This window comes from Streptomyces sp. NPDC093097 (assembly GCF_044754325.1).
Taxonomy (GTDB): Bacteria; Actinomycetota; Actinomycetes; order Streptomycetales; family Streptomycetaceae; genus Streptomyces.
In genome coordinates, this window is record NZ_JBIVOW010000004.1 from 1 (window position 1) to 115,343 (window position 115,343).

Annotated in this window: 95 protein-coding genes and 2 pseudogenes (1 of these 97 running past the window's edge); 53 read left to right on the plus strand and 44 right to left on the minus strand. The window is 71.8% G+C overall.

Annotation, left to right across the window (positions count from 1 at the left end; translation table 11 throughout):
* Positions 1–96: 96 nt before the first annotated feature.
* Positions 97–1,938 carry a phosphatidylglycerol lysyltransferase domain-containing protein gene (locus ACIQE0_RS07785; protein WP_402329842.1) on the minus strand — a complete coding sequence of 614 codons (1,842 nt, stop codon included), beginning with the start codon at positions 1,936–1,938 and terminating at the stop codon, positions 97–99.
* Between the two features lie 141 nt (positions 1,939–2,079).
* Between ACIQE0_RS07785 and ACIQE0_RS07790 the strand changes: the two genes are divergently transcribed.
* Positions 2,080–3,195 carry an alpha/beta hydrolase gene (locus ACIQE0_RS07790; protein WP_402329844.1) on the plus strand — a complete coding sequence of 372 codons (1,116 nt, stop codon included), beginning with the start codon at positions 2,080–2,082 and terminating at the stop codon, positions 3,193–3,195.
* Between the two features lie 132 nt (positions 3,196–3,327).
* Here the strand turns inward: ACIQE0_RS07790 and folE are convergent, their stop codons facing one another.
* From folE to dacB, 6 genes are all read right to left on the minus strand, one after another.
* On the minus strand, positions 3,328–3,933 hold the full coding sequence (folE, locus tag ACIQE0_RS07795; RefSeq protein ID WP_366332436.1) for a GTP cyclohydrolase I FolE: 606 nt from the start codon (positions 3,931–3,933) through the stop codon (positions 3,328–3,330).
* 106 nt (positions 3,934–4,039) lie between these two features.
* A complete protein-coding gene (gene ftsH, locus ACIQE0_RS07800; protein WP_366332437.1) occupies positions 4,040–6,043 on the minus strand; it encodes an ATP-dependent zinc metalloprotease FtsH in 2,004 nt (667 codons plus the stop codon).
* A 283-nt stretch (positions 6,044–6,326) separates the two neighbouring features.
* Complete coding sequence (gene hpt, locus ACIQE0_RS07805; RefSeq protein WP_366332526.1) at positions 6,327–6,866, minus strand: hypoxanthine phosphoribosyltransferase; 540 nt, start codon at positions 6,864–6,866, stop codon at positions 6,327–6,329.
* 114 nt (positions 6,867–6,980) lie between these two features.
* Positions 6,981–7,988, minus strand: a complete 1,008-nt coding sequence (gene tilS / locus ACIQE0_RS07810) for a tRNA lysidine(34) synthetase TilS (RefSeq protein ID WP_402329845.1) — start codon at positions 7,986–7,988, stop codon at positions 6,981–6,983.
* A 195-nt stretch (positions 7,989–8,183) separates the two neighbouring features.
* Positions 8,184–9,356 (minus strand): zinc-dependent metalloprotease, encoded by a 1,173-nt coding sequence (locus ACIQE0_RS07815; protein WP_402329847.1) that lies wholly within the window; start codon positions 9,354–9,356, stop codon positions 8,184–8,186.
* Between the two features lie 272 nt (positions 9,357–9,628).
* On the minus strand, positions 9,629–11,242 hold the full coding sequence (gene dacB / locus ACIQE0_RS07820) for a D-alanyl-D-alanine carboxypeptidase/D-alanyl-D-alanine-endopeptidase (RefSeq protein ID WP_402329849.1): 1,614 nt from the start codon (positions 11,240–11,242) through the stop codon (positions 9,629–9,631).
* 86 nt (positions 11,243–11,328) lie between these two features.
* Between dacB and ACIQE0_RS07825 the strand changes: the two genes are divergently transcribed.
* Positions 11,329–11,820, plus strand: a complete 492-nt coding sequence (locus ACIQE0_RS07825) for an inorganic diphosphatase (protein ID WP_366332528.1) — start codon at positions 11,329–11,331, stop codon at positions 11,818–11,820.
* Positions 11,821–11,963: 143 nt separating this feature from the next.
* Here the strand turns inward: ACIQE0_RS07825 and ACIQE0_RS07830 are convergent, their stop codons facing one another.
* Positions 11,964–13,661, minus strand: a complete 1,698-nt coding sequence (locus tag ACIQE0_RS07830; protein WP_402329851.1) for a threonine/serine exporter ThrE family protein — start codon at positions 13,659–13,661, stop codon at positions 11,964–11,966.
* Positions 13,662–14,106: 445 nt separating this feature from the next.
* Positions 14,107–14,808, minus strand: coding sequence for a VTT domain-containing protein (locus ACIQE0_RS07835; RefSeq protein WP_366332442.1), 702 nt, complete (start codon positions 14,806–14,808; stop codon positions 14,107–14,109).
* 243 nt (positions 14,809–15,051) lie between these two features.
* Between ACIQE0_RS07835 and ACIQE0_RS07840 the strand changes: the two genes are divergently transcribed.
* The gene (locus tag ACIQE0_RS07840) at positions 15,052–15,420 is read left to right on the plus strand and encodes a YbjQ family protein (RefSeq protein ID WP_366332443.1); all 369 of its coding nucleotides are present in this window, start codon (positions 15,052–15,054) and stop codon (positions 15,418–15,420) included.
* A gap of 103 nt (positions 15,421–15,523) precedes the next feature.
* Here ACIQE0_RS07840 and ACIQE0_RS07845 read toward each other — a convergent pair whose 3' ends face one another.
* The gene (locus ACIQE0_RS07845) at positions 15,524–16,282 is read right to left on the minus strand and encodes a MerR family transcriptional regulator (protein ID WP_366332530.1); all 759 of its coding nucleotides are present in this window, start codon (positions 16,280–16,282) and stop codon (positions 15,524–15,526) included.
* 121 nt (positions 16,283–16,403) lie between these two features.
* Here ACIQE0_RS07845 and leuE point away from each other — a divergent pair, with 121 nt between their 5' ends.
* The 3 genes from leuE (at position 16,404) to ACIQE0_RS07860 (ending at position 19,319) form a co-directional block, all read left to right on the plus strand.
* Complete coding sequence (leuE, locus tag ACIQE0_RS07850; protein ID WP_402329853.1) at positions 16,404–17,123, plus strand: leucine efflux protein LeuE; 720 nt, start codon at positions 16,404–16,406, stop codon at positions 17,121–17,123.
* 140 nt (positions 17,124–17,263) lie between these two features.
* Positions 17,264–17,887: an NAD(P)H:quinone oxidoreductase gene (gene wrbA / locus ACIQE0_RS07855; RefSeq protein ID WP_366332445.1), complete on the plus strand. Its 624-nt coding sequence runs from the start codon at positions 17,264–17,266 to the stop codon at positions 17,885–17,887.
* Between the two features lie 16 nt (positions 17,888–17,903).
* The gene (locus ACIQE0_RS07860) at positions 17,904–19,319 is read left to right on the plus strand and encodes a glutamate decarboxylase (protein WP_402329855.1); all 1,416 of its coding nucleotides are present in this window, start codon (positions 17,904–17,906) and stop codon (positions 19,317–19,319) included.
* 25 nt (positions 19,320–19,344) lie between these two features.
* On the opposite strand, the gene ACIQE0_RS07865 is transcribed toward ACIQE0_RS07860, so the two are convergent.
* From ACIQE0_RS07865 to ACIQE0_RS07875, 3 genes are all read right to left on the minus strand, one after another.
* Positions 19,345–19,893 (minus strand): DinB family protein, encoded by a 549-nt coding sequence (locus tag ACIQE0_RS07865; RefSeq protein ID WP_384094150.1) that lies wholly within the window; start codon positions 19,891–19,893, stop codon positions 19,345–19,347.
* A gap of 185 nt (positions 19,894–20,078) precedes the next feature.
* Positions 20,079–21,536 carry an aldehyde dehydrogenase family protein gene (locus tag ACIQE0_RS07870; RefSeq protein WP_366332448.1) on the minus strand — a complete coding sequence of 486 codons (1,458 nt, stop codon included), beginning with the start codon at positions 21,534–21,536 and terminating at the stop codon, positions 20,079–20,081.
* A 66-nt stretch (positions 21,537–21,602) separates the two neighbouring features.
* Positions 21,603–22,466 (minus strand): helix-turn-helix transcriptional regulator, encoded by an 864-nt coding sequence (locus tag ACIQE0_RS07875; protein ID WP_366332449.1) that lies wholly within the window; start codon positions 22,464–22,466, stop codon positions 21,603–21,605.
* Between the two features lie 315 nt (positions 22,467–22,781).
* On the opposite strand from ACIQE0_RS07875, the gene ACIQE0_RS07880 reads away from it, so the two are divergent.
* Positions 22,782–23,291: an ATP-binding protein gene (locus tag ACIQE0_RS07880; protein WP_366332450.1), complete on the plus strand. Its 510-nt coding sequence runs from the start codon at positions 22,782–22,784 to the stop codon at positions 23,289–23,291.
* A gap of 97 nt (positions 23,292–23,388) precedes the next feature.
* Here ACIQE0_RS07880 and ACIQE0_RS07885 read toward each other — a convergent pair whose 3' ends face one another.
* The 6 genes from ACIQE0_RS07885 to rpmG all read right to left on the minus strand — a co-directional run bounded on the left by ACIQE0_RS07885 (position 23,389) and on the right by rpmG (position 26,199).
* The gene (locus ACIQE0_RS07885; protein ID WP_366332451.1) at positions 23,389–23,628 is read right to left on the minus strand and encodes a DUF397 domain-containing protein; all 240 of its coding nucleotides are present in this window, start codon (positions 23,626–23,628) and stop codon (positions 23,389–23,391) included.
* Positions 23,629–23,743: 115 nt separating this feature from the next.
* The gene (locus ACIQE0_RS07890) at positions 23,744–24,046 is read right to left on the minus strand and encodes a hypothetical protein (protein ID WP_402329859.1); all 303 of its coding nucleotides are present in this window, start codon (positions 24,044–24,046) and stop codon (positions 23,744–23,746) included.
* A 226-nt stretch (positions 24,047–24,272) separates the two neighbouring features.
* On the minus strand, positions 24,273–24,509 hold the full coding sequence (rpsR, locus tag ACIQE0_RS07895) for a 30S ribosomal protein S18 (RefSeq protein ID WP_366332452.1): 237 nt from the start codon (positions 24,507–24,509) through the stop codon (positions 24,273–24,275).
* A gap of 117 nt (positions 24,510–24,626) precedes the next feature.
* Complete coding sequence (locus tag ACIQE0_RS07900) at positions 24,627–25,775, minus strand: CobW family GTP-binding protein (RefSeq protein WP_402329861.1); 1,149 nt, start codon at positions 25,773–25,775, stop codon at positions 24,627–24,629.
* Positions 25,775–26,029 (minus strand): type B 50S ribosomal protein L31, encoded by a 255-nt coding sequence (locus ACIQE0_RS07905; protein WP_402329863.1) that lies wholly within the window; start codon positions 26,027–26,029, stop codon positions 25,775–25,777. The genes ACIQE0_RS07900 and ACIQE0_RS07905 overlap by 1 nt, the downstream gene beginning before the upstream one ends.
* A 5-nt stretch (positions 26,030–26,034) precedes the next feature.
* A complete protein-coding gene (gene rpmG, locus ACIQE0_RS07910) occupies positions 26,035–26,199 on the minus strand; it encodes a 50S ribosomal protein L33 (protein ID WP_130878325.1) in 165 nt (54 codons plus the stop codon).
* Between the two features lie 74 nt (positions 26,200–26,273).
* Between rpmG and rpmB the strand changes: the two genes are divergently transcribed.
* The 3 genes from rpmB (at position 26,274) to tatA (ending at position 27,125) form a co-directional block, all read left to right on the plus strand.
* Positions 26,274–26,510 carry a 50S ribosomal protein L28 gene (rpmB, locus tag ACIQE0_RS07915; RefSeq protein ID WP_402329865.1) on the plus strand — a complete coding sequence of 79 codons (237 nt, stop codon included), beginning with the start codon at positions 26,274–26,276 and terminating at the stop codon, positions 26,508–26,510.
* Complete coding sequence (gene rpsN, locus ACIQE0_RS07920) at positions 26,510–26,815, plus strand: 30S ribosomal protein S14 (RefSeq protein WP_366332456.1); 306 nt, start codon at positions 26,510–26,512, stop codon at positions 26,813–26,815. Before rpmB ends, rpsN begins: the two co-directional genes overlap by 1 nt.
* A 109-nt stretch (positions 26,816–26,924) precedes the next feature.
* The gene (gene tatA / locus ACIQE0_RS07925) at positions 26,925–27,125 is read left to right on the plus strand and encodes a Sec-independent protein translocase subunit TatA (RefSeq protein WP_366332457.1); all 201 of its coding nucleotides are present in this window, start codon (positions 26,925–26,927) and stop codon (positions 27,123–27,125) included.
* A gap of 19 nt (positions 27,126–27,144) precedes the next feature.
* On the opposite strand, the gene ACIQE0_RS07930 is transcribed toward tatA, so the two are convergent.
* The 8 genes from ACIQE0_RS07930 to ACIQE0_RS07965 form a co-directional block, all read right to left on the minus strand.
* The gene (locus ACIQE0_RS07930) at positions 27,145–27,990 is read right to left on the minus strand and encodes a nitrilase-related carbon-nitrogen hydrolase (protein WP_402329867.1); all 846 of its coding nucleotides are present in this window, start codon (positions 27,988–27,990) and stop codon (positions 27,145–27,147) included.
* A 398-nt stretch (positions 27,991–28,388) separates the two neighbouring features.
* Complete coding sequence (locus ACIQE0_RS07935; RefSeq protein ID WP_402329869.1) at positions 28,389–28,862, minus strand: chaplin; 474 nt, start codon at positions 28,860–28,862, stop codon at positions 28,389–28,391.
* A 140-nt stretch (positions 28,863–29,002) separates the two neighbouring features.
* Positions 29,003–29,410, minus strand: coding sequence for a rodlin (locus tag ACIQE0_RS07940; protein WP_366332460.1), 408 nt, complete (start codon positions 29,408–29,410; stop codon positions 29,003–29,005).
* Between the two features lie 392 nt (positions 29,411–29,802).
* Positions 29,803–30,213, minus strand: a complete 411-nt coding sequence (locus ACIQE0_RS07945) for a rodlin (protein WP_402329871.1) — start codon at positions 30,211–30,213, stop codon at positions 29,803–29,805.
* A gap of 291 nt (positions 30,214–30,504) precedes the next feature.
* Entirely contained in the window at positions 30,505–30,804 is a 300-nt protein-coding gene (locus ACIQE0_RS07950; RefSeq protein ID WP_366332462.1) for a hypothetical protein, read from the minus strand.
* A gap of 271 nt (positions 30,805–31,075) precedes the next feature.
* On the minus strand, positions 31,076–31,309 hold the full coding sequence (locus ACIQE0_RS07955) for a chaplin (protein ID WP_402329873.1): 234 nt from the start codon (positions 31,307–31,309) through the stop codon (positions 31,076–31,078).
* Between the two features lie 363 nt (positions 31,310–31,672).
* The gene (locus ACIQE0_RS07960; RefSeq protein WP_366332464.1) at positions 31,673–32,083 is read right to left on the minus strand and encodes a rodlin; all 411 of its coding nucleotides are present in this window, start codon (positions 32,081–32,083) and stop codon (positions 31,673–31,675) included.
* 249 nt (positions 32,084–32,332) lie between these two features.
* On the minus strand, positions 32,333–32,590 hold the full coding sequence (locus tag ACIQE0_RS07965) for a chaplin (protein ID WP_366332465.1): 258 nt from the start codon (positions 32,588–32,590) through the stop codon (positions 32,333–32,335).
* Between the two features lie 343 nt (positions 32,591–32,933).
* Between ACIQE0_RS07965 and ACIQE0_RS07970 the strand changes: the two genes are divergently transcribed.
* From ACIQE0_RS07970 to ACIQE0_RS07980, 3 genes are all read left to right on the plus strand, one after another.
* The gene (locus tag ACIQE0_RS07970; RefSeq protein WP_366332466.1) at positions 32,934–34,613 is read left to right on the plus strand and encodes a bifunctional 3'-5' exonuclease/DNA polymerase; all 1,680 of its coding nucleotides are present in this window, start codon (positions 32,934–32,936) and stop codon (positions 34,611–34,613) included.
* Positions 34,614–34,891: 278 nt separating this feature from the next.
* Positions 34,892–35,731 carry a DeoR/GlpR family DNA-binding transcription regulator gene (locus ACIQE0_RS07975; RefSeq protein WP_402329876.1) on the plus strand — a complete coding sequence of 280 codons (840 nt, stop codon included), beginning with the start codon at positions 34,892–34,894 and terminating at the stop codon, positions 35,729–35,731.
* Positions 35,728–36,174: a RidA family protein gene (locus tag ACIQE0_RS07980; RefSeq protein WP_402329878.1), complete on the plus strand. Its 447-nt coding sequence runs from the start codon at positions 35,728–35,730 to the stop codon at positions 36,172–36,174. Before ACIQE0_RS07975 ends, ACIQE0_RS07980 begins: the two co-directional genes overlap by 4 nt.
* 23 nt (positions 36,175–36,197) lie before the next feature.
* On the opposite strand, the gene ACIQE0_RS07985 is transcribed toward ACIQE0_RS07980, so the two are convergent.
* The 5 genes from ACIQE0_RS07985 to ACIQE0_RS08005 all read right to left on the minus strand — a co-directional run bounded on the left by ACIQE0_RS07985 (position 36,198) and on the right by ACIQE0_RS08005 (position 41,539).
* On the minus strand, positions 36,198–37,070 hold the full coding sequence (locus ACIQE0_RS07985) for an arylamine N-acetyltransferase (protein ID WP_402329880.1): 873 nt from the start codon (positions 37,068–37,070) through the stop codon (positions 36,198–36,200).
* 211 nt (positions 37,071–37,281) lie between these two features.
* Positions 37,282–38,553 (minus strand): acyltransferase family protein, encoded by a 1,272-nt coding sequence (locus ACIQE0_RS07990; protein ID WP_402329882.1) that lies wholly within the window; start codon positions 38,551–38,553, stop codon positions 37,282–37,284.
* 352 nt (positions 38,554–38,905) lie between these two features.
* Positions 38,906–39,736, minus strand: a complete 831-nt coding sequence (locus ACIQE0_RS07995) for a glycerophosphodiester phosphodiesterase (RefSeq protein ID WP_402330301.1) — start codon at positions 39,734–39,736, stop codon at positions 38,906–38,908.
* Positions 39,737–40,030: 294 nt separating this feature from the next.
* A complete protein-coding gene (locus tag ACIQE0_RS08000) occupies positions 40,031–40,612 on the minus strand; it encodes an LmbU family transcriptional regulator (protein WP_366332472.1) in 582 nt (193 codons plus the stop codon).
* Positions 40,613–40,837: 225 nt separating this feature from the next.
* Positions 40,838–41,539 carry a response regulator transcription factor gene (locus ACIQE0_RS08005; RefSeq protein ID WP_366332473.1) on the minus strand — a complete coding sequence of 234 codons (702 nt, stop codon included), beginning with the start codon at positions 41,537–41,539 and terminating at the stop codon, positions 40,838–40,840.
* Positions 41,540–41,700: 161 nt separating this feature from the next.
* On the opposite strand from ACIQE0_RS08005, the gene ACIQE0_RS08010 reads away from it, so the two are divergent.
* On the plus strand, positions 41,701–41,937 hold the full coding sequence (locus tag ACIQE0_RS08010) for a hypothetical protein (RefSeq protein WP_366332474.1): 237 nt from the start codon (positions 41,701–41,703) through the stop codon (positions 41,935–41,937).
* On the opposite strand, the gene ACIQE0_RS08015 is transcribed toward ACIQE0_RS08010, so the two are convergent.
* Positions 41,850–43,751 carry a BTAD domain-containing putative transcriptional regulator gene (locus ACIQE0_RS08015; RefSeq protein ID WP_402329884.1) on the minus strand — a complete coding sequence of 634 codons (1,902 nt, stop codon included), beginning with the start codon at positions 43,749–43,751 and terminating at the stop codon, positions 41,850–41,852. The genes ACIQE0_RS08010 and ACIQE0_RS08015 overlap by 88 nt on opposite strands.
* A gap of 412 nt (positions 43,752–44,163) precedes the next feature.
* Between ACIQE0_RS08015 and ACIQE0_RS08020 the strand changes: the two genes are divergently transcribed.
* From ACIQE0_RS08020 to ACIQE0_RS08080, 13 genes and pseudogenes are all read left to right on the plus strand, one after another.
* Positions 44,164–44,703: an LmbU family transcriptional regulator gene (locus ACIQE0_RS08020; protein ID WP_366332476.1), complete on the plus strand. Its 540-nt coding sequence runs from the start codon at positions 44,164–44,166 to the stop codon at positions 44,701–44,703.
* 175 nt (positions 44,704–44,878) lie between these two features.
* A complete protein-coding gene (locus tag ACIQE0_RS08025) occupies positions 44,879–45,298 on the plus strand; it encodes a PH domain-containing protein (RefSeq protein WP_366332477.1) in 420 nt (139 codons plus the stop codon).
* Positions 45,295–46,872, plus strand: a complete 1,578-nt coding sequence (locus ACIQE0_RS08030) for a PH domain-containing protein (RefSeq protein ID WP_402329887.1) — start codon at positions 45,295–45,297, stop codon at positions 46,870–46,872. The genes ACIQE0_RS08025 and ACIQE0_RS08030 overlap by 4 nt, the downstream gene beginning before the upstream one ends.
* 157 nt (positions 46,873–47,029) lie before the next feature.
* A complete protein-coding gene (locus ACIQE0_RS08035; RefSeq protein WP_366332480.1) occupies positions 47,030–48,046 on the plus strand; it encodes an aldo/keto reductase in 1,017 nt (338 codons plus the stop codon).
* 24 nt (positions 48,047–48,070) lie between these two features.
* A pseudogene (locus tag ACIQE0_RS08040) lies at positions 48,071–48,670 on the plus strand (GNAT family N-acetyltransferase); the annotation flags it as partial.
* Between the two features lie 91 nt (positions 48,671–48,761).
* A complete protein-coding gene (locus ACIQE0_RS08045) occupies positions 48,762–49,769 on the plus strand; it encodes an NAD-dependent epimerase/dehydratase (RefSeq protein WP_366332481.1) in 1,008 nt (335 codons plus the stop codon).
* Positions 49,770–49,790: 21 nt separating this feature from the next.
* Positions 49,791–51,080, plus strand: coding sequence for an activator-dependent family glycosyltransferase (locus tag ACIQE0_RS08050; protein WP_402329889.1), 1,290 nt, complete (start codon positions 49,791–49,793; stop codon positions 51,078–51,080).
* Positions 51,081–51,091: 11 nt separating this feature from the next.
* Entirely contained in the window at positions 51,092–52,369 is a 1,278-nt protein-coding gene (locus ACIQE0_RS08055) for an activator-dependent family glycosyltransferase (RefSeq protein ID WP_402329890.1), read from the plus strand.
* 19 nt (positions 52,370–52,388) lie between these two features.
* Positions 52,389–53,693: an activator-dependent family glycosyltransferase gene (locus ACIQE0_RS08060; RefSeq protein ID WP_402329892.1), complete on the plus strand. Its 1,305-nt coding sequence runs from the start codon at positions 52,389–52,391 to the stop codon at positions 53,691–53,693.
* A 4-nt stretch (positions 53,694–53,697) separates the two neighbouring features.
* Positions 53,698–54,993, plus strand: a complete 1,296-nt coding sequence (locus ACIQE0_RS08065; RefSeq protein WP_402329894.1) for an activator-dependent family glycosyltransferase — start codon at positions 53,698–53,700, stop codon at positions 54,991–54,993.
* 11 nt (positions 54,994–55,004) lie between these two features.
* Complete coding sequence (locus tag ACIQE0_RS08070) at positions 55,005–56,282, plus strand: activator-dependent family glycosyltransferase (protein ID WP_402329896.1); 1,278 nt, start codon at positions 55,005–55,007, stop codon at positions 56,280–56,282.
* Positions 56,283–56,301: 19 nt separating this feature from the next.
* A complete protein-coding gene (locus ACIQE0_RS08075) occupies positions 56,302–57,585 on the plus strand; it encodes an activator-dependent family glycosyltransferase (protein ID WP_366332487.1) in 1,284 nt (427 codons plus the stop codon).
* 41 nt (positions 57,586–57,626) lie between these two features.
* The gene (locus ACIQE0_RS08080) at positions 57,627–58,892 is read left to right on the plus strand and encodes an activator-dependent family glycosyltransferase (RefSeq protein WP_402329899.1); all 1,266 of its coding nucleotides are present in this window, start codon (positions 57,627–57,629) and stop codon (positions 58,890–58,892) included.
* A 64-nt stretch (positions 58,893–58,956) separates the two neighbouring features.
* Here ACIQE0_RS08080 and ACIQE0_RS08085 read toward each other — a convergent pair whose 3' ends face one another.
* Both ACIQE0_RS08085 and ACIQE0_RS08090 read right to left on the minus strand, forming a co-directional pair.
* Positions 58,957–59,661: a hypothetical protein gene (locus ACIQE0_RS08085; RefSeq protein ID WP_366332489.1), complete on the minus strand. Its 705-nt coding sequence runs from the start codon at positions 59,659–59,661 to the stop codon at positions 58,957–58,959.
* A 115-nt stretch (positions 59,662–59,776) separates the two neighbouring features.
* Positions 59,777–60,925, minus strand: a complete 1,149-nt coding sequence (locus ACIQE0_RS08090) for a histidine kinase (RefSeq protein WP_366332490.1) — start codon at positions 60,923–60,925, stop codon at positions 59,777–59,779.
* Between the two features lie 421 nt (positions 60,926–61,346).
* Here ACIQE0_RS08090 and ACIQE0_RS08095 point away from each other — a divergent pair, with 421 nt between their 5' ends.
* Genes ACIQE0_RS08095 through sbnB form a run of 3 tightly spaced genes read left to right on the plus strand, consistent with a single transcriptional unit; the run spans position 61,347 to position 64,874 of the window.
* Positions 61,347–62,858, plus strand: a complete 1,512-nt coding sequence (locus tag ACIQE0_RS08095; protein WP_366332491.1) for a 4-hydroxyphenylacetate 3-hydroxylase N-terminal domain-containing protein — start codon at positions 61,347–61,349, stop codon at positions 62,856–62,858.
* Positions 62,859–62,862: 4 nt separating this feature from the next.
* A complete protein-coding gene (sbnA, locus tag ACIQE0_RS08100; RefSeq protein WP_402329902.1) occupies positions 62,863–63,891 on the plus strand; it encodes a 2,3-diaminopropionate biosynthesis protein SbnA in 1,029 nt (342 codons plus the stop codon).
* Positions 63,885–64,874 carry a 2,3-diaminopropionate biosynthesis protein SbnB gene (gene sbnB / locus ACIQE0_RS08105; RefSeq protein ID WP_402329904.1) on the plus strand — a complete coding sequence of 330 codons (990 nt, stop codon included), beginning with the start codon at positions 63,885–63,887 and terminating at the stop codon, positions 64,872–64,874. The genes sbnA and sbnB overlap by 7 nt, the downstream gene beginning before the upstream one ends.
* A 78-nt stretch (positions 64,875–64,952) precedes the next feature.
* Here sbnB and ACIQE0_RS08110 read toward each other — a convergent pair whose 3' ends face one another.
* The 5 genes from ACIQE0_RS08110 to ACIQE0_RS08130 all read right to left on the minus strand — a co-directional run bounded on the left by ACIQE0_RS08110 (position 64,953) and on the right by ACIQE0_RS08130 (position 69,821).
* Entirely contained in the window at positions 64,953–65,945 is a 993-nt protein-coding gene (locus ACIQE0_RS08110) for a Gfo/Idh/MocA family oxidoreductase (protein ID WP_366332494.1), read from the minus strand.
* 94 nt (positions 65,946–66,039) lie between these two features.
* Positions 66,040–66,627, minus strand: a complete 588-nt coding sequence (locus tag ACIQE0_RS08115) for a dTDP-4-dehydrorhamnose 3,5-epimerase family protein (RefSeq protein ID WP_402329906.1) — start codon at positions 66,625–66,627, stop codon at positions 66,040–66,042.
* Positions 66,628–66,727: 100 nt separating this feature from the next.
* A complete protein-coding gene (locus ACIQE0_RS08120; RefSeq protein WP_402329908.1) occupies positions 66,728–68,080 on the minus strand; it encodes an NDP-hexose 2,3-dehydratase family protein in 1,353 nt (450 codons plus the stop codon).
* Between the two features lie 14 nt (positions 68,081–68,094).
* Complete coding sequence (locus ACIQE0_RS08125; RefSeq protein ID WP_366332500.1) at positions 68,095–69,207, minus strand: DegT/DnrJ/EryC1/StrS family aminotransferase; 1,113 nt, start codon at positions 69,205–69,207, stop codon at positions 68,095–68,097.
* A gap of 80 nt (positions 69,208–69,287) precedes the next feature.
* On the minus strand, positions 69,288–69,821 hold the full coding sequence (locus tag ACIQE0_RS08130) for a GNAT family N-acetyltransferase (protein ID WP_402329910.1): 534 nt from the start codon (positions 69,819–69,821) through the stop codon (positions 69,288–69,290).
* Between the two features lie 381 nt (positions 69,822–70,202).
* Between ACIQE0_RS08130 and ACIQE0_RS08135 the strand changes: the two genes are divergently transcribed.
* From ACIQE0_RS08135 to ACIQE0_RS08155, 5 genes are all read left to right on the plus strand, one after another.
* Positions 70,203–70,529, plus strand: coding sequence for a hypothetical protein (locus ACIQE0_RS08135; protein ID WP_366332504.1), 327 nt, complete (start codon positions 70,203–70,205; stop codon positions 70,527–70,529).
* Between the two features lie 43 nt (positions 70,530–70,572).
* Positions 70,573–70,788, plus strand: coding sequence for an MbtH family NRPS accessory protein (locus ACIQE0_RS08140; RefSeq protein WP_366332506.1), 216 nt, complete (start codon positions 70,573–70,575; stop codon positions 70,786–70,788).
* 80 nt (positions 70,789–70,868) lie between these two features.
* Positions 70,869–76,004 carry an amino acid adenylation domain-containing protein gene (locus ACIQE0_RS08145; protein ID WP_402329912.1) on the plus strand — a complete coding sequence of 1,712 codons (5,136 nt, stop codon included), beginning with the start codon at positions 70,869–70,871 and terminating at the stop codon, positions 76,002–76,004.
* Positions 76,001–82,543, plus strand: coding sequence for an amino acid adenylation domain-containing protein (locus ACIQE0_RS08150; RefSeq protein WP_402329914.1), 6,543 nt, complete (start codon positions 76,001–76,003; stop codon positions 82,541–82,543). The genes ACIQE0_RS08145 and ACIQE0_RS08150 overlap by 4 nt, the downstream gene beginning before the upstream one ends.
* Positions 82,543–83,490 carry an ornithine carbamoyltransferase gene (locus ACIQE0_RS08155; protein WP_366332512.1) on the plus strand — a complete coding sequence of 316 codons (948 nt, stop codon included), beginning with the start codon at positions 82,543–82,545 and terminating at the stop codon, positions 83,488–83,490. The genes ACIQE0_RS08150 and ACIQE0_RS08155 overlap by 1 nt, the downstream gene beginning before the upstream one ends.
* A 68-nt stretch (positions 83,491–83,558) precedes the next feature.
* Here ACIQE0_RS08155 and ACIQE0_RS08160 read toward each other — a convergent pair whose 3' ends face one another.
* Positions 83,559–84,545, minus strand: a complete 987-nt coding sequence (locus ACIQE0_RS08160) for a TauD/TfdA family dioxygenase (RefSeq protein WP_402329916.1) — start codon at positions 84,543–84,545, stop codon at positions 83,559–83,561.
* Between the two features lie 392 nt (positions 84,546–84,937).
* Between ACIQE0_RS08160 and ACIQE0_RS08165 the strand changes: the two genes are divergently transcribed.
* From ACIQE0_RS08165 to ACIQE0_RS08225, 13 genes and pseudogenes are all read left to right on the plus strand, one after another.
* Positions 84,938–86,167 carry a class I SAM-dependent methyltransferase gene (locus tag ACIQE0_RS08165; protein WP_366339133.1) on the plus strand — a complete coding sequence of 410 codons (1,230 nt, stop codon included), beginning with the start codon at positions 84,938–84,940 and terminating at the stop codon, positions 86,165–86,167.
* A gap of 47 nt (positions 86,168–86,214) precedes the next feature.
* On the plus strand, positions 86,215–87,087 hold the full coding sequence (gene rfbA / locus ACIQE0_RS08170; RefSeq protein ID WP_366339135.1) for a glucose-1-phosphate thymidylyltransferase RfbA: 873 nt from the start codon (positions 86,215–86,217) through the stop codon (positions 87,085–87,087).
* Between the two features lie 44 nt (positions 87,088–87,131).
* Positions 87,132–88,286 (plus strand): AMP-binding protein, encoded by a 1,155-nt coding sequence (locus ACIQE0_RS08175; RefSeq protein ID WP_402329919.1) that lies wholly within the window; start codon positions 87,132–87,134, stop codon positions 88,284–88,286.
* Positions 88,287–88,290: 4 nt separating this feature from the next.
* On the plus strand, positions 88,291–89,823 hold the full coding sequence (locus ACIQE0_RS08180; protein ID WP_366339138.1) for an aromatic amino acid ammonia-lyase: 1,533 nt from the start codon (positions 88,291–88,293) through the stop codon (positions 89,821–89,823).
* 87 nt (positions 89,824–89,910) lie between these two features.
* Positions 89,911–90,870 (plus strand): LLM class F420-dependent oxidoreductase, encoded by a 960-nt coding sequence (locus tag ACIQE0_RS08185; protein WP_366339140.1) that lies wholly within the window; start codon positions 89,911–89,913, stop codon positions 90,868–90,870.
* Between the two features lie 4 nt (positions 90,871–90,874).
* Entirely contained in the window at positions 90,875–91,612 is a 738-nt protein-coding gene (locus ACIQE0_RS08190; protein WP_402329921.1) for a 4'-phosphopantetheinyl transferase, read from the plus strand.
* Entirely contained in the window at positions 91,609–92,595 is a 987-nt protein-coding gene (rfbB, locus tag ACIQE0_RS08195) for a dTDP-glucose 4,6-dehydratase (protein ID WP_402329922.1), read from the plus strand. Before ACIQE0_RS08190 ends, rfbB begins: the two co-directional genes overlap by 4 nt.
* 44 nt (positions 92,596–92,639) lie before the next feature.
* Positions 92,640–93,470 (plus strand): annotated as a pseudogene (gene rfbD / locus ACIQE0_RS08200) (dTDP-4-dehydrorhamnose reductase); the annotation flags it as partial.
* 437 nt (positions 93,471–93,907) lie between these two features.
* Positions 93,908–94,501, plus strand: coding sequence for a dTDP-4-dehydrorhamnose 3,5-epimerase (locus ACIQE0_RS08205; RefSeq protein WP_366339146.1), 594 nt, complete (start codon positions 93,908–93,910; stop codon positions 94,499–94,501).
* Positions 94,498–95,679, plus strand: coding sequence for a macrolide family glycosyltransferase (locus tag ACIQE0_RS08210; protein WP_402329924.1), 1,182 nt, complete (start codon positions 94,498–94,500; stop codon positions 95,677–95,679). The genes ACIQE0_RS08205 and ACIQE0_RS08210 overlap by 4 nt, the downstream gene beginning before the upstream one ends.
* Before the next feature lie 388 nt (positions 95,680–96,067).
* Positions 96,068–96,469 (plus strand): very short patch repair endonuclease, encoded by a 402-nt coding sequence (locus tag ACIQE0_RS08215; RefSeq protein ID WP_366339150.1) that lies wholly within the window; start codon positions 96,068–96,070, stop codon positions 96,467–96,469.
* Positions 96,466–97,461, plus strand: a complete 996-nt coding sequence (locus ACIQE0_RS08220) for a DNA cytosine methyltransferase (protein WP_402329926.1) — start codon at positions 96,466–96,468, stop codon at positions 97,459–97,461. Before ACIQE0_RS08215 ends, ACIQE0_RS08220 begins: the two co-directional genes overlap by 4 nt.
* 11 nt (positions 97,462–97,472) lie before the next feature.
* Positions 97,473–98,834 carry a DNA cytosine methyltransferase gene (locus tag ACIQE0_RS08225; protein WP_402329928.1) on the plus strand — a complete coding sequence of 454 codons (1,362 nt, stop codon included), beginning with the start codon at positions 97,473–97,475 and terminating at the stop codon, positions 98,832–98,834.
* Between the two features lie 17 nt (positions 98,835–98,851).
* On the opposite strand, the gene ACIQE0_RS08230 is transcribed toward ACIQE0_RS08225, so the two are convergent.
* Genes ACIQE0_RS08230 through ACIQE0_RS08240 form a run of 3 tightly spaced genes read right to left on the minus strand, consistent with a single transcriptional unit; the run spans position 98,852 to position 102,903 of the window.
* Positions 98,852–99,730 (minus strand): DUF6339 family protein, encoded by an 879-nt coding sequence (locus tag ACIQE0_RS08230; protein ID WP_402329930.1) that lies wholly within the window; start codon positions 99,728–99,730, stop codon positions 98,852–98,854.
* Positions 99,727–100,722 (minus strand): hypothetical protein, encoded by a 996-nt coding sequence (locus ACIQE0_RS08235; protein WP_402329932.1) that lies wholly within the window; start codon positions 100,720–100,722, stop codon positions 99,727–99,729. The genes ACIQE0_RS08230 and ACIQE0_RS08235 overlap by 4 nt, the downstream gene beginning before the upstream one ends.
* A 3-nt stretch (positions 100,723–100,725) precedes the next feature.
* Positions 100,726–102,903 carry a helix-turn-helix domain-containing protein gene (locus ACIQE0_RS08240; RefSeq protein ID WP_402329933.1) on the minus strand — a complete coding sequence of 726 codons (2,178 nt, stop codon included), beginning with the start codon at positions 102,901–102,903 and terminating at the stop codon, positions 100,726–100,728.
* 517 nt (positions 102,904–103,420) lie between these two features.
* On the opposite strand from ACIQE0_RS08240, the gene ACIQE0_RS08245 reads away from it, so the two are divergent.
* From ACIQE0_RS08245 to drmB, 5 genes are all read left to right on the plus strand, one after another.
* On the plus strand, positions 103,421–103,633 hold the full coding sequence (locus ACIQE0_RS08245) for a hypothetical protein (protein WP_402329935.1): 213 nt from the start codon (positions 103,421–103,423) through the stop codon (positions 103,631–103,633).
* Positions 103,634–103,824: 191 nt separating this feature from the next.
* On the plus strand, positions 103,825–108,588 hold the full coding sequence (locus tag ACIQE0_RS08250) for a DEAD/DEAH box helicase (protein WP_402329936.1): 4,764 nt from the start codon (positions 103,825–103,827) through the stop codon (positions 108,586–108,588).
* The gene (locus tag ACIQE0_RS08255) at positions 108,585–110,486 is read left to right on the plus strand and encodes a UvrD-helicase domain-containing protein (RefSeq protein WP_402329938.1); all 1,902 of its coding nucleotides are present in this window, start codon (positions 108,585–108,587) and stop codon (positions 110,484–110,486) included. Before ACIQE0_RS08250 ends, ACIQE0_RS08255 begins: the two co-directional genes overlap by 4 nt.
* Entirely contained in the window at positions 110,483–113,740 is a 3,258-nt protein-coding gene (locus ACIQE0_RS08260) for a helicase-related protein (RefSeq protein WP_402329940.1), read from the plus strand. The genes ACIQE0_RS08255 and ACIQE0_RS08260 overlap by 4 nt, the downstream gene beginning before the upstream one ends.
* Positions 113,737–115,343: the 5' portion of a DrmB family protein gene (gene drmB, locus ACIQE0_RS08265; protein ID WP_402329942.1), read on the plus strand. 259 nt of this gene lie beyond the right edge of the window; the window shows 1,607 of its 1,866 coding nt (coding positions 1–1,607); its start codon is at positions 113,737–113,739; its stop codon lies off the right edge, out of view. The genes ACIQE0_RS08260 and drmB overlap by 4 nt, the downstream gene beginning before the upstream one ends.

Here is a 115,343-nt window from a genome sequence, read left to right on the forward strand (position 1 = left end):
TGTCGCAATCCACACCGAACCCGGAAGGCCCTCACCCGTTCAAGATCCCACGGCCGAGACCTGGCTCACTGTCCACAACCTCCCCGGACAGAACACCTAGGCCACCTTCTCCAACGCCCCCGCCGCCAGCACCGACTCCTCCAGGTGCTCGCAGGGCCGCGGCTCGGCGGCCCTCCTGCGGCGCAGCACCCGCGGCAGCTCCAGATACCCCTCGGCCTGGAGCGTCGCCAGGCCGATCCGCGGGATGTCCCGGCTGTTGCGGAAGACCACGAAGCGCGGCTCCCAGCGTGGCCGGAACTTGTCGTTGAACTTGTAGAGCGACTCGATCTGGTACCAGCGGGACAGGAAGACCAGCGTCCCCCGCCAGACCCGCAGCACCGGCCCCGCGCCCAGCTTCTCGCCACGCTCCAGCGACGAGCGGAACACCGCGAAGTTCAGCGACACCTGCTTGATCCGCAGCTCCGGCGCCGCCTGCAGCGCCGCGACGATCAGCAGCTCGTTCATCCCCGGGTCGGCGCTGCGGTCCCGCCGCATCAGCTCCAGCGAGATCCCGTCGCGGCCCCAGGGGACGAAGTGCTGCATCGCCTTCAGATCCCCGAACGGGCCGGGCTCCTCGCCCTCGGCCGGGGCCTGGTGCGCGGTGGCGATCACCGCGTCGCCGTCGGCCTCGGCGTCGATCCGGCCCAGCGCCATGGAGAAGCCGCGCTCGGTGTCGGTGTCCCGCCAGGCGTCCGCCGCCTTCTGGACGCGGGCCAGCTCCTCGGGTTCCAGGTCGCGCACCCGGCGGACCCGGGTGGTGTAGCCGTTGCGCTCGATCCGCTTGACCATCTGCCGCACATTGCGCATCGCCCGGCCGCTGAGGCTGAAGTCGGCGACGTCCACGATCGCCTCGTCGCCCAGCTCCAGCGCGTCCATCCCGGTCTCCCGGGTCCAGACCTGGCCGCCGGTCTCACTGCATCCGGTGACCGCCGGCGTCCACGAGTGCGCCCGCGCCTCCTCCATGAAGCGCTCGATGGCGCCCGGCCACGCCTCGACGTCCCCGATCGGGTCACCGCTGGCCAGCATCACCCCGGAGACCACCCGGTAGCAGACCGCGGCCTTGCCGGACGGCGAGAACACCGCCCCCTTGTCGCGGCGCAGCGCGAAGTAGCCCAGCGAGTCCCGGCCGCCGTGCCTGGCCAGCAGCTCCCGCAGCCGCTGCTCGTCCTCGTCCGTCAGCCGGGCCGCGGGGCGCTCGGGCCGGAAGGTGAGATACGCGGTGGTGGCCACGGTCAGCAGGCCCAGCGCGCCGAGCGAGTAGCCCACGGTGTAGTCGACGCCGTCCGTGTAGGCGACCGGCCCCTCGAAGCCGAAGAGCCCCCACAGCACGTGCTCCGCACGCGCCCCGAACGACGGCGAGCCGATCGTCCGGTGCGGATGGGAGCTGACGATCACCATGCCGATGCCGAAGCTGACCCCGCCGAGCACGACGAGGTTGGCCACCGCCCGCCAGCGGCTGCGCGGATCGGGCAGCGCGGCGAACTCCCGTCGGTACCTGATCAGGAAGCCCAGCAGCCCCAGCGACAGCACCGCCCCGAAGACCGAGTGCCGGTACACCAGCTGGGCGGCGATCCCCACCGGCAGCAGCGCCACGGCCGCGGCCCAGGCCCGCCGCTTGCGCCGCTTGAGCCCGTGGGCCAGGAGGAGGAGCAGGATGCCCACGACGAGCGAGGCGGAGGCCGCCAGCGGGCTCACCGCCCCCGGCAGCACCTCGGCCACCGCGTGCACCCGGCTGTGCCGGAAGCGTGGGAAGATTCCGGACGCCAGGTTGAGCAGGCCGACGACGACCACCGCCGTCCCCACCAGCCCCGGTACCGAGGTGGGACGCGGGCCGCGGAGCCAGCGTGGCGCAGACCACGCAACCTTCTCCGACTTTTCCCCATCTAGCCTGTTAGACATCACTTTCCCGTCGCCCCGGTCGAGAGAACGTGCGAGTCTTAGTCGCAGCATCTGGACTTTTGCGCCCTGTATGACGGCGTCACAGGGCTCGGGGTTCCACTTGCGGTCCGGATGGCCCGGCCGCCCGGAAGAAAGCACCACATGGGTCTCACCAGCAAGAAAGTGCTGCTTCTTGCCGTTCTCGTCGCGGTGGCACTGTTCGTTCTCACGATCTGGCTCTGGCCGCGGCTCTCCAAGGGCAACTGGCGCGCCGTGCTCGGCCGCATCGGCCTCCTTTTCGCCACCCAGCTCTCGCTCTTCGCGGCCGTCGGCCTGTTCGCCAACATCTCCTTCGGCTTCTACGCCTCCTGGGCCGACCTCTTCGGCCAGGAGCAGGAGCCGGGTGTGGTCACCGACTACAAGAGCGGCCCGAACGGCACCAGCCTCAAGATGCTGGGCACCGAGCGCCTGAGCATCCAGGGCGCCTCGGTCCCGGCGACGGCCGGCCGGCTGGACAAGGTCCTCATCCGCGGCGAGAAGTCCAAGATCGCCAGCCCGGCGTACGTCTACCTGCCGCCGCAGTACTTCCAGAAGAAGTACGCGAAGAAGAAGTTCCCCGCGGCCGTGATCCTCACCGGCTACCCGGGCACCGCCGAGGCGCTCTACAAGAAGCTGCACTACCCGCAGACGCAGTACGACCTGCTCCAGCAGCGCCGGGTGCAGCCGACGATCCTGGTGATGATGCGTCCGACGGTCGCACCGCCCCGCGACACCGAGTGCGTGGACATACCGGACGGCCCGCAGACCGAGACGTTCTTCGCCCATGACCTGCGTCACGACATCAGCGGCCAGTACCGCGTCGGCAAGGACGCCAAGAGCTGGGGGATCATGGGCGACTCCACCGGCGGCTACTGCGCCCTGAAGCTGACCATGCGCAACCCCGGGTCGTACTCCACCGCGGTGTCCCTCTCCGGCGACTACAAGGCGCCGATCGACGCCACCACCGGCGACCTCTTCGGCGGCAGCGCCCAGCTCAAGCGGGAGAACGACCTCCTGTGGCGGCAGAAGCACCTGCCCGCCGCCCCGGTGAACCTGCTGGTCACCAGCAGCCGGCACGGCGAGGGCAACTACAAGAACACCCTGCGGTTCATCGAGCAGACCAAGTCGCCGTCCACCGTGGCGTCGATCATCCTCGACAGCGGCGGCCACAACTTCAACACCTGGCGCCGGGAGATCCCTGCCGCCCTGGAGTGGATGGGCGGCCGCCTCCAGGCCTGATCCGCCCCGCACGACCCGGAAAAGCGGCCCGGGGTCCCGGCAGCACCTGCCACGGGCCCCGGGCCGCTTCGCCTTTCACGCCTCAGGACGTATGCCGCAGCTCGCCGTGCCGGCGGCCGGCCGGCAGCGCGCCTAGCGGGCCAGTATCAGACTCATCGCCTCGGCCCGCGTCGCGGAGTCGCGCAGCTGCCCGCGCACCGCGGAGGTCGTCGTCTTCGCCCCCGGCTTGCGCACCCCGCGCATCGTCATGCACATGTGCTCGCACTCGATGACCACGATCACCCCGCGCGGCTCCAGGATCTTCATCAGCGAGTCCGCGATCTGCGTGGTCAGCCGCTCCTGGACCTGCGGACGCCGGGCGAACACGTCGACCAGCCGGGCCAGCTTCGACAGCCCGGTGATCTTGCCGTCGGTGGACGGGATGTAGCCCACGTGCGCCACGCCGACGAACGGCACCAGGTGGTGCTCGCAGTTCGAGACCACCTCGATGTCCTTGACCAGCACCATCTCGTCATGGCCGAGGTCGAAGGTGGTGGTCAGCACGTCCTCGGGCTTCTGCCACAGCCCGGCGAAGAGCTCCTTGTACGCCCGCGCCACCCTCGCCGGCGTCTCCAGCAGGCCCTCGCGGTCCGGGTCCTCGCCCACCGCGATGAGAAGCTCGCGCACGGCGTTCTCGGCACGCTTCTCGTCAAACGTGCCGATCGCGCCCTCGACGTCCAGCGTCACAGGGTCCGTCATTGGTGCCTCGTTCCTTCTGGGCCCGCTCGAAACGCGGAAAGCCGCGCCCCCCAGGCTAAAACCTTGGGGGGCGCGGCGCGTATTCCGGGGCCTTGGGGCCGTCGGCTCAGCTCTCCGGACGCGGTTCCTCGGACGTGTCCGACTTCTCCATGGAGACCGGCGCCACCGAACCGTTGGCCGGAGCCAGCTCGCGCGGCGAGAGCACCGGCGGGCGGGTCGAGGGCGTACGGCGCGAGGAGCCGGTCCACGCCGGGCGGGCCGGACGCTTCACGATGTGCTTGAAGACCTCGGCGATCTGCTCCTTGTTCAGGGTCTCCTTCTCCAGGAGCTCCAGAACGAGGTTGTCGAGCACGTCGCGGTTCTCGACCAGGATCTCCCACGCCTCGTTGTGCGCGGTCTCGATGAGCTTCTTGACCTCCTCATCGACCAGCGCGGCGACCTCCTCGGAGTAGTCGCGCTGGTGAGCCATCTCACGGCCCAGGAACGGCTCGGAGTTGTCCGTGCCGAACTTGATCGCGCCCAGCCGCTCGGTCATGCCGTACTGCGTGACCATCGCGCGGGCCGTGGCGGTGGCCTTCTCGATGTCGTTGGCGGCACCGGTGGTCGGGTCGTGGAAGACCAGCTCCTCCGCCGCGCGGCCGCCCAGCATGTACGCCAGCTGGTCGAGCATCTCGTTGCGGGTGGTGGAGTACTTGTCCTCGTCGGGCAGGACCATGGTGTAGCCCAGCGCCCGGCCGCGGGACAGGATCGTGATCTTGTGGACCGGGTCGGAGTTCGGCGAAGCCGCCGCGACCAGGGCGTGACCGCCCTCGTGGTACGCGGTGATCTTCTTCTCCTTCTCGGACATGATCCGGGTCCGCTTCTGCGGACCGGCCACGACGCGGTCGATCGCCTCGTCCAGGAAGTGGTTGTCGATCAGCTTCTTGTCGCTGCGGGCCGTGAGCAGCGCGGCCTCGTTCAGGACGTTGGACAGATCGGCACCGGTGAAGCCGGGGGTGCGCTTGGCGACGGCCGAGAGGTCGACGTCCGGCGCGACCGGCTTGCCCTTCTGGTGGACCTTGAGGATCTCCAGCCGGCCCTGCAGGTCCGGACGGTCGACGGCGATCTGCCGGTCGAAACGGCCGGGGCGCAGCAGCGCCGGGTCGAGGATGTCCGGGCGGTTGGTGGCGGCGATCAGGATCACGCCGCCCTTCACGTCGAAGCCGTCCATCTCGACGAGCAGCTGGTTCAGCGTCTGCTCGCGCTCGTCGTGGCCACCGCCGAGGCCCGCACCGCGGTGCCGGCCGACGGCGTCGATCTCGTCGACGAAGACGATCGCCGGGGCGTTCGCCTTGGCCTGCTCGAAGAGGTCGCGGACCCGGGAGGCACCGACACCGACGAACATCTCGACGAAGTCGGAGCCGGAGATCGAGTAGAACGGCACGCCTGCCTCACCCGCGACAGCGCGCGCGAGCAGCGTCTTGCCCGTTCCGGGCGGGCCGTAGAGCAGCACACCCTTGGGGATCTTGGCGCCGACGGCCTGGAACTTCGCCGGCTCCTGGAGGAACTCCTTGATCTCGTGGAGCTCCTCGACGGCCTCGTCGGCACCCGCGACGTCCGAGAACGTCGTCTTGGGGGTGTCCTTGGTGATCAGCTTCGCCTTCGACTTGCCGAAGTTCATCACCCGGGAGCCGCCGCCCTGCATCTGATTCATCAGGAACAGGAAGACAACCACGATGAGTACGAACGGCAGCAGTGACAGCAGCACGCTGACGAACGGGTTCTGCTTCGACGGGGCGACGGTGTAACCGTCCTTGATCTCGCCCGTCTGGTACTTGGCCTGCAGGTTCTTCGCCAGGTCAACGCCCTGGTCGCCGATGTAGCTGGCCTGGATCTTGTTGGAACCGGAGATCTTGTAGTCCCCGGTCAGCTCGACCTTGATCTTGTTCTCGTCGCCGGTGGTCAGCTCGGCGGACTTCACCTTGTTGTCAGCAATCGCCTTGACGACCTGACCGGTGTCCACCGTCTTATAGCCGCCGGACGAGCCGACGACCTGCATCAACACGACCACGGCGAGGACGGCCAGCACGATCCACATGACCGGCCCACGGAAGTATCGCTTCACGTCCATCCATACGGAGCCGCGTAAGGCCCCGTCCCTCCTGCCACAGTGAGGCACAACGCCCTCGGGAGGGCTGGTCGTGCGTACGGTGTGTGTTGCTCGCCCGAAAACAGACTGCCTTCGGACGGTACCCCAGCATTGTCACCCGGCGCCTGTGCCGACGGGGACCAATGAAGGCGGGGATTCCCCTCTTCCTGCTCCAACGGCGGGAAACCCCGAAGGGTTCCCGCCGGTGGCACGGGCCGTCCGGACCTGCGTCCGGCCGCGGCGGCCGGTGAGCGCGGGGTTGCTCTCAGCCGCCGTACACGTGGGGCGAGAGGGTACCGACGAACGGCAGATTGCGGTACTTCTCCGCAAAGTCCAGGCCATAGCCCACGACGAATTCGTTGGGAATGTCGAAGCCGACCCACTTCACGTCGAGCGAGACCTTGGCCGCCTCCGGCTTCCGCAGCAGCGTGCAGACCTCCAGCGACGCGGGCTCGCGCGAACCGAGGTTGGACAGCAGCCACGACAGCGTCAGGCCCGAGTCGATGATGTCCTCGACGATCAGGACGTGCCGGCCCTTGATGTCGGTGTCCAGGTCCTTCAGGATCCGGACCACACCGGAGGACTGGGTGCCCGCGCCGTAGGAGGACACGGCCATCCAGTCCATCGTGACGGGGGAGGACAGCGCACGCGCCAGATCCGCCATCACCATCACCGCGCCCTTGAGGACGCCGACGATGAGCAGGTCCTTGCCCGCGTACTCCGCGTCGATCTTCGCAGCCAGCTCGGCCAGCTTGGCGTCGATCTCTTCCTTGCTGATGAGTACCGACTGAAGGTCGGAGCCCATGTCCTTGTCGTCCACCCGTGCCACTCTCGCTCGGTTCGGTGTGCAGATCGGTCGCGGAGCTCACGAAACGGGAACCGTCGCGAGATCACGCAGCAGGGCTCGTTCTCCTGCGGCTCAGCCCTGCCGAATGACCAGTCTGCCACCCTGCCGACGCACACCGACGCGCCCGGGGAGGTTGATGGCCCCCTGCCCCCTCCAAGCAGTGATCAGCCGGTCGACTTCCTCGATGTGCCGGGCGAAGAGCGAACCGGCTGGTGAACCGGCCGCGACGACCGCCCGGCGCAGCACCCGCCGGCGCACCGCGGCCGGCAGGGCGAAGAGCGCGGCGACGTCGAGGGTGCCGGCATCGTCGCGCACCGTGGCCGCGGCGTCGGCGGCCCAGGAGTCCAGTGCGTCGGCGTCGTCACGGGAGAGCCGGGCGGTCCGCGCCAGGGCCTCGACGACGCCTTTGCCGAGGCACTTCTCCAGGGCGGGCAGCCCCTCGTGCCGCAGCCGTGAGCGGGTGTAGGCGGGGTCGGTGTTGTGGGGGTCGTCCCAGACGGGCAGCGCCTGGATGAGGCATGCCGTACGGGCGGTCTGCCGGTCGACGTCCAGGAACGGGCGGCGGTAGCGGCCGTTGGTCCCGGTGGTCGCGGCCATGCCGGAGAGCGAGCGGATCCCGGATCCGCGGGCCAGGCCGAGGAGGACGGTCTCCGCCTGGTCGTCGCGGGTATGGCCGAGGAGGACCGCGCTGGCGCCATGGCGGTCGGCGGTGGCGTCCAGGGCGGCGTAGCGGGCGTCCCGGGCGGCCGCTTCGGGGCCGCCGGCCCGGCCCACCTCGACGCCGACGACGTCGACGGGATCGAGCTTGAGCGCCCGCAGGCGCAGGGCGACCTCGGCGGCACGGAGGTCGGAGCCTTCCTGGAGGCCGTGGTCGATGGTCACGCCCCCGGCGCGGACGCCCAGTTTCGGGGCTTCGAAGGCGAGGGCGGAGGCGAGCGCCATGGAATCGGCGCCGCCGGAGCAGGCGACGAGCACGAGCGGCGCGTCGTGCCGGTCCTGCACGCAGTGGTGGTTGAGCACGTCGTGGAGTACGCGGCGGACCGCCAGGCGTATCGCGGCGACCGCTGGATGGGGACCCATGTCCGTTTCCAATCGTTCAGCTGGGGGACGAGCCTCGGGTCGTGGACGATATTTCGTCACACAGAGTGTCTAGATGGTGACAGAGACGAGCAGTTCCCCGAGCATTGCACGCCTATCCCTCGGTCACGGTCCCTCAGAAGGGTGATTGAAGGGGCGCTCTTCTGCCGCACGGCGTGCCCAGCTCGCGCCCTGCGCTTACGGTGTCCCGTCGGCCTTGCGGTGCACCCGCGCGACCCAGTCCGCCGGTTTGGCGATCTCCTGTTTGGTGGGGAGGGTGTTCGGCGACGTCCAGATCCGGTTGAAGCCGTCCATGCCGACCTCCTCGACGACCGACCGCACGAAGCGCTCGCCGTCACGGTACTGCCGCAGTTTCGCATCCAGCCCCAGCAGCTTCCGCAGCGCCTGGTCCAGCCGGCCCGCCCCGCTGGCCCGCCGCTTCTGGAACTTCTCCCGGATCTCCGCCACCGAGGGCACCACCTCGGGGCCCACCCCGTCCATGACGAAGTCGGCGTGCCCCTCCAGGAGCGACATCACCGCGGTCAGCCGCCCGAGGATCTCCCGCTGCACGGGCGTCTGCACCAGGTCCACCAGCGACCGGCCCTCGTCCCGCTCCTCGCCCTCCGGCTTGGCGCCGGCCAGCGACTGGGCGGCCTCCCGCAGCCGCTCCAGCAGCGTCCCCGGGTCGATGTCGGTCTCCGCGAGGAAGGACTGGATCTCCCCCTCGATGTGGTCCCGCAGCCAGGGCACGGCGCTGAACTGGGTCCGGTGGGTCTCCTCGTGCAGGCACACCCAGAGCCGGAAGTCGTGCGGCGCCACGTCGAGTTCGCGCTCCACGTGGACGATGTTCGGCGCCACCAGCAGCAGCCGGCCGCCCTGCGCCCCGGCCGGCAGGTCCCGCGACGCCGGGGCGAACGTCTCGTACTGGCCCAGCACCCGCGAGGCCAGGAACGACAGCAGCATGCCCAGCTCCACGCCGGTGACCTTGCCGCCGACCGCGCCGAGCACCGCACCACCGGGCGTCGAGGACCGCCGGTCCTCCATCTTGGCGAGCAGCGGCTTGAGCACCGCCCGGAAGCCGGCGACGTTGGCCCGGATCCAGCCGGGCCGGTCCACCACCAGGACGGGGGTGTCGTGGGGTGGCGGTGCGGTCCTGGCCGGGTCGCCGTCCGGCGCCGCCTCCACGCCGGGCGGGGCCATCCGGGTGAAGCCGCGGACGTGTGCCTCGGACGACTTGGCGTGCCGGCGCAGCTCGGCGACGATCGCCCGTGCCTCGTCCCGGCTGACGTCCGGCCCCGGCCGGACGAAGCGGGTCGCGGTCGCCACCGCGAGATTCCAGTCGACCATCTCGGTTCCACCGATGCTCGTCATGGGTTCACCGTACGGGGGCGTTTCGCCGGGGGGTAGCGGATCGCCTGCGGCGGGCTGCTTCCCACGTTGTCGGCCGGCCCGCCGTGGGGGCGCTGTCTCTTGCGCCTGCGGCGCGGGCCGTTGTCCGCTGCGCGGGGCTTGTCGGCCGCGGTGCCGGGTCTGTGGGTGGTTGGGGGTGTGTCCGGACTGCTGCGCTCTACGTCCGGACACACCCCCAGCCCCCCAGACCCGTCCCCTCCCGTTTGTGGGTGGTTGGGGACGGTCCTGGTGGGTCAGCGGCAGCCGCAGTTGGCGACCGTGGAGGCCATGTGGTCCAGGGCCTTCTGGGCGGACTGGGGGTCGGTGGTGCCGGTGGTCATGAAGGCGAAGGCGAGGAGGCGGCCGTCGGCGTCGACGACGGTGCCGGCGAGGCTGTTGACGCCGGTGAGGGTGCCGGTCTTGGCGCGTACGGTGCCGGCGCCGGCGGTGTCGCCCACGTAACGGCTGCTGAGGGTGCCGGTGAACGCGGCCACCGGGAGGCCGGTGACGACCGCGCGGAGTTCGGGCTTGCTGGGGGCGGCGGCGAGCAGCAGGAGGTGCGAGAGGAGGTTCGCGGAAACCCGGTCGGCGCGGTTCAGTCCGCTGCCGTCCTCGAAGACCGCGCCGGCCAGCGGGAGATGCTGGGCGGCCAGTGCGTCGTGCACCGCCTTGGCCGCGCCGGCGAAGCTGGCGGGCCGGTGTGCGCCGAGGGCGGCCTGGCGGGCCAGCGCCTCGGCGATGTCGTTGTCGCTGTGGGTCAGCATCCGCTCGACGAGGGCGGAGAGGGGGAGGGAGCGGACGACGGCGATCCGGTCCGGCTTCTTGGGGGCGCGGGCCTCGGCGGGGTCGCCGTCGACGGTGATCCCGCGCTCCTTGAGCAGGCCCGCGAAGGTGCGGGCGGCATCGCCCGCCGGGTCGGTGGAGCGCGGTGCGGGACCGTGGTCGCTGTCGTCGAGGCGGCCTTCGTCGACCATCAGGGGGGTGACCGGGGCGATGTTCTCGTTGGGGCTGATGGGGTGCAGGACGGGTCCTGTGTAGGCGGAGGCGTCGTAACCGAGGCCGACGGTGGTGAGCCTGCGCTGTTTGAGCGCGCGGGCGGTGGCGTCGGCGAGGTCGCGCAGGTTGGCCGGCCGCTCACCGGGGCCGGGGCGGGCCGCCCGGGCGGTGAGGGTCGGGTCGCCGCCGCCGACCAGGACGATCCGGTTCTTGCCGGCCAGCACCACGCCGGTGTCGATGCGGTGCTCGGCGCCGCGCAGGGAGAGCGCGGCCACCGCGGTGGCGAGCTTGACCGTCGAGGCGGGGGTGGCCGGCGCGTCCGGCTTCTCGCCGAAGACCTGCCGGCCGGCCCCGACGTCCACCACGGACGCGGTCCGCAGCGAGCCCAGCGCCGGGTCCGCCAGCAGCGGCGCCAGCGCGTCGGCCAGCCCCGCGTCGGTGGGGAGCGGCGCCGCGCCGCGGCCCGCGGAACCCCGTACGGGCCCGCCGAGCGCGGTCAGCACGGCCGGGGCGCTGGGCGCTGGCCGGGGCGCCCGGTCGTCATCGTGATGCTCGCCACCTGTTGCCGGACCGGGGTTCGCCACGGCCCGCTCGGCCGTACGCTGACCGGAGTCCCACGGCCCGGCTGCCGCCACCGCGGTGACCGCGACCGCCAGACCGGTGGCAGCGGACACCGCAGTCAGCTGCCAGGTCTGCCGCGTATGCCGCGGTGCGGTCTGCCAGGTCTGCCAGGTGGCGTTCGACGTCGCCTGCGCAGCACGCTGCGCGGACCGCGCAGCGGTACGTGCGGAACGCCCGGCCCGGCGTGCCGCCACCCGAGCGGAACGCTGCGCCGACTGCCATCTGACCTGCCACTTTCGGGTCTCGGGCACCTCGGACCAGCCCCTTTCGCCACCACACACCTGCGTGGGGGACACTTAATCACCAGACGTATGTGTTGATCATGGAGGAGCCACCCGTGGAGTTCGACGTCACCATCGAGATCCCGAAGGGTTCGCGGAACAAGTACGAGGTGGACCACGAGACCGGTCGGATCCGCCTGGACCGTCGACTCTTCACCTCGACCAGCTACCCGGCCGACTACGGCTTCGTCGAGAACACCCTCGGCGAGGACGGCGACCCGCTGGACGCGCTGGTCATCCTGGACGAGCCGACCTTCCCCGGTTGCCTCATCAAGTGCCGCGCCATCGGCATGTTCCGCATGACGGACGAGGCCGGCGGCGACGACAAGCTGCTGTGCGTGCCCGCCTCCGACCCGCGTGTGGAGCACCTCCGCGACATCCACCACGTCTCGGAGTTCGACCGCCTGGAGATCCAGCACTTCTTCGAGGTCTACAAGGACCTGGAGCCCGGCAAGTCCGTCGAGGGCGCCGACTGGGTCGGCCGCTCCGACGCCGAGGCCGAGATCGAGCGCTCCTACAAGCGCTTCGAGGCGCAGGGCGGGCACTGACCCGACCGGAGCCGAACCGGCGGGCATGCGGGGTTCTCCGGAGCCCCGCACACCCGCCGGCGCGCTCTGATTTTCCTACGCGAACGGGCGGCACCCGTCTGGGCGCCGCCCGTCGTCCGTGTCGCGGTGCGCTGCTCGGCCCTTTAGAACCCGCGGGTCCGCTTGGCCGCGCGGCGGCCGCCGCCGGCCTCGGCGAGCACCGGGGCCCGCAGGAAGAGCCGGGCCACCTCGCCGCCGAGGTTGACCCCGACGGCGATCGCCAGCGCCAGCGAGGCGGCCTTGACCAGCGCGGCAAAGCCTTCCAGCAGGTTTCCCTGGGCGAAGTTGAGCAGCCCGAAGTAGGTCGCACTACCGGGGAGCAGCGGCCCGATCGCCGCGGTCACGTAGGGCAGCGCGGAGGCGTAGCGGTACCGGGAGAGCAGCTGGCCGAAGAGGCCGACGAGCCCGGCGGCGATGGCGGTGGAGGGCACCGCGTTGAAGCCGGCGGTGGCGGTCAGCGCCCCGTACACCACCCATGCGACCCCGCCGTTCAAGGTGGCGAACGCGACGGTGTGCCGCTCCTGTTGGAGCAGCACGCAGAACGCCAGCGCCAGCAGCATCGACGCCGCGGTCTGCACCAGCGGCTCGTTGTAGTGCCGCAGCGCCTGCTCCGGGTTGAGCCGCTGGAGCCCCGGGTCCAGTTGGAGCCCGATGTAGAGCACGGACAGCACGCCGACGACGATGCCGACGATCAGGTAGCCGACCTCCAACAGGCGTGCCGAGGCGGTGATGTAGTAGCCGGTCAGCCCGTCCTGCACGCTGGCGACCAGTGCCCGCCCCGGGATCAGGGCGAACAGCCCACCGGTGATCACCGCGGAGGACTGCACGTTGGACTGCGCCAGAGCGAAGACGAGACCTATCCCGGCCGGCGGCATCGCCGCGACCACGAACTGGTAGAACTCCGGCAGCCCGCGCGCCGACGCCAGCCAGGCGAGCCGGTCGCCGAGCATCGAACCGATCGCCGCCGCGACGAACACCAGCAGCCCGCCGCCGACCAGCATGCTCGCCGCGCCGGAGAGCAGCCCGGAGGCCACCGTCAGCGCCCAGCTCGGATACGGGTGCCGGTTACGCCGGATCTCCGCCAGCCCGCGGTACGCCTCCTCCAGGCTGAGCCCCTCCGAGGTGATCTCGTCGACTAGCCGGAAGACCGCCGACAGCCGGGTGTAGTCCACGCCGCGCCGCCGCACCGTGCGGCTGGCGGTCAGCGGATCGTCCACCAGCGACGGCTGGTACGAGATCGACAGCAGGGTGAAGGTGACGGTCGGCTCGACCCGCTCCAGCCCGTAGGCGTGCGCCACACCGAACATCGCCGCCTCAACGTCCTCGGCGCCCTCGCCGCCGGCGAGCAGGATCTCGCCGATACGCAGCGTCAGGTCGAGGACGCGGGGGACGGGCGGGCCGCCGTCCTCCTCCTCGGTGCGCTCCGCCCGCTCGGGGACCGGCCGTTCGTGGATCGGCATCCGCAGCATGGTGCGCATCCGGTCCTGCCACGGCGCTTCCTTGGTCAGGCTCAGCACCGGGATGCCGTGCGGCGGGGTGAACCCCGGGAACGGGGTCTGCCCGGTGGTGCTCCCCGGCGGGGCGAACGCCGAGCCCTCGGGCTCCGTCGGTGCCTCCGCCCGCAGCCCCTCCGGCAACGCGAACTCCGAGGTGGGGTGCTCCTCCTCGGGCGGCGACGGCAGCGGAACGCCCAACGGCGGAGTGAAGGCGCTGCGCCCCTCGTCCCCTTGTGGCTTGCGTTCCTCGGGGATCTCCGAGGTGCCGTTGCCGTTGCTGCTGCCGCGTGGTGAATCCGACGCCACGTCTCTCCGCTCCTCCTGCCTACGCCTCCCGCCGACGGGTCATGCACACGATGCCCCATCCGGGAACACCGCGCTCCCCCGGGCCCCCTCCCGCGATGCCCCGTCTCCTGATGTACGGTCACCGAACGGCCTCCGCGTACCCACAGGCGTACGGGGCATGTGCACGGTCAGACGATCGCGGCGGAACGGGGAGCACCCCGCGCCCGGACCGCGGAAGAGCACGCGTGGGCGGACGGGCCCACCCCCGGACGGCCACCGACGAGGCCGGGGCCCGGGAAGCGCCGCACCATGGCGGACGGACCCACCGGCGGCAGCACGGCGGGAAGCCGAAGCGGGAAAACCCCACAGGAGAGCCGAGGCCCCACGGCGCGCCGATGAGCGCCCGTCGAAACGCCCGGCGCAGCGCCGCAGCGCTCAGCTCGGCGTCAGAAGGCCCGGCGCGGTGTCAGCGCTTCGCGTGCCGCCCGCGGCCCTGCGGCGCTCGCGGAGCGGCCGCGGCATCGGTCACCGCGCCCGCCGGCTCGTTCTTCGCCTTGCCCCGCGCCCGCAGGAACTCGATGACGATCGGCACCACGGAGATCAGCACAATCGCCACAAGCATCAGCTCGATGTGCTTGTGCACAAACTCGATGTTGCCGAGCGCGGCGCCCAGCAGCGTCACGCCGGCACCCCACAACGTCCCCCCGATGACGTTGAAGGTGATGAAGGAGCGGTAGTTCATCCGGCTCACGCCCGCGATGATCGGCGTGAACGTCCGGACGATCGGCACGAACCGGGCCAGGATCAGCGACTTGGGGCCGTGCTTCTCGAAGAAGGCGTGCGCCTTCTCGACGTTCTCCTGCTTGAACAGCCGGGAGTCGGGCCGCTTGAAGAGCGAGGGTCCGACCTTCCGCCCGAAGAGGTAGCCGGCCTGGTCACCCAGTACGGCGGCCAGCACCACCAGCGCGCACACCATCCACAGCGGCTTGTCCATCGTGCCGGTCGTCACCATCAGGCCCGTGGTGAACAGCAGCGAGTCCCCCGGCAGGAAGAAGCCGATCAGCAGCCCGGACTCCGCGAAGACGATCAGCAGGACGCCTATCAGGCCGAAAGTCGTGATCAGGTAGTCCGAGTCCAGCCACTGGGGGCCGAGCGCGAGAGTATTCACGGGGTGAAGGCTCCTGGGTCGAGGGCGCCCGGCTCGCGCGGCGCGACGAGCGGAAGCAAGGATGCAGGCGCAGTGTGCGGCCCAAAGCTATCAACGCACTATGACGCCCCATGGTTCCAGCCGTGCCTTGGGGCCAACGGCCCGCATCGCACCAGTTCAGGCCGCCCCACCCGACCGCCGCCGACCGCTGGCCGCTCCCGCCGGCCGGGACGATCCTGGCCGGGAGAACAGGAGGTGCCGGCCATGGGCATCGAAGAGTACGGCGGCGGACAGCCGGCGCAGTCGGACGTCCTGGTCGTGACGACCAACGACGTACCGGGGTTTCACGTGAAACAGGTGATCGGCGAGGTCTTCGGCCTCACCGTCCGCTCCCGGCACCTCGGAAGCCAGATCGGCGCCGGCCTGAAGTCGATGATCGGCGGCGAGCTGCGCGGCCTGACCAAGACCCTCGTCCAGACCCGCAACCAGGCCATGGAGCGCCTGGTGGAACAGGCCCGCTCCCGTGGCGCGAACGCGGTCCTGATGTTCCGCTTCGACGTCACCGAGGCCGCGGACGTCGGCACGGAGGTCTGCGCGTACGGCACGGCCGTGGTCCTGGAACCCCAAAGCTGAGCGGGCGTCGAAGCCGAGCACCTCGCGGAGCCGGCGGGGCACCCCGAAGGATGCCCCGCGGTGAGCAAGGGGGCGGGGGACGGCCCCCGGCCCCGCCCGTCCCTCACACGTTCCGCACCGCGTTCGCCAGCATCGCGTCCCGCATGTACACCGCCAGCCCCGGCCGGATCGCCTCGTAGGTGGCGGTGAACCGCTCATCCGCGACGTACATCTCGCCGAGCCCGGTGTGGATCTCGTAGCTGCACTCGTAGTAGCCGCGGCCGATGAACCGCCGGTGCTCCTCGGCGACGTCCATCGCCGCCTCGGAGTCCGCCGGCACCCCCTGCGCGAGCAGGTCCGCCATCTTCTGGTGGAGGGCGTCGAACTCCTCCTTCAGCCGCTTCCAGTCGTCCTTGGTGTACGCGGCCGTCCGGCGCTGCGACTCCTTGTAGGGGTCGGTGCCGCCCCAGCGCCGCTCCGCCTCGGCGGCGTACTGGTCGGGGTCGAAGTCGCCGAAGACCTCGAACTTCTCCTCCGGTGTGAGCCGTACGTTCATCCTGCGTGCCTCCATGGCGTGTTCGACGGCGACGGCCATCTTCCGGAGCTTCTCGATCCGCGTGCTCAGCAGCTCGTGCTGGCGCCGCAGATGCTCCTGCGGGTCCGCGTGCGGATCGTCCAGAAGGGCCGCCACCTCGTCGAGCGGAAAGCCGAGTTCCCGGTAGAACAGGATCTGTTGGAGCCGGTCCAGGTCGGCGTCGCCGTAGCGGCGGTGCCCCGCCTGACTGCGTTCGCCGGGCACCAGCAGCCCGATCTCGTCGTAGTGGTGCAGAGTGCGCACCGTGACACCGGCGAACTCCGCGACCTGGCCTACCGAATAGCTCACTTCCGCTCCCTCGTCGGTCATCGGTACGCGCTTCACGATGGCTCCTCACGCCGCGTGAGGTGCAAGTCCGGATTCTGAAAGGCAGATGAGGCGGCGGATCGGCGGGTGAGATCCTCCGCGCATGTTCGGAATAACGGATCTGCCCACGTATCTGGCGGGCCTCGCCCTGATCATTCTGCTGCCGGGGCCGAATTCGCTGTATGTCGTCTCGGTGGCGGCCCGGCGCGGCCGCCGGGTGGCGTACCGGGCCGCGGCGGGCGTGCTGTGCGGCGACACGGTGCTGATGACGCTGTCCGCGGGCGGAGTGGCCTCGCTGTTGAAGACCAGCCCGGTGCTGTTCGGCATCGTGAAGTTCGCCGGCGCCGGCTATCTGACGTGGCTGGCGGCCGGGATGCTGCGCGGCGCCTGGTCGTTGTGGCGCGGCGGCCGGGCCTCCCGTAAGGCCCTGCGGGACGGGGTCGCCCAGCAGGCGGGCCAGGCGGCGCTCGCGACGGACGGGGCGGACGGGGCGGACGGGGATACGGCCAAGGCGGCCGCCGAACGGCCGTTCCGCCGGGCGCTGGTGGTCAGCCTGCTCAACCCGAAGGCGATCCTGTTCTTCATCTCCTTCTTCGTGCAGTTCGTCGACCCCTCCTATGCGCACCCGGTGCTGTCGTTCCTGGCCCTCGGCGCCTGGGCGCAGTTGTTCAGCCTCAGCTACCTGTCGCTGCTGATCTTCGGCGGGACGTATCTGGCGGCGACCTTCCGCCGCCGCAAGCGGCTGACCGCCGGGCTGTCCGCGGGCGCCGGCGCCGCCTTCCTCGGCTTCGCCGCGAAGCTGTCGCTCGCCAGCGCGAGCTGACGGTACGGACCGGCGTCCGCGCGCCGGCGCCCCGAGCGGGCCGGGTCCACGGGGCCCGGCCCGCTCGGGCTTCCACTGGGCGAACCCTGGAGGCCCTTCACCCCCTATGCCCGTATTGTCGGGTTCAAGGAGGTGCGTCCATGCCCGTGCACGACGTCAACGTCGCCGTCATCTACTACTCGTCGACCGGCACCATCGCCGAACTGGCCCGGCTGCTCGCCGACTCCGCCGAGCACGCGGGCGCCGACGTACGGCTGCGCCGCGCCGCCGAACTCGCCCCGCAGGCGGCCATCGACTCCAACCCCGCCTGGGCCGCCAACGCCGCCGCCACCGCCGACATCCTGGAAGCCACCCACGACGACGTCCTCTGGGCGGACGCGGTGCTCCTGGGCTCCCCCACCCGCTTCGGCAACGTGGCCTCCCAGCTCAAGCAGTTCCTGGACACCCTGGGCGGCCTCTGGCAGCAGGGCCGGCTGGCCGACAAGGTCTACAGCGGCTTCACCGCCTCCATGACCCCGCACGGCGGCCAGGAGTCCACCCTTCTGGCGATGTACCACACCGTCCACCACTTCGGCGGCATCCTCATCGCCCCCGGTTACACGGACCCCGCGAAGTTCACCGACGGCAACCCCTACGGCACCTCGCACGTCGGCGGCCCGGACACCCCGGTGGACGCCGCCGCCCGCGCCGCGGCCCGCGTCCAGGCGGAGCGGGTGGTGCGGTTCACCAAGGCCATCAAGGCCGGCCTGGCCGCGACGAGTTGACGAAAGGCCGCAGCAGATGTCCCTCCACAGAGGCGCCCGCGAACGCGAACACGAGCGCCCCGCGCGCCCCGTGAACCCCTTCTACGGCGAGGCCGACCCGGTCGCCGGCATGGACACCGAACCGCCCCGGCACACCCTCCCCGACGGCCCGATCTCCCCGCACGCCGCCTACCAGTTCGTCCACGACGAGCTGATGCTGGACGGCAACGCCCGGCTCAACCTCGCGACCTTCGTCACCACGTGGATGGAGCCGACGGCCGACGTCCTGCTGTTGGAATGCCGGGACAAGAACATGATCGACAAGGACGAGTACCCGCGCACCGCCGAGCTGGAGCAGCGCTGCGTGGCCATGCTCGCCCACCTGTGGCACGCACCCGATCCGCACACCGCCATCGGCTGCTCCACCACCGGCTCCAGCGAGGCCTGCATGCTCGCCGGCATGGCCCTCAAACGCCGCTGGACCCAGCGCAACCGGGACCGCTATCCCGGCACCGCCCGCCCCAACCTCGTCATGGGCGCCAACGTCCAGGTCTGCTGGGAGAAGTTCTGCAACTTCTGGGAGGTGGAAGCCCGCCAGGTCCCCATGGAGGGCGACCGCTTCCACCTCGACGCGGACACCGCCGTCGCGCTCTGCGACGAGAACACCATCGGCGTCGTCGCCGTCCTGGGCTCGACCTTCGACGGCTCCTACGAGCCGGTGGCGGAGATCTGCGCGGCGTTGGACGCCCTCCAGGAACGCACCGGTCTGGACATCCCGGTGCATGTGGACGGCGCGTCCGGCGGCATGATCGCCCCGTTCCTCGACCCCGACCTGGAGTGGGACTTCCGCCTCCCCCGGGTGGCCTCCATCAACACCTCCGGCCACAAGTACGGCCTGGTCTACCCCGGCGTCGGCTGGGCCCTGTGGCGCGAACAGGACGCGCTCCCCGAGGAACTGGTCTTCCGCGTCAACTACCTGGGCGGCGACCTGCCGACCTTCGCCCTCAACTTCTCCCGGCCGGGCGCCCAGGTCGTCGCCCAGTACTACACGTTCCTGCGGCTGGGCCGGGAGGGCTACCGCGCCGTCCAGCAGGCCACCCGCGACGTGGCCTGCTCGATGGCCGAACGGATCGCCGCACTGGGCGACTTCCGGCTCCTCACCCGGGGCGACCAGCTGCCGGTCTTCGCCTTCACCACCGCCGACGACATCACCGCCTTCGACGTCTTCGACGTGTCCCGGCGGATGCGGGAGCGCGGCTGGCTGCTGCCCGCCTACACCTTCCCGCCCGACCGCCAGGACCTCTCGGTCCTCCGGGTGGTCTGCCGCAACGGCTTCTCCATGGACCTCGCCGACCTCTTCATGGCCGATCTGAAGCAGCTGCTCACCGAACTCCGCCGCCAGACGGCCCCGTTGGACCGCCCGGAGAACATCGCCACGGCCTTCCACCACTGAACGGACCGCGGGCGGCCGCGGGGCGCTACCCCGCCCGCGCCGCCCGCTCCTGCGCCACCAGCTCGAAGGCCGTCTTGCCGTCCAGGGATTCCCGGACGATGTCGGCGTGGCCCGCGTGCCGGGCGGTCTCCTCGATCAGGTGCAGCAGCAGCCACCGCATGGACTGCCGGCCGTCCTTCGGGAACCACGGGGCCTCGGGCAGCGGGAAGGTGTCGTCGAGGCTCGGCACGGCACGCACGAACTTCTCCGTCTCGGCCGCGACCCCCTCCCAGAACTCCAGCATCCCCGCGACGCTCTCGCCGTCCTGGAGCTGGAAGCCCAGGTGCCAGTTGCTCTGATCGCGCGGAACGGCGTGTTCCCGTCCCTGGGCGAGCTCCACCCAGCGCTGCTCGACCTCCGCGACATGCTTGATCAGCCCGCCCACGGACAGCTCACCGGCGCTCGGCCGCTGCTTGGTCTGCTCGTCGGTCAGCCCCAGAGCCGCCCGTCGCAGCCCGCCGCGCTGCGCCTCCAGGAAAGCCAGCAGTGCACCGCGCTCGTCGCCGTGTGCCTCGGCAGGAACATGAGTGGGCATGGGATCCACCTTTCGTCACGCCGGCGGCACGCTCACCGCCGCTGGGCCGGTACCGAACCGTCCGGCCCCTTCCGACACGGATCACGCTAGGGACCGCCTAGGACAGGTGGTGTCCTAATAGGGCGCCGGACCCACCCCGTTCCCGACCTCTTCGACGGCGCCCGGCTCCTCCCGCGGGCGCGCCCTCACAGCGGGAACGTCGACCGCCCGTGCTGGATCGACAGCCACTTCTGCGTGGTGAACGCCTCGACCGTGGACTCGCCGTTCAGCCGCCCGGTCCCGGAGAACTTCTCCCCGCCGAACGCCACCTGCGGCTCGTCCTGCACCGTCCCGTCGTTGACGTGGATCATCCCGGTCTCTATCCGCTGGGCCATCCGCGCCCCGCGCTCCACATCGGCGGTGTGCACCGCCCCGCTGAGCCCGTAGGGGGTGTCGTTGGCGATCCGCACCGCCTCCTCCTCGCCGTCGAACGGCACCAGCAGTGCCACCGGTCCGAGCAGCTCCTGACCGTGCAGGGCGGAGTCCGCGGGCAGCCCGGCCAGGACGGTCGGCTCGACGAGGTTGCCCTCCGTGCGGCCGCGCAGCAGCGCGGTGGCGCCCTCGGCTATCGCCCGGTCGACCAACGAGGTCAGCGCCTCCGCCTGGAAGGTGTTGATCAACGGGCCGATCTGGGTGCGCGGATCGCGCGGATCGCCGGTCCGCAGCGCCGCCACCCTGGCCACGAACTTCTCGGTGAACTCGGCCTCCACCGCGCGGTCCAGCAGCACGCGGTTGGCCGCCATACAGACCTGTCCCTGATAGAGGAACCGGCTGAAGACCGCGGCGTCCACCGCGTAGTCGACGTCGGCGTCGTCCATCACGATCAGCGCGCTGTTGCCGCTGAGTTCGAGGATCACCCGCTTGAAGTGCCCTGCGCTGACCGACGCGACGTGCCGGCCGACCTTGTCCGATCCGGCGAACGAGATCACCCGGGGCACCGGGTGCTCGATCAGCGCGTCCCCGATCTCCGCGATGTCGGTGACCAGCACGTTGAGCAGCCCGTCCGGCAGCCCCGCGTCCTGGAACAGCTTGGCGATCAGCCCGCCGCCGGTGATCGGGGTGTTCTGGTTGGGCTTGATGACCACGGCGTTGCCCAACGCCAGCGCCGGGGCAGCGGACTTCAGGGAGATCAGGAACGGGAAGTTGAACGGGCTGATCACCCCTATCACCCCGACCGGCCGGGTGTAGACGCGGTTCTCCTTGCCGTCCACCGGCGAGGGCAGTATCCGGCCCTGCGGCCGCAGGGCGAGCCCGATCGCCTCGCGGACGAACTCCTTGGCGAGCCCGACCTCGTACTCCGCCTTGCTCCGGGTGCCGCCCAGTTCGAGGATGAGCGCCTCGACGATCTCCTCCTCGCGCTCCTCGATCAGGCGCAGCAGCCGCTCGGTGACCTTCCGCCGGTCGTAGGGGTTCCGCAGTGCCCAGTCCCGCTGCGCCCGCTCGGCGGCGCGGTAGGCCGCATCGACCTGATCCACGCCGGCGACCGTGATCGACGCCAGCTTCTCCTGGTCGTAGGGGTTGAAATCGATGATGTCCCACGAGCCACTGCCGGCCCGCCACTCACCGTCGATGAACTGGTAGGCCAGGTCTGCGAAGAAGGACATGGCATCCCTACTCTGTGCGGCACTGCTCTGCGGGGGGGGCTGATCCGGCGTCATCCTACTGCCGGGTCAGGTGAGTTGGAGTAGACCTCGCAGGAGATCCCTGGTGGCCGAGGAGTCCGGACTGTCCTCCTGGAGCCGGTCCATCGCCCGCTCGTACTGCGCGACCTCCTCCGCCTTGTCCACGTAGAGCGCGCTGGTGAGCTGCTCCAGATAGACGACGTCGGAGAGGTCGGACTCCGGGAAGCGCAGCATGGTGAACGCCCCGCTCTCCCCCGAGTGCCCGCCGAAGTTGAACGGCATCACCTGGAGCCGCACGTTGGGCCGCTCCGAGATGTCGATCAGATGCTTCAACTGCCCCCGCATCACCGCCCGTCCGCCGTACGGCCGGCGCAGCGCCGCCTCGTCCAGGACGCAGTGCAGCTGCGGCGCCCGCTCCGAGACCAGCAGCTTCTGGCGCTCCTGGCGCAGGGCGACCCGGCGCTGGACGTCGTCCGCCGACGCGCCCGGCATACCGCGCGAGACCACCGCGTGCGCGTACTCCTCGGTCTGCAACAGCCCGTGGACGAACTGGACTTCGTAGACGCGGATGAGGGACGCCGCCCCCTCCAGGCCCACATACGTCTGGAACCATCCCGGGAGCACATCGCCGTAACTGTGCCACCACCCGGCGACGTTCGCCTCCTTGGCCAGTGCGAGCAGCGCCTCCCGCTCCTGCTCGTCGCTCACGCCGTAGAGCGTGAGGAGATCTGCGACATCGCGTGCCTTGAAGCTCACCCTGCCCAACTCCATGCGACTGATCTTCGATTCGGACGCACGGATCGAGTAGCCGGCCGCTTCACGGGTTATCCCGCGCGATTCACGCAGCCGGCGGAGCTGCGACCCGAGCAGGATTCGCCGCACCACCGACCCGCCCGACTCACTTGCGGACACCTCTCTGACCCTCCTGTGACCCCACCCCGTCCAACAGTGGGGCGCAGTCTGCCATGTTCAGGCTTCGTTCAGTGCTCATCTGGTTACTGATATGTGCCGCCCCCGCAAGCCCTCCACAAGAAATCACAGGAAGAATACGGCGGTTATGCGTCCAGCCCTACGCAATCGCGTCAGCTGCACGTGCATCTGCCCTTGCATCTGCCCTACGCATTGGGAACCATAGGCGTCGCACGCATGCACGCTCGTGAAAGATCCGCCTGATCCCCGGCTGACCGGCCTGGGTCATGACGTCCGCGAACGCCAGGAGTGCCTCGCATGGGGACCAAGGTTTCGACCATGCTCGACTTCGAGCCGTTATGGCAGGGTTTCCCTCCCGTCGACCCCTTGGCCGTCTCCGGTTCCGCCTCCTGCCCGCTCCCGCCGCGCTACGAATCCGTCGGCGGCGCCCGGAAGTTCACCTGCGACACGCTCACCGGCTGGGGGCTGGAGGAGCTCTGCGACGGCGTCGCCCTGGTGGTCTCCGAGCTCGTCACCAACGCGCTGCGGCATGCGGTCCTCGCCGCCCCGGAACACCCCGGATTCGGCACCGGCTTCATGGACACCGACCTGCCCGCCCGGCTCCATCTGATGCGCTGGTCCTCCCGGCTCGTCTGCGCGGTGCGGGACCCCAGTGACGCCTCGCCCGAGGCCGGCGAGGCGGACTCCGCCGCCGAATCGGGCCGCGGGCTCTATCTGGTGGACTCCTTCAGCGACAGCTGGGGCTGGCACCGCCTCCCCGGAGGCCGGCACGGCAAGATCGTGTGGGCCCTCTTCCGGGTGCCGTAGCGCGGCCGGGCGCGGCCCGCGCCCCGGAGTCCCGCTCCAACGCATCGGGCGCCCGCTTGCCGCGGGCGCCCGTTTTCCGTGCTCGGCCCCGCCGCGCTCAGTCGCGCACCAGGTGGTCGAACTCGCCGTCCTTCACGCCCAGCAGCATCGCCTCGACCTCGGCCGGCGTGTAGACCAGCGCCGGACCGTCCGGGAAGCGGGAGTTGCGGACGGCTATGTCGCCGCCCGGCAGCTTGGCGAACTCCACGCAGGACCCCTGGGAGTTGCTGTGCCGGCTCTTCTGCCACCGCACATCGCGGAGATCCGTTGCGGCCATGCCGTTGTATGCGTGGGGCACAGGGCTCTCCCGGTGGTGAACAGTGATAGACGATGTCAACTGCCCGGGATCATAGCTGCGTTCACATGCGGATGCATGCGCAGATGCACGTGCACGACAGGGGGTGCCGGGCCGGTCACATTTTGTTGAGCACCCTGCCCGCGCCCGCCGTCGCGATCGCCCGCCGCCCTCCGCCCCTCACGCGGTGCGCCTGCACCTGATACGGGTCGTCAGGGTCGAAACCCTCGTGGACAAAGAAGAGACGTGTGCCGCGCCCTTCGGGTTCCAGGGTCCAGGCGAGGGCCCGGTCGGCGCGGTCGTCCTGGCCCTCGTCGGCGCCCTGCCGGCGCGGCCGCAGCCACCGCCCGGTCTCGTAGCCGACGACCTCGGCGATGACCGTGTCGGAGAAGCCGGCGTTCGGCCGGGGCAGCGTCCGCATCTCGATGGGGGCCCCTGCTCATTGAGAGCTTGGGTGGGGGTCCCCCTGCTCTTTAAGAGCTTGAGTGGGTTCCCCTCTGCTTATTAAGCGCTTGGGGGAGGGCGGGAGCGGCATTCGCACCTCCCGAAATAGGCAGGAGATTCCCTACGCGTTAAAACGTAGGGAATCTCCTACCGGTCGCGAGGGGGCGCCGGCCGCCAGGGGTGCCGGCCCTCGCGAGGTCACCTCACCGCGAGGAGTACGGCAGCAGCGCCATCTCCCGGGCGTTCTTGATCGCGCGGGCCAGCTGCCGCTGCTGCTGGGGCGTGACCCGGGTCACGCGATGGCTGCGGATCTTGCCGCGGTCCGAGAGGAACTTCCGCAGCAGATCGGTGTCCTTGTAGTCGACGGTGGTGATACCGGCCGCGTCCAGCGGGTTGGGGCGGGGCGCGGCCTTATGGCGCGAATCGTTCCGGCGGGGCATGACAGAGCTTCCTTCTGCGGGCTTCTACGGACGGACGGACCGGTTCCGGGTGGGAAAACGGCCGGTTCACGGGGGGGGATCGGTGCGGGCCGGCGGAGGCGGTCCCGCGGTGCGGCGTCACGACACCGGGTCGAGCAGCTCGTCGAAGGCCGGCGACAGGCCCTTCCAGGCCGTCCGGCCGCCCGCGTACTCGGCGTCGGTGAGCAGGCAGGACTCCAGCAGGGCGCGCAGCCCGTCGCGGTCCAGCCCGGGCGAGGTGAAGACCAGGTGCTGGCCGCGGTCCCCGTGCTCGGGGTGCCAGTCCAGCGCGGCGGCGGCGCGGCGAGCCGGCGGCACCAGCTCCCAGGCGGCGTCCGGCAGCGCGGCCAGCCACGGCCCGGTGTTCTCCACGCACAGCGCACCGCCCGCGGCGTCCCAGGACAGCAGGGTGTCCGGCCGGTCGGCCAGCCAGAACCGGCCCCGGCTGCGCGCCGCCGCGCAGGCCAGGTCCTCCAGCGCCGCGTAGAGCCGCGCCGGATGGAAGGGCCGGGCACCGCGCCAGACGTACGTGGCCACACCGGCCTCGTCCGCCTCCTGCGGCAGCAGCGCACAGGCCGGGTGCTGCCGCAGCGCGGCGGCCTCCACATCGAAACCGGCCAGTGCGGCGGCGGCCAACTCCACGGATTCCACGGCTACTTGGCGGGCCGTGGGGTGCAGTTGCGCCAGCAGCGCGCGGTCGGCGTCGTCGGCGGCCTCCTCCCCCGTGGCCAGCGCCAGCACCGGCGCGTACTCCAGTTGCCGGGCCCAGGTGTCGGCGACCGTGCGCCGGTCGGAGGCGGCGACCGCCAGACCGGCCTCGGCCAGGTCGTCGCCGCAGCCGAGGCTGGGCAGCAGCAGCGCCGGGTCGACCGCCGTGAGCACGCCGGTCAGCGCCAGGCTCCCGCCGCCGCACGAGGCGATCACCTCGGCCATCGCCTTCGGCTCGACCGAGTCCCACAGCTCGACGATCGCCAGCCGGCAGGTCCGGCCCGCGGCCAGCCGCTTCAGCTCGGGCACCAGGTCCTCGCGCAGCGCACAGCAGGCGCAGTCGTTGACCAGCGGCGCCTCGCCGGCATCCAGCGTGCCGCCGGCGTCGCGGACGGTGCGCCGCACGGTGCCGTCGGCCGCGAAGGACAGGTCGTGGTGGAGGGCGACGCTGCCGGGGACGGTCCGCAGCAGCTGCTCGACGGCGGCCCGCCGGGCGTCCGCGTGCAGCCCGCCCACCAGCGCGACGCTCAGCGGCTCCATCAGCGGGCCCCGCGCTTGCCGTACCGGCGCTCGAACCGCTCGACCCGGCCGGCGGTGTCCAGCACCCGGGCGGCGCCCGTGTAGAAGGGGTGGCTCGCCGAGGAGATCTCGACGTCGACGACGGGATAGGTGTTGCCGTCCTCCCACTCGACCGTCTTGTCGCTGGTCATGGTCGAACGGGTCAGGAAGGCGAAGTCCCCGGCCCGGTCGCGGAAGACGACGGGCCCGTAGGCGGGGTGGATTCCGGGCTTCATCGCGCTCAGCGCTCCTCTCGGAAGGTGACGTGCCGACCGACCACGGGGTCGTACTTGCGCAGTTCCAGGCGGTCGGGGTCGTTGCGGCGGTTCTTGCGGGTGACGTAGGTGAACCCGGTGCCGGCGGTGGACCGGAGCTTGATGACCGGGCGGAGTTCGTTGCGGGCCATGCCAGGTAGTATACGCAAATGGTTTCCATTTTCAATAAGCCCGTGGAGGGCCCGACCACCGGAGGGATCACACCGTGTCCGCCCACTGCCAGCTGACCGGCCGCATGCCGGGCTTCGGCAAGACCGTCTCCCACTCGCACCGCCGCACCTCGCGACGGTTCGACCCCAACGTCCAGCGCAAGCGCTACTGGCTCCCGAGCGAGGGCCGCCACATCCGGCTGACCCTGAGCACCAAGGCGATCAGGACCGTCGACACGATCGGCATCGAGGCCGCCGTCGCCCGCATCCGCGCCCGAGGAGGAAAGGTCTGATGGCCAAGAAGAGCAAGATCGCCAAGAACGAGCGGCGCCGCGCCACGGTCGCCCGCTACGCCGCCCGCCGGGCCGTCCTCAAGGCCGTCATCCGCGACCCGCGCGCGTCCGGCGCGGAGCGCACCGCGGCCCAGCGGGAACTGTCCCGCCAGCCGCGGGACGCCAGCGCCACCCGCGTCCGCAACCGCGACAGCGTCGACGGCCGCCCGCGCGGCTACTTCCGCGCCTTCGGCCTCTCCCGGATCAACCTGCGCGGCCTGGCCCACCAGGGCCAGCTACCGGGGGTCACCAAGTCCAGCTGGTAGCCGCCCGCAGCCGCCGCCCGCCCCAGGCCGACCCCTGGGGCGGGCAGCCGGGCAGCCCGGGTCATACTGGACGGACCTCCGCAGGCACCCGAAGAAAGCGAGAGCGCCCATGCTGCGCAACGCCCTGGAGCCCTGGCACCTCATCCTGATCGTGGCCGTCCTCGTCCTGGTCTTCGGGTCCAAGAAGCTCCCCGACATGGCACGCGGCCTCGGCCGCTCGGCACGCATCCTCAAGGCGGAGGCCAAGGCCCTCAAGGACGAGCGCCCCACCGAGGCCGCCGCCCCCGCCCAGCAGCCCACCGGTCACTGACCCGGGCCGACCCGCCCGCTCAGCTGTCGCCGCCCTCGTCGATCAGCCGCCGCACCTCGCGGTCGATCAGCCCCAGCCGGGCCTCCGCGACCAGCGGCACCGAGCGCCGCTGCCGGCGCGCCTCGGACGGATCGATCTCCACGGTGACCAGCGCGGGCTCCCACTTGGGCGCCTGCGCCACCACCACGCCCCGCGGGTCCACCACCCGCGAGCCGCCCCAGAACGACGCCCCGTGCTCGTTGCCGACCCGGTTGACGAAGACCACCCAGCACTGGAGCATCTTCGCCGTGTAGGACAGCAGCGTCTCCCAGTAGAGCCCGGTGTCCATCGCCTCCGGATCCAGGCTCGCCGCGCTGTTGGTCGGCACGAACAGCACCTCGGCCCCGTCCTGCACCGCCAGCCACGGCAGCACCGGCTGCCAGGCGTCGTTGCACACCAGCGTCGCCCCCCGCCCCCCGCTCGACGACTTCGCCAGCTCGTACGCGCGCAGCGACTGCCCCGGGCTGACGTGCTTGCGCTCCTCCCAGGCCAGGTAGTTGGGGAGGTAGAGCTTGCGGTGCGCATGCACCAGCGACCCGTCCACGTAGTACGCGGACGTGTTGTACGCGCGCAGGCTGGTGTGCTCGTGGAAGCCGATCAGCACGCCCGGCCCCAGGAGGCTCAGTTCCCGCACCTGGGGATCGTCCACCGCGATGGACGCGTCCCGCTTGAGCCCTCCCAAGTGGTAACCGTGCAGGCTGAGTTCGGGGAACACCACGACGTCCGCGCCGTGCTCCGCCGCCTGCTCGATCTGCTCCCGGGCGACCCGGAGGTTCTCCGACACGTCCCCCAGTGCGCAGTCCGTCTGCGCCAGCGCGATGAGCATGCCCACTCCCCCTCGATGAATTTCCGTTTCATAGCCTTATGCGCCCTTTCTTCGGATTCTTCCCCAAACATCCGGTTAAGACGCATCCCGCTATGACTGGAAGAACGATCCCGCCCACCCCGGACCCCGCCCTCACCCGCTGATCCACACGATTCCGCAGCCCCCGGACGCCTACCGGCCGCCGCCCCGTCCGGCAGCCGCGGGACGACGGCCGCGATCGCCCCGCCCGGCCCGCACGGCACCACCGAAGGGCCGGATCACCCACCACCCCAGACCGCCCTGGCATCCGGCCTGCACCCAGCCGCCCACACAAGAGGGCCCTGGCCGAGCGGCTCACCCTCTCCGCTCGACCAGGGCCGTCGATGCCCCGTGCGCCGCCCGGCTCCCGGGCCGACGGGTCAGCCCCGGCGCTTACGGGACCGCCGCAGCAGCACCGCCCCGCCGAACAGCAGCCCGCCGCCGGCACCGGCCGCCAGTCCCAGCTGCTCCGCCCCGCTGGACGCCAGCAGGGCCCGCCCCGCCGCCTTCCCGGCCCGTGCCACCGCCCCCAGCCGCGGATCGTGCTCGCCACGCGCTCCCGCGGCCTCCCGCACGCCGCGCGCCGGCGCCTCCGCCCGCTGCTCCCCGGGCGCCGAACCGTTCCCGCACCGGTTCCCCATGGCGGGGTTCAACAGCCCGACCCCGTCCACCGAGTTGCCGCACACGTTGACCGGAACGTGCACCGGCACCTGCACCGCGTTCCCGGACAGCACCCCGGGAGAGTCCGCGGCACCTCCCTGCGCGCCGGCGTCCGCGAACACCGGACCGACACCCGCCCCCAGCGCACCCGATGCCGCCGCCACGAGCACGCATGTCTTCAGGCTCTGTCGCATGTCTCCTCACTCCGCAGTCCTTGAGCGGCGGGCCGTCCCGCCCGCACCCCGTGGTGCTCACACGACCGGGCGGCCGGCAGCGCATAAGCCCGCCGGCCGCCCGGTACCGCAAGCGGCGCATCGGCCGAGGCCGACGGCCGTCAGCGGTTCTTGACGCCGTTGCCCGAGAGGACCGGGATGTCGTCCAGGATGTGCGACAGCGCCTCGTCGCCCTTGGCCTGCGTGGAGTTCTCCGCGCACTGCTGGTTCTGCGGCGACGACAGGACGTTGACGTCCTGGACGGTGACCGGGATCAGGCCGATCAGCGAGCCGACGTTGGCCTTGACCGGCAGGCCGACGCAGAGGTCGTTCAGGCTGCTCTGGACCAGTCCGAGCTGGGTGCTGAGCTTGCCGTGCGTGGTGGAGTTGCCGTACACGGACTTCGAGCCGTTGCCGTTCACGGTGCTGGTGCCGTCGTGGTCACCGACGGCCAGGGCCTCTGGAGCCGCCGCGGCCGAGATCCCGACGAGCGAAGCCGCGATCGCCGCGGCCGCCATCATCTTCTTCATCGCGCTAAACCCTTCACGAGAAGGAACTCCCGGGCACGGGAGCCCCTGATTGAACAACCGGCCACGGGCGCCCGGGTTCCGCACCGTCACCCGAATAGCCGCCCACCCGCCTTTCGGAAAGTTCCCTGACACACCACAGGGCCCGGGAAACCCCGCAAAGGCTTCCCGGGCCCTGTGCTCATTTCCGGCCGCCATGCCAATGCCCCGGCAACCCCATCAATCTCGCAAGGGCATTGGCATGCGTCCCTCCACACACCATCCCCAACGATTCGAAGACCCTGAAAGCGGTCACGAGCAAATAACAATTGCCACGTCGGGCGGACGGTCGGTGAAAACGAAAACCCGGGCCGCCCGGAAAAGAATTCCAGACGGCCCGGGCAACGCTCGCCGGGTCAGCGGTTGTGCACGCCGTTCGCGGAGAGGATCGGGATGTCGTCCAGGATGTGCGACAGCGGCTCGTCGCCCTTGGCCTGGGTGGAGTTCTCGGTGCACTGCTGGTTCTGCGGCGAGGACAGGACGTTGATGTCCTGAACCGTGACCGGGATCCCGCCGATCAGCGAACCGAGGTTCAGCTTGGCGGGCAGAGCGATGCAGGGCTTGTTGAGCGAGCCCTGGATCAGACCGATCTGCGGGCTCATGTAGCCGTACGTGGTCGAGTTCCCGTAGAACTGCTTGGAGCCGTTGCCGTTGACGGACGACGTGCCGTGCTGGTTACCCGTGGCCATCGCCTGGGGGGCGGCGGCTGCGGCTACCCCGACAATGGACGCAGCCGCGGCTGCGGTTGCCAGAGCCTTCTTCATCATTGTTGGTCCTTCGTGTTTCGGGATGCCCTTGGGCCGGGCAATCTGGCCAACTCACAAGGGCGCATTTGGTTGTGCTCATTCACTCAAATGAGCTGGTGCCCTGATCGTTCTTGCCGATCAGGTATCCCGTCCGGAAAACGCGCGGCCGTGATTCACCATCCGGACCGTCTCGCCGACCGCCGACAACGGCCGGCTGGCGCCTTGTTGATCCGGCGGCTGAGGCTTCACACGGCCGCGCCGATTTCCCCCGGGCGATCCCGCGGGACAGTGGAGTTCCGGTTCGCCGGCCCGTTACTTGCCGAGCGGCAGACCACCCAGCAGCGGGACGTCCTTGGTGGCCCCCGTGGCGCCACCGAGGAGCTGCTTGGGGTGCTTGACGGTCTTCTCCGCACCCCTGACCGTGTCGACCAGCGGCGTGACCTGGCGACTGTCCAACTGCTTGCTGTTCAACGCGTCCATCAGCCCGCCGTTGAGGCTCATGGTCGGGGAGGTCATGCTGTGCGAGCCGGCGTCGGCAGCGAAAGCGGGCACGGCCGTGGCCAGCGCCATGACGGAACCGGCAACAGCCGCCGCGGACTTCGCGTACTTCACTTCCAACTGTCCCTTCTGGTGCGGTGCTCAAGGGAATCGCGGCACCAGTGCCGCGCGAGCAATCACTTCGCTGCTCGGATCACCGCTTTTCCCACTGACTAACGAGCGCCGCCACCCGGAGAAACTCTGAAGTTCCGATTTCTTCGGATACCCCGACCACAACGGCCGGGTCGTCTGAGGCACGACCGCAAGGAGTCGAAAGCCGCCGGCCCCGACGCGCGGCGAAGGCGAGCCGGGGCCGGTCACGACGACACGGCTCGAATTTCTTCGGTCAGCCGTTGAGGCAGTTGTTGCCGAACGCGGGGTTCAGCAGCCCGACGATGTCGATGGCGTTGCCGCACAGGTTCATCGGGAGGTGGATCGGAACCTGGATGGCGTTGCCGGAGACGACGCCCGGGGAGCCCTTGGCGCCGCCTGCGGCACCCGCGTCGGCGAAGGCCGGTGCGGCAGCGCCCACCGCCATGAGCGTGCCGGCGGTGACGGCTGCGACCTTTGCGTACTTCACTTTCAGCCCTTCCTGCAACAGGGTCCGTAGCGCACACGACCGTCGTGCCGCACGGGCGCAGATTCGCCGCCCGTAACCCCGCTGCCGATATTGGTAACGATTTCCCCTCGCCGACGAAACTCCCGCGGAGAAGTTTTCGGAGGAATCGCCCGAATGCCATAAAGGCATTCTCGGAGATCCCTGCGCAGATAACGCGGAAACAACACCGCCGTCCGGACGGACGAGGTACCCGCCGCATACGAATTCCTGCCGATAAGGGAATCGAGAATTACCGGCTCGACGATTCGTGACGCGGTGCCGCAGACCCGGGACCTTCCGGGACGCGAGGGCCGGCGGTCCGGGCCTGCGGCCGATGGCCGGTTCTCAGCGGTTGCCGGCGCCGTTGCCCGAGAGGATCGGGATGTCGTCGATGAGGTGCGACAGCGCCTCGTCGCCCTTGGCCTGGGTGGAGTTCTCGGTGCACTGCTGGTTCTGCGGCGAGGACAGGACGTTGACGTCCTGGACGGTGATCGGGACCAGCCCGATCAGCGAGCCGACGTTGGCCTTGAGCGGCAGGCCGACGCAGAGCTTGTTCAGCGAACCCTGGACGAGCTCCAGCTGCGGGCTCATCTTGCCGCGGGTGGTGGAGTTGCCGAACGCACTCACGGAGCCGTTGCCGTTGACCGTGGAGGTGCCGTGGTGATTGCCGACTGCCATCGCCTGGGGGGCGACCGTCGCCGAGATGCCGACCATGGAAGCGGCTACTGCCGTCGTGGCCAGGACCTTCTTGATCACTGTTTACCCTTCTGAAGCGGAGTGCCCGTATCCGGAGCGCACTGGTCAACTCGCTTCTGGGGATGCGGTTTCGCGGATTCACCCGAATGCCGCGCAACCATAGACACATATCACTGCATCAGGGCGCCAACGACGGTTCGCGGTAGGCGTAGCGGCGGACACCTTTTCGTAAATCCCGCGTTCTGGAACGGAATTGGGCACGGAAAAGGCCCGCCCCGGGCGGGGCGGGCCTCACTTTCCGTGCTGTGCTCAGTAGTTGAGGCAGTTGTTGCCGAACGCCGGGTTGAGCAGCCCGACGATGTTGATGGAGTTGCCGCACATGTTGACCGGGACGTGGATCGGCATCTGGATGACGTTGCCGGAGACGACGCCGGGCGAACCCACGGCGCCACCGGCGGCGTTGGCACCGCCGTGGCCGTGGCCGCCGGCGGTGGCCATGCCGGCACCTCCCACGACGGCGATGCCCGCGGCGGCGGACAGGACGACGGCCTTGGAGACAAACTTCACGGTGTACCTCTTCACTGAGCAGCATCAGGTTTCTGTGCGCGCCGCCTGGAGCGACAAGCAGTTCAACGCAACAAAACGGGCAAAAGTAGCGGAGCCAAACGGGTGATGGTTGGCCGCGTGTGCCGTACGGGGCGTCCGGGGTGTCCGCGGTGGGTGTGCGCGGGACCGTGTGGGGCGGCCGGCTGACCGGTCCGCTGCCGCTCGTCCGGGCATCGTCGCATGCCGGGGCCGGTTCGCCGGTGATTGGCGGTGCCCGGTGTGCGGGGTGGCGTGGGGCGGTGGCGGCGTCGGGGCGGGAGCGTGTGGCGGGGGCGTTGTCAGACCCTCCTGCGAGACTCGGGGCATGAGATGGGCGGTGGCGGAGACGGGCGACGGGGGTGTGCGTCTTAGCCCGCTCACTCCGGACGGGCAGGCGGCGGGGCCGGTGGTGCGGGAGTCCTCGCTCGCCGAGGCGGTGCGGTCGCGCCCTGAAGTCGAGCGGTGGGTGTGGCGGTCCACGGCGGAGGTCTACCGCCGGCTGCTGGCGGCCGGCGTGCGGGTCGAGCGGTGCTACGACGTGGAGGCCGCGGAGGCGCTGCTGATCGGCCACGAGGAGGGGCAGTCGGGCCAGCCGCGTTCGCTGGCGGCCGCCTGGGCGCGGCTGCACGGCCTGCCGGTGCCGGCGGACCCGCCCGTGCGCGCCGCCGAGACCCAGCCCTCCCTGTTCGAGCCGGGGCCGGTGCCGTTGCCGCCCGGCACCGACGAGTTCAGCGCGCTACTGGAGGTCTACGCCGGCCAGTTGGCGCGTACGGCGCGGGCCGAGCACCCGGAGCGGATGCGGCTGCTGCTGGCGTCCGAGTCGGCGGGCATGCTGGTCGCCACCGAGATGTCCCGGACGGGGATTCCGTGGCGGGCGGATGTCCATCGGGCCTTGCTGGACGGCCTGTTGGGCGAGCGGTTCCCGGGTGGGCTGGAGCCGCGGCGGATGGCGGAGCTGGCCGACGAGGTGTCGCGGGCCTTCGGGGAGGGCGTGCGGGTCCGGCCCGATCTGCCGGGCGACATCATCCGGGCCTTCGCCCGCGCCGGGATCCCGCTCTCCTCGACGCGGAAGTGGGAGCTCCAGCAGATCGACCACCCCGCCGTCGCCCCGCTGCTGGCGTACAAGACGCTCTACCGCCTCTTCACCGCCCACGGCTGGTCCTGGCTCCAACAGTGGGTGCACGAGGGGCGGTTCCGCCCCGAGTACCTGCCCGGTGGCACGGTCTCCGGCCGCTGGACCGCCAACGGCGGCGGCGCGCTGCAGATCCCCAAGGTGATCCGGCAGGCGGTGCGCGCCGATCCGGGGTGGCGCCTGGTGGTCGCCGACGTCGACCAGATGGAGCCGCGGGTGCTGGCCGCGGTCTCCCGGGACCGGGGTCTGATGGAGGTGGCCGGCACCGGCGAGGACCTCTACGCAGGGCTGGCGGCGCGCGCCTTCGGCGGCGACCGCGCGCAGGCCAAACTCGCGCTGCTGGGCGCCATTTACGGGCAGACGTCCGGTGACGCCCTCAAGCACATGGCCGATCTGCGCCGCCGCTATCCGGTCGCGGTGGCGTATGTGGACGATGCGGCCCGGGCCGGCGAGGAGGGCCGGCTGGTGCGCACCTGGCTGGGCCGCACCTGCCCGCCCGCGTCGATGGCCCCGCCCGACGAGGCGGGTCTGCCGCAGGAGGAGGCAGGGCCCGCCGGCTACGGCAGCACCTCGGCGGCCCGGGCCCGCGGCCGTTTCACCCGTAACTTCGTGGTGCAGGGCAGCGCCGCCGACTGGGCGCTGCTGATGCTGGGCGCGCTGCGCCACGCCCTGGCCCGCGCCGGCCTCCGCGCCGAACTGGCCTTCTTCCAGCACGACGAGGTGATCGTGCACTGCCCCGCGGACGAGGCCGCGACGGTCGCCGAGGTCATCACGGCGGCGGCCGCCACCGCGGGCCGGATCGCCTTCGGCCCGACACCGGTGCGGTTCCCGTTCACCACGGCGGTGGTGGAGTGCTACGCGGATGCCAAATGAGGGCCGACGGGAGGGTGACCGTAGGGCCGGTGCGGCGGGCTACCGGCCTGCCGGCCGGGGCACTTGGGGGTGGCGCCGCCGGTTGCCGCCAGGGCTTTCGGGGCGCCGCGCCGAGCGTGGTGCGGGGAGGGTGCGACGGGGCCAGGCCCCTTGGGCGGGCCGGGCGACCGCATGCCGGCAACCACGGTCGCCGGGTCCGTGTGAAGCCCTAAACTCGCCGCGTAGAGAAGGCCGTCGGCAGGCGGACGGCCGGCATCCGAGCCGCGAGGGGACCAGCGTTGACCGACACCGAAGGGGCCGTCGGCGCCCCGGTCGCGAGCGAGGCGCCGGTCACCAAGCTGGGCCCCAAGGGCCGCCACCGGCGGATCACCGACCGGGTGCTGGCCGAGGGGCAGGTGACCATCGAGGAGCTGGTCCAGGAGCTCGGCGTCAGCCAGATGACGGTGCACCGCGATCTGGACGCCCTGGAGCACCAGGGCTGGCTGCGCAAGGTGCGCGGCGGGGCCACTGCCACCCCCAGCGCGCTCTTCGAGTCCACGGCGCGCCGGCGCGGCAGTGAGCAGGTGGCGGCGAAGGAGGCCATCTGCGCGGCCGCGCTGGCCCTGGCCGAGCCGGGCCAGGCGGTGATCATCGACGACTCCAGCACGGCGCTGCCGCTGGCGCGGTCGCTCTCCTCGCGCGGCGCCTTCACCGTCATCACCAACTCCCTCCAGGTCATCAACGAGTTGGCGGAGGAGCCCGACATCCGGGTGATCGCCCTGGGCGGCGAGTACCACGCGGGATTCAACGCCTTCCTGGGCATGTCCACCGCCGACAACGCCCGCAGCTTCCGCGCGGATCTCGCCTTCCTGTCCACCTCCGCGGTCGACGACGGCCGCTGCTACCACCAGGTGCAGGAGAACGTCCTGGTCAAGCGCGCCCTGATGGCCGCCGCGCGGCGCCGGGTGCTGCTCGTGGACCACACCAAGTTCGGCCGCCAGGCGCTGTACGGACTGGCGCCGCTGACCGACTTCGATCTCGTCATCTCCGATGGCCGTCTTCCCCAGGGGGAGCGGGACGCGCTTCAATCCCTCGGAGTGCGGTACGAGTTGGCGATGGAGGGGAGTCGGCGGGAATGAGCACGGACGACGGGCGGGACGCCCGAAGCGGCGGGCAGCGCACCGGCCTGGAACGGATCAATCCGCCGCACCTCGCGCCGCCGACCGGGTTCAGTCACGCCGTACGGGCCGAGGCTCCCGGCACCCTGGTCTTCCTCGCCGGGCAGACCGCCCTCGACGGCGCGGGCCGGATCGTCGGGGACGGCCTCGTGGAGCAGTTCGAGCGGGCGCTGGGCAATCTCCTCCAGGTGGCGGCCGCCGCCGGCGCCGCCCCTTCCGACCTGGCCAAACTCACCGTTTTCGCGGTCGATGTGGCCGACTACCGCCGCCGGGCCAAGGAGCTGGGCCGGGTGTGGAAGCGCCTGGTCGGCACCGACTATCCGGCCATGGCCGTGATCGGCGCCACCCGCCTGTGGGACGAGGCGGCGCTGGTGGAGATCGAGGGCATCGCGGTGGTGCGGTAGCGCCCGGTCCCGGTGCGCCGCCTTCACTCAGCGCCTGCCCCGTCCCTCCCGTCCGCCCCTTCCGTCGCGTACATCGCGTACGTCGCCACCAGTGCCGCGGCGTCCGTCGCGGTCAGGGTGATGCCGAACGCGGTCGCCAGCAGCTCCGGGATCTCCTGGGGAGCGACCTCGCGCACCTCCCGCGACCAGTCCGGCCGGATGCGCGTCAGCTCCCGGCCGACCAGGGTGCGGCGCTCCTCGGGCCCCGGCTTCTGCACCACGAGACGGCCGGTGAAGGGCGACCGGGGGTGGGTCGATATGTAGTGGTTGAAGACGGCGTAGTCGACCGCATAGCGCCGCTCGGTGCCGAAGGCGTACAGGTCGAACCAGCCGTCCTCGTGGCGGGAGCGCAGCAGCCACGAGGCGGTCTCCTTCTCGTGGACCAGGCCGAAGGTCCAGGCGCCCTGCCGTTCCTCGACGCCGTCCCGCAGCGGGAGCGGTGCGAGCAGCGCCTCGCCGCCGAAGCCGACGTCGGTGATCCATTCGGTGCCGGCGAGCTCCACCGCCAGCAGGGCGTGGGTGACCGGCCGCACCGTGTCCTCGCCCATCCGGATGCGGGCGCCGAGGCCGCGGACCCGGAAGCCGAGCCGCTCCAGCGCGGCGGCGTAGAGGAGGTTCTGCTCGTAGCAGTAGCCGCCGCGGCGCTGCCGGACCATCTTGGCCTGAAGGGACTCCAGGTCGAGCAGGATCGGGCGGCCCAGGAGGATCTCGATGTTCTCGAAGCCGATGGCCGCGCTGTGCGCGGTGTGCAGCTTCCGCAGCGTCTCCAGGGTCGGCCGGCGGTCGCCGTCGTAGCCGATGCGCGCCAGGTAGGCGTCCAGATCGAGCTGCTCGCCGCCCCAGGTGGTTGCGGTCATGGTGGCTGTCCCCCTTCGTCGTGGGCTCCCGCGTCGGAAAGCCGCAGGGCCTGCCGCCGCCCTCTCGTCGTCCGCCCGGAGGGCAGCGGGTGAGAGGGCGGCGGCAGGCCCTGGGAGCCTAGATCCTGTCGACACCGGAACGGATCGGCTCACGGTCGTAGGCCCGGCGGGGGCCGGACCTAGGGCCGACGGCCGACCGGGCCCCGGCGCGTCAGCGTCGTTCGCGGGCCCCGCCAACCGGGTCGGGCTTGAAGGCCCAGGTCATCTTGGGCTCCATGGCGAACCGGAAGATCCGCTGCACCGGCGGCGTGCACAGCAGCGTGACGATGGTGCCCGCGATCAGGGTGATCAGCACCTGGCCCCACGGCGTGTGGATCCAGTGGTGGTCGTACCAGCCCCAGAAGCGCGACCCCTTGGCCAGGAAGCCGTGCAGCAGATAGCCGTAGAGGGTGCCCGCGCCCAGGGCCGTGAACCACAGCTTGCGGCCCGGCACCCAGGCGAAGAAGCAGGCCACCAGCACCAGCGAGCAGCCGAACATCGCGAGCGTCATCACCGGCCCGCACCACCAGGGGACGCCCAACTCCTGGGCGCTGTCGCGGTGGTAGAACCACGCGGCGTTCATCCGCGGGGCGGCCCAGTAGGCGAAGACCAGCGCGGCGGCGGCGACCGGCAGCGCGGCGATCCGCATCGACCGGCGGCGGACGAGCGCGAAGTGCTCCGGACGCAGGGTGAGTCCCAGCACGAAGAACGGCAGGAACTGGAGCACCCGCTGGAGGTTGAGGTCGTCACCGATCTCGGGCGAGAAGGACGCCAGGATCGCGATGGTCAGCGCGAGCGGCAGCGGCCAGCGGACGATCTTCCACAGCGGGGTGGTCAGCCGCCAGACGAACAGCGCGATCAGGAACCACGTCAGGTACCAGGGCGACAGCAGGCTGATCGGGTAGTCGGGGTCGTCGTCGGCCCAGCGCTTGAAGAAGGTGTAGGCCACCTCGAAGAGCACATACGGGACCGCGACCCCGGTGATCAGCCGCTGGAGCCGGTCCTTGCGCATGTCGAAACTGCGCGAGAAGTAGCCGGAGATGATGATGAACGCCGGCATGTGGAAGGCGTAGACGATGATGTAGAGCGCCGCCGCGGCCCGGCTGCCGTCACGCAGCGGCTCCCAGGCGTGGCCCATCGCCACCAGCACGATGGCCAGGTACTTGGCGTTGTCGAAGAAGGCGTCGCGGGCCTTGGGCTTGCCGCCGCCGGCCGCCGCCCGTTCCGGGCGCTCCTCGGGCCGCCGACCGGGCCCGTCCTTCGCGGGTGTCTGCGGGGACGCCCCCGCGGGCGGTGCGGCCGCCGGGGAGAGGGTGGCCGTCGACACACCGGCCTCCTCCGCTCCCGCGGTCGCACCCGACGCGGGAGACGCCCCGCTCGGCAGCTGCCTCGGCGCGGGCAGCGGCACCTGCCGCTCGCCGTGCGCCGGAATCTCGTTCGTCAACGCCCCTCCCGGAACGCGCCTGTCGGGAAAACTGGACGCGGAGACGTACCAGGCTCCGAAACGGAACCCACCATCCAAATCCGGCGTCTTAGTACATTTACGGGGATCATGGCGTCGAACATCCCTGGCACCTTAGCCCCGCCGACGGAATCCCGTAAATCTCGACCCGTCGCACCCGAGAGCGGGTCGTGACCCTTCGCCACACCCTCCCCTTATTCGGTCAAACTGCCGCAAAAGGCTGGCGAGAGAGTACACCCAGCGAGCCTGGGGGAAAGTTCACAAACCAGGGCGCTTCTGACGGATCTCCGCGGCGTCGCGGCGTCTGCCGCCCCGCCCTTTCCACCCGCTCGGCTCAGTCGATGACGCCTTCGACGGGCCGCGTCCGGACCGTCTGCACGCCGGCGTCCGCCGCCACGTCCCAGGCGTAGATCTCCAGGCGGCGGCCGTGCGGCCCGCGGAGCCGGTGCACGGCCTGCGCCCAGCGCGAATCGACCTGCGACATACGGGGGTTGATCTCGTCGGCGAAGCGCGCGTAGCTCCGCAGCGCGCTGAGCGGCGGATGTCCCAGAATTCCCGTGCGCACCTGGGGCGCCAGGCTGTGGACCCGCCGGACGCAGCGCACGGAGAAGCTCTGGATCACCAGGCGACGGCTGAGGTGCGCACCGTCCAGCCAGCCCCGCGCCCGCAGTTCACGGAGGGTCTGCGCCTCGATTCCCGGATAGCGCTCGGGCGCCTTGAGTTCCAGCAGCAGACCCTGCCGGTTGCGGTCGAGCCGGCGGAGATAGGCGGCCAGTGTGGGCACCCGCTCGCCCGCGAACCGCCCCCCGAACCAGCTTCCGGCGTCCAGCCGCGCGATCTCCGCCGCGGTGAAGTCCCCCACCCGCCACGGCGCCCGGTGCGGGAAGACCTTCGCGGCGTCGGTGGTCCGGTTCAGCGTGGTGTCGTGCATCACGACCAGTTGGCCGTCCTTGGTCCGCTGCACGTCGTTCTCGACCCAGACGAGCCCCCGGCGGTGCGCCGCGTCGATGGCCGCGAGGGTGTTCTCCGGCGCGTGCCGGGAGGCGCCGCGGTGGGCTATGACGAACGGTGTCCGGTGCCCGGCCCGGAGGCTGACCGCCGAGCCGCCCCGGGTGGCCAGTTCCTGGCGGCCGCCCGGGCCCGACGCCAGCGCGGACGACGCCATCGTGGCCGTCAGTAGGAACGCCAGCCCGCTCGACGCGGTCCGCCACGGCCGCCGTATGTGCCACGTCCTTCGCACCACGCGGAGTCTCCTGTCGCTCGGCCGCAGCGGCTGCCACCGCCAACTGCGTCAGGGACGCCCCCGAGGGCCCGTGAACGGCCCCACCCACCGACCCTGCCCCCGTTCAGGCGCGCCCGCCACGCGGCACGGCCCCCGGCGCGACGCGGCGCTGCCCCCGTCCCGCCGTTCGGGCAGTTCAGGGGCAGCGCCGTGGAGGTCGGCCGGGCCTGTGGGGCGTTACTCCTTGAGGACCGCGGCCGCCGCGTAGTCGAGGATGGACATCGCCCAGCCCTGGAGGTCCTGGTCCGCGTCGGCCGCGGCCTGGGACCAGGCCTGGCGCCGGTCCCGTGAGACGTTCACCTGGATCCGCATGCTGATGCTGTCGGTGTCCTGGACGCCCGGCTCGTCGGCCTGGCCCTGGCGGGCCGCCCGGACGCGGCCGCGCAGGAAGTTCCGGGACCAGTTGAGCCGCTCCGCCCGGTCCAGCCAGTACTCCTGCTCGTTTTCCGGGAGGCTGGCGAGTTCGGCGTGGTGCTGGAAACTTAAACCGGTGCGCCGGCGCAGCGGCGAAAAACGCCGGGCGACCCAGGCGTAGTTGCGCAACGTCTGGTAATCGAGCCGGGTTTCCTCGACGGCCCGCTGATAGCGGTCCGGATAGGCGGACCGGCCGTAGATGAGCCAGTCACCGAGCCACCAGGCAGAGGAATCGGCCGCCACATAGAGCTGATTACCTATCCTTTGCCAATCGTCCAGCGACATACCGGAGGGCAATTCGAGCGCCGTGCGGCGCGCCGTCGCCTTCTCGGAAGCCTTGGACAACTTTCCCGCGCCGGCGGGCACCGCCGACGCAGTCGCACGAGGACGAGCCCGTACTTTCCATTCCCCCATGATGAATTGCCTCTGTCGTTCTTGGTCAACGGACGACTGATTGCAAGCAACTCTATCCAGCCACGGTCAGGCCGTGTCTATACCCGTTCTTTAACTTCTTTGCTTCCTCTGGAGTGACCGCCGGGGCCGCTTCTTTGCCGCTGCGCCGGGGCCGGCTCAGCGGTAGTCCTCCAACTCCCCGGCGTCCTGCACCAGGAGCGCGACCTGGACCCGGTTGTTCAGACCGAGCTTGGTCAGGATGCTGGAGACGTGCGTTTTCACCGTGGAAACGCCGAGGTAGAGCGCGGCGCCGATCTCCGCATTGGACTTTCCCTGGCCGACGCCGAGCGCCACCGCGCGCTCGCGGTCGTTGAGCAGCGCCAGCCGCTCGGCGGCCGCCCGGCGGCGCCGCGAGTGGTCCGGCGCGGAGACCACCTGGGCGATCAGCCGCTGGGTGACCGCCGGCGAGAGCACCGGCTGGCCCTGGGCCACCCGCCGGATGGCCGAGACGATCTCCGGCGGCGGGGTGTCCTTCAGCGCGAACCCCGCGGCGCCGGCGCGCAGCGCGCGCAGGACGTACTCGTCGGCGTCGAACGTCGTCAGGACCAGGACCTCGGGGGCGTCGCTCATGGCACGCAGCGCTTCCGTGGCGGCCAGTCCGTCCATGACCGGCATCCGCACGTCCATCAGGACCACGTGCGGGCGGTGCTGCCGGACCAGCCCGATCGCCTCGGCGCCGTCGCCGGCCTCGGCGACCACCCGGAGGTCCGGGGCGCCGCCGAGCATCACCGACAGCCCCGCGCGGACCAGTGGATCGTCATCGACGATCAGCACGTCGACCGTGGAGGAACCCACCGTGGAGGACTCGGCTGAGGTCATGCGGTCAGGGTAGCCGGTGATCTTGACGGCGGGACGGGACCGAAGTCGGCGGGCGAAGGGTACTTTGGTCGGCCCCGGCGCCCGGACGACGGCACTTCGGTCGGCACCGGCGGTACCGATGGCCGGTCCGGGCGGCGGGTGCGGCCGCCTAGCGTGACCGTATGGCAAAGCTGGTGCAGCTCTTCGGGCTCTTCCTGGTCGTCGCCGGAATCAGCGGCACCGTCGACCAGTTGGCCACCCAACCCTTCCTGAGCCCGGTGCTCAACTTCGTCAACCGCTACGTCATCCCGCACATCGCACCGCTCCAGGGCTACGAGATCATCTGCAATCTCTCGCTCTCCGTACTCGGGTCCATCATGGTGATCGTGGCTAATCGTGCGCAGCGGACGGTGCGTTGACGCGGAACCAGCTGCTGCGGCTTCCCCAGCCACTGCGCGTACGCGAGAATCAGGCTGTCCAGGCAGAAGCGGTCCGGGGCCACTTCGCGCAGCAGACCGGCGTCCACGAGCGCGTGCAGCGCGCGCCGGCACTCCGGCCGGTCCATCCCGCTCAGCCCGGTGGCCAGGGGCAGTGTGACGACCCGCTCCTCCTGGAGGCCGAGCGCCATGAAGACATGGGCGGCCTCCGGCGGAAGCGCGGCGTAAGACCAGCCGATGACGGTGCTCAGCGAGGACTCCCGGTCGCCGGACAGCTCCAGGAAGTCGACCGGATCGCCGTCCTCGAAGCAGGCGAGGGCGTCGGCGGGAGAGGGGGCGACCTTGATGCGCGTCGCGGCGATCCGCAGCGCCAGCGGCATACCTCCGCACGCGGCCACCAGCCGCTGCACGGCGGGGCGGTGCCGGACGGTGAACGGCTCGCCCACGATCCGGCCGAACAGCCGCAGGCCGTCCTCCTTGCCCATCCCCTCCAGGACGATCCGGCGCGCACCGTCCCTGGCGATCAGGCCCGCCAGCCCGTTGCGGCTGGTGACCACCACCAGGGAGGACGGGGTGCCGGGCAGCAGCGCCCTGACCTGCTCGACGCCGGCCGCGTCGTCCAGGACGATCAGCAGCCGGCGGCCGGCGACCAGGCTGCGGTAGGCCGCCCGGGCGTCGACGCTCTCGCACGGCGCGGGCCGGCCCATGGCCGCCACCAGGTGGCGGATGGCGGCCTCGGGCGCCTTCTGCCCCGGGGTGCCGGCGGCGTGCAGGTCGACATGGAGCTGGCCGTCGGGGTAGCGGTGGGCCATCGCATGGGCGAAGCGCGTGGCCAGCGCGGTCTTGCCCATCCCCGGGCCGCCGGTGACCAGCAGCAGGGTGGGCTCGGCGGACGCCTGCTCCGCCAGCGAGTTCAGCTGCGCCAGTTCCGCGCTCCGGCCGGTGAAACCCGGGACCTCCCGGACGAGTTGGGACAGCGCCTCCGGTGGGGTGTCGCCCGCCGGGGGCGGTGTGCGGCCCGGCCCGGACACCGGACCGGCGCCGCCGCGCAGCGCCCGCTCGTACAACTGCCGCAGAGGGCCGCCCGGTTCCACGCCCTGCTCCTCGACCAGCCGCTTGCGCAGGCTGTGGTACTCCCTGATCGCGTCCGCGTGCCAGCCGAGTTCGACGTAGCAGCGCATGAGGAGGTAGCGCAGGCGCTCCCGCAGGGGGTGGTGGTGGACGAGGGCGGAGAGCTCGCCGACCAGGGCGACCGGACGGCCCAGTTCCATCAGCATCTCGGCGCAGTCCTCCAGCGCCAGCAGCCGGGCATCGGTCAGCCGGGCGCGCTCGGCGTGCACGAAGGGGCCGATGGCGCCCTCGTACGGGGTGCCGCGCCACAGGCTCAGCCCCGCCTCCAACTCGCGGACCGCCCGGGGCGCGGCGTTCTCGGCCCGCAGCTGTCGCGCGGTGGCCAGCGAGGTGGTGAACCGCCGGACGTCGACTCCCTCGGGTGCGACCCGGAGCATGTAGCCGAAGCGGTCGGAGACCAATAACTCCGCGTGGTCGCCGCGGTGTTCGGTCCGCAGGGAGTTGCGCAGGCGTGAGACGTAGGTGTAGACGCTGTTGACGGCCGTGGCCGGGGCGCGCTCGCCCCAGATCGCGTGGACCAGTTCGTCACGGCTGACGGTGCGGCCCGCGTGGGTGGCGAGTACGGCGAAGATGGTCCGCTGGGTCGGCGACCCGAGTTCCAACTGGCGTCCCTCCCGTAGCGCCAGAACGGGTCCGATGAGCGTTGCGGTCAGAGAGGCAGGCATGCGTTTCCCCCTCCTACTCCCCTCCGGCGTGATGATAGCCCAGCAATAGACACGCTCCGGTGCACGCCCTTATCTACCGGCACCACTGTGCACAAGACGTGCGAATGGTGCAGGTCAGCGGGCCTGTGCGCGGCCCGCCGGACCGCTCTTCGTCCCGCCGGCGGGACGGAGTCGAACGCCCCCCCGCGCGCCCCGCCCGCCGTGCGCGGCGGAGCCAACCTGGGCGTTTGGAGGTCGTCCAGATCCCATCAAGGAGGTACCCGCGCCGTCGGTGTTCTATTAACGAAATGCCACCCAGCGAGAGGCGGTGAGGGGAGTGCTCGATGGTGCTCTGCGGAAAACGGTGAGCTCGGTCGTCGCCACCAGGGGGAGCGACTCGCGAACGGGTCCGTCGGCGAGGGCGGGCCAGGCAATGCGGAGGAGATCCGCCCTCTGCATCCCCCGGGGGATGTCCATCGACGCCTGGCGCAGTCTGGGCCGGCAGATCCAGGAGATTTCCAGTTCTTCCGCCTGGTGGCTCGGCGACTGGCTGCTCTACGGTCAGGCCGAATTCCCCAACCGCTATAAGCACGCGATTGCGCAGACCTCGCTCGACTATCAGACGCTGCGCAACTACGCCTGGGTCGCCCGGCGTTTCGAACCGCACGAACGGCACGAGGGCCTGAGTTTCCAGCACCACGGCGAGGTCGCCGGGCTGCCACCGGAGGAGCGCGGCCCATGGCTGGCCCGGGCCGCCGAGCACGGCTGGTCGCGGAACGAACTGCGGCGGCAGGTCCGGGCCCAGAAGGAAATTGCCGGTGCCGCCCGCGCCCTGCAGTTGAAGATGAAACCGGATGACGGTCAGCGCGAACTCTGGCAGGCCGCCGCGGTCCGCACCGGGAAAGACCTGCTGACCTGGATCACCGCGGTACTCGACGACGCCGCGAAATCCGCACCGGCCATCAACGGCTGAAACCGCGTAATTCCGTTACGCATCATCGCGTTTCGCGAGAAAGCCGGTGCACCATAGCGGCATGACTGGACAAGAGGCGCCGCCTTTGGCGCTTTCGGCCGGCGCCCGCCAATCCCCTATACGCCCGCCCCGCCACCGCGTGGAGCGGCGGGCGGTGTGGTGGTGGACGATTCGGGTGGCCCTGTCGATGGTCGTCGTGGTCGGTGCCCTGGGGGTCACCTACTGGCTGTGGGACGAGTCCCGGACCTGGGTCGGTCCGGTGCTCGTCGCCGTGGCGGCCGCGCACGTGGTGACCGGCGCGGTCATGCCGAGCTGGCGCTACCGCGTGCACCGCTGGGAGTGCACCGAGCTCGCCGTCTACGAGCTCAAGGGCTGGCTGGTGCGGGAGTGGCGGATCGTCCCGATCTCCCGCATCCAGAGCGTCGATGTGGCGCGCGGCCCCGTCCAGCAGTGGCTGGGGCTGGCCACGCTCCGGGTCGTCACCGCGTCGCACGAGGGCCACATCAAGATCGTCGGCCTGGACGCCGACGTGGTGGCGACCACCGCGGCGGAACTCACCGCGCTCACCCAGGCCACCCCGGGGGACGCGACGTGACGACCGCGGACGCCCCGGAGCACCCCGCTCCCGCGCCCGGCCCGCCCGACGACGACGCGCCCTGGCAGCGGCTGAACGGGCGGCTGATCTGGGTCAATCTGGTGCGGCTGGTGCTCTCCACGCTGCCGACCGTGCTGTCGATGGTCTTCTTCGGCACCGGGCGGCACCTTGCGGACCTGTGGCCGGCGCTGGCCGCGACCGGTGTGGGCATGTTCATCAGCGTCTCCGACGTGGTGCGGTGGCTGCGCACGCGCTACCGCATCACCGACGAGCTGGTGGAGATCAAAACGGGCCGGCTGCTGCGGGTCTACCGCCAGGTGCCGCGCGAGCGCATCCGTGCGGTGGACCACAAGGCGATGCTGCGGCACCGGCTCGCCGGGCTGCGCGTGGTCGTCATCAGCTCGGGCCGGTCCCGGCCGGCGCTCCGGCTCGACGCCGTCAGCAAGGAGACGGCCCAGGAGCTGCGCCATGAGCTGATGCCCGGCAGCGCACCGGACGCGGCCGGCGACGGGGCCTCTCCCGCGGCGCAGGAGACCGTCCTCGCCGAGGCGCGCTGGTACTGGATCTTCTACAACGTCATCAACATCTGGGGCATGCTCGTCGGCGCGCTGCTGCTGTGGAGCCTGGACTCGCTGCTGGACCTGGTCAACCTCGACCTCACCGGCGCCCTGGGCCGCCTCATCGACCACCTCGCCACCGGCCGCACCGGCCGCTACGCGCTCTGGGCCGCCGTGGTGTTCGTGCTCGGCTTCTCCGCGCTGGCCGGCGGCTTCATCAAGGAGAACGGAAACTTCCAACTCCTGCGCCGGGTCAAGGAGGACGGCACCGCGCTGGTCACCCGGCAGGGCCTGCTGACGACCCGGGAGGTGCACCGCGACGACCGGCGGCTGCGCGGTATCCACCTCAGCGAGCCGCTGTTCTGGCGCTGGATCGGGCTGACCGAAACGGCCGTGATCTCCACGGGGTTGGCGAGCTGGTCGCTCACCAGCGAGCCGGCCAGCAGCATCCTGCCGCGCGGGCCGATCGGCGAGGCCCGCCGGGTGGCGGGGATGGTGCTCCCGGGGCCGGTCCAGCCGCTGGAGGCGCCGCTGCGCCGCCATCCGCGCGCCGCGCTGTACCGGCGGCTGCTGTGGGCGGCGACGTTCTGCGGTGTGCTCTCGGGCCTGCTGGCCTGGCTCGGCGCCACCCGGGTGGTCCCCGGGTGGCTGTGGACGGTCCCGCTGTGGGCCGCGCCGCTCGCGGCCGCGCTGGCGGTGGTCGCCTTCCGGACGCTGGGGCACACCTACGTCGGCCGGTACCTCGTCCTGCGGCACGGCCTGTCGCGGCGGCAGACCGCGGTGCTCACCCGCGAGGCCGTGCTGGGCCTGAAGGTCCGCCAGTCGCTGGTGCAGCGCTGGTTGGGGCTGGTGAGCCTGGGCGTGCCGACGGCGGCCGGGATGCGCTTCTACCAGGCCCCGGACATGACCGTCGACCAGTTCATGACGCTCACCGGCGAGGCCGCCCCCGAACTGCTCGCGGAGTTTCTCCGGCCCGCGCCGGAACGTAATTCCGGCGAGCCCCGCGACAGCCATTAAATTCGCCTCGACAACTCCCGGACCGCCGGGCGGATACGGAAAGATGCCAGGCGGCGTAAGGCGCCCGGAGGACATATATCGATGTGCGCCGCGGAAATCCAGCGGTTTCCCGGCCGTCCCGTATCGTCGGCACCGGAGATTTTGGAGTACGCAAAAGATGTGGGAGACGAAACTGGCGGACGGATTCTCCGTGAGCGCGCTGGGACTTGGCTGCAGTTCGATGTCCTATGGCTATGAGACCGGGCCGCGCGATGACGAGGAATCCATCCGGGTCATCCACCGGGCGCTGGACCTCGGTGTCGATCTCTTCGACACCGCCGACGTCTACGGTCCGTTCACCAACGAGGAGTTGATCGGCCGGGCGCTCGAAGGGCGCCGCGACCGGGCGGTGGTGGCGACCAAGTGCGGGATGATCGCCCGGCCCGACGGGAAGTTCATGCGCGACGGGCGGCCGGAGCATCTGCGGCGGGCCTGCGACGCCTCGCTGCGGCGGCTGCGGACCGACACCATCGACCTGTACCAACTCCACCGCGTGGACCCGGCGGTGCCGCTCGCGGAGACCTGGGGCGCGCTCGGCGAACTGGTCACCGCGGGCAAGGTCCGCGCCCTGGGCATCTCGCACGCCACCTGCGCCGAACTCGACGAGATCCACGCCGTCTTCCCGCTCACCACGGTGCAGTACGAGCTGTCGGTGTGGGCGCCGCAGAGCAAGCGGGACGTCCTGCCGTGGTGCCGGCGCAACGGCGTCGGCTTCCTCGCCTTCGCCCCCATCGGGCGCGGATACCTCTCCGGCCGGGTCTCCCCCCGGCAGCTGGGCGCGGGCGACTCCCGGGTCCGGGACCCGCGGTTCGGGGCCGAGGCCATGCGCGCCAACGAGGCGATCCTGGACGGGCTGCGCGAGATCGCCGCCCGGCACGACGGCGCCACGCCCTCCCAGGTGGCCATCGCCTGGGCCCTGGCGCAGGGCCCGGACGTCGTCCCGATCCCCGGCACCCGGCATGTGCACTGGCTGGAGGAGAACGTGGCCGCGGCCGGACTGCGCCTCACCGACGAGGAGTTGCACCGGCTCGACACCCTGCCGGCGGCCGTCGGCGAAATGCACTGGGACCGGCTCCGGGAGGACCGCACGGGCCTCACGGACGCCCCGGACGCCGCGCGGCGCACGGGCATGTGACGACAGGCGCCCAGGCCACCCACCGCAGAAGATTGGACGACCACCGTGCTCTTCCCGCACACCACGTCCCGCCGGCTCGCCTTCCGCCCGGCGTCCACCGCGCATCACGCGGACCTGATACGCACCATGCTGCGGACCGGAATCGAGAACGTCAGTCCCACCGGCCGGGCCGGAAACCGCGATCTGTCGAAGTGCGCCGCGGCTTTTCTCGTCACCCGTCGGGGCAGCGGCGATCTGCTGGGATTCAGCACGCTGCACGGGCTCGATCCCGCCGGGCACGTCAAGGCCGGGGTGTATCTCGATCCGGAACGGGCCCGGCTCGGCGTGGGTTCCGAAGCGATCTATCTGACGATCAACTATGCCTTTGCGATGTTCGATATCGCTAAGGTGATCGCCCAGACCACCGAGGCCACTTTCGGCTCGGTCGGCCTCACGCCCCAGAACGACACCGCCACCGCGATTCTCAGCGACCATCTCTATTTCCGCGGACGCCACTGGGATCTGCACACCTTCCAGCTCGTCCGCGCCGAATGGGAGCGGCATGTCGACGGCGCCCTCGACGACGTCCTGGGGCCGGGGCGGAGCTGGCGCACGGACCCGAACCGGCCGTCCGCCGCCGCGTGACCCCGACCGACCGCCCCGGGACCTCCCGGGCGCCCGCCGCGGCAGGAGCGTGCCGGGGCCACCCACCGCAACCGGACTTTAAGGAGAACCAGTGCCAGGTCAGGGAACGGGACCGCTGATCACCGTCCTCGGGGCCTCGGGCCTGCTCGGTACGGCCGTCAGCCGGGAGCTGGCGGGCCGCCCGGTCCGCCTCCGGCTCGTCGGCCGCCGCCCGGTGGCGCTGCCGCCTGGGCCCACCGCCCGGATCGAGGAACGCCGGGTCGACCTCACCGAGCCGGGCGCGGTCGCCGACGCGATCAAGGACGCCGACGTGATCGTCCATCTCGTCGCGCACATCTCCGGCTCGGGCACCTGGCGGGTGGCCGACGGCGACACGCTGGCCGAACGCGTCAACCTCGGCCTGGTGCACGACGTGCTCGACGCGGTCCGGGCCCACCGCCCGGCCCGGCCCCCGGCCCTGCTGTTCTCCGGCTCGCTCTCCCAGTCCGCCCAGGTGCCCGCGGACCTGGCGGCCGCCGGCGTCCGGCCGGAGGAGCTGCTGACCGCCTACGACCGGCACAAGCTGGCCGCGGAGCGGGCGATCGCCGAGGCCACCGCCGAGGGCCTGGTCCGCGGCAGCACCCTGCGCCTGTCCACGCTCTACAGCCTCGGCACCGACCCCGCCGACCTCGACCGCGGGGTGGTCGCCTCGATGACCCGGCGGGCCGTCGAGGGGCAGCCGCTGACCGTCTGGCACGGCGGCACCGCCAAGCGCGATCTGCTCGGCATCGACGACGCGGCGCGGGCGTTCACCGCGGCCCTGGACGCGCTGGACGCGGTCGCGGGCCGGGCCTGGGAGATCGGCACCGGTGAACAGACCAGCGTGGCCGAGCTGTTCGCGGCGATCGCGCGGGCGGTGTCCCGGCAGACCGGCCGGCCCCCGGTGCCGGTCGTGGAGAGCGCGCCCGCCGCCTACGCCATGCCGACGGACCGGATCGACTTCGTGCTCCGCTCCGCCGCGTTCCGGGACGTCACCGGCTGGACCCCGCGCGTACCGCTCCACGCGGGGCTGGACCGGATCGCCGCCGCCGTCGCGCAGCAGCACCGCACCCCTGCCTGACCGCACCTTCCGAGGGACACGATGCGAATACTGTTCACCACCACCCCGGACAAGAGCCTGTTCCAGCAGATGGTGCCGCTGGCGTGGGCGCTGCGCACCGCAGGCCACGAGGTCCGCGTCGCCGCCCCGCCGAAGTTCGCCTCCGTCATCACCCAGGCCGGGCTCACCGCCGTCCCGGTCGGCAGCGACCGCCCGGTCTGGCGGCTGCCGCAGCTGAACCCGGAGCGGATGGAGGCCGAGCGCAAGGGCCTGCCCGCCCCCTACAGCGCCGCCGAACAGGCGCCGGAGGAGCTCGACTGGCCGACGCTGAAGGCCGGTTACGCCCAGGTCGTCGGCCACTGGCACAAGACCGACAACTTCCCGATGACCGCCGACCTGGTGGAGTTCGCCCGCCACTGGCAGCCGGACCTGGTGATCTGGGAGCCGCTGACCTACGCCGGCGCGATCGCCGCCCAGGCCGTCGGCGCCGCGCACGCCCGGCTGCTGTGGAGCATCGACGTGCTGGGCCTGACCCGCAGCCGCTTCCTCCACCTGAAGGCGCAGCAGCCGCCCGAGGAGCAAGGCGACCCGCTCGCCGACTGGTTGGGGGCCTACGCCCGCAAGTACGGCGGCGAGTTCACCGAGGAGCTGGCCACCGGGCACTTCTCCCTCGACCAGTTCCCGCCCTCGATGCGGATGGCCGCGGACGGCGTGCGGTACGTACCGCTGCGCTACGTCCCCTACGGCGGACCCGCCGTCGTCCCCAGGTGGCTGTGGCAGGAGCCGGAGAAGCCCCGGGTGGCGCTCACCCTGGGCATCGCCGCCACCAACCGCTTCGCCGGCCACATCGCCGACGTCGGGGACATCCTCGACGCGCTGGACGGCCTGGACATCGAGGTCGTCGCCACCCTCGCGGAGTCCGAGCAGCGCAAGCTGAAGCGGATCCCGGACAACGCCCGGGTGGTGTCGTACGTACCGCTGCACGCCCTGCTGCCGACCTGCAGCGCGGTGATCAACCACGCCGGGCCGGGCACCTTCCTGACCACGACCCTCAACCCGATCCCCCAGGTCGCCGTGCCCTGGGACTTCGACGAGCCGGAGCTGGCCCGGCGGGCGGCCGGGCAGGGCGCCGTGCTGACCGTCCGCGCCGACCGGGCCACCGGCGCGGTGGTGCGGGAGAGCCTGCTGCGGGTGCTGGGCGAGCCGGCCTTCCGGCAGGCCGCCACGGACCTGCGCGACCAGTTCCGCACGCTGCCGACGCCCAACGAGCTGGTCCCCCAACTGGAGCGGCTCACCGAAGAGTTCCGCTCCCCCGCCCGCCGAACCCCGTGAGGCCACCCGCCATGCGCGTCCTGTTCGCCACCAACCCCCACAAAAGCATCTTCCAGTACATGGCACCCCTGGCCTGGGCCCTGCGCACCGCAGGACACGAGGTCCGCTTCGCCAGCCAACCCGCCTTCACCCCCACGATCACCCAGGCCGGCCTCACCGCCGTCCCCGTCGGGCGCGACCACGCCAAGCTGTGGGCGGCCCGCGCGTCCAAGAACGGGTTCGACGCGGGCCGGGCGGGCATCGAGGAGCCCTACGACGCGTTCACCGACCCGGGGAAGGACACCTGGGAGTACCTGGCGCCCGGGATGGCCCGCGCGGTGGCCGACCGGCACCGCCAGACGGCCTTCCCGATGATCGCCGGGCTGGTGGAGTTCGCCCGGCAGTGGCGGCCGGACCTGGTCCTCTGGGACCCGCTGACCTTCGCCGGCCCGATCGCGGCCACCGCCGTCGGCGCAGCCCACGCCCGACTGCTCTTCGGCATCGACGTCCACGGCGGCGTCCGGCAGCAGTTCCTGCGGCTGAAGGCGCAGCAGCCGCCCGCGGAGCAGAGCGACCCGCTCGCCGACTGGCTGGGCGGCTACGCCCGCAAGTACGGCGCGGAGTTCAGCGAGGCCATGGTCACCGGCCACTTCACCATCGACCAGTTCCCCCGCAGCCTCCAGGTGGAGGCGCCCGAACTCGACTACATACGCTGCCAGTTCATCCCCTACGGCGGTCCCGCCACCGTCCCCAAGTGGCTCTGGCAGCAGCCCGAGAAGCCCCGCGTCGCGCTCACCATGGGCCTGAGCGCCACCGACGTCTACGACGGCTACACGGTCAACACCCAGGAGCTGCTGGACGCCCTCGCCGACCTCGACATCGAGCTGGTGGCCACCATCGCCGACGCCGAGAAGGCCAAGCTCCGCCGCGTCCCGGACAACGCCCGCCTGGTCCCGTACGTCCCCATCCACCACCTCGCCCCCACCTGCTCCGCGTTCATCCACCACGCCGGCGCCGCCACCCTCGCCACCGTCGCCCGCCACCCCGTGCCCCACCTGTCCCTGCACTACCACTACGACCAGCCGATCCTGGCCCGCAAGCTCACCGCCCACGGCGCCGGACTCGACCTGCACACCAGCCGCGCCACCGGCCAGGCCGTCCGCACCGCCGTCCAACGCCTCCTCACCGAGCCCAGGTTCACCGCACGGGCCGCCGCGCTGCGCGACGAGACCCTCGCCCTCCCCAGCCCCAACCAGCTCGTCCCGCGCCTTGAGGAACTCACCGCCCGCCACCGCACCACCCCCGCCTGAACCCCTGGAAGGCAGCCCCATGCGAGTCCTGTTCACCGCCTATCCGGAGCGCACCCACTTCCTCCTCATGGCGCCCCTGGCCTGGGCGCTGCGCACCGCCGGCCACGAGGTCCGCTTCGCCAGCCAGCCGAAGTTCACCGAGGAGATCACCCAGGCCGGGCTCACCGCCGTCCCGGTCGGCCGGGACCGGGACCTGTGGCAGATCCTGTCCCGGGACCCCGGCTGGCTGGGCCAGGCCGACAAGGGCGGCATGCCGCTGCCGTACGACGTGGCCGCGCGGGCGGACGAGGACATCACCTGGGAGTACCTCAGCGAGGGCTACGCCGCGCAGGTCGACCGCTGGCACAAGACCAGCAACGTGCCGATGGTCGCCGACCTGGTGGAGTTCGCCCGGAACTGGCAGCCGGACCTGGTCGTCTGGGAGCCGCTCACCTACGCGGGCGCGCTCGCCGCCCAGGCCGTCGGCGCCGCGCACGTCCGGCTGCTCTTCGGCACCGACATGTACGGCGTGGCCCGCGAGCACTTCCTGCGGCTGAAGGCGCAGCAGCCGGCGGACCGGCGCACCGACCCGATGGCCGACTGGCTGGGCGGCTACGCCCGCAAGTACGGCGGGGAGTTCACCGAGGAGCTGATCACCGGCCAGGCCACCGTCGACCTGGTTCCGGAGTGCCTCCAGCGCCGCGCCGCAGGCCTTGCGTACCTGCCGCTGCGGTACGTGCCCTACGGCGGCCCCGCCGTCGTCCCCGCCTGGCTGCGCCGCCCGCCGCGGCGGCCCCGGGTGGCGCTCACCCTGGGGCTGAGCACCACCGGTCACGGCGGGGAGTACGCGGTGGGCGTGCAGGACGTCCTCGACGCGCTCGGCGACCTGGACATCGAGCTGGTCGCCACCCTCGCCGAGGCCGAGCAGCGCAAGCTCGCCCGCGTCCCGGACAACACCACGGTGGCGTCCTTCCTGCCGCTGGACGCGCTCGCCGCCACCTGCGACGCGGTCATCCACCACGCCGGCTTCGGCACCCTGGCCACCACGGCGCTGCGCGGTCTGCCCCAGCTGACGCTGCCCTGGGACAACGACGGTCCGGCGCTGGCCGAGGGCGTCGCCCGGGTCGGCGCCGGGCTGATGCTGAACCCCAAGGAGGCCACCGGCGCGGACGTCCGGGAGGGCCTTGGCACCCTGCTGTCCGACCCGGGCATCCGCCGGGGCGCGGCCGGGCTGCGGGACCGGATGCTCGCCCAGCCCACCCCCAACGCGCTGGTGGCCACGCTGGAGCGGTTCGTCGCCGAGCGGCGGGACCGCGCCGCCGCCACCGCCGTGAGCGGGGGCTGACGCCGTGCGGGTCCTCTTCGTCGCCAACCCCGAGAAGGCGCACGTCCTGCCCCTGCTGCCGCTGGCGTGGGCGCTGCGGACCGCGGGCCACGAGGTGCGGGTCGCCGGCACCCCGTGGTTCACCGACGTGATCACCCAGGCCGGGCTGACCGCCGTACCGGTCGGCCGGGACTACGACCTGTGGGAGCTGCTGCGCCGCCAGATGCACACCCTCCCGGACTGGTCCTACCGGCCGGAGTTCGGCCTGCCCGCGCCCTACGACGTGGCGCACGATCCCGAGCGGGCCACCTGGGCGCATCTGACCGAGGGCTACGAGCAGATCGTGCGCCTGTGGCACAAGCCGGCCAGCTTCCCGATGATCGCCGATCTGGTCCGCTTCGCCCGCGCCTGGCAGCCCGACCTCGTGCTGTGGGAGCCGCTGGCGATGGCGGCGCCCATCGCCGCGACGGCGTGCGGTGCCGCGCACGGCCGGCTGCTGTGGAGCGTGGACGCCTTCGGCGTCACCCGCGACCACTTCCTGCGGCTGCGCGACCGGCAGCCGCGGGCGCAGCACTCCGATCCGCTCGGCGACTGGCTGGGCGGCTACGCCCGCCTGCACGGCGGGGAGTTCACCGAATCCATGGTCACCGGCCACTTCACCGTCGACCAGCTCCCGGCGTCGCTGCGGCTGGCGAGCGGCCTGCGGACCCTGCCGATGCGGTTCGTCCCCTACGGCGGGCCGGCGACGCTGCCCCGGTGGCTGTGGACCGCGCCCGAGCGGCCCCGGGTGGCCCTGACGATGGGCGTCAGCGCCACCGAGCACGGCGCCGGCTACGCGTTCAGCGTGCAGGACGTGCTCGCCTCACTGGCCGACCTCGACATCGAGGTGGTCGCCACCCTCCCCGAGGACGAGCAGCGCAAGCTCACCCGCGTCCCGGACAACGCCCGTCTGGTGCCCTATGTGCCGCTGCACGCCCTCGCGCCGACGTGCAGCCTGGCCATCCACCACGCCGGTTTCGGCACCCTCATGACGATGGCCCGACACCCTGTCCCGCAGCTCCTGCTGCCCTGGGACTTCGACGGTCCCACGCTGGCCCGCCAGGCCGCGGCCCAGGGGGGCTCGCTGGTGATCGGGGCCGACCGGGCGACCGCACCGGCGGTGCGCGAGGCGGTGCTGCGGCTGCTGGGCGAGCCCGGCTTCCGGGAACGGGCGAGCGCGCTGCGGGACGAGCTGTGCGCGCTGCCGACGCCCAACGAGCTGGTCCCCCAACTGGAGCGGCTCACCGAAGAGTTCCGCTCCCCCGCCCGCCGAACCCCATGAGGCCACCCGCCATGCGCGTCCTGTTCGCCACCAACCCCCACAAAAGCATCTTCCAGTACATGGCCCCCCTGGCCTGGGCCCTGCGCACCGCAGGACACGAGGTCCGCTTCGCCAGCCAACCCGCCTTCACCCCCACGATCACCCAGGCCGGCCTCACCGCCGTCCCCGTCGGGCGGCGCCAGAACCCCTTCCGGATGCTGGACTTCGTCGATCCCGAGGTGATCGCCGCGTCCCGGGTCGGCCTGCCGGCCCCGTGGGACGTCACCCAGGACCCGGAGCGGGCCACCTGGGACCATCTGCGCGACGGCTACGAGCTGGCCGTGGGCTCGCTGCGGGAGGACAACTTCCCCATGATCGCGGACCTGGTGGAGTTCGCCCGGCAGTGGCGGCCGGACCTGGTCCTCTGGGAACCGTTCGCCTACGCGGGCGCGATCGCGGCCACCGCCGTCGGCGCCGCGCACGCCCGGCTGCTCTTCGGCGTCGACGTCTTCGGCGTGGCCCGGGGCCATTTCCTGCGGCGGAGGGCGGAACGGCCGGCGGAGCGGTGCACCGACCCGATGGCCGACTGGCTGGGCGGCTATGCCCGCAAGTACGGCGGGGAGTTCAGCGAGGCCATGGTCAGCGGCCACTTCACCGTCGACCAGTTCCCCCGCAGCCTCCAGGTGGGGGCACCCGAACTCGACTACGTGCGCACGCAGTTCATCCCGTACGGCGGTCCCGCCACCGTTCCGAAGTGGCTGTGGCAGCAGCCCGAGAAGCCGCGGGTCGCGCTCACCATGGGGCTGACCGCCACGGACGTCTACGACAGTTACACCGTCAACACCCAGGAGGTGCTGGACTCCCTCGCCGACCTCGACATCGAGCTGGTGGCCACGATCGCCGACGCCGAGAAGGCCAGGCTCCGCCGCGTCCCGGACAACGCCCGCCTGGTCCCGTACGTCCCCATCCACCACCTCGCCCCCACCTGCTCGGCCTTCATCCACCACGCCGGGGCGGCCACCCTCGCCACCGTCGCGCGCCACCCGGTGCCGCATCTGTCCCTGCACTACCACTGGGACCAGCCGATCCTGGCCCGCAAGCTCACCGCCCACGGCGCCGGACTCGACCTGCACACCAGCCGCGCCACCGGCCAGGCCGTCCGCACCGCCGTCCAACGCCTCCTGACCGAACCGCAGTTCACCGCGCGGGCGGCCGCACTGCGCGACGAGACCCTCGCCCTGCCCACCCCCAACCAGCTCGTCCCGCGCCTCGAAGAGCTCACCGCCCGCCACCGCGCCACCCCCGCCTGAACCCCTGGAAGGCCATCCGATGCGAGTCCTGTTCGCCGTCATCCCGGAGAAGACGATCTTCCTGAGCATGGTGCCGCTGGCCTGGGCGCTGCGCACCGCGGGGCACGAGGTCCGCTTCGCCTGCCAGCCCTCGTTCGCGCCGGTCGTCACCCAGGCCGGGCTCACCGCCGTCCCGGTCGGCCGGGACAGCGATGTGTTCCGGATGGCGCGGCGGGACCCCGAGGGGCTCGAAGCGGCCCGGGTCGGCCTGCACGCGCCCTGGGACGCGGCCGAGGACCCGTCGAAGGCACGCTGGGAGCCGATGCTGGGCGGCTACTACGACGCGGTGGAGAAGGGCCACAAACCGGAGAACTTCCCCCTGATCGCCGGGCTGGTGGAGTTCGCCCGGCACTGGCGGCCGGACCTGGTCCTGTGGGACCCGCTCACCTACGCCGCCCCGATCGCGGCCACCGCCACCGGCGCCGCACACGCCCGCATCCTCTTCGGCGCCGACGTCTTCGGCGTGGCCCGCGCGCACTTCCTGCGGCTGAAGGCGCAGCAGCCCGCGGACCGGCGCACCGACCACCTCGCCCACTGGCTGGGCGGCTACGCCCGCAAGTACGGCGGGGAGTTCACCGAGGCCATGGTCACCGGCCACTTCACCGTCGACCAGTTCCCCCGCAGCCTCCAGATCGAGGCCGACGGCCTGGACTACCTGCGCATGCAGTTCGTCCCGTACAACGGCCCGGCGACGGTCCCGGGGTGGCTGTGGTCCCGGCCCGAACGCCCGCGGGTGGCACTGACGATGGGGCTGACCGCGACCGACCTCTTCGACGGCTACACCATCAGCGCCCAGGACGTCCTCGACGCCCTGGGCGAGCTCGACATCGAGGTCGTCGCGACGCTCGCGGACGCGGAGAAGTCCAGACTCCGCCGCGTCCCGGACAACGCCCGGCTGCTCCCGTTCGTACCGCTGCACGCGCTGGCGCCGACCTGCGCGGCCGTCATCCACCACGCCGGGCCGGGCACCCTCGGCACCGTCGCCCGGTACGGCGTGCCGCAGCTGTCGATCCCCTACAGCTTCGACGAACCGCTGCTGGCCCAAAAGCTCACCGAGCACGGCGCCGGCCTGGAGGTCGCGCACACCGCGGCGACCGGCCCGGCCCTCCGCGACCAGCTGCGGCGGCTGCTGGACGACGGGGCCTTCCGCGCCCGGGCCGCGGACCTGCGCACCGAACTGCTGGCCCTGCCCACCCCCAACCAGCTCGTCCCCCGCCTCGAAGAACTCACCGCCCGCCACCGCACCGGCGCCGGCCACCGCTGACGGCGCACCGCCCGCTGACGAGGAGACGGAACCGACCCACCATGCGCATTCTGTTCACCTGCTACCCCGAGCGCACCCACTTCCTGCTGATGGCACCGCTCGCCTGGGCGCTGCGCACCGCCGGCCACGACGTGCGGGTGGCCTGCCAGCCGAAGCTGACGAAGGCCGTCAACCAGGCCGGGCTGACCGCGGTGCCGGTCGGCAGCGACCGCGACCTGTGGCAGGTCGCCGGCCGGCTCAACGGCGCGGGCGCGCGACTGGCGCCGGGCCTGGCCGAGCCGTACGACGCCGCGGAGCGCGCGCCCAAGGAGATCACCCTGGACTGGCTCCGGGACGCCTACCGGGTCCGGATCGGGGCCGCCCACAAGATGACCAACGCGCCGCTGGCCGGCGCGCTCACCGAGTACGCCCAGCACTGGCGCCCCGACCTGGTCGTCTGGGAGCCGCTGACCTTCGCCGGCGCGATCGCGGCCGAGGCGACCGGCGCCGCGCACGCCCGGATGCTGATCGGCGCGGACGTCTACGGGATCGCCCGGCAGCACTTCCTGCGGCTGTCCGCGCAACAGCCGGGCGGACAGGACCCGTTGGGGTCGTGGCTGGGCGGCTACGCGGACCGCTACGGCGCGCAGTTCTCCGAGTCCATGGTCACCGGCCAGTTCAGCATCGACCTGCTGCCGCCGTCGCTCCAGGTCCACGCGCCCGGACTCGACTACCGCTCGCTGCGGTTCACGCCCTACGGCGGTCCCGCGGTCGTCCCCCGCTGGCTGTGGGAGCCGCCGCGGCGCCCCCGGGTGGCCCTGACGCTGGGGCTCACCGTCAGCGACCACGGCCTGCCCTACCCGGTCGACGTCCAGGACGTCCTGGACGCCGTCGGCGACCTGGACATCGAGCTGGTGGCGACCGTCAGCGACGCGGCCCGGCAGCGCCTGGCGCGCATCCCGGACAACGCCCGCCTGGTGCCGTACGTGCCGATGCAGGCGCTGCTGCCGACCTGCGCGGCGGTCATCCACCACGCCGGGGTGGGCACCCTCACCACCGCGGCGTTCTACGGCGTGCCCCAACTGGCGCTGCCCTGGGACGTGGACCAGCCGCTGCTGTCGTCGCGGCTGGCCGCGCACGGCGCCGGCCTCACCACGCACGCCACCCGGGCCACCGGGGAGAGCGTCCGGGCCGCCCTGCTCAGGCTGCTGGAGGACGGCGCCTTCCGGGAGCGGGCCCGGGACCTGCGGGCGGAACTGCGCGCCGTCCCGCACGCCAACGCGGTGGCCCGGGACCTGGTGGAGCAGGTGGCCGCGGCGCGCGGATGAGGCGCGGGCCGCGGGAGCGCGGCGGAGGTGGGGCGGCGGGGCGGGGCGCGCCGCCGCCCCGGCCTCACCGCTTCAGCGTGCGCCAGTACTGCCGCTTGTCCTTGTCCCGCACGACCACGCCGGCCTCCACCAACTCGCCGCGCAGCTCCCGGAGCTGGTCGCCTGAGCCGGGCTTGCGCAGCAGCTCCTCGCGGGCCTTGAGCAGCACATGCGCCTGCGCCGGCAGCTTCTTGCTCTCCGGCACCCAGAGCTGGAACTCCTTCTTGTACGGGTCCTCGTCGGCCCAGGTGTAGCCGTGCGCGGCGAAGGCCACGGACAGCCGGCGGCGCTCCTGGTCGCAGTCCTCCCGGGCGAGTTCCTCGGTGCGGTGGCCGAGCAGCACCAGCTGCTTGCCGTCGAGGAAGGCCATCGCGACGTCCGAGGCCGCGAACTCCCGCGGCTCGCCCTTGCGCGTGAGGACGACCCGGTTGTCGTCGACGCTCACCGACAGCTCGCTGAACTTGATGATCGCGCCGCCGACCAGCCCGATGAGGCCGCCCGCGGCCACCACCCCGATGGTCAGCCCGGGCTCCGGGATCGAGGCCAGCAGCTTCGCCGGGCCCTGCATGGGCGCCCAGGGCAGCGTCACCAGCCACTTCGCGATCACCTTGATCAGCCAGCCGAGCCCCGCCCCGATCAGCCCGAACACGACACAGACCAGCATTTGTCCCAGGATCGGCTCGGCGACCACCGTGGGCTGGTCGGCCTTCGGGTTCAGCTCTTTCGGCACAGCTAGATCACTCCCACTCATAGCTCGGAAACCCCGCGCGGGGCGCCCCTTGACATCGAAAAGCCCGTATCCGTGCGCGGCGCACGATCCGCCCGTCCGCACCACCGGGCCGGCGCTACGCCTCCCGCGGCCACGGCAGCGCCGCCGCGACCTCCCAGCCGCCGTCGCCGGCCGGGCCGTACTCCAGTCGTCCGCCGGCCAGTGCCACCCGCTCGGCCAGCCCCGCCAGCCCCTGCCCCGCGGCGGCGCCCGCCGGGGCGGCGGGCCGGGTGCCGGCCGCGGCGTTGGCCACCTCGACGGTGAGCCCCTCCCCCGCCTTCCCGGTCACCTGGACGCGAGCGGCCGCCCCGGGGGCGTGCTTGCGGACGTTGGTGAGCGCTTCCTGGACGACCCGGTAGGCGGTGCGGCCGATCAGGTCGGGGGCGGCCTCCGGGATCTCCTTGAGCAGGCGCACCCGCATCCCGGCCGCACACGACTCTGCGACAAGCCGGTGCACATCGGCCAGGGTGGGCTGGGGCAGTTCACCGGCCGGCGCCCGCAGCACGCCCAGCACCTCGCGCAGGTCCTGGAGCGCCTGGTGCGCGCTCTCCCTGATCACCCCCGCGGCCCGGGCGACGTCCTCGCTGGGGGCGTCGGGGCGGTACTCCAGGGCACCGGCGTGCAGGGCCAGCAGCGACAGCCGGTGGCCCAGGACGTCGTGCATCTCCCTGGCCACCTCCTCCCGGGCCCGCAGCTGGACCTGTTCGGCGCGCAGCGCGGCCTGGGCCGCGACCTGCACCAGGAGTTTGCGCCGGTGGTGGATGAACAGGCCCCAACCGACCGCGCCGGCCTGGACGATGGTGCCGAAGAGGAAGAAGTGGAAGGCCGGCAGCGCCGCGTCGGGGCGGATGAAGACATCGGAGACGACCGGCAGCAGGCCGGCGGTGTAGACGACCGCGGTGGTCCGCGGGGAGCGGTGGACCGCGACCGAGAACAGCGCGACCAGCATCGCGCCGGCCACCATCTCGAACAGCACCGAGAGGCCGATCAGCACGAAGGCGACCTCGACCGGCTTGCGCCGGCGCAGCCACAGCAGGACGCAGCCGAACACCCCGGCCATCTGCTCGACGTCGGCCCAGTCGAGGCCGATCCCGGGGTCCGCCGGTGCGCGGCCCTTGGCGCTCACCACGCCGTAGGCCACCGCAAGGAGGAACAGCGCGGTGTCCACGGTCCAGTCCCGTGGACTCCGTCGCACGGGCGCGGAAGCGGTCAGGGAGTCGGGCACGATCGGGACTTTACCGGCGTGATCCCTTCCCGAGGACGGGTCGGCCGATGGACGATACCTTGGTCGGACCGCCCGGGACTTTAGTTTCGGGCGGCTCCCCGGGACAGCATCGCGTACGCCCGGCCCCGTCTCGCCGGCGGGACGGCAACAGCCCCTCCACAGCGGCCCGGCGGAGCGTTCCCGCCCCGCTCCGCCGCCGTTCACCGACCCGTGGACCGCCGCGCCCGCCCCTGCCAAGTCCGGTGCGGCCGCTGCCTGTTGACGCGGGCGGCCCGCCGCCACCGGTGCGCCGCCGTCCGGATGCTCCCCTGCCCCGCCGCCGAGGCAGCCGCCGCAGGCCGGCTGCCCTTTTCTGCGAGAGAAGGCCGAGTTGACCACAGCGTCAGGTACGAACACGGACGCGCCGAACAACGACCGTCCGATGACCGGTGCCGCATACCTGGAGTCCCTGCGGGACGGGCGCGAGGTCTATATCCACGGCGAGCGGGTCCGGGACGTCACCGCGCACCCCGCGTTCCGCAACAGCGCCCGCTCGCTCGCGCAGCTCTACGACGTGCTGCACGCACCGGAGTCCCGCGGGGTGCTGAGCGTGCCCACGGACACCGGGAACGGCGGCTTCACCCACCCGTTCTTCAAGACCGCCACGAGCGCCGAGGACCTGGTCACCGCGCGCGACGCGATCGTGGCCTGGCAGCGCCTGGTCTACGGCTGGATGGGCCGCACCCCCGACTACAAGGCGGCGTTCTTCGGGACCCTGAAGGCGAACGCGGACTTCTACGGGCCCTTCCGGGACAACGCGCTGACCTGGTACCGCCGGGCGCAGGAGCAGGTGCTGTTCTTCAACCACGCGATCGTCCACCCGCCGGTGGACCGCGACCGGCCGGCCGACCGGACCGCCGACGTCTGCGTGCACGTCGAGGAGGAGACCGACGCCGGCCTGGTGGTCTCCGGCGCCAAGGTCGTGGCGACCTCCTCGGCGCTGACCAACGCCAACCTCATCGCGCACATGGGCCTGCCGCTGCGCGACAAGCGGTTCGGCGTGATGTTCACGCTGCCGATGAACGCCCCCGGCCTGAAGCTGTTCTGCCGCACCTCCTACGAGATGCACGCCGCGCTGCTGGGGAGCCCCTTCGACTACCCGCTGTCGAGCCGGCTGGACGAGAACGACTCCATCATGGTCCTGGACCGGGTGCTGGTCCCCTGGGAGAACGTGTTCATGTACGACGCGGTGGCGGCCAACGCGTTCGCCACCCGCTCCGGCTTCCTGGAGCGCTTCACCTTCCACGGCTGCACCCGGCTGGCGGTGAAGCTGGACTTCATCGCGGGGTGCCTGCTGAAGGCGGTGGAGGTGACCGGCACCTCCGGGTTCCGGGGCGTCCAGGCGCAGATCGGCGAGGTGCTCAACTGGCGCGACATGTTCTGGGGCATGTCGGATGCGATGGCGAAGTCGCCCACCCCGTGGGTGGGCGGCGCGGTCCAGCCCAACCTCAACTACGGCCTGGCGTACCGGACGTTCATGGGCATCGGCTATCCGCGGATCAAGGAGATCATCCAGCAGACCGTCGGCAGCGGCCTGATCTACCTCAACTCGCACTCCAGCGACTGGAAGAACCCGCAGATCCGCCCGTACCTCGACCGCTATCTGCGCGGTTCGCGGGGCGTCGAGGCGGTGGACCGGGTCAAGCTGCTGAAGCTGCTGTGGGACGCGGTCGGCACCGAGTTCGCCGGCCGGCACGAGCTGTACGAGCGGAACTACGGCGGCGACCACGAGGGCATCCGGGTGCAGACCCTGCTGAGCTACCAGGCGCGCGGCCAGGCGGACTCCCTGAAGGGGTTCGCGGACCAGTGCCTGGCGGAGTACGACCTCGACGGCTGGACCCGGCCGGACCTGTTCGGCCCGGAGGACCTGCCGCGCCTGTCCACCGGGGGCTGACGCGGTGGCCGCACAACCGCTCAAGGGCATCCTCGCGACGGTGGGCGACACCCCGCTGGTCGAGCTGGAGCGCCTGGCCGCCGCGCTCGACCTCCCGTTCCGAGTGTTCGCCAAGGTCGAGCGCTTCAACCCCGGCGGCAGCATCAAGGACCGGTCGGCGCTGAGCATGCTGCGCGAGGCCCTGCGCACCGGCGAGGCGGTCCCCGGCCGGACCACGGTGATCGAGTCCAGTTCGGGGAACCTCGCCATCGGCCTGGCGCAGATCTGCTGCTACTACGGGCTGCGCCTCGTCTGCGTCGTGGACGCCCGCACCACCGAGCAGAACCTGGCGATCCTGCGTGCCTACGGCGCCGAGGTCGAGGTGGTCACCGAGCCCGATCCGGCCTCCGGCGCGTATCTGCCGCAACGGCTGCGCCGGGTCGCCCGGTTGGCGGCCGCGCTCCCGGACGCCTACGTACCGGGCCAGTACGGGAACCCGTTCAACCCCCGGGCCCATCTGGAGACCATGCGCGAGATCGACCGGTCCCTGGACGGCGCGGTGGACTACCTGTTCTGCGCGGCCGGCACCACGGGGACGCTGAACGGCTGCGCCGCCTACGTGCGGCAGCACGCGCTGCCGACGACGGTCGTCGCGGTGGACGCGGTCGGCAGCAAGATCTTCGGCTCGCCGGCGGCGTGCCCCCGGCTCATCCCCGGGCACGGCGCCGCCGTGGTGCCGGCCCTGTTCGATCCCACGGCCGCGGACCGCGTGGTGCACGTCGGCGACCTGGACGCGGTGGTCGGCTGCCGGCGCCTGGTGCGGCACGAGGCGCTGCTGGCCGGGGGCTCCTCCGGCGCGCTGGTCGCCGCGCTGGCCAAGGCCGCGCCGGACATCCGGCCCGGGTCCTGCTGCGTGCTGGTCCTGCCGGACGGCGGCGACCGCTATCTGGACACCATCTACTCCGACGCCTGGGTGCGTCACCACTTCGGCGAGGTCACGCACCTGTGGGCGGAACCGGCCTCGCCCGACCCGAAGGAGACCGTTTCGTGCTGATCATCCGCCACGACGAGGTCCGGGACGCCCTGCGAGGCCAGGAGCGGCAGGTGCTGGCCCTGGTGGACGAGACCTACCGGCTGCACGACGAGGGCCGCACCGCCCTGCCGCACTCGGTGTTCCTGCGCTTCCCCGACCGGGCCCGGGACCGCATCATCGGCCTGCCCGCCTACGTGGGCGGGCCGGACGCGGTCGCCGGCATGAAGTGGATCGCCAGCTTCCCCGGGAACGTCGCCGACGGCAGGGCCCGCGCCAGCGCCGCCATGCTGCTGAACTCCATGGCCGACGGCACCCCCGAGGCGCTGATCGAGGCGTCGCTGATCTCGGCCCAGCGCACCGCGGCCTCCGCCGCGCTGGCCGCCGCCCGGCTCGTCCCCGACCCCGCGCCGCGCGGTATCGCCCTGATCGGCACCGGCCCGATCAACCGCGAGGTGCTGCGCTTCACCAGGGCCCACCTCCCGTCCCTGCGCGAGGCGGTGGTCTTCGACCTGGACCGCACCCGTGCCGCGGCCTTCGCCGACCGGGCCGGGGAGGTGGCCCCCGACGTCACGTTCACCGTCGCCGACCGGGTGGAGCAGGCCCTGGCCGGCCACCCGCTGGTCTCCCTCGCGACCTCCGCGGTGGAACCCCATCTGGACCTGACCGCCTGCCCGCCCGGCGCGACGGTCCTGCACGTCTCGCTGCGCGACCTGACCGTCGAGGCGGTCCTCGGCGCCCAGAACGTGGTCGACGACGCCGACCACGTCTGCCGCGAGCGGACCACCCTCCACCTGGCCGAACTGGCCACCGGCGGCCGGGACTTCATCGACGCGCCGCTCGGCGCCCTGCTGCGCGGCAGTACGCCGTTCCGCCGCGACCCGGCGCGGACCGCGATCTTCTCGCCCTTCGGCCTCGGCATCCTGGACCTCGCCCTGGCCCGCTGGGTGCGCGACGCGGCCCTGGCCCACGGCACGGGCACCCGCATCGAGGGCTTCCTTCCCTAGGGCCTGCACGCACGCCGATGGCCGTGCCCTCCGCGGAGCGGACGGGCACGGCCATCGGCGTGCGTGCGGTGCGCCGCTTCAGACCTCGACCAGCAGCGCCTTCTGCCGGATCTCCTCGATCAGCGCGGCCTGCCGCAGTGAGCCCTCCTGCTGCGCGGAGACGTCCTGGCCGCCGAGCACCGCGCCGACGAAGGTGTCGATGACGTTGGCGAACTGGTGGTCGGCGGGCAGCACGAACTGCTCGGCGTGGTCCTGCCGCTCGATCCGCATCACGGGCTGGTAGGTCTCCGGCGGGGTGAACGCCCGGTCCAGGGTGAGGCGTCCGGTGCTGCCGGAGAGGCTGTAGGTGTTGCGGTAGGAGTGCTCCATGCCGAACGTCAGCCGGGCCGGGACCCCCTTGGGCGTGAACAGCAGCACGCTGCCGGACATCACCACGCCCCGTTCCCGGTCGTGCCGGAACACCGCGCCGGCTACCCGCAGATCGCTGCCGAGGAAGAACTGCGCCGCCCGCACCGGATAGCCCCCGAAGTCCAGGAAGGCGCCGCCGCCGACGTCGCGCTGGTAGCGGATGTCGCCCTCGGGCTTCGGCGGGATGGTGAACGCGCTGGAGAAGCCCCGGAGTTCGCCGATGGCGTCCTCGGCCAGGGCCTTGTGCACCGCGGTGTGCTGGGAGTGGTAGAGGAACATGTAGTTCTCCAGCAGCACCAGGCGGCGCTCCCGGGCCCTGGCCACCAGCTGCTCGGTGTCCTCGCGGCCGGCCGTCAGCGGCTTCTCGACCAGGACGTGCTTGCCCGCGTCCAGCGCCTTGCCGACCCACTCGGCGTGCAGCAGACCGGGCAGCGGGATGTAGACGGCGTCGACGTCGGCCCGGTCGAGCAGGGCGTCGTAGCCTTCCAGCGGCACCCCGCCGAACCGTTCGGTGAACCGCGCTGCGGACCGTTCGTCCCGGCTGGCGATGGCCGTGACCCGCACGGCGCGGTTGCCCGCCATCGCCGGAAGCGTCCGCCGCCAGGCGATATCCGCACACCCCATGATCCCGATGCGCAGTCGATCGCTCGTGCTCTTAAACATGTGGGAGAACTCCGCTCAGCGTGGGAAGCGTGGGACGAGAAGAAGGGGAGCGGTCGCCTGTGCCGCGGGGCGAGGAGGCCCTAGTGCCGCGGCACTAGGGCTTGCCCAGCGCCGCGTAGTGGGCCAGGCACTCCTCATAGGCGGGCAGCATGCCGCGGGACACCGCCTCGGCCAGGGTGGGCGCCGTGGCGTCCTTCTCCGACATGACCGGCGGCTCCGCGAGCCCCCAGGGGATGCCGATGTCCGGGTCCAGGGGGTTGACCTCGATCATCGTGCCGGGGACGTACGCCTCCGAACACAGGTAGTTCATGCAGGCGTTGTCGGTGAGGGTCAAGAAGGCGTGGCCGATGCCGTCGGCCAGGTACACCGCGGTGCCGGACTCCTCGTCCTGCGGTGTCACGTCGTAGCTGCCGAAGGTGGGCGAGCCCACCCGCAGGTCCACCGCGACGTCCAGGACCGCGCCCCGCACGCAGGTGACCAACTTGGCCTGGCCGGGCGGCAGGGAGGTGCTGTGGATACCGCGCATGGTGTTCCGGCGGCTGACGGAGTAGTTCGCCTGCCCGACCGTGAACGGATAGCCGATGATCTCCGTGAGCGTCTCGGCCCGGAACGCCTCGAAGAACGAACCGCGCAGGTCCGGGATCTTGTTGGGGACGATGCGATATGCCCCCTTGATTGACATTTCGGTTACGCGTGCCGCGTCAAACATGGCCCACCAGTCTCAGAGGTCGCTAGGTCCAGTCGAGAGGTCCCCCGCGTACGGGTCGCCCGGCCCCGCCCGCTCAGCACAGGCTCAGCAGGCAGGTGAGCAGGGAGCGGGCCTCGATGTTGAGGTAGTGGCCGTGGCGCAGGAGGTCGGTCAGCTGCCGGGCCGTCATCCAGCACAGGTGCGGCGGCACGTCGAGCGGGAAGTCCTCGCCGGCCTCGATGATCTGGTAGCGGGTCAGCGCGTGGTGGAACCGCCCGCCCTCCTCCGAGAGCACATGGTCGTAGCGCACGGTGCCGCCGCCGGGCTGGAGGGTCTCGCGCAGGAAGTCCTCCTGGACGGCGTCCAGGCCCTGGCCCGGGTGCAGATGCACCGTCGGCGCCATCTCCACCTGGTCCATCAGGCCGTACTCCGGCCGGGCCCGCACCAGCAGGTGCAGCACCCCGCCGATGGACCGGGCCACGAACACCGCCCGGCCCTCGCCGCGCGGGTACAGCAGCGGCTGCGTCCAGCGGGTGACCTCCCGCGTCCCGGCCGCGACCCGCACCGCGATGATGCGGAAGTTCTCCGCCTTCTCGTCGGTGATCTCCCAGTCGTCCCGCCGCCAGCCGGCGACCTGCGACAGCGGCACCAGCCGGGCGGTCCAGTCGCAGTGGGTCTTCGCCTCGGTGAACCAGCTCAGGATGGCGCCCGCGCTGTCCGGCACGGACCGGCTCCGGGCCGCGCCCTGGTACTGGTACGAGCGCACCAGCGCGTCCCGGAACGCGTCGCCGCCGGTCCGCTCGGCCTCGTCGGGGAGCATGAACGGCATGCACGACAGCACCGTGCGGGCGTCCATGTTGACGAGGTTGTCCGCCGTCATCAGCGCCCGCAGCTGGTCGATGGTCAGCCAGCAGAAGTTCTCGTGCAGCGGCACGTCCCCGGTCGCGAGCACCACCATGTTGCGGTTGCGCTTGCGCCAGAACCAGGCACCCTGTTCCGACTGGAGGACGTCGACCAGCACCTGGCCGCGCCGCGGGCCGGTGAAGTGCTCCAAGTACCGGGTGCCGGAGCCCTGGTGGACCTTCATGTAGTTGCTGCGGGTGGCCTGCACGGTGGGCGAGAGCTGGATGGTGTTGGCGTTCCCCGGCTCCATCTTGGCCTGCATCAGGCAGTGCAGGACCCCGTCGAACTCCTTGACGAGGATGCCGAGGATGCCGATCTCCGGCTGGTTGATGACCGGTTGGGACCACAGCTCCGCGCCGCCGTTGCCGCCGGCGCGGACCTGGAGCCCCTCGACCGTGAAGAACCGCCCACTGGTGTGGCCGAGGTTGCCGGTCCCCGGCTCGAACCCCCAGGCGTCCAGGTCGTCGAAGGCAATGCGCTCCACCGAGAACCCGCCCGCCTGGCGGCGTTCGGCCCACCAGGCGTGGAACTCGGCCGTGGACATGAGGCTCACCGCGGTCAGAGCCTTCCCATGACGTCGAACACCGCGTCGATGACCCGCTCCTGCTCCGCGTCGGACAGCGACGGGTACATCGGCAGCGAGAAGATCTCGTCGGCCACCCGGGTGGTGACCGGCAGCGCGTCCTTGGCGTAGCCGAGGTGGGCGAAGCCGGACTGGGTGTGCACCGGCCACGGGTAGCTGATGTTCAGCGCGATGTCGTGCCGGGCCTTGAGGTCCGCCATGAGCGCGTCCCGGCGCGGGTGGCGGACGACGTAGACGTAGTAGACGTGGTCGTTGCCGGCCGCGGTCACCGGGGTGACCAGGTCGGTGCCCTTGAACGCCGCCGCGTACCGGTCGGCCAGCGCCCGGCGGCGGGCGACGTAGCCGTCGAGGCGGGTGAGCTTGCGGCGCAGGATCTCGGCCTGCACCTCGTCGAGCCGGGCGTTGTGGCCGGGCGTCTCGACGACGTAGTAGCGGTCCTCCATGCCGTAGAAGCGCAGGCGCCGCAGCCGGGCGTCGACCTCCGGGTCGTCGGTCACCGCGGCGCCGGCGTCGCCGTACGCGCCGAGCACCTTGGTCGGGTAGAAGGAGAACGCCGCGGCGTCGCCCATCGTGCCGGCGAGCGCGCCGTGGTGGCGGGCGCCGTGCGCCTGCGCGCAGTCCTCCAGGACGACCAGGTCGTGCTGGGCGGCCAGGGCCTTGAGCGGCGCCATGTCGACGCACTGGCCGTACAGGTGCACCGGGAGCAGGCACCGGGTGCGCGGCGTCAGGGCGGCGGCGACCTGGTCGACCTCCATCAGGTAGGTGTCGGGGTGGACGTCGACGAACACCGGGGTGGCACCGACGGCGTTGATCGCCACGACGGTGGGGGCCGCGGTGTTGGAGACCGTGATCACCTCGTCCCCGGGGCCGACGCCCAGCGCGCGCAGGGCGAGGACGATGGCGTTGGTGCCGTTGTCGACACCGACGCAGTGGGCGAGGCCGTGGTAGTCGGCGAATTCCGCCTCGAAGCCCTTGACGCTCTTCCCCAGCACCAGCTGCCCGGAGCCGAACACCGTGTCCACCGCGTCGAGAATGTCCGCGCGTTCCTTGTCGTACTCCGGCAGGTAACCCCACACATGCTGGGTCATCGCGGCACGTCACCTCCAACAGGGTTTGCCGTCAGGATCGAAGAGTTGGCCGTGCGGAGGCGGACGCCGCCCGGCCGGTTTCAGACGCTCTGCTTGAGCAGGGCCACACCGTGCGTGTTCCAGTCGTCACGGTGGACGGCGAAGATGTGGACGTCCCACAACCTGCCGTGGAAATACGTGTGGTCGGGCAGGACCGCCTCGGGGCGCACCAGGTCGGTGCCGGCCGCCCCGAAGCCGAGCGCACCGGTGTCCGGCGACGTCCGGTGGACGTAGACCTTGCGGACCCGCCACATGGCGAAGGCGAAGTTGACGGTCAGCGCATGGACGTCGCCGGCGAGTGCGGCCGCCTCCGGTCCGGCGAGGTGGACCTCGACCTGGACGTGCCCGGCGGGCGTCGCGGTGGAGACGGTGCTCAGCCCGACGACCTCGTCGGTGTCCTTCCGGTGCACCAGGAAGCACGCCGAGAGCCCCTCGCCGAAATTCTTGACGAAGGTGTCCAGCACGGGAAGTCCCGCGGCCCCCAATTGAAAGAGGATCCGGTATGCCTCGGTGGCGTCCTGCGGCCCGGCCGGGCGCAGCGCGACCCGCCCGGTCTCGGTGTGCGGAAACAACATTGACCCTCTGCCTCTTTCAGCGTGGTTGACCCAGGCCGCCAACGCAGGGAAAATCCCTGGCTTTTCCGTACCGCTTTCTATACCGCGGGGAATACGGGCGGCAATGCCGTGGCCGGTGATATCCGATCGGCTCGGGCCCTGGAATCACCGGACGGTAGGCAGGCCCGCCCCCGGCGGTCAAGCAGGCGATCGGGACTCTTGCGGCGGTTGTCTCGCCGGCGGGACGGCGGGCACGGAACCCGAGGTCACCTCGTTGCCCCCGGGCCGTGCCGCGGGCTACGTTCGGGCCCGATCAGCCACAGGACTTTCTTTCCGTTCGGATGCCCGCCGCACGGCGGAGAATTCAACCGCGTGAGCGGCCAAGGAGCGTAGACGAAAACCATGTTGGACAACGCCACTGCCACCGAGAGCAACGCCCCGACCTTCCTCGACGAATTCACCGAGCTGATTCGCCGTACCGCCGCTACGATTTGCGCCGAGCAGCCGGACGTCCCGGAGCCGGAAGAGCTGCGCGACCTGGATTCGTTCTCCATGGTCCAGGTGCTGCTCGACCTGGAGAACGAGCTCGAACTGAAGGTGCTCGAAGAGCTCGAGGGATTCGAGGGCCGGACGTTCCGCGAGATCGCGGAGCACATCGCCGGTGTCGCGGAACGCAACGGCAGCTACGAGGAGTTCCAGGCGAAGGTCCGCCGCATCATCGCGGACTGACCGGCCGCGCCGCCCCGCCCCGCCCCCGACCCTGGGATCCCGCATGGACGACCACAGCAGCGACCACACCCACCGCGTGGTCCGCAACGACGAGGAACAGTTCTCGATCTGGTGGGCCGACCGGCCGCTGCCGGACGGCTGGTACGCCGAGGGCACCGAAGGCAGCCGCGAGGAGTGCCTGGCCCACATCGACGCGGTGTGGACCGACATGCGGCCGCTGAGCCTGCGCCGCCGGATGGAACGGTCCGCCGCCGGCTGAACCGCCCCGGGGATCTGCCCCGGGGACCTGGGGCGCCACCCAACTTCCCGCCCGCGCGGCGATGATGTCGAGGAGCATCGTTGAACGACTGGACGCTGTCGGCTGTCTCGCCCCCCGGGTGGTCGTCCGAGGACTCCGGCGCACCGGGCGCGGCGGGACCGCTCCCGCTGCTGCCCGCCCTGATCGCCGAGCAGGCCGCGGCCACGCCCGACGCGGTCGCGGTCGAAGGCCTGCCCGCCGGCCGGCCCGCCCTGGCCTACGGCGCCCTGGACCGGCGGGCCAACCGGCTCGCGCACCGGCTGGTGTCGCTGGGCATCGGCCCGGGGAGCCTGGTCGGCGTGGCCCTGCGCCGCGGGCCCGACCTGGTCGTGGCCCTCCTGGCGGTGTGGCGGGCGGGCGCCGCGTACGTCCCGATGGACCCGGACCACCCGGCCGAGCGGCTGGCCTGGACGCTGGCCGACACCCGGGCCCCGCTCGTGCTGACCGACCGCGCCGCCCGCGGCGTGCTCCCGGCCCGTGCGGGCACCCGCCTGCTGGTGCTCGACGCGCTCGACGACCGGGCGGACGCGGACGGTTCGCCCTTCCCGGACACCGCGCCGCACCTTCCGGGCGGGCCCGCGGAAGCCGCCCGGCGGGCGGCCTATGTGCTCTACACCTCCGGCTCCACCGGGCGCCCCAAGGGCGTCGTCGTCCCGCACGGCGGGATCGCCAACCGGGTGCGCTGGCTGGCGTGCCGGCACGGTCTGGGCCCCGCCGACCGGGTGTTGCAGAAGACCACGATCGGCTTCGACGCGGCCGGACTCGAACTGTTCGCGCCGCTGGTCGCCGGCGGCACGGTGGTGCTCGCACCGCACGGCGCCGAACGGGACCCCGCGGCGCTGCTCGACGCGGTGGCCGCCGGCCGCATCACGGTCCTCCAGGCCGTGCCCTCGGTACTGCGCGCGCTGGCGAACGCGCCGGGCTGGGCGGGCTGCGCCGCGCTGCGGCTGCTCTTCAGCGCCGGCGAGCCGCTGCACGCGGAGCTGTGCCACCGGCTGCTGGAGCAGGTGCCGCAGGTGGAGATCTGGAACACCTACGGCCCCACCGAGTGCTCCGTGGACATCACCGAGCACCGCTTCGACCCCGCGCAGACCTCCGGCCCGGTGCCCATCGGGCGGCCCCTCGGGGGGCTGCGCGCCCTGGTCCTGGACCCGCAGGGGCGCGAGGTGCCGGCCGGCGCGAGCGGCGAGCTGTACGCCGGCGGGGTCGGCGTCGCCACCGGGTACCTGGGCCGGCCCGCGCTGACCGCCGAGCGCTTCGTCCCGGACACCGCCGGTCCGCCCGGGTCCCGGCTGTACCGCACCGGTGACCGCGTACGGCGCGACGCCGCGGGCGCATTGGAGTACCTGGGCCGCCTGGACCAGCAGCTCAAGGTCAACGGCGTCCGGATCGAGCCCGGCGAGGTGGAGGCCGCGCTGGCCGCCCACCCGCAGCTGGACGGCGTCGTCGTCGGCGCGGCCCCGGACCGCGCGGGCGGGCAGCACCTGGTGGCCTGGGTGCAGCCGCGCGGCGCCGCGCCCACCCCGGCGCAGCTGCGCGCGTTCGCCCGCCGCACCCTGCCGGACCCGATGGTCCCGGCCGTCTTCGTGCCCGTCGCCGCCTTCCCGCGCACCGCCAGCGGCAAGACCGACCGGGCGGCCCTGCCCGCCCCGGGCGCGGACGACGCCCCGGCGCACGTCCCGCCGCGCACCGCCGCCGAGCGCACCGTCGCCCGCGCCTGGGAGCAGACCCTTCAGCTGCCCGCCGGCACGGTCGGCGCCCACGACGACTTCTTCCGACGCGGCGGCTCCTCCCTCCACTTGGGGCAGCTCGCCGACCGGCTCTCCGCCGCCTTCGGGCGCCGGATCGCGCTGCGCGCGCTGTTCACCGCCCTGACCGTCGCCGACCAGGCCGCGCTTCCGGGCGCCGCGGACGGGCCGTCCCCGGAGGCGGCCCCGGACGCCCCAACCGCCGCCCGGGACGCGGTGGTCGCCGTCCCGCGGACGGGCGAACTGCCGCTGTCGGACGGCCAGCGCGGGCTCTGGCTGCTGGAGCAGATGCGGCCCGGCAGCCCCGAATGGGCCGACCTGGTGTGGATCCGGCTGCCGGCGCAGTGGTCCGAGGAGACCGTCCGGACCGCCCTTGTGCACCTGGCCGGGCGCCACGAGATCCTGCGCACCCGCTACGAGGTGCACGGCACCGACCCGGTCCAGGTCGTGGACGCCGCCGGCGGGCCGGTGGAACTGCGCACGGCCGCCGCCGGCGACGCCGCGGCGGTGCGCCGGCTGGCCCGCGCGGAGCTGGGCCGCGGCTTCGACCTGGTGCGCGGCCCGGTGTGGCGGGCCCTGCTGCTGCGCACCGCCGACGGCGGCCAGGCCCTGCTGCTGGGCATCCACCACATCGCCTGCGACGGCTGGTCCTCGGTCCTCCTGGAGCGCGATCTGCGGGCCCTGGGCGCGGCGGTGCACACCGGCGAGCCGTCCGCCCTCCCCGAGGTCACCGTGCAGTACGCGGACCACGCCGTGTGGCAGCGCCGCCGCACCGCGGCCGACGACGCCGCGCGGCGCGCCCATCTCGCCTACTGGACCGCGGAGTTGCGCGGCGCCGCCCCGCTGGAGCTGCCGGCCGACCGCCCCCGCCCCGCCGACCGCGACGGCCACGGGGCGCTGCACACCTTCGCGGTGCCCGCCGACCTGACCGCACGGCTCGCCGCCCTGGGCCGGGAGGCCGGCGCCACCCTCCACCAGACGCTGCTGACCGCGTTCGCGGCCCTGCTGGCGCGGCTGTCCGGCCGCACCGACCTCACCCTCGGCATGCCCGTCGCGGGGCGGCACCGCCCCGAAGTGGCGCAGACCGCCGGCTACTTCCTCAACACCCTGGTGGTGCGGTGGCGCCCGGACGACGCGCGCACCGTCGCGGAGGCCGTCGCCGCGGTGCGCGACACCGTGCTGGACGCCCTCGCCCACCAGGACCTGCCGTTCGCGGAACTGGTCCGCGCGCTGCACCCGGAGCGGGACCCCGCGCGCACCCCGCTCTACCAGGTGATGTTCGACTTCCACGAGGAGGGACGGACCGGGACCGCGCTCCGCGGCACCGACCTGGAGGCGTTCCGCGCCGCCTGGCAGTCCGCCCGCACCGACCTCACGTTCGTGGTGCAGCGGCAGGCCGACGGCGCGCTGCTGGGCCAGGTCGAGTACGCCACCGCGCTGTTCGACCCGGCCACCGTGGAGCGGCTGGCCGCCTGCTGGGTCCGCCTGCTGGAGTCCTTCGCCGCCGACCCCGGGCAGCGGCTGGGCGACGCCGAGCTGCTGCCCGCCGCCGAACGCGCCCGCCTGCTCGCCCTCGGCGCCGCCGCGCCGGCCGCCGACGACGCGCCGGACGGCTGCGTGGCCACCGCGTTCACCGCGGCGGCGCGGCGCACCCCGGAGGCGGTCGCCGTCGTCTGCGGCGCCGAGCGGTGGAGCTATGCCGAACTCCACGCCCGCGCCGCCTGGTTCGCCGACCGGCTGCGCGCCCTGGGCGCCGGCCCGGAGACCACGGTCGCGGTGCTGCTGCCGCGCACCGCCGACCTGCCGGCCTGCCTGCTGGGCAGCTGGCTGGCGGGCGCCGCGTACGTACCGCTGGACCCGGCCTCGCCCGACGAGCGGCTGGCGCACATCCTGGCCGACTCCCGCGCCGCGGTGCTGGTCTCGGACCCGGCGGGCCACGCCCGGCTGGCCGCCCGCCACCGGGGCGCCCGGCTCACCGTGGGCGGCCCCGACGACCGAGCCCCGCATCCGGCGGCGGCCCCCGCGCCCGACCGCCACGACCCCGCCCGGCTCGCGTACGTCATCTACACCTCCGGTTCCACCGGCCGCCCCAAGGGCGTCGGCGTCGAGCACCGGGCGCTGCTGCGGCTGCTGCACGCCTCCCGGGACCACCTGGAGTTCGGCCGGGACAGCGCCTGGCTCGCGCTCGCCCCGGCCTCCTTCGACATCTCCTTCACCGAGCTGGTGATGCCGCTGCTCGCGGGCGGCACGGTGGTGCTCGCCCGCGACCACGAGACCGACGACTACCCGGCGCTGGTGGAGCTGATCGACCGGGCCGGTGCCACCCATCTCCAGGCCGTGCACCCGCAGTGGCGGATGCTGCGCGAGAGCGGGCTCGGCGACCGGCCGCTGATCGGGCAGACCGGCGGCGAGCCCTGCCCGCCGGACCTCGCCCGCGAGCTGGCCCGCGGGCTTAAGCGGTTCGTCAACGAGTACGGGCCGACCGAGGCCACCATCGCCGCGACCCGCTGGAACGTGCCCGCGACCGCGGCGGAACTGCCCATCGGGCGCCCCTACGCACACGTCAGCGCCCGCGTCCTGGACCCGCTGCTGCGCCCCGTCCCGCCGGGCACCCTCGGTGAACTGTGCCTGGGCGGACGGGGGTTGTCCCGGGGCTATGTGGGACGCCCGGCCCTGACCGCCGAGCGCTTCGTGCCCGATCCGTACGGGCCGCCGGGCGCCCGGCTGTACCGCACCGGCGACCTGGCCCGGATGCTGCCCGACGGCACCCTGGTCTTCGCCGGGCGCGCCGACGGCCAGGTCAGGATCCGCGGGCGGCGGGTGGAGACCGGCGAGGTGGCGGCGGTGCTGACCGACCACCCGGCGGTCGGCGAGGCGGTGGTCGTCGCCCACGGGACGGGCGACCGGGCCCGCCTGATCGCCTACTGCGTCCCGGCCGGCGACCGGCTCCCGGCCCCCGACGCGCTGCTGGACCACTGCGCCCGGCACCTGCCCGGCTACATGCTGCCCACCCTCGTGGTGCCCCTCGACGCCCTGCCGCTGACCCGCCACCACAAGGTCGACCACACCGCGCTGCCCGCCCCGGACCTGGCCGCCGTGGCCGACGACACCCCCCACACCGCGCCCGAGGGGCCGCTGGAGGAGGCCGTCGCCGGGATCTGGCGGGAGGTGCTGACCGGGCCCGACGGCCGCGCCCCGCGGATCGGCGCCCGGCACGACTTCTTCCGGCTGGGCGGCGACTCGATCCGCGCCGCCCGGGTCATCGCCCTCATCCAGGACGCCTACGACGTCGCCCTGCCGCTGCGCACCCTCTTCGACCGGCCCACCGTCGCCGCGCTCGCCGAGGCCGTCGAGGAGGCCGTACGCGCCGAGATCGCCGCACTGAGCGATGCCGAACTGGCCGCCGCACACAGGGAGTTCCACCCATGACCGAACCCGCCGCCACCCCCGCGGACGCCACCGAGGCCGCGGCGCTGCGCGCGGAGCTGCTGCGCCGGCGCCTGTCCGGGGCCGCTCCCCGGGCCCGGACGAGCCTGCCGCGGGTCCCCCGCGGCGAGCCGCTCGCGCTCTCCGCGGGCCAGCGCCAGCTGTGGTTCCTGCACCAACTCGACCCGGCCGCCCCGGAGTACCTGCTGCCGGTGGCGTACCGGCTGCGCGGCAGGCTGGACGCGGCCGCCCTGCGCCGGGCCTGCGACCGGCTCGCCGCGCGCCACGAGATCCTGCGCACCCGCTACCTCCTCGTCGGCACCGAGCCCCGGCAGGTCATCGACCCGCCCGGCCCGGTGGACTTCGCCGCCTCCGACCGCACGGGCCTGGCCGGCCACGCGCGGCAGGCGGCCGCGGCGGAGTGCGCCGAGGAGGCGGCGCTGGCGCCGTTCGACCTGGCCGCGCAGGCGCCGCTGCGGGTGCGCCTGGTCCGCTTCGCCGACGACGACCACCTGCTGGTGCTCGTGCTGCACCACATCGCCTGCGACGCCGCCACCCGCCCGCTGCTGCTCACCGAGCTGTCCGCGCTGTACCGCGCGGAGGCCGGCGGCCGGGCCCCGGCGCCGGCCCTGGAGCCGGAGCCGGTGCAGTACGCCGACTACGCCGCCTGGCTCACCGCCCACCAGGACGGCCCCGAGGCGGGCCGCGAACTCGACTGGTGGAAGACGGAGTTGGCGGGCCTGTCCGCCCTGGACCTGCCCACCGACCGGCCGCGCCCCGCGGTCCGGTCCTGGCGCGGCGCGCAGGAGCACTTCACCGTGCCGGCGCCGGTCGCCGAGCGGCTGCGCGCGCTGGCCGCCGCGCACGGCGCCACCCCCTTCATGGTGCTGCTCACCGCCTTCCAGGCGCTGCTGTCCCGCTACACCGGCACCCCGGACGTGGCCGTCGGCACCGCCGCCTCGGCCCGGAACCGGCCGGAGCTGGCCACCATGGCCGGCTACGCCTACAACAGCCTGGTCCTGCGGGCCACGTGGGAGGACGCGACGCCGTTCGGCACGCTGCTGGAGCGCAACCGCGCGACGGTGCTGGCCGCCTTCGACCACCCCTCCGCGCCGTTCGACCGGCTGGCCGACGCGCTGGAGCCGGAGCGCGACCTGTCCACCACCCCGGTCTTCCAGGTGATGTTCGACCTGACCCGGGCGGACCCGGCGGACCCGCTGGACCTGCCGGAAATATCGGCGTCCCCGCTCGACGTGCCCGTCCGCACCGCCCGCTTCGACCTCACCGTCCACCTCCAGGAGCGGCCGGACGGCTCCTTCGCGGGCGCGCTGGAGTACGCCACCGCCCTGTTCGACGCGGCCACCGCCCGCCGGATCACCGGCCACTACACCCGCCTGCTGGCGGCGGCGGCCGCGGCCCCCGGCACGCCCGTCTCCGAGCTGGAGATCTTCGACGCGCACGAGCGCGCCCTGCTGCTGGACGGTCCCGCCGAGCCCGTGGGCACCCGCACCCCGCTCGACCCCGCGGCGCTGCGCCCCGTCCACGAGGCCATCGCCCGGCAGGCCGCGGCCACCCCCGAGGCCACCGCGCTCCTGCACGGCGGCCGCCGGACGACCTACCGCGAACTCGACGCGCGCGCCCACCGGTTGGCCCACCGGCTGCGCGCGCTGGGCGCCGGTCCCGAGGACACCGTCGGCGTGCTGCTGGACCGCGGCCCGGAGCTGGTGGCGGCGCTGCTGGGCAGCTGGCGCACCGGCGCCGCCTACGTACCGCTCGACCCCGGATACCCGGACGACCGGCTGGCGTTCATGCTCGCCGACACCGGCTCCCGCCTCGTCGTGACCGAGCGCCGGTACGCCGCGCGGCTGGCCGGCACCGCGGCCCGGCTCCTCGTGCTCGACGAGGACGCCGAGCGCGCGGCGCTCGACCGCTGCCCGGCCGCGCCCTGCGCCCCGCCCGCCGGCGGCCACGACCCCGACCACCTCGCCTACGTCATCTACACCTCCGGCTCCACCGGCCGTCCCAAGGGCGTGCAGATCACCCACCGCGGGCTCGCCAACTACCTCGGCTGGACCCTGGACGCGTACGCGAGCGCCGGGACGGGCGGCGCCCCGCTGTTCTCCTCGGTCGCCTTCGACCTCGGCGTGCCCGACCTGTTCACCCCGCTGATGACCGGCCAGCCGGTCCATCTGCTCGACCAGGACTTCGACGTCACGGATCTGGGCCGGCTGCTGATGGCCCACGCCCCGTACGCGTTCGTCAAGCTCACCCCCGGCCATCTGGACCTGCTCACCCGGCAGTTGACACCGCAGGAGCGGGCCGGACTGGCCGGGCTGGTGATCGCGGCCGGCGACGCCTTCACCGGGCGGCTGGCCGACCGCTGGCGGGGCGAGGGGTCCCCCGGCGGCGCCCCGCTCGCCGCCGAGTACGGCCCCACCGAGATCACCGTCGGGAACTCCGCCTACTTCCTCGACGGCCCCCAGGACGTCGAGCTGGTCTCCATCGGCCGGGCCCTGCCGAACACCACCATGCGCGTGCTGGACCAGCGCCTGCGGCCGGTGCCGCTGGGCAGCGTCGGCGAGGTGTGCATCGGCGGGGTGGGCCTGGCCCGCGGCTACGCCGGCCGCCCCGGCCTGACCGCCGAGCGCTTCCTGCCCGACCCCTACGGGCCGCCCGGCTCCCGCCTCTACCGCACCGGCGACCTGGCCCGCGTCCTGCCGGACGGCAACCTCGACTTCGTCTCCCGCGCCGACCACCAGGTCAAACTGCGCGGCTACCGCATCGAGCCGGGCGAGATCGAGACCGTGCTGACCGCGGACCCCGCGGTCGCCGAGGCCGTCGCCCTGGTCCGCCAGGACGCGCCGGGCGACAAGCGCCTGGTCGCCTATCTCGTGCCGGCCGCCGGCGCGGACGCCGCGGCCCTCGCCCCGGCGCGGCTGCGCGGCCTGCTCGGCGCCCACCTGCCCGACTACATGGTGCCGGCCGCCTTCGTCCCCCTCGACGCACTGCCGCTGACCGCCAACGGCAAGCTGGACCGCACCGCGCTGCCCGCCCCGGACCGCGCCGCCACCGCGGTCGGCGCGCACACCGCCCCGCGCGACGACGACGAGCGCGCCATGGCCGCCCTCTGGTCCGAGGTCCTGGGCCTTGCGCAGATCGGCGTGCACGACAACTTCTTCGACCTGGGCGGCGATTCGCTGCGCGCGGTCGCCCTGGCCGGTGCGCTGCGCGAGGCGGGCCTGGCGGTCGCGGTGCGCGACCTCTTCGAGCACCGCACCGTGGCCCGGCTGTGCCGGGCGGTCCGGGACGGCGCGCCGGCCGGGGAGCCGGACTTCCGGCCGGTCGCCCGCTTCGCGCTGATCGACGCCGAGGACCGGGCGGCACTGCCCGCCGACGCCGTCGACGCCTACCCGCTGTCGCGGACCCAGGCCGGGATGTTCGTCGAGATGTTCCGGGACGGCGGCGAGCACCGCTACCACAACATCACCTCGTTCAAGATCCGCGACGACCGCCCCTTCGACCCCGCGGCCTTCCGCGCCGCCGCCGACCTGGTCGTGGCCCGCCACGAGGCGATGCGCACGTCGTTCGCGCTGACCGGCCACCGCCGACCGCTGCAGATCGTGCACGCCGGCGCCACCATGCCCTGCGTCCACCAGGACCTGCGGCAGCTGCCCGAGGACCAGCGGTGGCCGGCGCTGGTGGAGTTCGCCCGGGCCGACCGCGGGCGGCTGCTCGACCCCGCGCGGGCGCCGCTGATGCGGATGGCCACCCACCTCCTGGACGACGACGGCTGGTGGCTGTCGATCACCGAGGGCCATCCGGCGATCGAGGGCTGGAGCTACCACAACCAGCTGATGGAGCTGCTGGGCGCCTACCGGCGGCTGCGCGCCGGCCGGGAGCCCGAGCCGGCCCCGCCGACGCCCGCCGTCCGCTACGCCGACTTCATCGCCGCCGAGCTGCGCGCCCTCGACGACGACGGCGACCGCGCCTACTGGCGGCAACTCCTGGACGGCTACGAGAAGTTCGAGGTCCCGGCCGGCTGGGCCGGCGACCCGCAGGAGCCGGCCGAGCGGTACCGCATCGACCTGCCGCTCACCGACCTGGTGCCCGAGCTGCGGGCGCTGGCCTCGGCGGTCGGGGTGCCCTACAAGAGCGTGCTGCACGCCGCGCACAGCAAGGTGCTGGGCCTGCTCGCCCGGCAGCGGGCGTTCCGCGGCGGCATGGTGGCCGACGCCCGGCCCGAGGTGCGCGGCGCCGAGCGGGTCTCCGGCATGTACCTCAACTCCGTGCCGTTCCCCTACGAGCGCACCGCCCGCACCTGGGGTGAGCTGGCCCAGCAGGTCTTCGCCGCCGAGGTGGAGCTCTGGCCGCACCGCCGGTTCCCGATGCCGGCGATGCGCCGCCCCGGACGCGACCCCCACCTGGTCGACGTGCTCTTCCACTACCTGGACTTCCACCAGGTGGACACCGATCTCGTCGACCCGTTCGCCACCCGCGACGACAGCCCCAACGAGTTCCCGGTCGTCGTCGGCACCCCGCTGCGCGACCACCTCACCCTCGCCTCGAACACCCGCACCCTGCGCCGGGACCGCGCCGAGCGGCTGATCCGGCTCTACCGCGCGGTGCTCACGGACATGGCCGCCGGCGGCCCGGACGGCGACGCGCGGCGCGGCTACCCGGAGGAGGCGGAGCGGGGACGGGAGCTGCCCGCGCTCCCGGACGCCCCCGAAGCGTCCGCGCCAGAGGCCCCCTTCGACGATGTCCTGGCCGCCTTCGAGGCGCAGGCCGCCCGCACCCCGGACGCACCCGCCGTCACCGCCGCGGACGCCCGGCTGACCTACGCCGAACTGGACGCCCGCGCCGAGGCGTTGGCCCGTCGGCTGCGCCGGCACGGCGCCGGTCCGGAGGAGCGTGTCGGGGTGCTCCTGGACCGCGGCCCCGACCTCGTCGTCGCCCTGCTCGCCGTCTGGAAGGCGGGCGCCGCCTACGTGCCGTGCGATCCGTGCACCCCGGACGCCCGGCTGCGCACGCTGTTCACCGGCGCCGGCTGCCGCCTGATCGTCACCGAGGCCGCGCACGCGGGACGCGCCACCGACCTGGCGGAGCTGCGCGTGGCCGCGCCGGAGGAGCCCGAGGGGACGCAACCGGCGCCCGCCGGGCCGCCGTTGCGCGACCTCCCGCCGGACCGCCTCGCCTATGTGCTGCACACCTCCGGCTCCACCGGCGCCCCCAAGGGCGTGGCGGTCACCCACCGCGCCCTGGCCCACTACCTGGGCTGGGCGGTCCGCGACTACGCGCAGGGCGCGCCGGCCGACGCCCCGTTCTTCACCTCCGTCGGCGCCGACCTCGGCGTCCCCGCGCTGTTCGTCCCGCTGCTGACCGGCGGGGCGGTGCGGCTGCTGCCGCAGCGCTTCGCGCCGGAGGACCTCGGGCGGCTGCTGGCCGCCCAGGGCCCGTACGCCTTCGTCGGCCTGACCCCCGGCCACCTCGCACTGCTCGAAGCACAGCTGACCGACGCCGAACTGGGCGCTCTGGCCGCCCTGACGGTGTGCGCCGGCGACGCCTATCCGGCCGCCCAGGCCGCCCGGGTCGCGGCCCGGATCGCCGCCGCCGGCGGCCGGCTGCGGCTGGCCGCGGAGTACGGGCCGACCGAGGCGACGGTGGCCGCCGCGGCGCACCGCGTGGCCGCCCCGGAGCACCGCCGGCTGGTGCCGCTGGGCCGGGCGCTGCCGGGCACCGTGCTGCGGGTCCTGGACGACCGCCTCACGCCGGTGCCCGACGGCATCGTCGGCGAGGTCCACATCGGCGGGCCGGGCCTCGCCCGCGGCTACGCCGGCCTGCCCGGCCGGACCGCGGAGCACTTCCTGCCCGACCCCTACGGGCCGCCCGGCTCCCGCCTCTACCGCACCGGCGACCTGGCCCGCGTCCTGCCGGACGGGACGCTGGAGTTCACCGGGCGGGCCGGCCGGCAGCTCAAGGTCCGCGGCCACCGCGTCGAACCCGCCGAGATCGAGGCGGCGCTCACCGCCGACCCGCAGGTCCGCGAGGCCCGCGTGGCCGCGCTGCCCGACGCCGCCGGCGAGCCGCGGCTGACCGCCTGGGTCGTGCCCGCCCCCGGCCGGCCGCCGCGGCCCGCGGAGCTCCGCGCCCGGCTGCGGACGGTGCTGCCGGCCCCGCTGCTCCCCGTCGCCTACCGCGTCGTGGCCGCGCTGCCGCTGACCGCGCACGGCAAGTACGACCGCGGCACCGCCCCCGCGGCCGGCGGGGACCGGGCGGCCACCGCGGTCCGGGCCGCGTACGTGGCGCCCCGGACCGACACCGAGCGGCGCCTGGCGGAGGTCTGGCAGGAGGTCCTCGGCCTCGACCGGGTCGGCGTCCACGACGACTTCGCCGACCTCGGCGGCGATTCGCTCCTCGTCCTGCGCGTCCTGGCCGGCGCCCGGGCCGCCGGGATCGCCCTCGACCCGGGCACCGCGCTGCGCCACCCCACCCTCGCCGAGCTGGCCGCCGCCCTCGACCCCACCCCCCTGGGAGACCACTGATGCCCAAGGACGCCCGCCCCGTGCGCCACCTGATATCCCTCGACGACCTCTCGGACGCGGAGCTGCGCCATCTGGTCGGCCGCAGCGCCGCGTTCGCCGCCGGCACCGCCGACGCCGGCCGGCCGCTCGCCGGCCTGGTCACCGGGGTCTACTTCGCCAAGACCTCCACCCGCACCCGCACCGCCTTCTCGGCGGGCACGCTGCGGCTGGGCGGCTCCCTGATCGCCTACGGTCCGGGCGACCTCCAGACCAACACCGGCGAGACCAGCGAGGACACCGGCCGGGTGCTGTCGCGGATGCTGGACGTGCTGGTGGCGCGCACGGCCGGGGACCCGCGGGAGATGCGGGCCTGGGCGCGCCAGCAGCGGATGGCGGTGATCAACGCGATGAGCGCCGAGGAGCACCCCACCCAGGCCCTGACCGATCTGACCACGCTCTACCAGCACTTCGGGCGCCTGGACGGGCTGCGCGTGCTCTACCTGGGCGAGGGCAACAACACCGCGACCGCCCTGGCGCTGGCCCTGACCCGCTACCCGGGCGTGGAGCTCGAACTGCGCACCCCGCCCGGCTACGGGCTCCCCACCGCGCTCGCCCAGAGGGCGGCGCGGCAGGCCGCGGCCTGTGGAGCGGTGCTGCGCGAGAGCCACACCATGGCCGCGCTGCCCGGGGACTTCGACGTCGTCTACACCACCCGCTGGCAGACCACCGGCACCGCGAAGGCGGACCCTGACTGGCGTGCGGTGTTCGCGCCGTTCCAGGTCCGCGCGGACCTGTGGGCGGACAGCCCGAAGGCGGTGTTCCTGCACGATCTGCCCGCCCACCGGGGCGAGGAGGTCACCGCCGAGGTCCTCGACGGGCCGATGAGCCTGGCCTTCGAGCAGGCCGAGAACAAGATGCACAGCGCGATGGCGGTGCTGGAGTGGTGCCGCGGGGCCGGCGAGGACTGACCGGCCGTGCGGTGGGCCCCGCCGTCGCGCATCGGACGGCGGGGCCCACGGCCGCGGCCCGGCCCGTCTCAGTCCAGCACGCTGCCCGCGGCCTGCCGGTCGGCCCGGGAGCGGCGGTAGTCGGCGACCGCGTAGACGCGGTGCAGCCAGCGGTCGGTGCCGTCGTAGCGGGGCGTGTAGGGCGAACGGCCGTGCACGACCAGGCGGTTGTCGACCACGGCCAGGTCGCCGGCCGTGAGGGCGAGCGCGTGGGTGGTCGCCTCGAAGGCGGCGGCCAGCTCGTCCATGGCACGCCGGCCGCCGTCGTCCAGGGCATGGGTGGCGTTGAAGTCGACCAGCACGTCCGGGTCGTCGGGCGCGCCCCGCAGGATCGCGTGGACCGGCGGGGGGACGCTCCCGGAGCCGCCGAAGGACGGCGGCGCCTCCGTCATGAAGCGCTCCTCGGACAGCGTCCGGCGGGCCTCGCCGGACAGCAGCGGCAGCGCCCGGCGGACCGAGGCGGTGCACAGCCGGGCGTCCCCGGTCGGGTCGCCGCGCAGGCACAACAGGCCCAGGTAGTCGGGGCGGTTGCGGTGGAAGGCGTTCTCGGTGTGCATCTGGAGGCGCACCGAGCCCGCGTTGCTCTGCTGCCCCTCCTGGCCGGCCACCGGCACCACGTCCTGCACCAGCGCGCCGGACTTCTCGCTGCGGTAGGCCACCACCTCGCCGAGCTGGAGCAGCACCATGGCGATCGCGCCGGCCGCGGTGGTCGCGGTCCGCTGCACCGACCCGAGCCGGGTGGGGGTCGCCGGCAGGTCCGCGGGGACGGGCAGATTGCGGACCAGCAGGGCGCCCTCGGGCCCCGCGTCGTACCGGAAGTCCCGTATCGCGGCGCGCAGTTCACCGGGCAGCCGGACGGCGGCGGCGCGGGCCGCGGCGAGCCAGGCGGGGCTGTCCAGCACTCCGGACGCGGCCCGGGCGAGGTCCTCGGCCAGCAGCGCGACCTCCGCGCGCTGGGAGTCGGTGAGCACCACCGCCGCCTCGGACAGGGCGGGGAGCGAGCTGGTCTTCGTCATGGTTCACATGCCTTCCGACGGAAGCCGTGCGCGCATACCGCCGGCGGCCGGGGCAACCAATTCAAAGGTTTCCGGGCCGTGCCCGCGATTTCTCCCGGGCCGCTCCTGCGGTTCGCACGGCGCACTGGGACATCGTCAGGATAAAAGTCACCGCGCATACCGGACAGGGGAATTCCCCGACCCTGATCGGACAACTGCCGTTCCGTCGGATTCGGTTACCGCCGCCCTCGGATTCCTGTCCCGCCAGCGAGACACCGAACAATGCCCGCACTTCCGCACCGGTCGGTTTCTGGGGCACACTCACCGAGAACCGCTTCGGACGGCGCAGCACTGCCCGCCGAACCTCAGGTATTCCCGTTCACTTGCCGCCGGTCGGCCTTCCAGGAGCATGTATGTCGAGCAAGTTCCCCTGCCGTATCTGTGCCGCTCCGGTACAGGAATTCTTTGACTTCGGCCGCCAGCCCCTGTCCGACGCCTTCCTGGCCCCGGACGCGGACCTGTCCCAGGAGTTCTTCTTCCGGCTGGCCGTCGGCGTCTGCACGTCCTGCACCATGGTGCAGCTGATGGAGGAGGTCCCGCGGGACCGGATGTTCCACGAGGAGTACCCCTACTTCTCGTCCGGTTCGGCCTTCATGCGGGAGCACTTCGAGAATCTCGCCAAGCAGCTGCTGGCCGACGAACTCACCGCGGACGACCCGTTCATCGTCGAACTGGGCTGCAACGACGGCGTGATGCTCAAGGCGATCGCCGACCACGGTGTGCGGCACCTGGGCGTCGAGCCGTCCGCCAGCGTGGCGGACGTCGCCGCGGCCAAGGGCATCCGCGTCCGCACGGCGTTCTTCGAGGAGTCCACCGCGCAGCAGGTGCGCGCCGAGGACGGCCCGGCCGACGTCGTCTACGCCGCCAACACCCTGTGCCACATCCCGTACATGGCATCGATCCTGGCGGGCGTCCGGGCGCTGCTGAAGCCCACCGGCGTGTTCGTCTTCGAGGACCCCTACCTCGGCGACATCGTCGAGCGCAGCTCCTTCGACCAGATCTACGACGAGCACTTCTACTTCTTCACCGCCCGCTCCGTGCAGGAGATGGCCCGGCGCAACGGCCTGGAGCTGGTCGACGTCGAGCGGCTGACCGTGCACGGCGGCGAGGTCCGCTACTTCCTCGCGCCCGCCGGGCAGCGCACGCCGTCGCCGGCGGTGGCCGCGCTGATCGCCGAGGAGGAGCGGCGCAAGCTGTCCGACCTCGCCACCCTGGAGGCGTTCGGCGCGAGCGTGCAGAAGATCCGCGAGGACCTCGTCGCCCTGCTGACGAAGCTGCGCGACGAGGGCCGGACGGTGGTCGGCTACGGCGCGACCGCCAAGAGCGCCACGGTGACCAACCTCTGCGGCATCGGCCCCGACCTCGTCCCGTTCGTCTGCGACACCACGCCCGCCAAGCAGGGCCGGCTCAGCCCGGGCACGCACATTCCCGTCAAGACCCCGGAGGCGTTCTCCGCCGATTACCCGGACTACGCCCTGCTCTTCGCGTGGAACCACGCCGAGGAAATCATGGCGAAGGAGCAGGAGTTCCGCGCGTCCGGCGGCAAGTGGATTCTCTACGTCCCGACCGTGCACGTGGTGTGAGGCGCACGCCTTCCCGGCCGGAATAACCTCGACGAACAGGAAGAGCAATGAAGGGAATTCTGCTGGCCGGCGGCAGCGGCACTCGGCTGTACCCCTCGGCCCTGGCGACGTCCAAGCAGCTGCACGCGGTCTACGACAAGCCGTTGGTTTACCATCCGCTTTCGGTGCTGATGCTGGCCGGAATCCGGGAGATCCTGGTGATCTCGACACCGACGAGCATTCCCCAGCTGCGGGCGCTGCTGGGCGACGGCTCGCACCTCGGGCTCACCATCACCTACGCCGAGCAGACCGAACCCCGCGGCATCGCCGAGGCGCTCATCATCGGCGCGGACCACATCGGCGACGACCCGTTCGCGCTGATCCTCGGCGACAACGTCTTCCACGGTGCCGGTTTCCCCCGCATCCTGCGCAACGCCGCCACCGACCTGGACGGCTGCACGCTGTTCGGCTACCCGGTCTCCGACCCCGAGCGCTACGGCATCGGCGAGACCGACGCCGAGGGCAACCTGGTCTCGCTGGAGGAGAAGCCGCTCAGCCCGCGCTCCAACAACGCGATCACCGGCCTGTACTTCTACTCCCCGGACGCGGTGGAGATCGCCCGCGAGCTGACCCCCTCGGCCCGCGGCGAACTGGAGATCACCGACGTCAACCTGGCGTATCTGAAGCAGGGCCGGGCCCGGCTCATCCGGCTCGGCCGCGGCTTCACCTGGCTGGACGCGGGCACCCACGACGCGCTGCTGGCCGCCAGCCAGTACGTGCACGTCATCGAGAGCCGGCAGGGCGTCCGGGTGGCCTGCATCGAGGAGATCGCCCTGCGCATGGGCTACATCGACGCGGAGCGCTGCCACCGGCTCGGCGAGCGGATGGGGAACTCGGGCTACGGCCAATACCTCATGCAGGTCGCCCAGTTCGCCGCCTGACCGCTTACGCCGCCCCCAAGTGGGCGCCACCACAGGGAGTTTGCGTGGCCTATCAGAAGCTGACCCCGACACAGCTGCTGTCGTCGGGGATCGGCGCACCGGACGTCGCCGAGCGCGCCTGGTGCGTGCGGTGGGACCAGGTGCCGGACGCGGCGGAGCTGATCGCCGGCGCGCTGCCGCCGGTGCTCGACTTCCACACCTCCGGCAGCACCGGCCCCAGCCGCCGCTGGCAGCACACCCGCGCCAACGCCTGGCGGGAGGCGGGCATGCTCGCCGACTTCCTGCGGCCGGACGAGCCGGGCGCGGTGGTCTCCTTCGCCCCGCCGGTGCACGTCTACGGCGCACTGGCCACCCTGCTGGTGCCGGCCCGGCTCGGCGTCCCGGCGTGGTACCGGCCGGGCTACCTCGGCGCCCTGCCGGACCCCGGCTGCCGCCGGATCGCGGTGGTCGCCACGCCGTGGATCTTCTCCCTCCTCCTGCGGCACCTGGACTGGGTCCGCTCCTTCGAGCGGATCACCGTCCTCTACAGCAGCGCGATGCTGCCCGCCGAGGCCGGCACCTTCCTGGCGGAGGCCGGCCCCGAGCGGGCGGCCGTCGTGGAGCTGCTCGGCTCCACGGAGACCGGGGGCATCGCACTGCGCCGCTGGAGCGGGGGCACACCGCCCGCCTGGACCCTCTTCCCGGACGTCGCCTTCGCCCCCGACCAGGACGGCCCCGCGGCCGATGGCACCACCGCCGAGGACCCCGCGGACCCGGACCGCGCGGCGGCCGTACCGCTGGTGATCCGCAGCCCCCGCCTGGCCGCCCGCCCCGGCGAGCCGAGCCCGGACCGGTGGCGCACCGGCGACCTCGTCGAACCGCTGGACACCCGCTCCTTCCGGCTGCTGGGCCGCGTCGGCCGGCTGGTCAAGGTCAACGGGCAGCGGATCAACCTCGACGAGGCCGAGGGCGCCCTGCGCGCCCGGCTCGACTGCGCGGACCTGGCGCTCGTCCCGGTCAACGACCCCATGATCGGCGAGCACGTCGACCTGTACGTCGTCCCCCGGCCCGGGACCGGCCCGGACGGCATCGACCACTCCGCGGCCCGCGCCGTCCTCGGCGCCCGCCCGCGGAAGGTGCACACGGTGCCCGAGCTCAAGCGCTCCGCGATGGGCAAGTTGCAGCACCTCACCACCTCACAACCACCGACCCAGGGATAGCAACGTGACACAGACCCCCACGTCGGCCCCGGCACCGGCCGACGGCGACCGTACGGACATGCCCAGTCTGGCGAGCATCGTCGAGGCCGCCTCCTGGACCGCCAAGCTCGGCCCGCTCACCGACGCGGACGTGGCCCGGATGGACCGCAGCGGCGCCACCGTCGACGCGTACCTGGCCGCCGGCCGGCCCGTCTACGGACTGACCCAGGGCTTCGGTCCGCTGGTGACCTACTCCGCCACCTCCGAGCTGGAGCAGGGCGCCTCGCTCATCTCCCACCTGGGCACCGCGCAGGGCCGCCCGCTCGACCCGGACGCCTCCCGCCTGGTGTTCTGGCTGCGGCTGAACAGCATGCGCAAGGGCTTCTCCGCCGTCTCCACCGAGTTCTGGCAGCGGCTGGCCGACCTGTGGAACGCCGGCTTCACCCCGGTGATACCGCGGGACGGCACGGTCAGCGCGAGCGGCGACCTCCAGCCGCTGGCGCATGTGGCGCTGGCCTGCGCCGGGCACGGCGAGGCGTGGGTGCGCGACGCGCAGGGGCAGTGGACCCGGCGGCCGGCCGTCGAGGCGCTGGCCGAACTGGGCGCCGAACCGCTCACCTGGCCGGTGCGCGAGGCCCTCGCCTTCGTCAACGGCACCGGCGTCAGCCTCGCCGTCGCCATCCGCAACCAGCGCTCGGCGCTCCTCCTCGTCCGCGCCGTCGCCACCCTCACCGCCCGGCTGACGGCGCTCCTCGGCGGCAACGCGGAGCACTACGACGAGGGCGTCGGCCAGGCCCGCAACCAGCTGGGCCAGCTCGCGGTCGCCCGCTGGATCCGCCAGGAGCTGCCCGCCGACCACCAGCGCGACGAGCGCCGCCCGCTCCAGGAGCCGTACAGCCTGCGCTGCGCCCCGCAGGTGCTCGGCGCCGTCCTGGACCAGCTCACCGCCGCCGAGGAGGTCCTGCTCCGCGAGGCCAACGGCTGCACCGACAACCCGCTCACCTACGAGGACCGGGTGCTGCACGCGGGGAACTTCCACGCCATGCCGGTCGGCTTCGCCTCCGAGCAGACCGGACTCGCCCTGCACATGGCCGCCTACCTGGCGGAGCGCCAGCTCGGGCTGGTGGTCAACCCCACCACCAACGGCGACCTGCCGATCATGCTCACGCCCCGGGCCGGCCGCGGCTGCGGTCTGGCCGGTGTGCAGATCAGCGCGACCTCGTTCATCTCGCGGATCCGCCAGCTCGTCACCCCCGCCTCGCTGACCACGCTGCCCACCAACGGCTGGAACCAGGACCATGTGCCGATGGCGCTCAACGGCGCGAACGGCGTCGGCGAGGCCCTGGAGCTGGGCTGGCTCGCCGTCGGCTCGCTCGCCCTGGCCGCCGCCCAACTGGCCGTGATGACGCGGCCCGAGACCGAGCCCACCGGGGTGTGGGCCGAACTCGCCGCGATCTCCCCGGCGTTGGAGGCCGACCGGCCGATGGCCGCCGAAGTGCGCGCCGCCGCCGAGCTGTTCCACACCCACGCGCAGACCCTGCTGACCGACGGCGCCTGACGCCCGGGAACACGGGCGCCCGCTCCGGCCGGGCGCCCGCGGCCCGTGCCGGCCCCGCCGCCCACGAGAGACGGAGACCACAACGCGATGACTGGTTGGGGGATCACCCTCCCGCTGACCGGCGTACCCCTGCCGGCCCACCGCGCACTCGTCGAGCGCCTCCCCGACCTGGGCTACACCGGGCTCTGGACGGCCGAGACCGCCGGCGCCGACGCCTTCTCCCCGCTGGTGCTGGCCTCGCAGTGGTCGTCCCGGCTGCGGCTGGGCACCGCGGTCGCCCCGGTGTTCACCCGGGGTCCGGCCCTGCTGGCGATGACCGCCGCGGCGCTCGCCGACTGCGCGCCCGGCCGGTTCGCCCTCGGCATCGGCGCCTCCTCGCCCGGTGTCGTCCAGGACTGGAACGGGCTCGCGCACACCCGCCCGTTCGCCCGCACCCGCGACACCCTGCGCTTCCTGCGCACCGCGCTGACCGGCAAGCCGGTGACCGCGCAGTACCCCACGTTCGAGGTGCGCGGGTTCCGGCTGGAGCGGCCGCCGGCCACGCCCCCGCCGATCCTGCTGGCCGCGCTGCGCCCCCGGATGCTGCGGCTGGCCGCCGAGGAGGCGGACGGCGCGATCACCAACTGGCTGGCCCCCAGCGACGTCCCGACGGTCCGGGCCGCGCTCGGCCCCGGTCCCGAGCTGGTCGCCCCGGTCTTCGTCTGCGTCACCGAAGACGCCCGGGAGGCCCGCCGGTTGGGCCGGATGATGATCGGCAGCTATCTCACCGTGCCCGCCTACCGCGCCTTCCAGGACTGGCTCGGCCGCACCGAACCACTCGCCGCGATGCACCGCGCCTGGGACGCCGGCGACCGCTGGCGCGCGCTGCTGGCCGTCCCCGACGAGGTGGTCGACGCACTCATCGTGCACGGCGGCCCGGACGCCTGCCGGGCCCGGATCCGCCAGTACGTCGCGGCCGGCCTGGACACCCCCGTCATCGCGCTGCTCCCCACCGGCGACGGCGATCCCGTCGCACAGGTCGAGGCGCTCGCCCCGGACCGGGACTGACGCGGTGCTCGCACGGATACTGCCGGACCATGTCGCGGCGGTGGAGTCCCTGGGCGACGACCCGTCGGCCGCGCTGTTCCCCGAGGAGCACCGGCTGGCCGCCGCCATGCGGCCGGCCCGCCGCCGCGAGTTCGCCACCGTGCGGCACTGCGCCCGGCGCGCGGGCCGGCGCCTCGGCGTACCCCCCGGGCCGCTGCTGCCCGGCCCCGGGGGCGCACCGCGCTGGCCCGACGGCATCGTCGGCAGCCTCACCCACTGCCGGGGCTACCGCGCCGCCGCGCTCGCCCGCGCCGCCGACGCCCGCGCCCTCGGCATCGACGCCGAACCGCACCTCCCGCTGCCCCCCGGCATGCTGGCCCGCATCGCGCTCCCGGAAGAACGCGAGAACCAGCGCGCCCTACGGGAGAGCGAGGCCGCCGTGTGCTGGGACCGCCTGCTGTTCTGCGCCAAAGAGGCGGTCTACAAGGTCTGGTCGCCGCTGACCGGCGCCTGGCTCGGCTTCCACGAAGCCACCCTCGCCCTCCACCCGGCCGGCACCTTCCGCGCGCACATCCTCCGCGCCGCACCGGACGGCACCGCGGCCGACGCCCCCACCGTCCTCGACGGCACCTGGCTGGCCACCCCGCACCACCTCCTCACGGCGATCGTCGCCCCACCCGCCGCGTCGAAGAGACCCGCCAAGGCGACCGCAGCCACCACCGCCCGCCCCTCCGACCACACCAAGGTGCGCAACTCCCCATGACGACCCGGATACTCGTGACCGGCGGAGCCGGCTTCATCGGCTCCCACTACGTCCGTACGCTGCTCGGCCCGGAAGGCCCCGGCGACGTGACGATCACCGTGCTGGACAAACTCACCTACGCCGGCAACCCCGCCAACCTCGACGAGGTGCGCGCCCACCCGCGGTTCCGCTTCGTCCAGGGCGACATCTGCGACCCGGCGACCGTCCACCCGCTCATGGCGGAGCACGACCAGGTGGTGCACTTCGCCGCCGAATCGCACGTGGACCGGTCGATCGACGGCGGTGACACGTTCGTGCACACCAACGTCCTGGGCACCCACACCCTCGTCGCCGCCGCCCACCGGGCCGGCATCCACACCTTCGTGCAGATCTCCACCGACGAGGTCTACGGCTCGATCGACGCGGGCTCCTGGCCCGAGACCCACCCGCTGCGGCCCAGTTCGCCCTACTCCGCGGCCAAGGCCGCCGGCGACCTGGTGGCGCTGTCCTACCACCACACCCACGGCCTGGACGTCCGGGTCACCCGCTGCTCGAACAACTACGGCCACCACCACTTCCCCGAGAAGGCCATCCCGCTCTTCGTCACGCACCTCATCGACGGCCGGAAGATCCCGCTGTACGGGGACGGCGGCAACGTCCGCGACTGGCTCCACATCGACGACCACGTCCGCGGCATCGAGCTCGTCCGCACCCGCGGCCGCGCCGGCGAGGTCTACAACATCGGCGGCGGCACCGAACTGACCAACCGCGAACTCACCGCACTGCTGCTGGAGCAGTTCGGCGCGGACTGGGACAGCAGCGTGCAGCCCGTCGCCGACCGCAAGGGCCACGACCGCCGCTACTCCGTCGACTGCACCAAGATCCGCGAGGAGTTGGGCTACGCCCCGCGCGTGCCCTTCGCCCAGGGCCTGGCGGAGACCGTCCGCTGGTACCGCGAGAACCGCGCCTGGTGGGAGCCGTTGAAGGAGCGAGCGGCACTGTGACCGCACACCGGGACCGTCCCTGGCTGGTGACCGGCGCCCAGGGCATGCTCGCCCGGGACGTCCTGCGCCGGCTCGCCGCCGCGGGCCGGCCCGCGGTGGCCGCCACCCGCCGCGACCTGGACATCACCGACCCGGAGGCGGTGCGCGCGGCCTTCGCCGCCCACCGCCCCGCCGTCGTGGTCAACTGCGCCGCCTGGACGGCCGTCGACGCCGCCGAGGAGCACGAGGCCGAGGCCCTCGCGATCAACGCCACCGGCCCCCGCGTCCTGGCCGAGTCCTGCCGCACCGCGCACAGCGTCCTGCTCCAGGTGTCGACGGACTACGTCTTCGACGGGCACGCCCGCACCCCGTACCCGGAGGACGCCCGCACCGCCCCGCGCACCGCCTACGGCCGCACCAAACTCGCCGGCGAGCAGGCGGTGCGCGCCCTGCTGCCGGACACCGGCCATGTGATCCGCACGGCCTGGCTGTACGGCGCGGGCGGACGCAGTTTCGTCCGCACCGCCATCGACCTGGAACGCACCCGCCCCACCGTCGACGTCGTCAACGACCAGTGGGGACAGCCCACTTGGACGGGCGACCTCGCCCACCACCTCACCGAGCTGGGGCGGCGCGCCCTGGCCGGCACCGCCCCACCCGGCGTCTACCACGGCACCAGCGGCGGCGCGACCACCTGGTTCGCCCTCTGCCAGGAGGTCTTCCGCCTGCTCGGCGCCGACCCGGCGCGGGTGCGCCCCACCACCAGCGACCGCTACGTCCGCCCCGCGCCCCGCCCCGCCTACAGCGCCCTCGCCCACGACCGCTGGCAGGCGGCCGGCATGCCCCCGATCCGCCACTGGCGCACGGCACTTGCCGAGGCCTTCCCCACACTCCACCCCAGCGCCGCGGGGGGTGCAGGGGCCGCAGGAGCCGCAAGGGTCTCAGGTGATGTAGGGGTCTCAGGAGGCGCAGGGGTCTCAGGAGGCGCAGGGGCCGCGAAGGCCACCGGGGTCTCAGGAGGCGCAAGGGCTGCAAGGGCCACTGGGGTCTCAGGAGGCGCAAGGACCGCAGAGGTCTCAGATGTCTCAGGTGATGCCAGGGTCTTAGGTGATGCAGAGGTCTTAGGTAGCGCAGGGGCCTCAGGCGTCACCAAGGCCGTAGAAACCACAGGGACCACAGGGACCACAGGGACCACAAGGACCACAGGGACCACAACCAGCCACACCACCACAGAAACGGACCCCAAGTCCCCCCACCCACACCCCCATCCGCCCTCCTTCCCCTTTCCTCTCCCCCTCCCCCTCCCCCTCCCCCAGAAAGCCGAGAGGCCCGCATGCGACCCCTGTCCATAGAAGGCGCCTGGATCCATGAGCCCGAGGTCTTCACCGACACACGGGGCAGCTTCCACGAGTGGTTCCGCAGCGACGCCTTCCGCACGGCCACCGGCCAGACGCTCCCGCTGGCCCAGGCCAACCTCTCGGTGTCCCGCCGCGGCGCCTGCCGCGGCGTCCACTTCGCGGACGTCCCCCCGGGCCAGGCGAAGTACCTCACCTGCGTCCGCGGCGCCGTCCTGGACGTCATCGTCGACGTCCGGACCGGCTCCCCCACCTTCCGCCAGTGGGAGATGGCCCGCCTCGACGACACCGACCACCGCGCCGTCTACCTCTCCGCGGGCCTGGGCCACGCCTTCCTGGCCCTCACCGACGACGCCACCGTCGTCTACCTCTGCTCCGAGGGCTACGCCCCCGAACGCGAACACGGCATCCACCCACTGGACCCCGACCTCGCCATCGCCTGGCCCTCCGGCCTCACCCCCGTCCTCTCCCCCAAGGACGCCCAGGCCCCCTCCTTCGCCGAAGTACACCGACGCGGCCTCCTCCCCACCTACGCCACCTGCCGCCCCACCACCCCACCCCTCACCCCATGAAGAAGCCCTCGCGCTCCCAACGCCCCGCCCATCTCGCCATGTTCAGCGTGGCGGCCCACGGGCACATCAACCCGAGCCTCGCCGTGATCCGCGAACTCGTCTCCCGCGGCCACCGCGTCACCTATGCCATCCCCCCGTCCTTCGCCGACACCGTCGCCGCCACGGGTGCCGAACCCAGGACGTACACCACCATGCTCCCCGCCCCCGACGACCCGACCGCCTGGGGCGGCGAACTCACCGACCACCTACGGCTGTTCCTGGCCGACGCCGGCCGCTCCCTCCCCCAACTCCTCGCCGCCTACCGGGACGACCGCCCCGACCTGGTCCTCTACGACCCGATGGCCTACGCGGCCCGCGCCCTCGCCGACCGCTGGCGCATCCCCGCCGTCCAGCTCTCCCCGCACGCCGTCCCCTGGCAGGGCTACGAGGAGGATCTGGCGGCCGAACCGCCCACCGGGGAAGACCAGGCCCACGCCTGGCTCGCCAACAGCGCCGCCCCCCTCGGCCCCGGCCGCACCGCCCGCCGCCCCGACCGCTGCCTCGCGCTGATCTCCACGCTCCTGCAACCCCACCCCGACCGGGTCGACCCCACCCTCTACAGCTTCACCGGCCCCTGCTGGAACGACCGCCCCCCGCAAGCCCCCTGGTCCCGTCCCCCAGGCACCGAACGCAAACGCCTCCTCCTCATCTCCCTCGGCACCCTCTTCACCAACACCCCGGACTTCTACCGCGCCTGCATCGCCGCCTTCGGCGACCTCCCCGACTGGCACGTCGTCCTCCAGACCGGCCCGAACATCGCCCCCGCCGCCCTCGGCGAGATCCCCGCCAACATCGAGGTGCACCCCTGGGTCCCCCAGCGCGCCATCCTCGACCAGGCCGACGCCTTCGTCACCCACGCCGGCGCGAGCAGCGCCCACGAAGCCCTCGCCCGCGGCGTCCCGATGGTCGCCGTCCCCCAGGCCGCCGACCAGTTCGGCAACGCCGCCCTGCTGGCCCGCCTCGGCATCGCCCGCCACCTCCCCAGGGAAACCGCCACCCCCCAGTCCCTCCGCGCGGCCCTCCTCTCCCTCCTCCACGACCCGCACCTCCCCCACCACCGCACCCGCATCCGCAACCACCTGGCCACCGAACCCGGCACCCCCCGAGCCACCACCCTCATAGAAGCCGAACTCCCCTGACCCCCACCCCTCCCGCCCCAACACAAAACCCCCAGGCCAGACATCGTCCGACCTGGGCTTTCCCAGAGCCGCCTCCGGAATTCAAACCCGAGACCTACGCATGACGAGTGGGCCCACTCAGAACTACGACGCCTGTCACAGCGGCCCGGGGGCCTGAAACGGGCGACAGGCCGACACGGCAATGCCTGAGGCTGCCTGCATCGGTGGTACGGCCCGGCAGGCGGAATCCGGTGCGGCAGCGCTCGGCCCCATGATGGAATCGAGAAGACAGCCGTAGTCCGACGGCTCGACCACCACGGACTCGGCTGTCGTCGGGACCGAGCCACGATCGTGAGGCACAGCCGCCTTGGGCACAATGAAGCCGTCGTCGCCCTCTGTCTCCGCGCGCATGAGCAGGCAGGCGAGCAAGGACACGGCTGCCGAACTGCTGGTCCGACGCCTCCTGCACGCGGCCGGCCTGCGCTACCGCGTGGAGTACCCGGTACCGGGCATGGCGCGACGCCGGATCGATGTGGCGTTCACCTCGGTCAAAGTAGCTGTCCTGATCGACGGATGCTTCTGGCACGGCTGCCCCGAACACGCGACGCAGCCGAAGTCGAACGCAGAGTGGTGGCGGCAGAAGTTGGACCGCAACATGGCGCGTGATACGGAGACCACAGAGCACCTCGTAGCAGCCGGCTGGGAGGTACTGCGCTTCTGGGAGCATGAAGCACCGGATGACGTGGCTCTCCGTGTCGCGGCGGCGGTTGAGCGGCGAAAGACCCAGCGGGGACGGGGGAGGAATCGTTGAGTGGGCTGACCTTTGTCGATGTGTGCTCGGGGGCGGGTGGACTCGCTCTGGGGCTGGAACGAGCGGGCTTCACGCCTCGACTCCTCCTGGACAACGAGACGTCTGCCTGCGACACGCTCAAAGCCAACCGGCCGCATTGGAACGTGCTGAAAACGGACCTCCTCGACTTCGACCCCGTGGACCACCCCGAGGTGTACGACGTCGATCTGCTGGCTGCCGGTCTCCCCAGGGGGAGGTCGAGTGCGACAGCGACGCGCCAGTCGTCGGACACCGAGTTACGCCTCATCGAGGCGACTGCCTATCTGGTCCATGCCGTCCAGCCACGTGCGCTGATCATCGAGAACGTGCCCACCCTGGTCGACGAGGACTCCCTGGCGCCGATACGGGACTTCCTCCGCGAAGAGCTGGAGCACCTCGGCTACGCACTGACCTGGTTCATCCTGAACGCTACCGACTTCGGAGTGCCCCAGGACCGCATGCAAGGCATCCTCGTGGCCGTCAAGCAGCAGTGGGCGAGTGCCTTCCGACCGCCCCTACCCAGCGTCCACGAACACGTGTCGGTCGGAGAGGCGCTGGCGCCGTCGATGCGTTCCTGCGGCTGGCCGGACGCCGACCGTTGGGCGGCCCAGGCGACGAGTGTGGCACCGACCCTGGTGGGCGGATCCAAGACGCACGGAGGCCCCGACTTCGGACCGAGCGGCACGAAGGCCAAGTGGCGACGGATGGGGGTCTACACGAAGTCGTTCGGGAACGAGCCGCCCGGCCCCGACTTCACGTGGGATCCGTCACTCGGGGACGACGGACTGGTACGGATCACGGTGGACCAGACCGCCCTCCTCCAAGGCTTCCCCGAAGCGTGGGGGATCTCCGGCCTCAAGACCGCCCGGTACCGCCAGATCGGGCACGCGACCCCGCCGCCGGTCGGAGAGGCGCTGGGACGGGCTGTCGCCGAAGCGTTGAACGGGGATCCGGGAGTCCCCGCGGCCGGCTAAACTTCCGCCACATGACCAGCTCGGCGCACCACCAGTCCATCCTCGACAAGCCCTTTGTCCTGGACCTCTTCGCAGGACCCGGAGGGCTGGATGTCGCTGGGCACACGCTCGACATCCCGAGCCTCGGCATCGAGTGGGACAAAAGTGCGTGCCTCACGCGGTACGCGGCCGGGCTGGACACCCTTCACGCCGACGTGAGCGCGGTACGCAGGGATTCCTTCGAGTCCCTGCCGCCGGAGATCAACGTGCTCGCAGGTGGCCCTCCGTGCCAGACGTACTCGGTGGCCGGGCACGGCGCCGGACGCCAAGCCTTGAACCGGGTCAAGAAGTACATCGAGCGGCTGATGGCGGGCGAGTCCGACCAGGATGTCGACAAGGACCTGAAGACCCTCACCGATCCGCGCACCGCGTTGGTCCTCGAACCTCTCCGATACGCGATTCAGGCGACCAGGAGCCCGAATCGGGAGCACCGCCCGTACGACGTCATCGTCCTGGAACAGGTCCCCGCGGTGGCACCGCTCTGGGAGCACTACGCCGAGGTGCTCGAGAAGACGGGGCTCCCCGACAAGACCAAGTACAAGGTCGTCGTCGACGTCCTCGACACCGAGACCTACGGGGTGCCTCAGACACGATCCCGTGCGGTACTGATCGCTCGGCGTGAAGGGCTCGGCAAGCCCTCGCTCCCCGCCCCGACCCACCGTTCCTATGAAGCCAAGGAGTGGAACCGGAAGAACGGGACGAGCGAACCCGACCAGGCTGCGGACCAGGTCCATCAGCCGACTCTCTACGAGGGCGCCACCGCGTCGAAGAACGACGCGGACCTGCGGCCCTGGAGATCGATGCGGGAGGCCCTCGCGAAACCGGTGGGCTCGCATCCGGGGCGTCTCAAGCCGTTCCTGGTCCGCTCGAACTACGGCAGTTCCGGGAACCCGGGGAGGCGTGGAGTGCGGACCGACCAGCAGCCCGCCGCCACCGTCACCGGCCGCATCTCCCGCTTCGTGGTCTTCGAGCACCTCGACGAGAACATCGTCCACGAGGGACCGCGGTTCAGCATGAACGAGGCCGGGATGCTGCAGAGCTTCCCGCCGGACTATCCGTGGTCCGGTACGGCACAGGCCCAGCAGGTGGGCAACGCCGTACCGCCCCTGTTCGGTGCACACCTGCTGAGCGCCGCGCTAGGGCTCCCCAGGCCGGACCCGGAGGCGTTGAGGAAGCCGTGGGAGCCGGCCACGGAGGAACAGCGGGAAAAGCTGCGAAGCAACGGCTGCGGGGCCACCGACGCCTGCACCGACAGCTGCCCGCGCCCCGAGGACCAGGTGCCGCCCCCTTCCTCCGTGCGCCCTCGTAAGCGCAAGAAGGCATCGGCGAAGTAGTCCGAGGACGGCCCAGGTCAATCCCCGCTCTTCCTGCCCCTGACCGGCGCAGTCTCGAACAGCTCCGCGAAGTAGCTGGTGAGCGCGGCCACGGATTCCTCCGGGACAGGGTCCTCGTCGGGCCCGTTCGGGAGTTCGTGCCGCTCGACCGGTGGCGCCGATTCCGCTTCCGCGATCCAGTCCCGCAGATGGGCGGGGTCGCGGGGCTGGTCCGGCGCGAGGATGTCGTAGATCAAGGTCGCTCCCGCCGCGTTGATCGCGACGCTGAGGCCGTTGACCTCTCGCCCGCCGGAGACCTGGCCGCTCTTCAGAAGGCGGACCAAGGCCTGAGCGGTGGGACGGTGATCGATCAACTCGCTCCGGAGAACGGTGTGGATGAGGTCCTGATTTCCGCAGGCGACCTCGACCGGCTCGTAGTCCGACCCGTTCCTGAAGAGTTCGGCCGCCCACCACAGACGGGAGAAGCACTGACGGTCCGCAGGGCCACGGAAGCGCTCGGTAGCGATGCGCCTTTCCGGCCTGTTCGCCGTCGGCTCCGACAGGTGCCGCCAGACCGCATAGTCCGGGGCCACAGCCAGGGCGAGGTGGTTCCACAGGCGCTTGTCCGCCGCTTCTCGCCGCGTCAGGCGCAGCGTGGCATGGAGCCGTGGCGCGAGCCATGCGTCGGCTCGGGTGCGGTCCTCCCGGAACTCGAACATGGCGTCTTCCACCAGGCTCCGGATCGGCTCGACCCACCACCTGGCGTCGTCCTCGGGGAGCGGCTCGACGACCTTGGCGAGATCGATGCCGCCGTGAATCTGTTCACCCTTGAGTAGTTCCTCGGTCAGGAACGGATCGACGGCGGAGGTGGCGAGCAGCCCCAGGCGCTCCGGTACGTGGTTCGGTTGGGTGATCACGTCTCACTCTCGCGGTTCATCTGTTCCAGGCTGCGGATGGCAAAGGCAAGCGCCTTGGTGGCATCGGCGCGGCGGACCGCCGCGTAATGGATACGCGTCTGTAGCTCCACCCAGCCCGAGTCGCCGGTGCGCCGGCGATGGACCTGCCGTAGGGCCTCCTCGACATGGACGCCGGGAATCACGTCCGGGAGCATCTCCCGCAGCACCTCGCCCTGCCAGTCGGTGGGGAAGACCGGCCCGCCACCGGGTTCCACCTCCAGATCGCCGATGGCACCGTGAAACACCGCGGTCCAGACGTCGGTGGCCATCTGGGCGACCAGCAGGTCACGCACCTTGCTGTCCACACCCGACCCATTGCTGTCCAACAGATCGATGACACCTTCGACATCGGTGTTCACGAACACGGTGGGGACTCTGGCCGAGGTGTCGACGATCCAGGGCGCGTCCGCGTAGGCCTGGAGCCACTCCCGGGAGCTTCTCTTGAACGACGCTTTCTGGACGTCGAGTCGGAGCCCACGGACCGGCTCGTCGGAAACCGTGTCGATGATCCAGCTCCGGTCGGTCTCGGCGATCGACCGTCCGCTCACTCCCTCCACTGTCCCGACGGCGTACACGGCGAGGGAGGCCCGACCCAGGTGATCGTCACGGAACACCTCCAGCGAGCCGGACCAGTCCCGGCCGTCCTCCGCGTCGAGCGTGAGATTCGCAGAAGTACGGACATTGGTCTCGCCGTCCGTCAGCACGGCGAGGACACACGGATCCGACCAGGGCGCGTCCGGCGCGTTCGCCCCGGGCGGCAGCGTCACCGAAAGACCGATCGTGGCGGTCACCCAGTCCGTGTGGCCCGCGACGCCGAGCGCGACAGCCTGCTGTTGGGTCGAGTACGCGGTGGTCTCCAACTGGTCGCGGGTACCGTCGGAGAGCTTGAGGGAGACCGAGGTCACTCTGAGCGCGACCGGCCGGTTGAGCCGCTTGTACGGGTAGAACTTCACGCGTCATTCCCCCTTGCCGGCACGGAGTTCGACGACGAGACGGGTGAGAGCGGTCCTGACCGGGTGGCTGGTGACGTCGGTGGTTCCTCGGAACTTCGCACGCCGCGCGCCGGATGTGAAGCGCAGTATCCCGTCCTCCGCTTCGCAGCCCTCGACGCCCACGAGTTCCGCCCAGTCCAGCCTCGGGCGGCCCCCCGAGCGAACGTCCAGCTGGGCCACCGGCATCATCGGGACGATCTCGTCGCCACGCGGGATGCTCACTTCGCCGGTGATCTGCCACTCCCCGCCGTCCCCGACCGTCGCGTCGAGCCCGTCCAGGACCGGAACCACCGGGCCGGTGGGTGCCTTGGCCTTGGGCCTCGTTCGCACTGTCAACGCCTTGCGCAGGGCCTCACCGCCTTCACTGCTGCTGCGCTTCGGCCGTGCGACAAGTTCTCTCACCGCATTGTTGGCCTCGGCGGTCAGCGCGTTGATCCGCCGGTACGCGGACGGTGACCAACGCAGTGTCAGCTCTTCCGTCTGCCCCCAACGGTCGTGCTCGGGAGGTTCCGCCGCACGCAGGAATTCCTCGGCCTCCTTCGCGAAGGGGGCCGTCTCTCCGGCTGCCTCCCCCACCAGCAGAACGGCCTGGAAAGGGTTGGTGCTGATCGGCAGCCTCGGGACCACGGTCCTCTTGACGGTCATGCGATTGCCGCGCAGCGAGTGCATCCGGTTCTTCGCCCCGTCCCGGTCCCCCTCGGCCTCGGTGACGAGCAGAACCGCTTGGTGCGTACCGAACGTCCCATGGGCGCCTCCGGACAACGGCAGCTTCAGCGGGACGCTCCGCGCCGCCACCTGCCCGGCCTCCGTGAGGCGATCCACCGTGGTGCCCTCGTAGTGGGCCCTCAGGGCACGGGCCCGGGAGGGCTGTTCGACGGTCGGGTCCACCTGCTGCTCCGCCACGACCTCCTTGCCGTTCCGCAGGGCACGGACAGAGACCTCCAGGAGGGGGAGCTTGCTGCCCCCGCCGGTCATCGCGGCCCAGAAGTCACGCCCCAGTGCTTCGACCAGTCGGGCGTGCATCGTGTGGATGTCACGCGTGTCCTCATCGCCCTCCTCGTCGCCGATGAACCCGTCGTCGGGATCGGAGGAGTTCGCCGCGAGGCCGGCCACATCGTGCGCACCGACGATGAGGAAGGACGTACCGGGTTCGTCGTTCTCCCGGGTCAGGTGCAGGCTCTCCACGGTCTCCTCGTCCGCCCACCAGGAACGGGCGACCATGGCCGCGGGCGAGTCGGGATCAGGGCGACCGAACCAGGCGGGGCCTGCGTACGACTCGCCGTCGACCTCACGCCAGGGCAGTTCGAGACGGCCGATGACCCGTCGCTCGGTACGTCCCTCGTGAGGCACGGAGAGAGTGGAGTTGATGAGCACGAGCCCGAGGGCGCTGGTGGCCCACAGCGTCGCCTTGCCCAAGCCGTACGAACCACCCGCGCCGGGACCGGACTTGAGACTCTCCAGTTGGCGTCTGACCACGGCGGCGAACTTGCCGTCCGCGTAGTCGTCGCCGATGAGCCCGGACGCGTTGTAGTCGTCGACGCGCAGCAGGACCAAGCGGCCCTTCTCGTACATGTCGCGCACCCCGGCGTCCACGACCCGACCGACCTTCTGGTTACCTGCGGTCTCCGAGACGGCGGAGTAGTGCGGAAAGAGATCCTTCCAGAGAATCGCGTCACGGAAGGCGTCCAAGGTTTCGCCGGTGATCTCGTGCAGGGTGTAGCGGACCTTGACCGGGCGGCCGTTCTCCGTCAGCCGCTCGTCCAGGCTGTTCTGACAAGTCTCTCGCGCGAGGACCTGCACGTCGGCGTCGAAGGCGAAGGCGGCGGCATTGCCCAGGTCGCGGCCGCCGTCGGGATAGCCGGGGCGGTGGTACCAGGTGACCGGGAGGCCGGCTTGGGTGTCGGTGGTGCGGGTGTGCACCGTGCCCACATCCGTGCCGAGCGCCTTGGCGATGTCCGCCATGACGGTCGGGCGAGGCGTCGACCTGCCGGTGATCCATGCGGACACAGCGGCCCGAGTCAGCTTGAGCTCGTCGGCCAGTTCAGCCTGTGTCTTCCCTGCGAGCTTGAGTTGTCGGGCCAACCAAGGCCCGAACTCCTCACCTGTCTCCACGCGCCGCCTGCTCTTCCCTCGGAGTCCCATGCCGATCGCACGGTGTGGACCACGATGCTAATTTGACAAGCGCAGCAGCGTCAACCAACAGTTGATCGAGCTTGATCACCCAGACCGCTTCAGCCCGGTGTCCAACTTGCCTCGAATGATCAAGTTCCGCCCCACATGCGGCACTTCGAGAAACGGAGAGGCCAACTCCCTTCAGCGGAGCAGGAGTTCGGGTTGTGCGTTCGAGTGAATGCCGGATACGCTCGTTGACGATGGGAACCCCATCTCGCTCGCGAAACCCGAAATCGGGAAGGCCGGGCGACCGGGGAAGAAGTGCGCCCAAATTCCGACCCCATGCCCAACCGACACCTCCACGGAGCCCCACAGGAAAAGCCTTCCGAAAAGGACTGGTTGCACGAGACTTCCATCCGCTAACTTAATTTGAGGGAAGGAAGTCTCACCCAGGGCGTCGACTTATCTATTTCGTTTCACACGGGGGACGTGTGCCCGAATACACCCCTGTGCAGCTGCAGGATGCGACCCGACAGGGGTATACCGGATGAATGAGCAGGACAGTGAATCGTTGGACTCACTTCGGGAGTCGAGCGCATTCGAGCTGACAATTAAGACAGCAGAAAGCACGGTCGAGGTTCTGGGGATTCTTCACGAACACGACCTGTCCGAGGAGGCTTTCACCAACAGCTTCCCCGTCCTGGCGAAGGTGGCCCAGGGGCTGCCGAACGTTCCGGACGAGGCCGCTCCCCCGGCCTGATTCAGCACGTCACGGGCCCGAAGTCTCGGTCTCGCAACAACCGGCGACTTCACCGTGAACCCTTCGCTTCACGAAGGCACTGTGGAAAACAACGCCCAGCGCCACGACGAACGCGGGCCGGCCGACGAGCCGGTGGCCGGCCCGCCGTTCGCCTTTTCGTCCGGATCTTGACACCCAGGAGTGCAGAAGCAGTGCCGTCATCGTCCTCTTCGATTGTTCAAACCGTTCTCGAACAGTCCTCGCGTGTCCTGCAGACTTACGCCGTGGACCCCGGTCTCGTAGCCGAGCACGCCAATGGTGAGCGCCGTATCACCCAGGGCGGATATGGCGATCGCCAGCTTTTCGAGCTCGTTCAGAACGCGGCAGATGAAATGGCCGGCGAGCCGAACGGGCGAGTTCACGTCGTCCTCACGGAAACCCACTTGTACTGCGCGAACGAGGGTAATCCGGTGACCCCGGAAGGCGCGGAGACAATTCTCCGAATGAGCATGTCGAAGAAGCGTGGCGGCCAGATCGGGCGTTTCGGGGTGGGCGTCAAATCGGTTCTCGTGGTGACCGACGCACCGGAATTCTTCAGCAGCACCGGAAGCTTCGGATTCGCCCGCGCCTGGTCGTACGAGCAGATCAGGGCCGTGCCCGGCGTGACGGCGCGCTACGGCCCGGAGTTCGACGCCCCCGTGCTGCGGATGGCCCGACCTCTGGACGTGCAGGCCGAGCGCGCTTCCGATCACGTCCTGAACGAGCTGCTGAACTGGGCCACCACCGTCGTTCGTCTGCCCCTGCTCCCGAAGGCGGACGACCGGCTGGGCCGGGACATGCACGGCGGACGTGCCAAGGACCACGGCGAGCCCCGCGAGGAATTCCCGGTCGGCTTCCAGCTCTTCTCGCCGCACGTCGCGAAGGTCGTGCTGGAGGACCGCCGGCCACGGCCCATGGCCCGTCGGACACTGACTGCCCAGCAGACCGGCGACCTGCACACCGTGGTCGAGGAGCGGACCGGGAAGGCCGTCGCCACCGATCGGTGGCGCGTGTTCACCACCACCCACGACCCCAGTCCGAGCGCCCGCGCGGACGCCGGAGAACTGCACGACCGGCTCTCGCTCGACCTCGCCTGGGGCGTCCCCGCCCTGGAGAAGGACCCGGAGAGCGGTCTGTACGTCAGCCCGCGATCGCGCGGACGCGGCAAGTTCTGGTCCTTCTTCCCGACCAAGTACGAGATGTCGCTGAGCGGCATCCTCAACGGCGCCTGGAAGACGAACGAGGACCGCCAGAATCTCCTCGACTCCTCTCCCTTCAACCAGGAGATGATCCGGGTGTCGGCGAAGCTGGTCGTCGACTCCCTCCCTGCCCTGGCACCCGAGGAGGACCCTGCCGCCTATCTCCCCCTGCTGCCCGGCCGAGTCAAGGAGGCGATCAGCTGGGCCGACGAGTTCCTGACCCGGGAGATCTGGGCCCGCATCGCGGACCGTCCGTCGCTGCCCGACCAGGACGGCGTCCTGCGCATCCCGACGGCGCTGAGGATCCACCCGCGCCTCGACAGGGACCTGAAAAAACTGTCCAGTTGGCTGCGGATGTGGCATGAGTGCCCCGGGCGCCCCTCGAACTGGCTTCATCCGAGTGCCGAGGCGGACGCCCTGCGCTCCGGAAAGGTCGAGCACATCATCAGCGCGGCCGGACATGAGCGGACTGATGTCCGGGAATGGCTGGAGGCTCTGGTCGAGAGCGGCACCCCCGAGGCGTCGGCGACAGCCGTTCGCATCCTCGCGGACATGATCGAGAACCGCTCTCCCTATGCCGAGGAGGCTCGCAAGGCCCACATCGTGCTCACCGAGGAGCACGGTCTTGTCGCCCCCGTGCACGGCAAGGTGTTCTGCCGTGCCGACCAGGGCGGCCTACGCGAGGCCCTGGTGTACGTGGTCGACGAGCTCGCCCAGGACCCATCGCTGGCTCACGCGCTCAACGTCCTGGGCATCCGGGAGGCCGATGTCGAGGGCCGGTTCGTCAGCGTCCTCGATCAGGGCTTCGGCCACTACGGCGACGCGGACTGGGAGCGGTTCTGGGAGCTGTTCCGTCAGGCGGGGGTGCGTCGGCTGGCCCACAAAGTCCTGGAGAGAGTGCCCACTCCGCGCTCGACGCTCCGGGTGCGAACCGCCGACGGTCGGTTCCGGCCGGTCGAGGACTGCATGCTGCCGGGTGTCGTGGCCGATGCGAAGCGCGACCCGAGCATCGCTGTCGACACGGAGTTCCACTCCGACGACACCCCCTTCTTCCCGCAGGTCGGCCTGCGGGAACGGCCGTCCGGTGGGGTCCGCCCTCAGGAGGACGAAGCGTGGTTCGTGGAGTACCGCGAAGCCCTCCACGCCGCCTACCTGCGCGGCCTGGACAGTCGCGCCCCGCGCCCTGCACTGAACCGGATGAAGGTCGAGGGCGCCGCGATCGGCGGCCCGCTCCACCTCTTCCGCGCCCTCTCCGAGGAATCCCGCGCCGCCTTCCTGAAAGTGCTGCCCGACGACGCCGTGGTGGACAACTGGACGCGCCAGATCGGCGCACAGACCAACACCCGACAGGCCGTGCCCTCGCCGATCCGATGGATGCTGAGGAAGTTCGGCACGATCGCCACCTCCCAGGGGATCAAGTCGCTCAAGGAGGCCGTCGGACCCCAGCTCGCCGACTACCGGGACGTGCTGCCGGTCGCCGACATCTCTCCTGAGAAGGCCCGCAGGCTGCGACTCCCGACCACCGTCGACGATGTTCCCGCCGACCAATGGGACACGCTCCTCGACGAAGTGACCCGCAGCGAGGACGACTCCTTCGTGGGCGCAACCTACGTGATGCTGACCCGGTTCGGTGCGGACTTCCCCGAGGACTCCCTGACCCGTTGCAGGATCGGCGACGCCTGGGGAGCCCGGCCCGACGGTGAGATCACCGTCGCCGTCGGAGCCGCTCAGTACCAGGCGCTGCGCGCCGAGCAGCTCCCGGCGCTGCTCGTACCGTCCGCCGACGACGCCGAGCTGATGATCGAGAAGTGGGGCATGCTCCGCTACGCCGACGTGATCAGCCTGGAGACGCGTGAAGTACCGGAGGGCGACCCCGTGCCGCTGGTCGAGCTGTTCCCTGCCCTGCGGCAGCGTCTGAACAGCGGGAACCGGAACAGCATGGTGCAACGGTGCAGCGAACTGGAAGAGGTCACCCGTACACCTAACGGCACGCACGCCTCGCCCCTGGACGCCGTGCGCCAGGACAGCACCGTCAAGGTCCGAGTTCCTCTGGACCCCGAGCCGATGCTGCGCCTGATCGACCGCGAACTCGGCCTGGGCCTCGGCGCAGCCGGTTGCCGTGCGGTGCTGGAGCACCAGGACCGTATGGCTCGGGACAGCGAGACGAAGGCGGCGCAGAAGGCCGTGCGCGAGGCCGCGGACGTGGTGGCCAAGATCGAGCTGCTGATCGGTGCCGACGCGCTCCGGACCGGCCTCCCCGAAGGATTGATGGAGGCCGAACTGCAGGCGACCGATGGCGTCGAGCCGTCCGGGCGCCGGATCGCGCAGATGGCGTTCAACGCGCACGGTGACGGAGTGCTCCAGCAGCATGCCCGGGACATCCAGGCACGCTTCCCCAACGCCCCGGTCGCATACGGAGGTTCGTCAGCGGCCATCGCGTTCGTCTCGGAACTGAGGCTGCCTGTCGCGTTCGCCGGTTCGAGGACCCCGTCTCCGCCCCCGTTCGAGACCGTCGAGGGCCCTCGAGACTTCCCGAGCCTCCACGAGTACCAGGAGGACCTGGTACGGAACATCTCCACCATGCTCGACCGACTGGCACCCCAGCGCGGCATGTTGTCGCTGCCGACCGGTGCCGGCAAGACCCGGGTCACCGCCGAGGCCGTGATCCGCTGGGTGAAACGGGTCGGCGACCCCAAGGGTCCGCTGCTATGGATCGCGCAGACCGAGGAGTTGTGCGAACAGGCCGTCCAGAGCTGGAAGTTCGTCTGGAGCAAGGTCGGCGCCGAACGGCCACTGACGATCAGTCGACTGTGGAGCACCAACGAGGTCGGGAACGTCGTCGACCACCCACACCTGGTGGTCGCCACCGACGCCAAGCTGGAGCGGTGCCTGGGCACCGACCAGTACACCTGGCTGCGCCAGGCCGCACTGGTGATCGCGGACGAGGCGCACACCGCCATCTCCAAGCGGTACACCGAAATCCTCGGCCAGTTGGGACTCACCCAGTACGAGACCGGCCGGCATCTGCTCGGCCTGACCGCCACCCCGTTCCGGAACACCAACGAAGAGGAGACCCGCCGCCTGGTCAGCCGCTTCGGCAATCGGCGACTCGACGAAGGAGTCTTCCCGTCGGGCGACCCGTATCGCGACCTCCAGGGCTGGGGGATGCTCGCCCAGGTCGAGCACCGCACCCTCGAGGGCGGTCGTATCGAACTCACACGGGACGAGAAGACACACGCCGATCGCATGGCCATGCTCTCCCGCTCCGCCGAACAACGGCTCGCCGACGACCACGCACGCAGTCGACGCATCGTCAATTCGGTGGCGGAACTTCCGGACGACTGGCCGACGTTGCTCTTCGCCACCTCCGTCGACCACGCCAAATATCTGGCAGCCATGCTCAACGACCAGAGTGTCCCATCCGCCGCCGTGGACTCGACGACCAGCACGCAGGACCGTCGCAATCGCATCGAGAACTTCCGAAGCGGACGCATCCGGGTCCTCACCAACTACGGTGTTCTCTCCCAGGGATTCGACGCTCCGGCCACTCGTGCCGTGGTCGTGGCCCGACCGGTCTACAGCACCAACGTGTACCAGCAGATGATCGGTCGCGGACTGCGCGGGCCACTGAACGGTGGCAAGGACAGCTGCCTGATCCTCAACGTCAGCGACAACATCGCCAACTTCGACACGCACCTCGCCTTCACTCAGTTCGAGCACCTCTGGAGCCGGAAGTGACCGACGTCTACCAGGACAGCCCCCCGCTCACCGAAGAGCAGCTGGCCGTGGTCGAACAGCCCTGGGACGCTCGTGTCCTGGTCACGGCGGGCGCTGGTGCCGGAAAGACCCACACGTTGGTACGCCGGCTCGACGCGCTGTGCGGTCACGAGGACCCCGAGCAGGCTCTGGAGGCCGCCGAGATCCTGGTGCTCACCTTCTCCCGGGCCGCCGCCCGGGAGCTGCGCGAACGGATCTCCCGGCACGGGGAACGAGCCCACCGAGTACGCGCCCGTACGTTCGACGCGTGGGCCTACGAGGTGCTCCTCCAGGCGCATCCGGACGACGAGTGGGGAGCGGTCGGCTTCGACGAGCGGATCTCCGCTGCGACCCGCGCGATCGAGAAGGGCGCGCTGGACGTCGGGGACGCGGTCCCACCCGCCCATGTCGTGATCGACGAAGTGCAGGACCTGCTGGGTGGGCGCCGCGAGTTGGTGGAGGCACTTCTCGACCGGTACCAGGACAGTTGCGGTTTCACCATCGTCGGCGATGCGGCCCAGTCCGTGTACGGCTTCCAGATCGAGGACCTGAGCGAACGCACCGACGAGACCGGTCGGTTCTTCGACTGGCTGCGCTGCTCCTACCCCGACGACTTGGTGGAGCTGCACCTCACCCGGAACTTCCGGGCCACGACCACCGAGGCCCGAGTCGCACTGGCGCTCGGCCCCCGTCTCCAGCAACTGAGCGATCCGGACGGGGCGGGAACGCTCTACGACGAACTGCGCGACCTCCTCCTGGATCCGGCGAACGGCATAGGCGGCCTGGACGATGAGCTCACCCTGACCAGCCTGCAGGAACTCTCCGACACTTGCGCCGTCCTCACCCGTGACAACCAGCAGGCACTCGTGGTCTCCGACCTGCTGCACGCACATGGCATCGATCACCGGCTGCGGCGCCCGTTGGAGGAGCGCCCGGTGCCGTACTGGGTGGCCGAGTTGCTGCGCCGCACGGAGGCGAACGTCCTCACCGAGGACCGGTTTCGTACACTCCTCGCGGAAATCCCTTTCCCGTACGAACCCGACGCCGCCCTGTGGACGGTGCTGCGTCGAGCCGCGCGCGGAGCGGGACGCAGTGTGCTCGATCTGGATCGGTTGCGCCGGGCGGTCGCCCAGGGCGGATTCCCCGACGAGGCGGCCGACCCGGAGACGGCCCGCATCGTCGTCTCGACGGTGCACCGGGCCAAGGGCCTGGAGTTCGACCGGGTGATCGTCCTGACACCACCGACCCTCGCCGAACTTCACAAGCGGTACCAGGACGAGCTGGACCTGCCCGCCGAGGCCCGCGCGCTCTACGTGGCGATGACACGTGCCCGCCAGGACCTGTACCACGTGGCCCTTTCCGAACTGCCGCTCTTCAGAAGGGCGGGGAATCAACGCAACGGCCGTCGCTACCTCGGATCGTGGCGCTCGTACGACAGGTACGGGATCGTCGCCGAGCGGGGCGACGTGAGCCGGGACGACCCGCCCGGCCAGGAGACCGACGCCGCCACCACCCAGGTGTATCTCCTGGAACAGGTCCGTCCCGGCCAGGAGGTGCTGCTGCGCAGGCGCCACGACCTGCCGATGGGCGAGGCGGAGAGCCCGCCGTACGTCCTGGTGCACGCAGGGCGGGAGATCGGCGAGGCGTCGCGGAGGTTTCGCGAGGAGTTGTTCCAGGTGCAGAAGGTGAACCGCACCTGGGACCCTTGGTGGCCCGACGAGATCCACGGCTTGCGGATCGACACCCTGGAAACCGTGACGGGCAGCACCGCCGCCGGCGCCAACGCCGGTCTCGGGGAGCGAGGCGTGTGGATCGCCCCTCGAATCACCGGCATCGGCCGGTACCGGAGAGCTGACAGCTACGAGGAGCAACACGCATGACGCAGGTGGCAGGCCGACACTCCGAGCACTACCGGGTCCGGGACGAGGAACTCCTCGTGGGACTCCGCCGTGAGCTCCTCGGCCCCGCCGAGGACGCCGTGCCGGACGATCGGGGCGAGGTGCTCACCCAGGACGCCCCGATCGACCGGTACCTGACCGGCGTGCTGTATCCGCGTGCCGCGGACAGGGCCGCGAAGGAGCAGCAGGACGACGGCGCCGGAGAACAGCAGGGTCTGGACGCCGCCCCTCTGCTCACCCGCGACGACGTCGAGGAGTCCGGCACCGCGCAGGAGGTCGGCGCCTCGGGGGACAGGCGCCCCTCCTCGATGGGTCTCACCTTCGCGGTCAGCCCGACCATAAGCAGTTCGATCGTGGTCTCGGCCCGCGCGGCCGTCTACGAGCCCACCGACGCCGACGGCAGGCGCGTCCCGGCCCGCCGTGCCGAGGCTCGTACCACCGCCGACCAGCGGGAGCGGTGGCTGCGCAAGGAACTCGCCCTCCCCGACCGGACCATCGACGTGACCGAGCCCGATCCGAAGATGACGATCGAACTCGCCCCGGAAGCCTCGTTGCACGTCAACGTCCGGCGTCTCGATCCGAACACCGGCACGGTCACGGTCACGGTCACGTTGATCAACACTCAGAAGGTCGGAGAATGGGACCTCCAGGACGCCTTCTCCCTGTTCCAGTGCGGTCTGACGGTCCGGGCCGCCGACGGCTCCACCGCGTTCGTCGAGCGTCCCGCCCCGGCGGCCGGCCATGACCCGGAGATCGCCACGAGTCGGTTGCTGCACCGCCACGCCCCGACCTTCGCGGTCGGCCACGGTTGCGCCGCCGAGTGGGACTGGACTCCGCAGCCGATCGGTATGACCGAAACCGAAACGCCCGCCGTCCCCGAGGTGCGGAGTCAGTTCGTGCCCAGCGTGGAGGTGCTGCTCACCGACTCCAACCCGGAGATCGACAGTTCGGCGCTGTCCATGCTGGGGCTGGCCGAGCAGTCCGATGCCGAGGTCCTGGCCGCTCTGGAAGGTCTCGCCACGGGTTACGAGTACTGGATCGACAGCAAGTCGGCCGAGGCGGACGCTCTGACGAGCGGTCCCCACGAGACGCCCGCGCGGGACCAGGTGACGGCCTGCCGCGAGGCGCTCGACCGAATACGTGAGGGCATCGAGCTGCTGCGGACCAAACCCGATCTCATGCACGCGTTCCGTCTCGCGAACCGCGCCATGGCAGACCAGCGGGCCCGCAGCAAGTGGGTGAAGGACGGACGCGTCGGGGCTCCCGACCCGGCCGCCGGCCACTGGCGCCCCTTTCAGATCGCATTCGTGCTGCTCTGCCTGGCCGGCATCGACGACCGCGAGCACCACGACCGGCAGATCTCCGACCTGTTGTGGTTCCCCACCGGTGGTGGCAAGACGGAGGCCTACCTCGGGCTGATCGCCTTCACGTCGTTCCTGCGTCGGATCCGCAAGGGTGCGGGCGGTGGCGGTGTCACCGTCCTCATGCGCTACACGCTGCGGTTGCTCACCCTCCAGCAGTTCGAGCGCGCGGCGATCCTGCTCTGTGCCATGGAGCGCATGCGGCGCCGGACGCCCGAGTTGGGCCATGAGGAGTTCTCCGTCGGCATGTGGGTGGGGCGTTCGGCCACCCCCAACACGCTGGCCGTGGCAGGCCTGAAGCTCGATGAGCTGCAAAGGAATCTCGACAAGCGCCTCGCCACCGAGAATCCCGTCCAGCTACACGCCTGCCCCTGGTGCGGGACCCGCCTCGACGCACGGAACTACGAAGCCGACGAGGAAGCCAAGCGGATGCATGTCCGATGCCCCGGCGCGGACTGCGACTTCACCGACGGCCTGCCCGTCCATCTGGTCGATGAGGCGGTGTACGACGCACGGCCGACCCTGGTGATCGCCACTGTCGACAAGTTCGCGTCGATGCCATGGCGCCCGGCGACCTCCGCGCTCTTCAACCGCGACGACGCCTCGGAGGGCGGCACCCCTCCCCCAGAGCTGATCGTCCAGGACGAACTCCACTTGATCTCCGGCCCGTTGGGTACGCTCACCGGCCTCTACGAGACCGCCGTGGACGCACTCGCCGACCGGCCCAAGGTGATCGCCTCCACGGCGACCATCCGTCGCGCCGCCGATCAGGGCCGCCACCTCTTCGCCCGCGGAGTGCGGCAGTTCCCGCCCGCCGGTCTGGACGCCCGCGACTCGTGGTTCGCCGTGGAGACCCCGCGCGAGGAAAAGGCGAGCCGCCGCTACGTCGGCCTCCTGGCCCCCGGCACCAGCCAGTCCACCCTCCTGATCCGCACGTACGCCACCCTGCTACACCGGGCCCAGCAGGCGAAGACGGAGGACGAGGTGCGCGACGCGTACTGGAGCCTCGTCGGCTACTTCAACAGCCTCCGGCTGCTGTCCGCGGCCGAACTCCAGGTCCATGACGACGTGGTGGCCTATCTGGAGATGCTCGCCGAGCGCGAGGGGGTGGAAGTCCGCTCGGTCGCCAACTATTCGGAGCTGACGAGTCGTATCGACGCCAGCGAGATCCCCACCCGCCTCAAGGGCATCGAGAAGCGGCTGCCCGGCGATGACGTCGTGGACGTCCTCCTGGCCACCAACATGATCGCGGTCGGCGTGGACGTGGATCGTCTCGGTCTCATGGCCGTGATGGGCCAGCCGCAGACGACCGCCGAGTACATCCAGGCCACCAGTCGGGTCGGCCGCGCGCACCCCGGGCTGGTCGCGGTCATGCTCAACTCGACCCGATCCCGGGACCGTTCCCACTACGAGAGCTTCCAGCATTTCCACTCCGCCCTGTACCGCGAGGTCGAGTCCACCTCCATCACCCCGTTCTCCGCCCGGGCCCGCGACCGAGGCCTGCACGCGGTGATCGTCGCCCTCGCCCGCATCATGATCCCGGCCGCTCGACCCAATGAGGGTGCCGGCCAGGTCGAGTCGTACGAACACGTGCTCCGGGGGCGTATCAAGTCGATCCTCCTGGGGCGCGTGGAGGCGGTCACCAGGGAGGAGACCGGAGCCGTGTCGCAGGCCTTCGACGAGTTCGTCGAGTGGTGGTGCACCGAGGCCGACATCCACAACGGCCTGCTGTTCGAGCCTCAGAGGGGCAGTCGTACCCCTTCGCTCCTGAAGGCGTACGACGACGAGTCACAGGATGCCGAGGCATGGTCCACGTTGTGGAGCCTGCGCGACGTCGACGCCGAGACCGCCCTGTTCATGGAGGGAACCCGATGACCCCACCCCGCACCCGCCGTCGCCGGACCGGCGCGAACGGCGCCGCGCCCGCCCACAACCTTCCGCGGCGTGGTGCGGTCCGCCGCGCCCAGGCGATCACCACGTACGGCGTCGGGTCGCTCATCGCCGTCGACCACGAGTCCTTCATCGTCTCGGGACTCGACGAGGCCGAGCAGAGCTGGAGCCATGATGAGTCCCCAAGGATCCACGAACGGCGCCTGGCCCGAGTGCTCGACGTCGACTACTTCCGGCCGCCGCCCGCTTCCGACGACACCAGCAAGGACGGTCTCCGGGTCCGACGATTCCCCTTGATGCACTTCTGCCCCGAGTGCAACGACCTGCAACGGCACCGCGACTTCAACGCGCCTGCCGGGCGAAGCGTCTGCGGCACGTGCGAGGTCGACCTGGTCCCCTCCCGTTTCGTCGTCGCCTGCGAGGCCGGCCACCTGGGCGAGTTCCCGTACTGGCAGTGGGTGCACCGCTCCACGGACCGTGGTGCCACGAGGGCGGCACAGTGCGGTGGGAAGCTCAAGATACGCACGTCCGGGCGCACATCCTCACTCCGCTCCATTCTCGTCTCCTGCGCCTGTGGGCAGGCTCCCGAGGTGTCGATGGAGGGTTCCTTCCGCAGGAGTGCGCTCAAGGATCTGGGCCTCAAGTGTCAAGGAACCCGCCCGTGGCTCGGTTCGTCCGTCCCCGCTCAGGAGTGCGGACTCCCTCTGCGCACACTTCAGCGAGGTTCGTCGGCCTTGTGGCAGCCGGTGCTGAAGTCGGCGCTCTCCATCCCGCCGTGGAGCGACGGCCGCTCGGATCCGCTCGCCGAACACTGGGCAGCGCTCCGTGAGTACGACGCACGCGAGCAAGTCGAGATCTATCTCAAAGGTGCTTTCAAGGGAAAGTGCCCGGTACCGCTGGACGAGGTGATGGCGCTCCTCGACGCGGAGCGCGAGGAGGACTCCGACAGCGAGACGGCCCCCACCTTCGACCACCGCTACCGCGCGCTGCGCAACAAGGAGTACGAGCGTCTCCGCGCGGGCAACGACGAGAGCGAGCACTCCCGCAGCGAGCAGTTCGTCTGTGAGGCCCCGCTGGGCGACCAGAGCGTGCTCGACCCGCTCGGCGTCACCGGCCCGATGCTGGTCAAGAAGCTTCGCGAGGTGCGCGCCCTGAAGGCGTTCACCCGGCTCGTCGACGCCGAGTCGGCCATCGACTCCACGGAGATGCCGCTGTCGGAACGTCCCCTGCGCTGGCTCCCGGCCATGGAGGTGCGGGGCGAGGGAGTCTTCCTCCGATTGGACGAGGACCGACTCGGCGCCTGGGAAAAGAGCGTGGCGGTGGCAGCCCGAGTCGAGCGGATGCGTACCGCCCACCAGCGGGTGCTCGAGCAGCGGGCCGATGACCCGAGCAGGGCCGTCCCCTCCCCCGCAACCCCTCGCATGGTGCTGCTGCACACGCTGGCCCACGTCCTCATCAACGAGTGGAGTCTGGAGGCGGGTTACCCGGCCGCGGCCCTTCGCGAGCGCCTGTACGCCGCCGACGACATGGCCGGGGTACTCGTCTACACGGCGACGAGCGACTCGGCGGGCAGCCTGGGTGGTCTGGT

Coding starts and splice junctions, on each gene's coding strand:
- ACIQE0_RS07785 (WP_402329842.1), bottom strand. CDS start 1,938: ATGTCTAACAGGCTAGATGGGGAAAAGTCGGAGAAGGTTGCGTGGTCT.
- ACIQE0_RS07790 (WP_402329844.1), top strand. CDS start 2,080: ATGGGTCTCACCAGCAAGAAAGTGCTGCTTCTTGCCGTTCTCGTCGCG.
- folE (WP_366332436.1), bottom strand. CDS start 3,933: ATGACGGACCCTGTGACGCTGGACGTCGAGGGCGCGATCGGCACGTTT.
- ftsH (WP_366332437.1), bottom strand. CDS start 6,043: ATGGACGTGAAGCGATACTTCCGTGGGCCGGTCATGTGGATCGTGCTG.
- hpt (WP_366332526.1), bottom strand. CDS start 6,866: ATGGGCTCCGACCTTCAGTCGGTACTCATCAGCAAGGAAGAGATCGAC.
- tilS (WP_402329845.1), bottom strand. CDS start 7,988: ATGGGTCCCCATCCAGCGGTCGCCGCGATACGCCTGGCGGTCCGCCGC.
- ACIQE0_RS07815 (WP_402329847.1), bottom strand. CDS start 9,356: ATGACGAGCATCGGTGGAACCGAGATGGTCGACTGGAATCTCGCGGTG.
- ACIQE0_RS07840 (WP_366332443.1), top strand. CDS start 15,052: ATGGGCATCGAAGAGTACGGCGGCGGACAGCCGGCGCAGTCGGACGTC.
- leuE (WP_402329853.1), top strand. CDS start 16,404: ATGTTCGGAATAACGGATCTGCCCACGTATCTGGCGGGCCTCGCCCTG.
- wrbA (WP_366332445.1), top strand. CDS start 17,264: ATGCCCGTGCACGACGTCAACGTCGCCGTCATCTACTACTCGTCGACC.
- ACIQE0_RS07860 (WP_402329855.1), top strand. CDS start 17,904: ATGTCCCTCCACAGAGGCGCCCGCGAACGCGAACACGAGCGCCCCGCG.
- ACIQE0_RS07865 (WP_384094150.1), bottom strand. CDS start 19,893: ATGCCCACTCATGTTCCTGCCGAGGCACACGGCGACGAGCGCGGTGCA.
- ACIQE0_RS07870 (WP_366332448.1), bottom strand. CDS start 21,536: ATGTCCTTCTTCGCAGACCTGGCCTACCAGTTCATCGACGGTGAGTGG.
- ACIQE0_RS07880 (WP_366332450.1), top strand. CDS start 22,782: ATGGGGACCAAGGTTTCGACCATGCTCGACTTCGAGCCGTTATGGCAG.
- ACIQE0_RS07890 (WP_402329859.1), bottom strand. CDS start 24,046: ATGCGGACGCTGCCCCGGCCGAACGCCGGCTTCTCCGACACGGTCATC.
- rpsR (WP_366332452.1), bottom strand. CDS start 24,509: ATGCCCCGCCGGAACGATTCGCGCCATAAGGCCGCGCCCCGCCCCAAC.
- ACIQE0_RS07900 (WP_402329861.1), bottom strand. CDS start 25,775: ATGGAGCCGCTGAGCGTCGCGCTGGTGGGCGGGCTGCACGCGGACGCC.
- ACIQE0_RS07905 (WP_402329863.1), bottom strand. CDS start 26,029: ATGAAGCCCGGAATCCACCCCGCCTACGGGCCCGTCGTCTTCCGCGAC.
- rpmG (WP_130878325.1), bottom strand. CDS start 26,199: ATGGCCCGCAACGAACTCCGCCCGGTCATCAAGCTCCGGTCCACCGCC.
- rpsN (WP_366332456.1), top strand. CDS start 26,510: ATGGCCAAGAAGAGCAAGATCGCCAAGAACGAGCGGCGCCGCGCCACG.
- tatA (WP_366332457.1), top strand. CDS start 26,925: ATGCTGCGCAACGCCCTGGAGCCCTGGCACCTCATCCTGATCGTGGCC.
- ACIQE0_RS07930 (WP_402329867.1), bottom strand. CDS start 27,990: ATGCTCATCGCGCTGGCGCAGACGGACTGCGCACTGGGGGACGTGTCG.
- ACIQE0_RS07935 (WP_402329869.1), bottom strand. CDS start 28,862: ATGCGACAGAGCCTGAAGACATGCGTGCTCGTGGCGGCGGCATCGGGT.
- ACIQE0_RS07940 (WP_366332460.1), bottom strand. CDS start 29,410: ATGAAGAAGATGATGGCGGCCGCGGCGATCGCGGCTTCGCTCGTCGGG.
- ACIQE0_RS07945 (WP_402329871.1), bottom strand. CDS start 30,213: ATGATGAAGAAGGCTCTGGCAACCGCAGCCGCGGCTGCGTCCATTGTC.
- ACIQE0_RS07970 (WP_366332466.1), top strand. CDS start 32,934: ATGAGATGGGCGGTGGCGGAGACGGGCGACGGGGGTGTGCGTCTTAGC.
- ACIQE0_RS07980 (WP_402329878.1), top strand. CDS start 35,728: ATGAGCACGGACGACGGGCGGGACGCCCGAAGCGGCGGGCAGCGCACC.
- ACIQE0_RS07985 (WP_402329880.1), bottom strand. CDS start 37,070: ATGACCGCAACCACCTGGGGCGGCGAGCAGCTCGATCTGGACGCCTAC.
- ACIQE0_RS07995 (WP_402330301.1), bottom strand. CDS start 39,736: ATGGCGTCGTCCGCGCTGGCGTCGGGCCCGGGCGGCCGCCAGGAACTG.
- ACIQE0_RS08005 (WP_366332473.1), bottom strand. CDS start 41,539: ATGACCTCAGCCGAGTCCTCCACGGTGGGTTCCTCCACGGTCGACGTG.
- ACIQE0_RS08010 (WP_366332474.1), top strand. CDS start 41,701: ATGGCAAAGCTGGTGCAGCTCTTCGGGCTCTTCCTGGTCGTCGCCGGA.
- ACIQE0_RS08015 (WP_402329884.1), bottom strand. CDS start 43,751: ATGCCTGCCTCTCTGACCGCAACGCTCATCGGACCCGTTCTGGCGCTA.
- ACIQE0_RS08020 (WP_366332476.1), top strand. CDS start 44,164: ATGCGGAGGAGATCCGCCCTCTGCATCCCCCGGGGGATGTCCATCGAC.
- ACIQE0_RS08035 (WP_366332480.1), top strand. CDS start 47,030: ATGTGGGAGACGAAACTGGCGGACGGATTCTCCGTGAGCGCGCTGGGA.
- ACIQE0_RS08050 (WP_402329889.1), top strand. CDS start 49,791: ATGCGAATACTGTTCACCACCACCCCGGACAAGAGCCTGTTCCAGCAG.
- ACIQE0_RS08055 (WP_402329890.1), top strand. CDS start 51,092: ATGCGCGTCCTGTTCGCCACCAACCCCCACAAAAGCATCTTCCAGTAC.
- ACIQE0_RS08060 (WP_402329892.1), top strand. CDS start 52,389: ATGCGAGTCCTGTTCACCGCCTATCCGGAGCGCACCCACTTCCTCCTC.
- ACIQE0_RS08070 (WP_402329896.1), top strand. CDS start 55,005: ATGCGCGTCCTGTTCGCCACCAACCCCCACAAAAGCATCTTCCAGTAC.
- ACIQE0_RS08075 (WP_366332487.1), top strand. CDS start 56,302: ATGCGAGTCCTGTTCGCCGTCATCCCGGAGAAGACGATCTTCCTGAGC.
- ACIQE0_RS08080 (WP_402329899.1), top strand. CDS start 57,627: ATGCGCATTCTGTTCACCTGCTACCCCGAGCGCACCCACTTCCTGCTG.
- ACIQE0_RS08095 (WP_366332491.1), top strand. CDS start 61,347: ATGACCGGTGCCGCATACCTGGAGTCCCTGCGGGACGGGCGCGAGGTC.
- ACIQE0_RS08110 (WP_366332494.1), bottom strand. CDS start 65,945: ATGTTTAAGAGCACGAGCGATCGACTGCGCATCGGGATCATGGGGTGT.
- ACIQE0_RS08115 (WP_402329906.1), bottom strand. CDS start 66,627: ATGTCAATCAAGGGGGCATATCGCATCGTCCCCAACAAGATCCCGGAC.
- ACIQE0_RS08120 (WP_402329908.1), bottom strand. CDS start 68,080: ATGTCCACGGCCGAGTTCCACGCCTGGTGGGCCGAACGCCGCCAGGCG.
- ACIQE0_RS08125 (WP_366332500.1), bottom strand. CDS start 69,207: ATGACCCAGCATGTGTGGGGTTACCTGCCGGAGTACGACAAGGAACGC.
- ACIQE0_RS08130 (WP_402329910.1), bottom strand. CDS start 69,821: ATGTTGTTTCCGCACACCGAGACCGGGCGGGTCGCGCTGCGCCCGGCC.
- ACIQE0_RS08135 (WP_366332504.1), top strand. CDS start 70,203: ATGTTGGACAACGCCACTGCCACCGAGAGCAACGCCCCGACCTTCCTC.
- ACIQE0_RS08140 (WP_366332506.1), top strand. CDS start 70,573: ATGGACGACCACAGCAGCGACCACACCCACCGCGTGGTCCGCAACGAC.
- ACIQE0_RS08150 (WP_402329914.1), top strand. CDS start 76,001: ATGACCGAACCCGCCGCCACCCCCGCGGACGCCACCGAGGCCGCGGCG.
- ACIQE0_RS08155 (WP_366332512.1), top strand. CDS start 82,543: ATGCCCAAGGACGCCCGCCCCGTGCGCCACCTGATATCCCTCGACGAC.
- ACIQE0_RS08160 (WP_402329916.1), bottom strand. CDS start 84,545: ATGACGAAGACCAGCTCGCTCCCCGCCCTGTCCGAGGCGGCGGTGGTG.
- ACIQE0_RS08165 (WP_366339133.1), top strand. CDS start 84,938: ATGTCGAGCAAGTTCCCCTGCCGTATCTGTGCCGCTCCGGTACAGGAA.
- rfbA (WP_366339135.1), top strand. CDS start 86,215: ATGAAGGGAATTCTGCTGGCCGGCGGCAGCGGCACTCGGCTGTACCCC.
- ACIQE0_RS08185 (WP_366339140.1), top strand. CDS start 89,911: ATGACTGGTTGGGGGATCACCCTCCCGCTGACCGGCGTACCCCTGCCG.
- rfbB (WP_402329922.1), top strand. CDS start 91,609: ATGACGACCCGGATACTCGTGACCGGCGGAGCCGGCTTCATCGGCTCC.
- ACIQE0_RS08205 (WP_366339146.1), top strand. CDS start 93,908: ATGCGACCCCTGTCCATAGAAGGCGCCTGGATCCATGAGCCCGAGGTC.
- ACIQE0_RS08210 (WP_402329924.1), top strand. CDS start 94,498: ATGAAGAAGCCCTCGCGCTCCCAACGCCCCGCCCATCTCGCCATGTTC.
- ACIQE0_RS08215 (WP_366339150.1), top strand. CDS start 96,068: ATGAGCAGGCAGGCGAGCAAGGACACGGCTGCCGAACTGCTGGTCCGA.
- ACIQE0_RS08225 (WP_402329928.1), top strand. CDS start 97,473: ATGACCAGCTCGGCGCACCACCAGTCCATCCTCGACAAGCCCTTTGTC.
- ACIQE0_RS08240 (WP_402329933.1), bottom strand. CDS start 102,903: ATGGGACTCCGAGGGAAGAGCAGGCGGCGCGTGGAGACAGGTGAGGAG.
- ACIQE0_RS08245 (WP_402329935.1), top strand. CDS start 103,421: ATGAATGAGCAGGACAGTGAATCGTTGGACTCACTTCGGGAGTCGAGC.
- ACIQE0_RS08260 (WP_402329940.1), top strand. CDS start 110,483: ATGACGCAGGTGGCAGGCCGACACTCCGAGCACTACCGGGTCCGGGAC.